This is a genomic window from Paracoccus sp. L-17, from assembly GCF_056857655.1.
This window is the reverse complement of record NZ_JBSXNM010000029.1, coordinates 1-111861: the sequence shown is the minus strand read 5'-3', so window position 1 is coordinate 111861 and position 111861 is coordinate 1. Positions and strand designations below refer to the sequence as shown.

The window sequence follows — 111861 nt, the reverse complement described above, 5'->3', positions numbered from 1 at the left end:
CCGGCGCGCGCAAGGGACGGGATCGGCGCCCTGGACGCGCCGATGAAAGGTCTGGCTCTGACGGATTCGCAGGTCGTCGTGACGCTGGAAGACGGCCAGACGCACCATTTCGACACGCTCTATGTCGCCCTGGGCACCTCCGCGCATTCGGAACTGGCCGGTTCGCTGGGCGTCGGACTTGGTGATGCGGGCTGCATCATCGGCGATGCAAAACTGAAAACCAGCATCGACGGAGTCTATGCCATCGGTGATATCACCGACGGGCTGGATCAGATCGCCCATGCGATGGGTCAGGCCGCCGTGGCCGCGACCGCGATCCACAATGCGCTGCCGGGAACCGCACGCGAATAATGACCTGCCCATGGCGACGGATCGCAGGTCGTCCGTCCCGGTGCCGATGCGTCCCGCATTCGGCAGGCAGATCTGGGCAAACAAGGTGCATCGGGACGAAAGGCATGGTCACGGGTGCCGGACATCCTTGCGTCGCAGGGCTGCCTGTGCCAACGCGAGAAGCGTGATCGGGTCGCCATGCTGAAAAAACTTCTCATCGTCGTCGTTGAATCGGATCCCGACCGGGCGCGGGCGATCGCGGACGGGCTGGGCGACGTCGGCGATCACGATATCCGCATCCTGGCCGAGCATTCGGCGCTGGCCCGGCGCGTGGCCGAACTGAGCCCGGACGTGGTCCTGATCGACATCGCCAATCCGTCGCGCGACATGCTCGAGGAACTTGCGCTGGCCTCTGGTCCGGCCGAACGGCCGGTGGCGATGTTCGTGGATCGTTCGGACGAACAATTGACGCGATCGGCTATCGAGGCGGGGATGTCGGCCTATGTGGTGGACGGGCTGCGCCCGGACCGCCTGAAGCCGATCATCGACGCCGCCGTCGCGCGCTTTCATATCCTGCGGCAATTGCGGGCCGAACTGGCCGCCACCCGTGCCGCGCTGGAAGACCGCAAGATCGTGGATCGTGCCAAGGCCGTGCTGATGAAGGCGCGCGGCATCGACGAGGCCGAGGCCTATGCGCTGCTGCGCAAGACGGCGATGGATCAGGGCAAGCGCATCGGCGAAATCGCGCAGCAACTGGTGACGGCGGCGGGATTGCTGGGGCGATGATCGCGCTGCGGCTAGGCTATCTTCCCCTGGTTGACGCGGCGCCGCTGATTGTCGCGCGCGAGCTGGGTTTTGCTGCCGAAGAAGGGCTGCAACTGGATCTGATCCGGCTGGGGGCCTGGGCGCAGGGCCGCGACATGCTGGGCGCGGGGCTGATCGACGCGGCCCATATGCTGGTCCCGATGCCGATCGGTCAGGCGCTTGGGCTGGGGCCGCGCCTGCCCGACCTCGATCTGGTGATGTTTCTGTCGCATGGCGGCCAGGCGGTGGGGGTCAGCACCGCGATCGAGACCCGGCTGCGCGCGGCAGGTCACGGCTTTGACTTCTCCGACGCCGGGGCGGCGGGCCGGGCCTTGCGCGGCGCGATCACCGGGCCGCTGCGGGTGGGGGTGCCGTTCATGTTCTCGACCCAGCTTGAACTGATCCGCCACTGGCTCGGCGCTTCGGGATTCAGCGAAGATGATCTGCATCTCAAGACCGTGCCGCCGCCGATGATGGCCGATGCGCTGGCGGCGGCCGAAATCGACGCCTTCTGCGTGGGCGAACCCTGGGCCTCGTTTGCGGTCGAACGCGGCATCGCCGCGCTGCTGCTGCCGGGCACGGCGATCTGGACCTCGCCGCCCGAAAAGGGATTGGTCCTGCGGCGTGACTTCGCCGAAACCCGGCCCGGGCAGACCGGCGCGCTGATGCGCGCGATCTGGCGGGCGGGGCGCTGGCTGGATGAACCCGACCATCGCGGCACCGCCGCCGAGATCGTGTCGCGCGCCGAATATCTGGATCTGCCGTCCGAACTTGTTGAACGCGGGCTGACCGGCCGGCTGCTGGTTTCCCCGGCCGGCGAGGCGCGCGCGGTCCCGCGCCTGCTGGCGTTCAATGCCGGAGCGGCCAGCTTTCCCTGGAAAAGCCTGGCCGCGCTGATCGCGCGCAATATCGCACTGCGCCACGATTTGCCGCCCGAGGGCGCGATGCAGCGCGCGATGGGGCATTTCCGCACCGATCTTTATCGCCGGCACCTGAGACCGGCAGGCGCGTCCCTGCCCGGCGCGTCGCTGCGACTGGAGGGGATGATCGGTGAAGATCGCACCGTCGCGGCCGAGCGTGGCCAGATGATCCTGCGCGCCGACAGCTTCTTCGACGGCTTCGTGTTCGAGCCGCCGATCCCGGATTCATCCATAAACTGACCACTTTTCAGGCAATCACCGCATCCGCCGCAAAAACTTGATGCGCCGCGCGGTTTTCCCCGGTGGCATCGGTCGCGATCGCGGTGTTCCGCTTGCCCTGCCGCCGGACAAGCGTGAAGATGCAGGACATGGCCAGGACGCAATGGCGCGCCACAGGCCCGTTCGCAACGTTGCGCACGATTTCCGCGAGGACGCGGTTCCCCTGACAGCCTGATTGCGCGTTCCGCCGCGGACCTCCCTCTGGGAGCCACGATGGATGTCTGCGCGATCCGTCCCACGCCAGCCATCGGAGCATCTCATGTCCCATCCTTCGCAGCAGGATTCACGCCGCGCGCTGAGCCTGTCCACCCTTGCCTTCACCATCTGTTTCGCCGTCTGGACGATCTTCTCGATCATCGGCATCCAGATCAGCCAGCAGCTTGGCCTGTCCGAGACGCAGTTCGGCCTGCTGGTGGGGCTGCCGATCCTGACCGGCTCGCTGAGCCGGATCGTTCTGGGCGTTGCCACCGACCGACTGGGCGGGCGTCTGGTCTATACGCTGAACATGCTGAGCGCCGCACTGGCGACGCTGCTGCTGTCATGGGCCACGACCTATCCGCAAATGCTGCTGGCCGCGCTTGGCGTGGGTCTTGCGGGCGGGTCCTTCGCGGTCGGCGTGGCCTATGTGTCCCGCTTCTATCGCGATGCGCAGCAGGGCACCGCGCTTGGCATTTTCGGCGTCGGCAATGTCGGCGCGGCGGTGACCAAATTCGTCGCGCCCTTCGTGATGGTTGCCGTCGGCTGGCAGGCCACGGCGCAGATCTGGGCCCTCGCGCTGGCCGTGACGGCCGTGCTGTTCTGGATCCTCAGCAAGGATGATCCGGTCACCGCCGCCCGGCGCGGCAGCGCGGCATCCCGGCGCAGCCTGCGCGCCGAATTCGCGCCGCTGAGGAACCTCCAGGTCTGGCGCTTCTCGGCCTATTACTTCTTCGCCTTCGGCGCGTTCGTCGCGCTGGCGCTGTGGCTGCCGCATTACCTGATCGGTGTCTATGGCTTCGACGTGAAGGTGGCGGGCATGGTCGGGGCGGCCTATTCGATCCCGGCCTCCATCTTCCGCGCCTATGGCGGCGTGCTGTCCGACCGGATCGGGGCGCGCCGGGTGCTGTATGCCACCTTCGCGGTGTCGCTGGCGGCGACCGCGATCCTGTCGATCCCGGCGGGGGTCACCCTGCCGGTGTTCCTGGTGGTGATCTTCATTCTGGGCTTCGTGATGAGCCTGGGGAAAGCCGCCGTCTACAAGCATATCCCAAGCTATTATCCGCACAATGTCGGCGCCGTCGGCGGCCTGGTCGGCATGATCGGCGGATTGGGCGGCTTCGCGCTGCCGCTGCTGTTCGGCTGGCTGAAGGATCAGACCGGGCTGTGGTCCAGCTGTTTCATGGTTCTGTTCGTGCTGGTCGCCGCCTGTGCGCTGTGGATGCACGCCTCGGTCCGTCGCATGGGCCGTCCCGCCGCCATGCAAGCCGCCTGAAAGGATCTGTCGCCATGAAGAAGAAACTGGTCGTTATCGGCGCCGGCATGGCCTCGGGCCGTTTGCTGGAACATCTGTTTGAAACCGCCCCGGACGCCTGGCAGGTGACGCTGTTCAACGGCGAGCCGCGCGGCAACTACAACCGGTTGATGCTGTCGCCGGTCCTGTCGGGCGAAAAGACCTATGACGACATCGTCACCCACGATGCTGACTGGTATGCGGCCCATGGCGTCGATTGCCGCTTTGGCCAGCCGGTGGTGCGGATCGACCGCGCCGCGCGCGTGGTCCATTCGAACCAAAGCAGCGCCGAATATGACGCGCTGGTGATCGCCACGGGCTCGGCCCCCTTCATCATCCCGGTGGCGGGCAAGGATCTGCCCGGCGTCGTGACCTATCGCGATCTGGAAGACACCGATGCGATGATCGAGGCGGGCAGGGCCGGCCGGGATGCGGTCGTGATCGGCGGCGGCCTGCTGGGCCTGGAAGCCGCTGCCGGCATGGCTGCGCGCGGGGCGAAGGTCACCGTCATTCACCTGATGGGCCACCTGATGGAACGCCAGCTTGATCCTGCGGCGGGCTATCTGCTGCAACGGGACCTGGAACGGCGTGGCATCGCCGTCCACTGCAAGGGGGCCACTAAGGCGATCCTGGGTCACGACCGGGCCGAGGCGGTGCTGCTGGAAGACGGCACCGTCTATCCCGCCGATCTGGTCTGCATGGCCGTGGGCATCCGCCCCGAGACCCGCATCGCCGTGGACGCACGGCTGGAGGTCGAGCGCGGCATCACCGTCGATGACGGCCTGCGCACCAGCGATCCGAACATCTTCGCACTTGGCGAATGCGTGGAACATCGCGGCCAGCTGTTCGGCCTTGTCGCGCCGCTTTACGATCAGGCTCGGGCGCTGGCCCGGACCCTGTCCGGCGAGACGGCCGAATTCCGCCCGGTCCAGACCGCGACCAAACTGAAGGTGACCGGCTGCGATCTGTTCAGCGCGGGCGATTTCGCCGAGGCGCAGGGCCGCGAGGATATCGTGTTCCGCGATCCGGGGCGTGGCATCTACAAGCGGCTGGTCCTGCAGGACAACCGCGTCATCGGCGTGGTCATGTATGGCGACACGGCTGACGGCAACTGGTTCTACGGGCTGATCAAGGACGGCACCGATATCGAGCAGATGCGCGACACGCTGATCTTCGGTCCCGGCTTCCAGGGAGGGTCCAGGCCGGACCCTATGGCGGCCGTTGCAGCCTTGCCGCCTGAGGCGGAAATCTGTGGCTGCAACGGCGTCTGCAAGGGCAGCATCGTCAATGCCGTGCAAGGGGGCGCGACCACGCTGGACGCGGTTCGCGCCGGCACCAAGGCCAGCGGATCCTGTGGCACCTGCACCAGCCTCGTGGAGCAGGTGATGCGTCTGACGCTGGGCGATGGCTTTGCCGCCGCCGCGCCCGGCGGAATGTGCAAATGCACCGATCACAGTCACGAGGATGTGCGCCGGCTGATCCGGTCGATGGGTCTGAAATCCATCCCCGCCGTCATGCAGGAACTTGGCTGGAAGTCCGTCGGCGGCTGCCGTTCCTGCCGTCCGGCGCTGAATTTCTATCTGCTGGCCGAATGGCCGCTGGAATACCGGGACGACCGGCAATCGCGCTTCGTGAACGAACGCAACCACGCCAATATCCAGAAGGACGGCACCTATTCGGTGGTGCCACGCATGTGGGGCGGCGTCACCACACCGGACGAATTGCGGGCCATCGCGGATGCGGCCGACAAGTATGGCGTGCCGATGGTCAAGGTCACCGGCGGCCAGCGGATCGACCTGCTGGGCGTGCGCAAGGAGGATTTGCCGCTGATGTGGGCCGATCTGAACCGGGCCGGGCTGGTCTCGGGCCACGCCTATTCCAAGGGGCTACGGACGGTGAAGACTTGCGTGGGCAGCGAATTCTGCCGCTTTGGCACACAGGATTCGACCGGGCTGGGGATCCGGCTGGAAAAGCTGCTATGGGGGTCCTGGACACCGCACAAGGTCAAGCTGGGGGTTTCGGGCTGCCCCCGCAACTGCGCCGAGGCGACCTGCAAGGATGTGGGCATCGTCTGCGTGGACAGCGGCTACAACATCAGCGTCGCCGGCGCCGCCGGCATGGAGGTGAAGCAGACCGAGCATCTGGCCGCGACCCCCTCCGAGGACGAGGCGGTCGAGATCGTCACCGCCTTCATCCAGCTCTATCGCGAACACGCCCGTTATCTCGACCGGCCCTACAGGTGGGTCGCCAAGGTCGGCCTGGACTGGGTCATCGCGCAGGTCGTGGATGATCCCCGAAACCGCCGCGCGCTGGTCAAGCGGTTCGAGACCAGCCAGTCGGTCTATCGCCGCGATCCCTGGGCCGAACATTCGACGCCTTCGGAAACGCCCCGCTGGGCCCCGCTTGCCGATCTGACCCTGGAGGCCGCCGAATGACGCGCTATGTCGATATCGCATCGCTGGAAGACATCCCCGCCCAGGGCGCACGGCTGATCCGCACCACCGATGGCTGCGTCGCGCTGTTCCGCACCGCCGACAACCGCGTCTTCGCGCTGGATGACCGCTGCCCGCACAAGGGCGGCCCGCTGTCCGAAGGCATCGTGCATGGCCATCAGGTCACCTGCCCGCTGCATGACTGGGTGTTCGACCTGACCACCGGGGCGGCCCGGGGCGCCGATCAGGGGGCGGTCCGCACCTGGCCGGTCCGGGTGGAACGCGGTCGCATCCTGATTTCCGCCGAAAGCCTCATGCGCGGCAAGGCCGCCTGAAAGGAAAGCCCATGATCACGCCTTCCATTGGCGAAATCACGCGCGGCGACGCCACCGCGATGATCGCTGCGACCCGCCACCGCGGGTTGTCCGGCCTGTCGCGCGGCCCGATTGCGACCGTCCGGCGCACAGCCGTCCTGGCGCCACAAGGACAGATCGCGCCATGAACATGCATTCCCCGGCGGGCGCGGTTCGCACGACCTGTCCCTATTGCGGCGTCGGCTGCGGCGTGCTGGCGACACCGACACCGGAAGGCGGCCTGACCGTCGCCGGCGACCCCGATCATCCGGCGAATTTCGGAAGGCTTTGCGTCAAGGGTGCCGCCCTGGCCGAAACCGTGGGTTTGCGGGGCCGGCTTCTGGCCCCGCAAATCGACGGGCGCCCGGCCGGCTGGGACGCGGCGCTGGACCTGGTGGCGCGGCGCTTTGCCCGGACCGTCGCCCGGCACGGTCCGGATTCGGTCGCCTTCTACGTCTCGGGGCAGCTGCTGACCGAGGATTACTATGTCGCCAACAAGCTGATGAAGGGCTTTATCGGCAGCGCCAATATCGATACCAATTCACGGCTTTGCATGGCCTCGTCGGTCGCGGGGCATCGGCGCGCCTTCGGCAGCGATACGGTGCCGGGGCTCTATGCGGATCTGGATCAGGCCGATTGCGTCGTCCTTGTGGGTTCGAACCTCGCCTGGTGCCATCCGGTTCTGTTCCAGCGACTGGCGGCCGCGCGCGAGAAACGCGGCACCAGAATCGTCGTGATCGATCCGCGCCGCACCGCCACCTGCGAGATCGCCGATCTTCACCTGCCCATCGCGGCCGGGGCGGATGCCGCCCTGTTCAACAGGCTGCTGGCCGAGATCGACAGGCGCGGACTGATCGCGCCCGGTCCGGCCCTGGACGGACTGGACCAGGCCCTTCTGGCCGCAGACCGGACCGATGCCGCCGTGACCGGGCTGGCGACCGCGGATCTGGCCCGTTTCGTGAACCTGTGGTGCGACAGCGAAAAGGTCGTGACGCTGTTTTCGCAAGGGATCAATCAATCCGACAGCGGCACCGACAAGGTCAACGCGATCCTGAATTGCCATCTCGCGACGGGGCGGATCGGACGACCGGGCATGGGACCGTTTTCCGTCACGGGTCAGCCGAACGCCATGGGCGGGCGCGAGGTCGGCGGGCTGGCCAACATGCTGACCTGCCACCTGGAGATCGAAAACGCCGCCCACCGCGACGCCGTGCGGCGATTCTGGAATGCGCCGCGCATGGCCGAAAGGCCGGGACTGAAGGCCGTGGACATGTTCCGCGCGGTCGAGGAGGGACGGATCAAGGCGCTGTGGATCATGTGCACCAACCCGGCGGTCTCGATGCCCGACGCCGACCGGGTCGCCCGCGCCATCGCCGGCTGTGACTTTACCGTGGTTTCCGACATCATGGCGCGAACCGACACGACGCGGCTGGCCGATGTCCTGCTGCCGGCGACCGGATGGGGCGAAAAGAATGGCACCGTCACCAATTCCGAACGCCGCATCAGCCGCCAGCGGCCCAGCCTCGCGCCCGCGGGGCAGGCGCGCGACGACTGGCGCATCATTGCCGATGTCGCCCGGCGCATGGGATGGGGCGACGCCTTCGGCTGGTCCCACCCGTCAGAAATCTTCGCCGAATATGCGGCGCTTTCGGGGATCGCCGGCGGTCTTGGCAGCGATTTCGACATTTCCGATTGCGCGGGGATCGGCAGGGCCGCCTATGACGGGATGACGCCGTTTCTCTGGCCGCGTGCTGGTGCGCGGCAAGGAGGCCGCTTTTTCGGTGACGGCCGCTATCATACCTTCTCGGGTCGCGGATGCATGGTGGCCGTCGCGCCGCGCCCGCCGCAGCCGGTCACGGGCGAATTTCCCTTCCGCCTCAATACCGGCCGTGTGCGCGATCACTGGCACAGCATGACCCGGACCGGGCTTTCACCCAGCCTCTCGCGTCATCTGGCCGAGCCATTCCTGGAAATCCATCCTCGCGACGCCGCCGCGCTTGGCTTGTCACCCGCAAGTCTGGCGCGGGTCAGCGGAGCGCAGGGAGATGCGCTGCTGCGCGTCCTGGTCACCGACCGCGTCGCTGCCGGGCAACCCTTTGCCCCGATGCATTGGAGCGCCGAGACAGCGGCTTCGGGGCGCATCAATAGCGCCATACCCGCGCTGGTGGACGCTGTTTCGGGCCAGCCGGCGCTGAAATCGTCGCCCGCAGCCATTCGGCCCTTTGGCGCGGTCTGGTATGGCTTTGCGATATCCCAGGCCCCGATCAGGCCCGATTGCGAATATTGGGCGGTCTCGGCCCTGGCTGGCGGCTATCAGGCGGAACTGGCCGGGCTGCACGAACCCGATGACTGGACCGCCTTTGCAAAGCACCTGTTCTCTTTGACATCAGATCCGCTTGCCGTGCATGACCGGCGGCGCGGCCTTGCACGATTGGCCTTTGCCGGAAACGGCCGCGTGCAGGCGGCGCTTTTCGTCTCTGGCGAGCCGGTTGCCCTGTCGCGCCATCATGTCGCTGCGGCGCTTGGCTGTGACATGGACGCGAACCTGTTGGCCGGCCGTCCGGGTGTCCACCAGCCGGACGAGGGCGCGATCGTCTGCGCCTGCGCCACCGTCGGCATGAACAGCCTGGTACGCGCGATCACGACGCAAGGACTGGTGACGCTGGATGCGGTCGGCAAGGCGCTTGGCGCCGGCGCCAATTGCGGTTCCTGCCGCCCCGAGATCAGCAACCTGCTGACAAGGCTCGGCGATCCCGATCTGCCAAAGCCCGGAAACGGGTTCGATGCCGATTGACAATCAATATCGGTAAAATTATCTTTATAAAAGCCACACAAATTAAATCTATTGATAGCGCGGCTTTCATAAACGCAAGATGACCATTCGCAACCTGAGAACCTTGATCGCCTTTGCCGATCACGGCACCTTTTCGGCTGCGGCGGAAGCCGTCTTCATTACCCATGCCGCCGTCAGCCAGCAGATGAAATCGCTGGAACAGGAATGGAATGTCGTTCTGTTCGACCGTTCCCGCCGGACACCCGTGCTGACATCGGTCGGCAAGGCGCTTGTCGCAAAGGCGCGCGAGATCGTCGCCGCCTATGACGGCATGGTCCTGTCCGTGTCGGGCGAAGCGGCGTTCAGCGGCGAACTGATCCTGGGCGCCGTGCCGACGACGCTGACCGGCCTGGTTCCGTTCGTCATTTCCATGCTGAAATCCGAACATGCCGGGCTGCTGGTTCGCGTCGTGCCGGGCCAGACCACGGAACTGGCCTTGCAGGTCGAACGCGGCGCGCTGGACGCGGCGATCCTGACCCGTCTGCCGGCGGTTCCGCGACGGCACGAGTGGCAGGAAATCGCCCAAGAGAACATGGTGCTGCTCGCCTCCAGGCAATCTGTCAGCGACGACCCGATCGAGCTGCTTCGGAGCCATGCCTTCATCCGGTTTTCGCGCGAAGCCGTGGTCGGCACGATGATCGAAAACTGGCTGCAGTCGCAAGGCATCGAAGTCAAGGAAAGCATGGAACTGGCCAATCTCGATATCATTGCCAGCATGGTCTATGCAAATCTGGGGGTTTCGATCGTTCCGGTGCAGGCGGTCCCGCCTCCGATCAGCCTGCCCTTGAAGCGCCTTGCCCTTTCCCCGGCCATGCCCCGCCGGGTTCTGGGGCTCTTGTCGCGGTCGGACAATGTGAAGGGGCAGGTGCTGGAGCAGCTTTTGCAGAAGCTGCGCGAAGCGGTCGAAATCGGCCGGTTCACGCCGCCCGGAACCGCGGTCTAGACCATGTCCCGAAGCGGAATCGCGATCCCGGCCACGAACATCATCACGATCAGCAGGCGCCGGAACTGGTCATCGCTCAGGTGCTTGAATGTCCACAGGCCCATCTGCGCGGCGATCAGCGTTACCGGCAAAGCGATGGCCATCACCTTCAGGGACGCCGCGTCGTAGACGCCATCCATTGCCATCAGCGTTGCCGAAATTCCCAGGACGACGACGTTGTAGGGCTGCAAGACGGCACGGCTCTGTTCCTTGGTCCAGTCTCGCATCGAGATCCACATCGTCGGCAGGGCGCCCGACAAACCCGATACCGCGCCAAGAAAGCCGCCGACCAGCCCGATTCCGCTGTCGATGATCGGGGTCGGGCGACGCAGGCTGGGCAGGTCGCGCCGCAGCGTGAAGAAGCCACCATAGAGGATCATGAATCCGGCGACGATGAACTTCAGAAAATCGGCGTCGATGCGATGCAGAAGGCGCAATCCGATCGGAATACCGATCAGCGCGGGTATCAGGAACCGGGACAGCTGCCGCCATTCGATCGCGCGACGCACAAGGATTGCCCCCTGCACCCCGCTGACGACCGACATGACCAGAACCACCGACACGGCCTGGGTTGGTGGCATCACCTGCAGCCACCAGCCAAGCGTGAAAAGCGCGGTTCCGAAGCCGGCCAGCCCGTTCACGAACCCGCCCGAAAACGCTCCGGCCACCAGGACCAGAAGATATTCGCCGTTCACGCAGGAACCTTGAAGAACGGAGCGGGCACGAGCAGCTTGTTCTCGACCTTCGCGACCAGGGGACGCATCTGTTTGGCATAGGACTGCCATTCCGGCGACGCCTGCAACTGCTTGCGCCGCTGGAAACGGTCGTCAAGCGATTCATAGCCCCACATATGCACGATCTGGTTCAATGGTCCGAAATCGGTGTAGTAGTAGCCGACCATCCTGCCCAGGATGCGAACCTGAACCTCCATTCCCTGTTCTTCGTAAAGTTTCAGAAAGACCGGTACGTTTCCTGCGTTCAGCGTGTAGATGCGTTCATCGACAAACATCGTTTCCTCATGCATTCGGAAGGGAAAGAATGATCCAGAGCGGCCGGCATGCCTGTCGGCGCGGCCCAGAGCCGCGATGGCGGACCTGCCACCAACGGCAAGCCTTCGGCGACATCCGCAGGCCGGCACGAAGATTGCTGACACCTGACACCAGCGCGACAATGCCAGCGCGGGCCGGGCGATCGCCATGGTCTTCGGCCCCGGGCAGGATCAGACTGCCGGACAGACCGCTGACTTCCTCAGCCGATGACTTCGTCCGTTCTGTCATCGGTTTCCCCATACCGCTTGAGGACGGCGGGGCGCGTCCCTTCATAGACCTTGGCAAGACCGCCTGCGATCTTCGCGTTCTCGCGTTCGAACAGGCAATTGCCCTCGATGTCGGATGCGACGATGAAAGGTCCCATGTTTTCCGCCTCGATCACCCACATCGCCTGGGCCAGGCCCAGTTCCTTGCGCCAGTGCAGGCCTTTGACATTCTTGATTCCGCGCCCCAGCAGGGCGCCGGTGCCATAGCCGACGGTGGTCAGATAGATGGCGCCGTTGGGAACGAATTTGGTCCGATAGTCTTCCGGGCTCATGCCGCCCTTGCCGATGATGATGCGCGCGCCCGAGATGCGGAACCAGTCCGCGATCCACCTGGAAAAACGGAAACTGGCTGTCGCGGTCACGGCACCCATGTCGAAGCTGCCATCGTCGCGTTGCGCCGCGGCTGGCGCACAGTGGAAATTGGCCGCGCTTTCGGCCGGCAGGTCCATCGGGATGGGGACACCTTCCTCGATCGCGCGCTTGTAGACACCTTCCCGGCCGGTATAGATCACGCCGTCCAGATGCACGATGTCCCCCAGCTTCAATGCTGCAAGGTCTTCGGGCGACGGTGTCGTCGAAAGGCGAATGATCTTGTGGGTCATGACATTTTCTCCTTCAAGCGCGGGGCTTGGAGCCATCTTTTCGCAGCCGGATCCTTGCGGCCTTCCGCATCGGGCCGCGTCAGGTTGCGCGGGTGCCGGATGCTACTGTGCCGCGGTCGCGGTCGCGGGCCATTCGACCGTCTCGCGGCGCTGAAACGGGGTGAACCATTGCGGATCGGTGCGGTGTTCGACCCGCCCGTCGGCATGGACCCGCGCGCAGGCCCGCCGGGATGACAGGCAGAAGGCGTGAACACTCATCTGCATCCCGCCGGTGTGGCAATAGCCAACCTCGATATGGCAATCGACGACCATCGACTTGCCGACGAAACCCATGGCGCCCATGCCGATCGAGTTGCCGAGTTCCTTGAACTCCATCTCCAGCTCGGCGATCCTGGGGTCGGGGTTGCGGTCGCCGACGGTGCGCAGGCAGGCGGCGCGCTTGCCCAGCACCATGCAGGTATCCTTCGAGCCGCCCAGCCCGATACCGATGATCGCCGGCTGGCAGGCCAGACCGCGTTTGCCGAAGGCGACAAGACTGTCCAGATAGAACCGCTTGATCCCCTCGATCCCGTCGGATGGAAACAGCATCCGGTAATCGGTGCCGAACAGGCCGCCCTTGTGCACGGTCGTCAGGTCGATCCAGTCGCCCTGGCCGGGGGCTGACGGCTCGAAACCGTATTCGATCTCGGGCGCGTTGATACCGACATTGTTGTCGTGATCGGTACGCCACAGCGGATGGACCCGGTTGGGGCGCAGCGGAACGCCGTTCGTCGCGGTCGCCGTCGCCCGACGCAGGGCTTCTTCCAATGCGACGGGACCGCCCTCGATCTGCGCCTCGTTGCCCATCTTGACATACCAGCGCGGGCACCCCGTATCACCGCACATCGCGCGGCGATCCTCCTTTGCGGCCTTGTAGTTCTCCAGCATGGCTTGAAGAACGAAGGACGACAGATCGCCGTCCTCGACACTGGCCGTGGCTTCAAGCCCATCGAGATAGTCTTGCGGGATCTCGATGGCCGCCTTGTCCATCAGCACTTCGGCGGTGGATTCGATGAGGTCTATGGAAATCATGGATCGTCTCCTTTACCGGGCCGCCTGCACCAGCGTCTCGGGCTCGCCCTCGGGCAGCACGGTTTCGCCCGGCCGAACGATTGTGAACCGGACCGGGTCGCGCGATACGCGCAGCCCCTCGGCGGTTTTCCGCGCCACCGTGAAATACGAGGTTTCCAGATCTCCCTGATCGGGAAAATCCTCGCGGAAATGCGCGCCTCGCGAATTCTCGCGCGCCAGGGCAGCCTCGGCGATGACTTCGGACACGTCGACCAGCGATGCCAGGTTGAGCCAGTCGTGCCAGGTCAGGTTGAACGCCAGGTTGGACGGATCGACGCCGATATCCTGCAGGTCGGTGGCGACCGTCGCGATCTTTTTCAGGCCGCTGATCAATCCCTGTTCGGTCCGCATGACGCCGACATCGTCCCACATCGCGTCCTGCAATACGCGGCGCAGGTTCTGGACATTGCCGACAGGCTTGCCAAACGGGCGTCGCGCGCGCTCGATCTCGGCCGACAGGATATTCTCATCCGGATCGCGCAGTGCCGTCATGGCGCGAATGTCGCGGCCCATCACGTCACCCGCGATACCGCCATAGACGGTCGAATTGGCGACGCCATTTCCGCCCAGCCTGTTCGATCCATGCGCCCCGCCCGCATCCTCGCCGGCGACATACAGCCCTTCCATGGCCGTGCGGGTATCGACATCGACAACGACGCCGCCCATGAAATAATGCGCGGTCGGCACCACCTCCACCTTGCCGCCGGCAAGATCGAAGCCCGAATCGGCGCAGCGCTGGACCATGCCCTTGAACTTCTTCGCAACGATGTCGGGGCCAAGATGCGCCATCGAGATGAACACCCCGCCATTGGGCGATGAATTGTTCTTGCGCATCTCCGAATAGATGCCGCGGCTGACCACGTCGCGGGTCGAGCGTTCGCCGCGGGTGTCATAATCGTACATGAACCGGTGATCGTTGCCGTTCAGCAGATGCCCGCCCGCGCCGCGCAACCCTTCTTCCAGAACGGTGCCGGTCATCTTGGTATGGTCGCCGGCCAGCAGCCCGGTCGGATGGAACTGAACCATCTCCATGTCGCGCAGCGGCAGCCCCGCGCGCAGCGCCATTGCAAGCCCGTCCATCGTCTTGTCGCCCGAGGGCGTGTGGTATTTGTACATGGTGGGGCCGCCACCCGTTGCCATCAGCACCGTCCTGGCGCGGACAAAGCGGAACTTTCCGCTGCGCATGTCGATGAACAGGACCCCGGCGAGGGCCGAGCCATCCTTGGTCGGGATCAGTCCGACGGCGCGATGCTCCTGAAGCTTTTCGATCGGGCGGGCCAGAACCTGTTCCATCAGCCGGTTGATGATCTCGATCCCGGTCAGATCGCCCTTGTGCACCGTGCGATCGGCCGTCTGTCCCGCGAACGCCTTGTGATGCAGCGAGCCGTCCGCAACCCGGTCGAAGAAGCAGCCGATTTCGTTTTCCAGTTCGCGGACACGCACGACCGCCTGTTCGCACAGCCGCCAGGCCATGTCCTGATCCGGCAGCCACTTGCCGCCGACGATCGTGTCCATGAAATGCCGCTCGACGGTGTCTCCATGTCCCAGGGCCACATTGTAGCCGCCCTGAACCATGCGGGTGCAGCCGCATTTGCCGATCAGCCCCTTGACCGCGATGGTGATCTTGGTCCCCGGCGGCGCCGATTGCTGGGCATGCAGCGCACCGAAAAGCCCTGCTCCGCCGGTGCCAAGGATCAGGATGTCGGTGTCGTGACGATCGATATCGCTTTTCAGGGGCATGATCACACCGCTTGCAGGAAAAAGGTTCCGGAGACGAGAACCGAGAGGCCCACCGCCCCCGCCGCCAGCGTCTTCTGGCGAGAGGTCCATGGCATCAGTTCAAGCGCGAGAAGGCGCAACCCTCCGAAGAAATGGACGGCCAGCAGGAAGACCAGCCCGAATTCCGCGAATTTTACCAGCGGCATGTCCGTCCATGCCAGGAATCCGTCCAGCCGCGCGGCTTCGTTCAGGGCCATGGACAGAACCCAGAAATGCGCCGGCAGGAACAGGGCCAGCAAGGCCCCCGAGACGCGATGAAGAATGAAGGCATACCAGAGCGGATGGGTGCGGTGCGGGCGGATCATGCGACACCCCCGGGGGCGGTAACGGCCCAGACGGCGCGCACGCCCATCCAGACCAGAACCAGAAAGGCAATCCAGGTCAGCACGGAAAGGGCGCGCGCCCCAAGACCCAGCCATTCATGTGCGATGACGCGCAGGCCGATCGCCGCGTGGACAGACACGGCAATGACAAAAGTCCCGTAAAACGTCGCCCAGGCAAAGCTGCCCTGCGTTCGTCCCAGGATCTCGGCTGCGCTCAGCCCGCCCTGAATCGCATAGATCATCACCGCGAGGTGCCCGATGACCAGAGGCGCCATGACCAGCGCCGACAATCGCTGCAGCAGGTAAAGCCGGATGTCCAGCATCGGTCAGGTCCTCCGCCTGAAGAACGCGGCGGCGGTCGCCCGCTTCAGCCCGGCGATCGCGTCCATCGGATTCAGTCCGTTGGGGCAGAAATGCGCGCAACTTCCCATCGAGTGACAGTTGTGGCAGCCACCGGCGCCGCTGACCGCATCAAGGATTTTGCGCGAACCCGCATCCCTGGAATCGTTGTAGAGCGTCCAGGCACGATTCAGCGCCGCGGGACCGAGGAAATCGGGATTCCCGGCCACGGTATCGCATGACGCATAGCAGACCGAGCAGTTGATGCATTCGATCCCGGCATCGGCCTTTACCCGCTGAACGCTCGCCGGGTCGATCTCCTCGATCTGGTCGTTGCGGGTCTTCGACGGGTGGAACACGCCTTCCGCCTTGACCCATTTCTCGAAAAACGGGTCCATGTCGGCCGCGAGATCCTTGATGACCGGCAGATTGCGCAGCGGCCCGATCTCGATGCAATTGTCCTTCAGCACCTTCTTGACATGCGTGCGACAGGTCCAGCGCGGCTGGCCGTTCACCATCATCGCGCAGGATCCGCACATTCCGACGCGACATGCAAAACGGTATGACAGCGTGGGATCGTCGTTCTGCTGGATCCACGCCACGACATCCAGCACGGTCTGGCTGTCTTGCGCGGGAACGTCAAAGATCTGGAATTCGCCACCTTCATGGTCGCCGCGCCAAACGGAAACCTTCATACGGGTATCGGTCGAAGACACGGTGCCGGATCCTTGTCTGCTTGCGTGATGTTCATCTCTTTCCAACGATGCATACGTTTAAATGAAAGTTACAAAAAGCGACAATTACTATACAATCGTGTTAGTTTAGCTGACATATTCGGGCGGGGCACCTCTGTCGCATCACCCGATCGCCGGTGGCCTGCGCCGAATATCCGGAACAAGCCCCTTGCGCTTTCCTTGAATACATCCATATACCATCCATACAGATGGAGAATGGAAGATGGGCAACGTCACGCAGATCGGCCAAAGGATGCCCGAGAACGAGAAGATCACCATCAATATGGGATTCGTGGATCTCGGCAGGATCGACCTGCTCGTGCAGGAAGGATTCTATTCCAATCGCAGCGACTTCATTCGCACGGCGATCCGCAAGCAGTTGGACACGCATGGCGACGCGGTGGCCAGATCGATCGAACGGCATACGATGGAGCTTGGCCTGCGCGACTACAGCGCAGCCGATCTGAAGGCCGCGCGCGATGCGCATGAAATACTGCATATCAAGGTCGTCGGCCTCGTGCGGATCGCATCCGACGTGACGCCGGAACTCGCCCTCGCGACGATCGGGTCCATCGACGTGCTGGGGGCCCTTCAGGCCAGCCCTGAGGTCAAGAAGGCACTTGGGTCGCGTATCCGCTGACCCCCAATCAAGGAAAAACAGAGATGACAGACGATGCAAGCTCGGCGATGCGCCGGGCCAGTGACCTTGTGCGCGCCGGAAACCCGATCGCTGCCACGGAAATGATCCGGGCCGCTTTGCGCGGCACGGCCGCGTCCGCCATGTCGCGACCGGGGCCGGTTCCGGAAACGCTGCGCGCGGCAGAAGATGTCGCGCCCTTCGGCAAGGGCCGGGGTTTGCGCAAGACCCTGGCCGAACTGGCCGCCCGAGGACGGCCGGGCGGCGGGGTGGGCGGTGCGCCCGCACCCGAGCCGGTGCTGCCCAGGGGTGCCCGCTTCGACCATGGCAGTTTCACCTGCCCGGCGGGAGAGCGGGCATACCGTCTCTACATTCCCGACCTGCGAGCGCGGCGCCCTGCCGGTCTGGTGATGATGCTGCATGGATGCACCCAATCGCCTGCGGATTTCGCGAATGGCACCGGGATGAACCGGATCGCCGATGCCCATGACCTGATCGTGGTCTATCCCGGCCAGTCGCGTGGGGCGAACATGCAATCGTGCTGGAACTGGTTCGCGCCGTCCGATCAGGAACGCGGAAGCGGAGAACCCGCGATCCTCGCCGGTCTGGCCGTTCAGATCCGTCAGGATCACGACATCCCCGAGGACAGGATTTTCGTTGCCGGATTGTCGGCCGGCGGTGCGATGGCGGTGATCCTCGGACGGGCCTACCCGGATGTGTTCACTCATGTGGGGGTGCATTCCGGTCTGCCCTACAAGGCGGCCCGCGACGTGCAATCCGCCTTCGCGGCGATGGGCGGCAGCTTGCGCCAGACTTCTGGCGCACCCCTCCGCCCGCTGCCGACGATCGTGTTTCACGGTGCGGCGGACGCCACCGTCAACGCGGCCAACGGACAGCGGATCGTGGACGAGGCGGGCGCCGCCGGGGCCGAGCTGCGCGATAGCGGCACGATGGGCGGGCGCCGCTATATCCGTGATACTGTGCTGGCCCCGAACGGTCAGCCGATCCTTGAACATTGGCGCATCGACGGGCTGGGCCACGCCTGGTCGGGCGGCGATGCGACCGGCTCCTATGCCGATCCGGCCGGCCCCGACGCAAGCGCGGAAATGGTGCGGTTCTTTCTTGACGCGACCGGGACGGTTTCATGACATGACCTCCTTCCCGACATGCTCCGTCGCGGCCAAAACCACCTTCGGTCCGACAAGGGGCCGGATGGCGGCAAGGTCGGAAACTGCCGCCCCAGGCCACGCGACGCAGCCTGCCGGGGTCTCCGGCCGGCCTGTGCGCATCGTCCCGGCCGCGGCGACGTCGGGTCAGGTCCGGCCTTTCGCGGAACCAAGATGATCGGCCTTTTCCGCATCGCGCGCACCCATCGGTTCGTCCGGGCCGACGGTCGAGTCGGCGGCGGTCTGGGCCTCGATCTCGGCGTTCAACTCGGCTCCGAGCAGGACGATGAAGGCCGAAATCCACAACCACATCAGCAGGATGATGACACCCGCCATGCTGCCGAAGGTCTGGTTGTAGCTGCCGAAATTGCCGACGTAGAGAGAGAAGGCGATCGATGCGAGGATCCAGATCACGCAGGCCGCGATCGCGCCGGGCGTCAGCCATCGCCATTCCGCGTCATCGCGCGACGGACCATATCGGTAAAGAACCGCAAGCCCGATTATCGTCATGATCGCAAGCAGGATCCAGCGCGACAAGGCCAGCACCGTTTTCAGCCAGCCCGGCAGGGCGACAAGATCCAGCGCGACCGGCACCGCCAGCGCCGCGAGAAGCCCCAGCAGCAGGCCGACGATCAGAAACACCGTCAGGCCAAGGGTCCACAGGGTCTTGCGGATGAATCCGCGATCCTCGTCTTCATCATAGGCGACGTTCAGCCCTTCCATCAGGCTGCTCATTCCCTTGGACGCGGAATAGATCGCAAGCAACAGGCCGATCAGGAACGCGATCCCCAGGCCCGCATCCTGCGATCCCGCGACGGCGACCGCCTGATCGAGGATGATCTGCGCGGCCTGCCTGGGGATCATCTGGGTCAGCGTCGCAAGCTGCGCGGTCACCTGGGCAGGGTCAAGCACCATGCCCGCCAGCGCCATCAGCGCCGTGATGGCCGGAAAGATCGCCAGCAAGGCGTAGAACGCGACGCCCGCGGCAAGGAGGCCAACGTGATCCGAGACCAGTTCGTCCTTCACGCGAAGGGCGATGTCCTTCCATCCTGCCGCGGGAATTTCCGCCGGGGTGTCGGCGTTTCTGCCACGGGTCATGCGATGCCTCTTTTGCTGAATCCGGCCCGCACGGGATGCGCGGACCGGCAGGTTTCACGGCGTTTTTCGATCACGACCTGTTCTGGACATCGCCCAGGTTCTGCTTCTCGGCCTCGGTTTCGGCTGCGCCCGCGATCCGCTCGCCCGAGGACTTGGCCTTGTCGATCGCCGATTTCGCCGCGCTGTCCACCTCGTCCCGGGTTTCTTGCGCGATCTTTCTGGCTTCGTCGGTCGCGGCCTCAGCGACCTTGCCGAGTTTCTCTTTCTCCTCGGCGTAAAGACGTTCGGCCTCTTCCATCAATCGATCGCTCTGTTCGCCCAGATAACGGTCCTCGGTCCGGCTGCGCGGCAGTGCCGCACCAATGGCGGCGCCGACGGCAAGGGCAAGCGCACCCGCGATGAGCGGCTGTTCCTCGAAGATATCGACGGCCATGTCGCGGCCTTGACGGGCATATCGCAGCGACGCGTCGCGTGCCTCGATCGCGCTTTCACGCGCGGCGATCACGCGATCGCGTGCTTCCTCGGACAGGGCCTCGGTGCCCTCGGCCAGCCGCGCCCGCATGGCTGCCGCGCGATCCGATGCGCTGGTCGCCGCAGCGCGCGCGCTGTCGGCAACCGCGCGGCCGGTATCCGCCACCCCATCGGCGGCACCCTTGACCGTATCCGTGACCGATCCGGCCGCGCGTCTGGTGGTATCCGCGACAGAGGCGCCAGGGCCGCGCCCCGATCCCCCGGCCCCGGACGCCGCCTCCGAGGCATTCCCGGCGACGCCCGGGGCGGTGTATTCTGCCCGCGATGACAGGCCAAGTCCGTCACTGTCATGGTCTCGCGCCCAGGAGGGGGTGTTTTCGGGCCGCGCGAAACGTCCCGTCCCGGTCACGGGCCGGGACCTGTGATCATCCGCGACACCGCTACGCGCATCGTGACCGTGCCGGCGGTCATACCGGCCGTCCTTGTCGTCATCATCGAACCGGCCATGGCGCGCATCGCGGGCGGCATGGTCGTGCCCGCCGCTTCTGTCGCTCAGCATGAGCCAGGCGAGGCCGGCCCCGGTCAGCGCCAATGCCAGCGGATTGCGCTTCACCGCATCCGATACGGAACGGCCGATATCGCCGCCATGCTCGCGGACCTGATCACTTACCTGCCGCGCGAGGCTTTCGATCGAAAACCTGTCTTGCAGGTCCGACAGCGTATTGGTCAGACCGGCGCGTTCGCGTTCGATATCGCGTTCGATCTCTTTGGGGGAACGGGTCTCATTGGTCATCATAGGCCTCCTTCACGGCGCGCGCGTCGCGCTTGACGTTCTTCGCGGTCCTGCTGGGGGCGAGACTGCTGAGTTTCAGGTTGTCCTTGCCCTTCTTGAGCATCACGTAGGCGATGATCGCGAAGACGACCCCGACGATCAGCGCCGACCAGCCGCCGGGGATCCCGGCCTCGGTCAGGGCGGCGACAAGGGCGGCAGACAACACGTTGAGAGCGGTCAGCGCCACCACGAGGGCGCCGATGATCAAGCCGATGGCGGCGCCGGCATTGTTGACGTTTTCGTTGATTTCCGCACGGGCCAGATCGACCTCGTTGCGAACCAGGCTGCTGACATGGGACAATGCGTCGTTCAGCAAGCCGCTGGCGGACTTGTTCGGTTCGGTGCTCATGCTGATGTTCCTTTCGCTGTCGTGACGGGGGCCGGGCTTTGCAGCGGATCGGCGGCTGCGGGGCCGGACATGCCAGCCAACGAGGGGTTGGCGGGCTGTGATGGCCTGCTGCCTGACGCCTTGGCGAACCGGGTCGCTGCAAACCCAAGGAGTGCCGCGCCCCCCAGGAAAGCCAACGGATTGCGCCGCGCAAAGTCGTTGAGGGTTCCGACGACCTCGCCCAAATCCTTGTTTCGCATGGCTTCCGAGGCATCGGCCAGCCCGTCCGCGATCTGGCTGAAGGTGCGTTCCTGAGGCGATCCGTCACGCATCTCATCGGCCGCGGTCCGCAGCGCGGAGGCGACATCCTTCACCTCGCCCGCCAACGCGCCCTTGGCCTTGTCGGCCTGTCGTGTCGCTTCGTGGGAAACCTTCCCGGCCACATCCTGCGCCCGCTCCTTCACCTCTTCCGACGCCGAGCTCGCAGCCGACTTGGCCCTGCTCGTCGTGTCCTGGTGCGCAGTCGGCTTCTGTTGGTCAGTATTCGTCACAGCTAAATCCTTTCAAGTTGCGCGATCCGCTTGCAGACCGCGAGAATGGGACGGCCACGGATCAGCGAGGCGGTCACGGTCCAGGCCACCTTGCCCGCGCCGCGCGGTCAGCCCGCCCGTGCTGCGGTGCGACAAGTACGGGTCGCACCCATGACATCCTTGCCGGGCTTCATCGAACTTGCGGGCCGCCCTCTGTGCCGGCGTTTCGCGCGAATCCCCCGATCACATGCCGATCCATGACCACGTGGCGACGTTTCCGCCCGCGGCAGTCAGGGATAGTCGTTCCGAGGGGCCGGGTGTGCCGGCCAGAAATCCACAGAGGTGCAGCCCGAACACTCATGAAATTCGCAACAGGGCTTTCGCGGGAAAACCGGGATCGCCCGTTGGTCCGGCGGCATGAACGCTTCCACGCCGCCGAACCCTTGTCTGGCGTCTGAGCCTGGTCGTCGTCAGTTCGACATCGAACCCGTAGAGCCGCGCTTCTGTTCGATCGCGTCGGCGGCCTTCATTTCCGGGGTGTCGGTGCACGCCGTAATGACCTCCTCGACCGGGATCTCGAACATTCCGCTGACGCGCATGATGGCGACGTCGCCACCGGCGCTGCCAGCCTGGCTGCCGCCGGCATCGGCGGACATTCCGCCGCCCGATTGTCCGCCACCAGACGCCGATGCCGAGGCATCCGCACCTGCCGCGCTGCTGTCAGTGGCCATCGTCGTGTCCGACGCCGCCCCGCTGGAGCCGCTGTTGGCAGAGGTGTTCGCATCGCTCGTGATCGCGCTGCCATCGGCCGCGGTCGCGGCATCCGATGCCGGCTTGTCCATGGCGCTGTTGGCAGAGGTGTTGGCATCGCTTGTCACGGTGCTGCCATCGGCCGCAGTCGTCGCAGAACTGTCGCCGGATGCGGACCCTGTCGCGCCTGACGCCCCCGCCGCAGCCGACTGGCCGCCGCCTTGACCGGCCGACATTCCTGCATCGCTGCCTTTCTTGTACCCGGCGATATAATACAGGGTGCCCGGAACCAGCGCCGTGTCCATGGCAGTAATGTCCGCGCAGGTCACGGAATCCGGGCTTTGTTCTTTGCCCGTGGTCTGTTTGCTCGCAGATTCGGACTGAGCCAGTGCCATATTCGCCGACAAGGCGCAGATGGCGGTGGTCGCTGCGATCCTGATTTTCATTGGCATGATTGATTTCCTCCTCCGGCTGAATTTCAACCATCGGGGAAACCCGGCGCCCAAGGCGGCGGTTCCTGAAGCTTTTGTTAATCGGAACGCGGCGGAGAGGCTGCTGGCAGCGACCGCCCGCGAAATCATTTCGGCCAGGAAACAAGGGCGCGGACGTGATCCGTTGCCAGCCTGCGGCGCCATGTCCGGCCCGGCGTTGAACCCACATCGTGGACTGCGGGCAAGGGATCAACCAGAGGGCGCGACCTTCCGGAGATGGGACAGGGCAGGGCCCAGCAGGTCGGGGTCGGCCTGCGACGAACTGACCGCGCAAACCGGATAGGGGAATTGCGGCGCGTCCGGGACAAGGTGCAGTGCGCCCGAGGCGAGATGGGGCGCGATGTCGCGCTGGCGGAAATAGCCCGAGCCCCCGGCCGCCAAAATATAATCGGCGGCAAGCGGGCCGGGATCGAACGTCACGCCGGCGCCCTGAAACGCGGGAAAGCCGGAAACGAAGCCCTGCGAAAAATCCGGGCCCCAATCGGCGCCCACCAGGGTCTGCCCGTTGGCGGGGTCGGCGGCCGGGTCGGTGCTGGCCAGAACCAGCCTGTCATCCGCCAGCAGATCGATGCGCAGGCCGGGCCGTTGCGGCGGCGCATGGATCACCACCGCTTCGACAAGACCCGCGGCCACCTGGTCGATCAGCGTTCCGGGCGCATCGACCTGGACCCTGAGCGCGATGTCGGGGCATTCGGCCCTGAGCCGCCGGATCCAGTCCAGCAGCAGCGGCTGCCAGAGGCTCATCTCGCCGCCGATGGCAAGGATGGCTCTGTGACCCTGCGGAACGGCGACCTGGCGCCGCATCTGCCGCGCAAGCTGCACGAAGTTCGGGGCATGGCGCAGAAATTGCCGGCCGGCGGGGGTCAGCGCCGCGCCGCCCTTGTGGCGCACGAAAAGCGGGCGTTCGAGTTGGTCCTCCAGCGTGCGGATGCGTGCGCTGACGGTGGTCTGGCCGATGTTCATCTGCGCCGCGGCGGTATTGAAACTGCCGGTGGCGACGATTTCCAGAAAGGTCTCGACAAGTTTGGTATCCATGACGCCTGTTAGCAGATTTATTGCATTCATCGTGCAGAATTTTTCGTTTGTCTGCATCCCGATCCGCGCTCATGCTGCCCAGGAAACAGGGATTGGCTCGACAAGAATCCAGCCAGAAGAACAGGATAGAGGCGCGATTTGCCGAAGACGAGCGACATCAATTCTGCGAGCGCGGAGCAGGACTTGTGGCGGCTTGCCGACCTGGGCGACCGGCCGTCTTTTCCGATCGCGGCAACGACCGCCGCAGTTGACGCCTGCGCCGGGGCGGCCCCGTGACCGCGGCACTCGAAGCCAGGGGTCTGACCAAGGAATTTCGCGGCTTCGTTGCCGTGAACGACGTGAACCTTTCGGTCGAAACCGGCTCGATCCACGCGCTGATCGGGCCGAACGGCGCGGGAAAGACGACCTGTTTCAACCTCCTGACGAAGTTTCTCAAGCCGACCGCGGGGAAGATCATCTACAAGGGCCAGGATATCACCGCCCTGTCGCCGACCCAGATCGCACGGCTGGGCATCGTGCGATCGTTCCAGATCTCGGCCATCTTTCCCGATCTTACAGTGCTTCAGAACGTGCGCATCGCGCTTCAGCGGCGGCGCGGCGAAAGCTTCGATTTCTGGCGTTCGGAAAAGACCCTGTCGCGCTATGACGACAAGGCGCGCGACTATCTGGAAGAGGTCGGACTGACCGAGTTCGAGCGTCACCGCGCCGCCGAACTGCCCTATGGCCGCAAGCGCGCGCTGGAAATCGCGACGACGCTGGCGCTGGACCCCGAGATGCTGCTTCTGGACGAGCCGATGGCCGGCATGGGCCGCGAGGATGTCGAACGCATCGCCGCCCTGATCCGCCGCGTATCGAAGAACCGCACGATCCTGATGGTCGAGCACAATCTTTCCGTGGTCGCGGATCTGTCGGATCGGATCACGGTTCTGGCGCGCGGCGAGATCCTGGCCGAGGGCGAATATGCCGCGGTGTCCAGGTCACCCGAGGTGATCGAAGCCTATATCGGAGCCGACCATGAGTGACGCGATGGCACAGACGGAACGTCCGGGCCGGACGGCGGGCGCCATGCTGGCGGTGCGCGATCTCAATGGATGGTATGGCGAAAGCCACGTTCTGCACGGCATCGAATTCGACGTGGCCGAAGGCGAGGTGGTGACGCTTCTAGGCCGCAATGGCGCGGGAAAGACCTCGACCCTGCTGGCGATCATGGGCATTCTGGGCAAGCGTGAGGGCTCGATCCGGTTCCAGGGCGCCGAGATCGTCGGAATGCAGCCGCGCCAGATCGCGCGCCTGGGGATCGCGCTCTGCCCCGAGGAGCGCGGCATCTTCGCCTCGCTCAGCGTCGAGGAAAACCTGATGCTGCCGCCGCGTATCCGGGAGGGCGGGTTGTCGGTGGACCGGATCCACGAGCTTTTCCCCAACCTCAAGGAGCGTCGCCGCAGCCAGGGCACGAAGCTGTCGGGCGGCGAACAGCAGATGCTGGCCATCGCCCGCATCCTGCGCACCGGTGCGCGGCTTCTGCTTCTGGACGAGCCGACCGAGGGGCTGGCGCCGGTCATCGTGCAGCAGATCGGCCGCACGATCCTGGCGCTGAAGCAGGAGGGCTTCACCATCGTGCTGGTCGAACAGAACTTCCGTTTCGCGGCCTCGGTGGCGGACCGTCACTATGTCGTCGAACAGGGCAAGGTGGCGGACATGATCCCCAATTCCGAACTGGACGCCAATATCGACAAGCTGCACGCCTATCTGGGCGTCTGAGAACCATCCCGCGCACGGCGCGGCCAACAGAAGGAGACCGACCTTGATCAGGAACATTCTCATCGGCACGGCACTTGCCACGCTGGCCATGAACCCGGCGCTGGCTCAGGAAATCAACGTGAAGCTTGGCGTTCTCAACGACCGCTCTGGCGTCTATGCCGATCTTTCGGGCGAAGGGTCGGTGATCGCCGCGCAGATGGCGGTCGAGGATTTCAAGGCCGCCGACAAGGGCATGAAGGTCGAGATCATCTCGGCCGATCACCAGAACAAGCCCGACATCGGTTCCAGCATCGCGCGGAAATGGTATGACGAAGAGGGCGTGAACGCGATTCTCGACGTGCCGACCTCGTCCGTGGCCCTTGCCGTGGCCGACATCACCGCCGAGAAGAACGGCGTGCTGATCAATTCCGGCGCCGGATCGACCGAACTGACGCAGGGTCAGTGCAAGCCGACGACGATTCACTGGACCTATGACACGGCGGCTCTGGCCAACGGCACCGGCAAGGCGCTGACCGATGCGGGCGGCAAGAAATGGTTCTTCATCACCGCCGATTATGCCTTTGGCCAGTCGCTGCAGGAAAACACCGCCAAGGTGGTCGAGGCGAGCGGCGGCGAGGTCGTGGGCAATGTGGATGCGCCCTTCCCGACCACCGACTTCTCGTCCTATCTGCTGCAGGCACAGGGCAGCGGCGCCGACGTGATCGGGCTGGCCAATGCCGGCGGCGACACCGTGAACGCGATCAAGCAGGCCTCCGAGTTCGGCATCACCCAGGCCGGTCAGAAGCTGGCTGCGCTGCTGTTCTTCATCACCGACGTGCAGGCGCTTGGCGCACAGACCGCACAGGGCCTGTCGCTGACCTCGGCCTTCTACTGGGACCGCAACGACGCCACCCGTGAATGGTCCAAGCGGTTCATGGAACGGCACGGCGCCGAGCCGACGATGGTGCAGGCCGGCGTCTATTCCGGCACGCTGCAATATCTCAAGGCGGTCGAGGCACTGGGCAGCGCCGAGGACGGCAAGGCGGTCGCCGCCAAGATGAAGGAGTCGCCCTTCGACGACCCGCTTTTCGGCAAGGGCTCGATCCGCGGCGACGGCCGGGCGATCCACGACATGTATCTCTACGAGGTCAAGACCCCCGCGGAATCGACCGGCGAGTGGGACCTCTACAAGGAAGTCGCGACGATCAGCGGCGAGGATGCGTTCCTGCCGATGCTCGAGGAATGCGACTTTACCAAGCAGTAACCTGACGGGGCGGTCGCGCCGGAGAAATTCTGGCGCGGCGCCATTTCAATCACGGGACGGAACGAGATGTTCGAACTTCTGGGCGTGCCGCCGCAGGTCTTGATGGGCCAGCTTCTTCTGGGGCTGATCAACGGATCGTTCTATGCGGTCCTGTCACTGGGACTGGCGGTGATATTCGGGCTTCTCAACATCATCAATTTCGCCCATGGCGCCCAATACATGATGGGCGCCTTCGCCGCCTGGATGCTGCTGACCTATGTCGGGGTGGGCTACTGGCCGGCGCTGATCGTCGCGCCACTGGTCGTGGGCGCCATCGGCATCGTCCTGGAACGGCTGATGCTGGCACGGCTCTACCATCTCGACCACCTTTACGGGCTTCTTCTGACCTTCGGACTTGCACTGATCATCCAGGGGCTCTTTCGCAACTATTACGGCATCTCGGGCCTGCCCTACCAGATTCCCGCGTCGCTGTCGGGCGGCTACAACCTTGGCTTCATGTTCCTGCCGACCTATCGCGGCTGGGTCGTCGTCGCCTCGGTCATCGTCTGTTTCGCCACCTGGTTCATCATCGAGAAGACGAAGCTTGGTGCCTATCTGCGCGCCGCCACCGAGAACCCGGTTCTGGTCGGCGCCTTCGGCATCAACGTGCCGCGCATGATCACATTGACCTACGGTTTCGGCGTGGCACTGGCGGGCTTTGCCGGCGTGCTGGCCGCACCGATCTATTCGGTCAATCCCAACATGGGCGCCGACCTGATCATCGTGGTTTTCGCCGTCGTGGTGATCGGCGGCATGGGATCGATCATGGGGGCGATCCTTACCGGCTATGGCCTGGGTCTTGTCGAGGGTCTGACGCGCGTGTTCTATCCCGAAGGGTCCGCCGTCGTCATCTTCGTCATCATGGCGATCGTGCTGCTGTTCCGGCCCGAGGGTCTTTTCGGGAGGGCAGGCTGATGGCGATCGCCGAAGACACGGTCAAGACCGGCCCCCTGCGCGAAAGCATCGGCATGCCGCGGCTGCACAAGGTGATCTTTCTGGTCCTGCTGGGGCTGGCGCTGCTGCTGCCCTACGGGGTCTATCCCGTCTTTGCCATGAAGGTCATGTGTTTTGCGCTTTTCGCCTATGCGTTCAACCTGCTTCTCGGTTTCGGCGGACTTCTGTCCTTCGGGCACGCGGCCTATTTCGGCGGGGCAAGCTATGTTGCCGCCCATGCCGCGAAAGTCTGGGGACTGACGCCGGAATTGTCGATCCTTGCCGGCACCGTGGCCGCCGCTTTGCTGGGGCTGGTCATCGGCGCGCTGTCGATCCGGCGGCAGGGGATCTATTTCGCCATGGTGACGCTGGCCTTCGCGCAGATGGTCTATTTCTTTGCCCTTCAGGTGCCCTTCACCGGCGGCGAGGACGGCATCCAGTCGGTGCCGCGCGGTGATCTGTTCGGACTGATTTCGCTGCGCTCGAACATGGCGCTGTACTATTTCGTGCTGGCGATCACCTTCGGCGGCATCCTTCTGATCTACCGGATCGTGCATTCGCCCTTTGGCCAGGTCCTGAAGGCGATCCGCGAGAACGAGCCGCGCGCCATTTCGCTGGGCTATCAGGTCAATCGCTACAAGCTGATCGTGTTCACGCTGTCGGCGGCGCTGGCGGGGCTGGCCGGCGCGACCAAAAGCCAGGTCTTCCAGCTTGCCTCCCTGACCGACGTGCATTGGGCGATGTCGGGCGAGGTCGTGCTGATGACGCTGCTGGGCGGCATGGGAACCGTGTTCGGCCCCATCGTCGGAGCGGCGGTCATCGTCACGATGCAGAACTATCTTGCCACCTTCGGCGCGTGGGTAACGGTGATCCAGGGGGCGATCTTCGTGATCAGCGTGCTGCTGTTTCGCGAGGGCATCGTCGGCGTGATCTCGAAATGGCTGAAGCGGCCGCTATAGGCATTGCCCCAGACGCATTGCCGCAGGCCCGCGCGGGAAGGCTGCGCTGATGCCCCGGCGCGGCAGGAACGGGCCAAGATCGGCTGACGTCAGGAAACCGACTTGTTCCCGATACCCGAATGTCACGGGATAGTGCTAGCCCGGTTGCGATACCAGCCAATCGGAGCCAGCCCATGACCTTTTCGCGCATGTCCCGCCGCCGCCTGCTTGTCTCCGGCCTCGCCGGGACATCGATTCTCGCGATGCCGGCGATCAGCCGCGCCAGCAGCCGCCCTGTCCTGACCCATGGCGTGCAGTCCGGCGATGTCACCGCGCAGGGCGGCATGGTCTGGACCCGCGCCGACCGGCCCTCGCGGATCGCGCTGGAGGTCGCGACCACCGAGAGCTTTCAGGATGCCCGCCGTCTGGGCGATCTGAACGCGTTGCCGGAAAGCGATCAGGCCGTGAAGGCGCTGGTCGAGGGCATGGCCCCGGACCAAACGGTCTTCTATCGCATGACCCCCACCGATCTCGGCGATCCGAACGCGACCGGTGCGCCGCTGACCGGCCGCTTCCGCACCGCGCCCACGCAAAAGCGCGATATCCGCTTTGTCTGGTCCGGCGACACGGCCGGGCAGGGCTGGGGCATCGACGACGAGGGAATGCGCAGCTATGCCACGATGGCGCTGCACGAGCCGGATTTCTTCATCCATTCCGGCGACACGATCTATGCCGACGGACCGATGCAGGACGAGGTCGCGATCGAGGGCGGTCTGTGGAGGAACCGCATCCTGACCGACGAGGTCCGCAAGGTCGCCGAAAGTCTCGACGAATATCGGGGGCGCTGGAAATACAACCTGATGGACCAGCATGTGCGGGCCCTGTCGGCGATTTGCCCGACGCTGTTCCAGTGGGACGATCACGAGGTGGTCAACAACTGGTCGCCCGGCAAGGATCTGAGCGCGGATGACCGCTACAGCGAAAAGTCGGTGCCGCTGCTGATGGCGCGCGCGCAGCGGGCCTTTCACGAGATGACCCCGATCAGCTACAACCCGGCCGAACCAGGTCGCGTCTATCGCAAGATCGGCTATGGTCCGCTGCTGGACATCTTCTTTCTGGATCTGCGCAGCTATCGCGGCGCGAACAGCGATGGAATGCAGGACGCGGTGACGGCGCAGTCCCAGATCCTCGGCAAGGCGCAGATGGATTGGCTGAAGGGGGCGCTGAAAGGCTCGAAGGCCACCTGGAAGGTGATCGCCTGCGACATGCCCATCGGCGTCAATGTCTGGGACAAGGTCGCCGAGGATCAGCGCTATGTCGAGGCCGTGGCGAATGGCGATCCCGGCGCGGCGAAGGGACGAGAGCTGGAATTCGCGCAGCTTCTGCGATTTATCCGCGACGAGAAGGTCGCGAACACGGTCTGGCTGACGGCGGATGTGCACTACACCGCCGCGCATGAATACCATCCCGACCGCGCCGCCTTTCGGGATTTCGAGCCGTTCTGGGAATTCGTGTCCGGACCGCTTCACGCGGGCACCTTCGGGCCGAACGATCTGGACATGACCTTCGGGCCCGAGGTGAAATTCGTCAAGGCGCCGCCGGCGGGCCAGGCGAACCTGCCGCCCTCGGCGGGGATGCAGTTCTTCGGTATCGTCGATATCGAGGCTGCCTCGGGCCAGATGCGGGTGCGGCTGATGGATCGCGGCGATCGGGAATTGTGGTCGATCACGCTGGATCCGAAACCGGCCTGAATCCCGGCCGCGGGCTGCGCCCGTCTCAGCCGGGCGGGGTCCTGCGGTCCGGCCGGCGGTCGCGCAGGCCGGACAGGGCGCGGTTCTCGGCCCGGATGCGGATGGCCAGGACGGCCGCATTCAGCGCGGTGAAGATCAGCGCGACGGGCCACAGGCCCAGCACCACCGGCGCGACCGCGATCTCGGCCACGACGACGGCGTAGTTCGGATGCGGGATCAGCCGGTAGGGCCCGCGCGCGACCAGCGGCCGATCCAGCACGATGATCCGCGTCGTCCAGCGGTCGCCCAGCGAGGCCAGCACCCAGAGCCGGGCCGCCTGAAGCGCCACGAACAGGATCAGCCACAGCGGACGGATCGGCTGGTCCCAGCCGAAAATCGCGATGGAGGCCAGCCAGCTTGCGTGAAGCGCCACTATCAGCGGATAATGCGCCGCGCCGTGTTCGACCGCGCCTTGCGCCAGCAGCCGCACCGTGTTGCGCCGCGCCAGGATCAGCTCGGCCAGTCTTTGCAGGACCAGGAAGGCGATGAAGGCGGCCGCGCCTGTCATGGCACGAGGATCGGCACGGCCGACAGCGTGAAGCCGGGTCCAAGCGCCAGCACCAGCAGGTAGCCGCGCTGGTCCGATGCCAGCACCTGCTCCAGCACGAACAGCACCGTCGGCGCGGACATGTTGCCGGTGCGGGCCAGCACGGCCCGTTCGGCGTCCAGCGCGCCTTCGGGCAGATCCAGCGCCTGTTCCAGCGCCACCAGCACCTTGGCTCCGCCCGGATGGCAGACATAGCGTTGGGGCGCGTGACCGGGAATCAGCGCATCCAGCGCGGGCCGCAATTCGCGCGTCGCGAAATCGGGGATCGAGCGGTCGAAGATCACGCCCAGCCCGTTCTCCTCGACCGACCAGCCCATGATGTCCAGCGTGTCGGGCCACATATGCTGGCGGCCGGTGCCGATCTCGGGCCGGCCGTCGTCCCGCGCTTCGCCCGCGCGCAGCACCAGTGCCGCCGCGCCATCGCCGAACAGGGCGGTGGCGATGATGTCGGCCTTGCGCAGCCGGTCCAGACGGAACAGCAGCGTGCAGGTCTCGACCGCGACCAGCAGGACATTGGCGCCGGGCCGGGCCGCCGCCAGATCGCGCGCGATGCCCAGTCCCGAGGCGCCGCCCGCGCATCCCAGACCGAAGACCGGCACCCGGATCGCGTCGGCGCGAAACCCCATTTCGCGCGCCACCTGCGCCTCCAGCGTCGGCGTGGCGATCCCGGTCGAGGAAATGGTGACGATCACATCGACCTCTGGCGCCGTCAGGCCCGCCATCTCCAGCGCCCGGCCGGCCGCCTGCCGGAACAGGTCCGAGGCGCCGGACAGATAGGCCTCGGTCCGGTCCCGCCAGCCGCGTGGCGTGGTGAACCAGTCCAGCGGCACGACCGACCGGCGTTCCTCGATCCCGCCGTTGCGAAAGGCCGGGATCAGGCGTTCGAACTGCGCAAAACGGGGGCCGAGGATCGCGCGGGCCGCGTCTATGACTTTGTGCTGTGGCAGCAGGTGGGGCGGCACGGCGCTGGCAATGGCCAGCAGACGCACCGGCGCCGCGAGGATGGCTGGCATGAGGATTCCCGTCTGTTCCGTCCCAGTAACGCATCCCGCGGGAAAAAGGGTGCACAGGGATCGCCGCGACGCGGCGAAAACGGCACGGCGCGCGCGCGGCGCAACCAAGAGGGCCGCGCCCGGCGGCGCGGCCCGTCATCACCGAAATTCGGCCGGATCAGCTGTTGACGCTGTCCTTCAGGGCCTTGGCGACTGTCACCTTGACCTGCTTGTCGGCGGGTTTGGTCATCATTTCCTGGGTCTGCGGGTTGCGGACCTGACGTTCGGGCCGGGCGCGGCAGGCGACCTTGCCGATGCCGGGCAGCGTCACCGCGCCGCCATTGGCGACTTCACGGGTGACGACGCTCGCGATCGCGTCCAGCGCCGCCGCGGCCGATTTCTTGTCCGAGCCCATTTCCTCGGCCAGAGTTGCCACCAGCTGGGTTTTTGTCATCGGTTTTGCGGAAGCCGTAGCCATTCTTCTGTCTCCTCTTGCCCCTGTCGTTCCGGGCCCAAATTAGCGCCTTTTGCGGCATATCGCCTGCTACACACGGTTTTGACCGGCAGATCAAGCATTTTTCGCGTCGCACGCGAAAACCGGCCTTTCCCGGCCCCGCATGTCGCGGGGTTACAGGAAGGCGGTCTCGCTGAAGGACCGCAATTTGCGCGAATGGATCCGTTCCAGCGGCATCTCGCGCAGCTTTTCCATCGCGCGGATGCCGATCAGCAGGTGGTTGGCGACCTGCGTGCGGTAGAAATCGGTCGCCATCCCGGGCAGCTTCAGTTCCCCGTGAAGGGGCTTGTCCGAAACGCAAAGAAGCGTGCCATAGGGGACGCGAAAGCGAAAGCCGTTGGCGGCGATGGTGGCGCTTTCCATGTCCAGCCCGACGGCCCGCGACAGCGACAGGCGGTGGACCGGGCCGGACTGGTCGCGCAATTCCCAGTTCCGGTTGTCGATCGTGGCGACGGTGCCGGTGCGCATGATCCGCTTCAGTTCATAGCCTTCCAGCCGCGTGACCTCGGCCACGGCTTCTTGCAGCGCCACCTGAACCTCGGCCAGGGCCGGGATCGGCACCCAGACCGGAAGATCATCGTCCAGCACGTGATCCTCGCGAAGATAGGCATGGGCCAGGACGAAATCGCCCAGGCTCTGCGAATTGCGCAGGCCCGCGCAATGGCCGACCATCAGCCAGACATGGGGGCGCAGCACCGCGATGTGATCCGTCGCCGTTTTCGCATTCGAGGGGCCGACGCCGATATTGACCAACGTGATGCCCTGACCCGCCGCGCGCTTGAGGTGATAGGTCGGCATCTGCGGCAGCTTCGACAGCGGCCTGATCGGCGTCTCGGGATCGGTGATCTCCTGATCGCCCGGCGCCACGAAACTGGTATATCCCAGGGCCGGGTCGGCCAGCGCCATGCGCGCGAAGGCCTCGAATTCGTCCACGTAGAACTGGTAGTTGGTGAACAGGACGAAATTCTGGAAATGTTCGGCCTTGGTGGCGGTGTAATGCTGCAGGCGCGCCAGCGAATAGTCGATCCGCTGCGCGGTGAAGGCGGCCAGGTGATGGGTTCCGTCCGGCAGGGGGCCGGCGACCCCGTTCACGATGTCGTCGTTCATGGTGTTCAGATCCGGCACGTCGAAGATGTCGCGCAGCGAGAAATCCAGCACGCCTTCCTGCGGCACGGCCAGTTCGCTTTGGGCCGCGACCGCGAAGTGAACCGGCATCGGCGTCTCGCTGAGGCCCACCGTCACCGGAACGCCGAGATTCTTGATCAGCAGCGCGATCTGCTCGGTCAGGTAGTTCTGGAACAGATCGGGCCGGGTGATGGTGGCGGCATAGCTGCCCGGCGCGACGACATGGCCAAAGGAAAGCCGCGAATCCACATGCGGATGGCTGGTGACGGTCAGACGCAGTTCCGGGTAGAAGGCGCGATAACGCGCGGCGGGGCGTCCGCCCTCCAGCAGGCGGGTGAAATGGTCCAGCAGGAAATCCGTCGACTCGGTATACAGCCGCTGCAGCCGCGCGACGGCGGCGCGGGCATCGGTGAACTGCTCGCGCGCGGGGGAATCGGGGCTTTCGACGGGCAGATAGCGGGAATCCGTGTCCATGGTCTTCTTATCCTTCTTGTTGCGCGGATCCTGCCAGCCCGGCGCGGGTCAGGCAAGCGTCTGGCGGCACCGCCGCGGGCGCGTTAGCCTGCGCCCATGAAGATGCTGATTTTCGGTCATGGATACAGTGCGGGCTTCCTGACGCCCGCCTTGATCGCGCGCGGCTGGCAGGTCAGCGGCACGACACGCGCGGATCCCGACCGGGTGGCCGCCGCGGGGGCCGCGCCGCTGATCTGGCCGGGGCAGCGGGATGCGGTTCGCGCGGCGATTGACGGGGCCGACGCGGTTCTGGTCTCGGTCGCGCCGGGATCCGGGGGGGACCCGGTTCTGGCCGCCTTCGGCGCGGATCTGGCGCGCGCGCGGCCGGGCTGGCTGGGCTATCTGTCCACGACCGGGGTCTATGGCGACCGGCAGGGCGGCTGGGTGGACGAGGACAGCGCGACCGACGCCAGCGGCCCGCGCGGTCTGGCGCGGATCGAGGCCGAGGCCGGGTGGCGCGAACTGGCGGAGGGCGCCGGGCTGGCGCTGCACATCTTCCGGCTGGCCGGAATCTACGGGCCGGGGCGCGGCCCGTTCGACAAGGTCCGCAACGGCACGGCGCGGCGGATCGTGAAGCCGGGGCAGGTCTTTTCGCGCATTCATGTGGCTGATATCGTTCAGGTTCTTCTGGCCTCGATCGAGGCCCCGCGGGCCGGGGCGATCTATAATCTCTGCGACGACGATCCCGCCCCGCCGCAGGACGTGATCGCCCATGCGGCGGAATTGCTGGGCATGCCGGTGCCGCCGGAAGTTCCCTTCGATCGGGCCGAGATGACGCCGATGGCGCGATCCTTCTATGCCGACAGCAAACGGGTGCGGAACGACCGGATCAAGGATGAACTGGGGATCGGGCTGCTTTATCCCGATTATCGCAGCGGGCTGCGGGCGCTGTTGCGCGACGAGGCTGGCTGAGGCGGTGTTGCGCGGGCAACGGGGCCTGTGTTGCGCCGGATGCGGTTTCGGGGCGAATTCCCCGAAAGCCCGGCAAATGCGGGGCACCCCGTCGCACAGGGTGCGCAGCGTGGCGGCACAGCGGGTGCACAGGCCGTACACCGCTTGCGGACCTTCGGTTCACGGATCGTTAACCGCCCCCCGCCCGGCATCACGGCGCCGACGCGCCGCATGGACTTTGCGCGCGGCCCGTGCATGATCGCCGGTCATGAGCTTCGACACCGATATCGTGATCGCGGGCGGCGGCCTGAACGGGCCGACGCTGGCCCTGGCGCTGGCCGGGGCCGGCCTGTCCGTGACCGTGGTCGATCCGCGCCCGGCCGGGTACCGGACCGGAGAGGACTTCGACGGGCGTGCCTATGCGCTGGCGCTGGCCTCGCAGCGCCTGCTTTCGGCGCTGGGATTGTGGGGCGATCTGGCCGGCGTCAGCCAGCCGGTCCGGCAGGTCAAGGCCTCGCAGGGCCAGCCGGGCGAGGGGGCCGCGCGGTTCCTGCTGCATTTCGACAGCGCCGAGATCGAGGAAGGTCCGGTCGGGCACATGCTGGAGGATCGGTTCCTTTATCGCGCCCTGCTGGCGGCGATGGCCGGGCGCGTGACTCATCTGGCCGGCCTTTCGGTCGAGGGGCAGGAACCCGATGCCTCGGGGATCGCGGTGCGATTGTCGGGCGGGCGCAGCCTGCGGGCACGGCTGCTGGTCGGTGCGGACGGGCGCGGATCGGGCGTCGCGCGGCGGGCGGGGATCGCCCGGCGCGGCCGGGATTATGGCCAGACAGCCCTGGTCGCGGCCATCGATCACGAACGCCCGCATCAGGGCATTGCACATCAGTATTTCATGCCGACCGGCCCGCTGGCGATCCTGCCGCTGCCCGGCAACCGGTCCAGCGTGGTCTGGTCCGAGACGCGGACCAATGCGGATGCCATCGCCGCGCTGCCCGACGCGGCGTTCCTGGACGTGCTGCGGCCGCGCTTTGGCGACTTTCTGGGGCCGATCGGGCTGGCGGGACAGCGATTCTCCTATCCTCTCAGCCTGTCGCTGGCCGACGCCTATGTGGCGCCGCGGATCGCGCTGGTGGGCGATGCCGCGCATGGCGTCCATCCCATTGCCGGGCAGGGGCTGAACCTGGGCCTTCGCGATGTGGCGGCGCTGGCCGAAACGCTGGTCGAGGCGCTGCGCCGGGGCGAGGATCCGGGCAGCGATCCGGTGCTGGAGCGATACCAGGGCTGGCGGCGTTTCGACGCGACACGGCTGGCATTGGGAATGGACGCGGTCAACACGCTGTTTGCCAGCGACAATCCGCTGCTGCGCGCGGCGCGGGGCATCGGGATGGGCATGGTGACGGCCATCCCCGCGCTGCGGCGCGGTTTCATGCGGCAGGCGGCGGGCCTGTCGGTCGATCCGATGCCGCGGCTGCTGACCGGCCAGCCGCTATAGGCACCCTTTCCGCCGCCTGCGCCCTCTGCTAGCGGTGTTGCATCATCTGCACGGGAAGGCCGGCCATGGACATTCGCGCGATCCTGATGGGGCTGGCCTTCGCGATCATGTGGGCCTCGGCCTTCAGTTCCAGCCGGATGATCGTGCTGGAGGCGCCGCCCTTGCTGGCGCTGGCGCTGCGCTTTGCGATCTCGGGCGCGATCGGCGTGGCCATCGCGCGGGCGATGGGCCAGGACTGGCGCGGGCTGACGCGGACACAATGGCGCGCGGTGGTGGTGCTGGGCCTGTGCCAGAACGCGCTGTATCTGGGCCTGAACTGGGTCGCGATGCAGTGGATCGAGGCGGGCCTCGCCTCGATCATCGCCGCCACCATGCCGCTGCTGGTCGCCTTCTTCGGCTGGATCGTGATGGGCGAAAGGCTGCGACCGACGGGGGTCGCGGGGCTGGTGCTGGGTCTTGTCGGCGTTGCCATCATCATGGGGGCGCGGTTGCAGGGCGGCAGCGATCCGTTCGGCATCGCCCTGGGCTTCGTGGCCTCGCTGGCGCTGGCCATTGCCACGCTCAGCGTGCGGGGCGCCAGTTCGGGCGGCAACGTGATGATGATCGTGGGCTTGCAGATGCTGGTCGGCGCCGCCGCCCTGGGCCTGATCGCCCCGTTCATCGAGACATGGGACGCCACCATCACGCCCCGGCTTGCCGTGGCCTTCTTCTATACCGTGCTGGTGCCGGGCCTTCTGGCGACCTGGGTCTGGTTCGAGCTGGTCCGCCGGATCGGCGCCGTCCGGGCCGCGACGTTCCATTTCCTCAGCCCGTTCTTCGGGGTGACCATCGGTGCGGTCCTGCTGGGCGAAAGCCTTGGGATCAGCGACGTGATCGGCGTCGCGATCATCATGGCGGGCATCCTTGCGGTGCAGCTGTCGCGCCAGCCGCCCCCGGTCAGACGGCCGCCGCCGGCGGCCTAGTCGCCGGTCTTTGCGCCATCGCGCCCGGCGCGGTGGCCGTGACCCCGCCCTCAGGCCGCGACGGGCGTGAAGATGGCGGTCGCCGGATCGCAGCGATAGCGGTGCAGGTGCTCCGCGGCATGGCGGGCCAGGTCGGTCATCGCGGACAGGATCGCGTCGATCTCGGCCTCGGGGGCGGCCCAGCACAGGTTCAGCCGCACGAAGCCGGGCTTCTCGATCTCGTCGCCGCGCAGGATCGCGGTCCGCAGCCGCCGCGATTCCGCCGCACCGATCCCCAGCAGGCGGTGCACATAGGGCCCGGCGCAGGCGCAGCCGCCCCGTGCCTGAACGCCATGCAGATCCGACAGCATCCGCGTCGCAAGCTGCTGGTGCACGAAGCCGCCGCGGCCGTCGCGGATTCGAAACGACAGGATCGGCAGCCGCGCCGCCGCCGGGTTGCCCAGCATCTGCAGGCCCGGCACGTCCCGAAGCCGCGCCGCCTTGCGCAGCCACATCGCGTGGCGCGCATCGATCCACTCCTGCCCGACCGCATCCTTCAGCGCAAAGACCATCGCCGCGCGGATATCGCCCACGACATTCGGCGTGCCGGCCTCCTCGCGCGTCTCGACGGATGCCGCATAATCGTGACCCTCGGCATTCACGAAACGCACCGTGCCGCCGCCCGGCAGGCTGGGGCGGTCCGCGACCACCGCGTCGCGGCGCAGGATCAGCACGCCCGATGCCCCCGGCCCGCCGATGAACTTGTGCGGAGAGGCGACGACCGCATCCATCCCCAAACCCATGTCGATCGGCAGATAGGGCGCGCCGCCCGCATAATCCCAGACGATCCGCGCGCCCGCCTGCCGGAACAGCCGGGTCACCGCCGCCACGTCGGTCAGCGCGCCGGTCACGTTCGAGGCCGCCGAAAAGGCACCCATCACCGGCCCGCCCGCCGCCAGTTCCGCGCCCAGCGCCGCAAGGTCCGGCCCGCCGCCTTGCGCCTCGGGGATCTCGACCACGCGCGCGCCGCTTTCGCGCCATGGCAGGATATTGGAATGATGCTCGTAGGGGCCGATCAGCACCGTCCAGCCGGGCCCGACCCCGAACAGGTGAACCAGCCGGTTGATCCCCGCCGTCGCGCCCGACCCGGCAAAGATCACCGCATGTTCCGGCCCGCCGCCCGTGCAGCGCAGGATCTCGGCCCGCGCGGCGCGGCGCAGGCGGGTCATCATGGCGCCGCAATGGCTGGCCTCGGTATGGCTGTTGGCATACCAGGGCAGCACATCGCGCAGGATCGCGTGTTCCACCGGCAAAAGCGCCCGCCCCGAGGCGACGTGATCGGCATAGATCATCCGCCGCGGCCCGAACGGCCCCTCGATCACCGCGTCGCGGCCGATCATGCTGTCATGCAGGGTCTCTGGCGCCCCCAGGGCGGCCCGGAACCGGTCGAAGAAATCCATGCTCATCACCCTTCCTTTCCGCCAAGGATGACACGGAAAGATGCAGAATTTGATTTCTTCGTTGTGGAAATACCCCTAATCTGACGTTCAGATGAACGAACAGACGCCGCAATTCGACGATATCGACCACCGCATCCTCGCGGCGCTGCAACAGGATGCGACGCTGTCGCAGCGCGCCCTGGCCGACCGCATCGGCCTGTCGCAGAATGCCTGCTGGCGGCGGCTGCAGAAGCTGACCGACGCGGGTGTTCTGAAAGGCAGCCGGGCGCTGATCGATGCCGGCCGGGCGGGCCTGCACCTGACCGTCTTCGTGATGATCCGCACCCGCCATCACGATGACGCCTGGGCGCGACGATTTCGTGCCCGTGTCGAATCGATCCCCGAGATCGCCGAATTTCACCGGATCGGCGGCGAATGGGACTACATGGCCAAGCTGGTGACGACCTCGATGGCCGGCTACGATCTTTGCTACAAGGCGCTGATCGCCGACATGGATCTGGAACGCGTCACCGGCGTTTTCTCGATGGAAACCATCTTCGAGGGCCGGCCGCTGCGCCTGCCGCGTTGATTTTCACGATATGTTCGCCATCTTGGACCCATGCGCGCCGACCAGATCCTGCACCCGACCGAAGCCGGGCTTTACTGCCCGCCCGGCGATTTCTTCATCGACCCGATCCGCCCGGTTCCCCGCGCGCTGATCACGCATGGCCATGGCGATCATGCCCGCGCGGGACATGGCGCGGTCATGGCCACGCGCCAGACGCTGGACATCATGGCAATCCGCTATGGCACGGATTTTGCCCGGACGCGGCAGGTCGCCGAAGGCCCGCTGCGGGTCGGCGACACCCAGGTCAGCTTTCATCCGGCCGGGCATATCCTCGGCTCGGCCCAGATCGCGGTGCAGCCGGGCGCGGGGCCGAAGATCGTCGTCTCGGGCGATTACTGCCGCCGGGCGAACCCCGTCTGCGCCCCGTTCGAGCCGGTTCCCTGCGATGTCTTCGTGACCGAGGCGACCTTTGGCCTGCCGGTCTTCCGCCATCCCGATCCGGCGCAGGAAATGGCCCGCCTTCTGGCCAGCATGGCCGAATTTCCCGACCGCCCGCACCTGATCGGCGCCTATGCGCTGGGCAAGGCGCAGCGGCTGATCGCGCTGGCCCGCGCGGCCGGGATCGACGGGCCCATCGCCATTCACGGCGCCTTGCAGCGGTTGTGCGATTACCACATCGAACAGGGAATCGCGCTGGGCGCGCTGATTCCCGCCACCGCCGAGGACGTGCCCGCGCACCTGGTCATCGCGCCGCCCTCGGCCTTTGCCAGCCCCTGGGTTCAGCGCTTCCGCGACCCGGTGATCGGCTTTGCCTCGGGCTGGATGCAGGTCCGCGCGCGGGCGCGCCAGCGGGGCGTGGAACTGCCGCTGGTCGTCAGCGATCACGTGGACTGGCCGCAGGTCACGGCGACGATCCGCGAGCTGTCCCCGTCCGAGGTCTGGATCACCCACGGCGCCGAGGAAGGCTTGCTGCGCTGGTGCGAATTGCAGGGCATCCCCGCCCGCCCGCTGCGCCTTGTGGGCTATGAGGACGAGCCGGAATGAAGGCGTTCGCGCATCTGCTGGAACGGCTGGCCTTTACCCCCGCCCGCAACGCCAAGCTGCGGCTGCTGCGGCATTATCTGGAAACCACGCCGGATCCCGATCGCGGCTATGCCCTGGCCGCGCTGACCGGCGATCTGAAGCTGCGCGCCGTCACCCCCAGCCTGTTGCGCGGGCTGATGGCAGAGCGGGCGGATGACCAGCTTTTCGCGCTGTCCTACGATTTCGTCGGCGATCTGGCCGAGACGATCGCGCTGCTGTGGCAGGGCGACGGCGATCAGGACGTGCCGTTGCACGAGGCGGTGACGCTGCTGTCGGATACCGGCAAGGCCGGGCTGCCTGCTGCCATCGCCGCGATGCTGGACCGGCTGGGCCCGTCGCAGCGGCTGGCGTTTCTGAAGCTGGCCACCGGCAACATGCGCGTCGGGCTGTCCGCGCGCATGGCCCGGATCGCGCTGGCCGAGATGGGCGAACCCGAGGTCGCCGATATCGAGGAGATCTGGCACGGGCTGAAGCCGCCCTACCGGCCGCTGTTCGACTGGATCGCGGGCGGGGCGCGGCCCGAACATGCCGCCCGCGCGCCGTTCCGGCCGGTCATGCTGTCCACGCCGGTCGATCTGGACCAGCTTCGCGGCTTCGATCCGGACGAATACATGGCGGAATGGAAATGGGACGGCATCCGCGTGCAGGCGATCAATGACGGCGGGGTGCGCAGGCTGTATTCCCGCACCGGCGAGGATATCGGCGCCGCCTTTCCCGATGTGATCGAGGCGCTGAACTTCGATGGTGCGGCGGATGGCGAATTGCTGGTGCGCCGCGACGGCGAGGTGGCGGGGTTCGGCGATCTGCAAAAGCGGCTGAACCGCAAGGCGATCAGCCGCGCGATGCTGGACAGCCACCCGGCCGGGCTGCGCCTTTATGACCTGATGATCTGGCAGGGCCGCGATCTGCGCGGCCTGCCCCTTGCCGAACGCCGCGCGGTGCTGGACGGCGCGGATTTCGGCAGCGACCGGATCGATGTCTCGCCGCTGCTGGATTTCGCCACCTGGGACGATCTGGCCGCCTTGCGCGCCGACCCGCCAAGCGCGGTGATCGAGGGGGTGATGATCAAGCGCCGCGACAGCCCGTATGTCGGCGGCCGGCCGCGCGGGCCCTGGTTCAAGTGGAAGCGCGACCCGATGGTGGTCGATGCGGTGATGCTTTACGCGCAGCGCGGGCATGGCAAACGGTCCGGCTTTTACAGCGATTTCACCTTCGGGCTGTGGGATGGCGACCAGCTTGTCCCGGTCGGCAAGGCCTATTTCGGCTTTACCGACGAGGAATTGCGCGAACTGGACCGCTTCGTGCGCACCAACACCGTGGACCGTTTCGGCCCGGTCCGCGCCGTCGCGCCGAAACTGGTGCTGGAAGTCGCCTTCGAGGGGCTGAACGAATCGGGGCGGCACAAATCGGGCATCGCCATGCGCTTTCCCCGCATCAGCCGCATTCGCTGGGACAAGCGGGCGGCCGAGGCCGACCGGCTGGACAGCCTGAAAGAGATGCTGCCGTGACGCTGCCGGGCGCGTTCCGGGACTGGTTCGCCCGCCAGGGCTGGCAGCCGCATCCGCACCAGATCGCGCTGCTTGCGGCGCAGGGCGACACCTTGCTGATCGCGCCGACGGGCGGCGGCAAGACGCTGGCCGGGTTCCTGCCCTCGCTGGTCGCGCTGCGCGAGCCGCCGGGCGGGCTGCACACGCTGTATGTCTCGCCCCTGAAGGCGCTGACGGCGGATATCGCGCGCAACCTGGCCCGGCCCGTGGCCGATCTGGGGCTGAAGGTCCGGATCGAGGACCGGACCGGCGACACCCGCCCCGCGCAGCGCGCCCGGCAGCGGGTCGATCCGCCCGACATCCTGCTGACCACCCCGGAAAGCCTGGCGCTGATGCTGTCCTACGAACAGGCGCCCGCGATCTTTGGCGGCCTGCGGCGGGTGGTGCTGGACGAATTGCACGCGCTGGCCGAAAACAAGCGCGGCGACCAGCTGATGCTGTGCCTGGCGCGGCTGAAGGCGCTGTCGCCGGGGCTGCTGGCGACCGGGCTGTCGGCGACGGTGGAAAACCCGGCCGCCCTGGCCGATTTCATGGGCGGCGCGGCGATCATCCATGCCGATCCCGGTCCCGATCCCGACATCGCCATGCTGCCCACGGCCCGGCCCGCGCCCTGGGCCGGCGGCGGCGGGCACCACGCCATCCCCGAAGTGCTGGAACAGGTGAAGGCCGCCAGGACCACGATCATCTTCATCAACACCCGCGCCCAGGCGGAACTGTTCTTTCAGGCCCTGTGGGCTGCGAACGAGGATAACCTTCCCATCGGCCTGCATCACGGCAGCCTTGCCCGCGAGGCCCGGCAGAGGGTCGAGGCGGCGATGGCGGCGGGTGCCTTGCGGGCGGTGGTCGCGACCGGCAGCCTCGATCTGGGCATCGACTGGGGCGCGGTCGATCTGGTCATCCAGGTCGGCGCGCCGAAGAACGTCAAGCGGCTGGTGCAGCGGATCGGGCGGGCCAACCATCGCTACAACGCGCCCTCGCGCGCCCGGATCGTGCCCGCCAACCGCTTCGAGGTGATCGAATGCGTGGCCGCGCTGGAGGCCGTGGCGGAACGCGATCTGGACGGCGATCCGCGTGGCCCCGGCCCGCTGGACGTGCTGTGCCAGCATATCGGGCTGACCGCCTGCGCCGGGCCCTTCGACGCCGAGGCGCTGTTCCGCGAGGTCCGCGAGGCCGGGCCCTATCGCGGCCTGACGCGCGCCGATTTCGACGCCTGCCTGGATTTCGCGGCGACCGGCGGCTATGCGCTGCGGGCCTATGACCGCTGGCAGCGGCTGATGCTGCGCGACGGGCTGTGGCGGCTGCGCGACCCGCGCGCGGCGCGGAACCTGCGGATGAATGTCGGCACCATCGTCGAGGCCGAGATGCTGAAGGTCCGGCTGCGCGGGCGCGGCGGCGCGCCGCTGGGCGAGGTCGAGGAGGCCTTTGCCGCCAGCCTGAGCCCCGGCGACACCTTTCTGATCGGCGGTCAGACCGTGCGCTATGACGGGCTGCGCGAGATGGTTGTCGAGGTGACCAGACAGCCCGCCCGACAGCCCCGGATCGCGGTGTTTTCCGGCGTGAAGCTGGCCACATCGACCCAGCTTTCGCACCGGGTTCAGGCGCTGATCGGCGAGCCTTCGCATCATGCCGCGCTGCCGCCCGATACCCGCGACTGGCTGGATCTGCAGGCCCGGATCGGGGGGCTGCCGCGCGACGGGGTGCTGGTCAGCGAAAGTTTCCCCTATCAGGGCCGCTGGCATTTCGCGCTGTATGGCTTTGCCGGGCGGAACGCGCTGCAGACGCTGGGCCTTCTGATGACGCGCACGATGGAAGATGCCGGGCTGGGGCCGCTGGGCTTTCTGTCCACCGATTACGCGCTGCTGATCTGGTCGCTGGATCCGGTGCGCGATCCCGCGCCGCTGCTGGACCGGGCGGCGCTGCGGGCCGGTCTGGGCGACTGGCTGGCCGGCAACGCGGTGATGAAGCGGACCTTTCGCAACGTCGCGGTGATCGCGGGCCTGATCCAGCGCAACCTGCCCGGAAGCCGCAAGTCGGGCAAGCAGGCGACATTTTCCAGCGATATCCTCTATGACACGCTGCGCCGCTATGATCCCGACCATCTGCTGCTGCGGATCACCGCCGACGAGGCGCGCCGGGGGCTTGTGGATTTCGACCGGATCGAGGAGATGCTGGACCGCTCGTCCCGGCACGATCACCGCGTGCTGGACCGGGTCACGCCGCTGGCCGCGCCGCTGCTGCTGGAGGTGGGCCGGGTGCCGATCGCGGGTCAGGGGCGCGAGCGGCTGGCCGAGGCAGAGGCGGCGGCATTGATGGCAGAGGCGGGGCTTGCGTGACCGGCTATGGGTTCGATTTCGACGGCCAGAGGCTGGAGGCGCGGCCATCGGGTGCGCTGTTCTGGCCGGCCCGCCGCTGGCTGATCGTGGCCGATCTGCATCTGGGCAAGTCCGAACGCATGGCCCGCCGCGGCGGCGCGCTGCTGCCCCCCTACGAGGTTCAGGCCACGCTGGACCGGCTGACCGCCGAGGTCGCGGCGACCGATCCGGAAACGATCGTCAGCCTGGGCGACGGGTTCGACGATGACGCCGCGGCCGGTTCGCTGCCCGATCAGGTCTGTGCCCGGCTGTCCGCCATGGCCGCGCGCCGGCGCTGGCTGTGGATCAGCGGCAATCACGATCCGGGCCGGATCGACGCGCGCCTGCCGGGGACGGGGTGCGACCAGATCCGCGAGGGTCTGGTCCTGCGCCATCAGGCCGGGGCAGGCCCCGACGTGTCCGGGCATTTCCATCCCTGCATCCGGCTGGCGGGCCAGCGGCGGCGCTGTTTCCTGATCGGCGCCGATCACCTGATCCTGCCCGCCTTCGGGGCCTATACCGGCGGTCTGGCCTGCGACGATCCGGCGCTGACGGAACTGGTGCCCGAAGGCATCGCCGTGGCCTGCGGGACACGCGCCCTGCCGCTGCCGGCCGGCCGGACCGCGCGGCGCCCGGCCCGGCCCCGGCACGACCGGGCATGAAAAAGGGCCGTCGCGCCAGGCGGCCGGCCCCTTGGGGATCGTGGAAGGATCAGAAGCTGAAATTCACGCCCAGCTTGACCGAATGATGTTCCGGCGTGGCTTCGCTGGTAAATCCGTTCGCATCCGTGACCTTCTTCTTGTCGAAGCCGCGATATTCGTATTCGCCAAAGACGGACCAGCGGTCGGTCACCTTGCGTTCGACGCCCAGGCCGGCCATCAGGGCATTCGCCTTGAAGCCGTCGTCGTAATCCATTCCGGCGCCCTGGACCTTGTAGTCGAAATCGCCGCGCGCCGCGCCGAGCTGGCCGTAGAACAGCGTGTTTCCGGCGGCGTTCAGCACCCCCGTCTTGAACCGCAGCGCGACAAGCTGCTTCATCTCGGACCGGGCGGCGAAGCTGCCATTGTCGAATTCGTCGTCCACCTTGCTTGTCTGCACCGACAGTTCCGGGCCGAAGACGATCTGGCGGCCGCCCATCGCGCGCTGCCAGCGATAGCCGCCATGCAGGCCGATCGTCGCGCCCGACAGATCGACCGAACCGGGAGCCGCGATCAGGTTATCGGCCGGATCGCTGACGCCGACACGATCATCCGATCCGAAGACATAGCCCAGCGAACCGCCGACATAGGCGCCGGACCAGTCGGCGACGGGTGGCGCGACGGGCGCCGGGATGATGGCGACATCCGTGACGGGCGCGACCGGCGCGACATAGCCGCCGGCAAGCGCGCCCGAGGCTGCGACGGCGCTGCCGGCGCAGCACAGCGAAAGGATGCGAATGATCGTCATGACATACTCCTGATCCGCGCGGCATCCGGGGAACTCCGGGGATGCACCGCGCCGGGCAACCTGGAGGCGAACGTAGCGTCAAACAAACTTTCCATGCAATCCCGCCGTTCCGTGATGGCATGACGATCATCGCGAGGGTGACGAAAATGCAATAGTCCGGGCCGGCGCGTGACCGCAGCGCCGCAACCCGGGACCGGGGGCGATTCCCGGATCGCCGCGACAGGTCCGGGCGTGTCGCGAATCGCCCATGGCGGCCCTGAAATACCTGATAGATAACAATTATTTACAAGATTTGTGTCGCAAATATGTGACAAGGTTGGGTCTGTGCCTTATGGTGCGTGAATGTTGTTGCCGCGCCCCGCGCGGCGGGGCCTGCAGGGAGGGCCCCGGAAATCCGAAAGAAAAGAAAGGATCCTGCATGACATTGCTGAAGACCACCCTCGCCGTGACCGGCCTTCTTCTGGCCGCGCCGGCCGCCTTTGCCGCCGAGGATTGCGGCGAGGTGACGATTGCCGAAATGAACTGGGCCTCGGCCGGTCTGGCCGCCTGGGTCGACAAGGTCATCCTGGAAGAAGGTTACGGCTGCGACGTCGCGCTGGTCACCGGCGATACCGTGCCGACCTTCACCTCGATGAACGAGAAGGGCGAACCCGATGTCGCGCCCGAATTGTGGGTGAACGCGGTCAAGGTGCCGCTGGAGGCCGCGCAGAAGGAGGGCCGGATCGTCATCGCGTCGGAGATCCTGAAGGATGGGGGCATTGAAGGCTTCTGGGTGCCCACCAAGCTGGCCGAGGAAAACGACATCAAGACCATCGAGGATGCGATGGCGCGCCCCGACCTGTTCCCCGGCGCCGAGGACAGCAGCAAGGGCGCCTTCTTCAACTGCCCCTCGGGCTGGGCCTGCCAGATCATCACCGCCAATCAGTTCCGCGCGCTGAAGGGCGAGGAAAAGGGGTTCGAGCTGGTCGATTCCGGTTCGGCCGCCGGGCTTGACGGCTCGATCGCGCGCGCCTTCAACCAGGACCAGGGGTGGCTGGGCTATTACTGGGCACCGACCGCGATCCTGGGCAAGTACGACATGACCAAGCTGGACCTGGGCGTGGAACATGACCGCGAGGAATGGGACAATTGCACGGTCGTGAACAATTGTCCCGAACCCAAGCTGAACGAATGGCCGCGTTCGGAAGTGTTCACCGCCGTGACCAAGGAATTCGCCGACAGCAATGCCGTCACGATGGATTACCTGGGCAAGCGCGCCTGGTCGAACGACACCGTGAACGAGCTTCTGGCCTGGATGGGCGACAATCAGGCCACGAACGAGGACGGCGCCTTCTATTTCCTGGAAAACTATCCGCAGGTCTGGTCCGAATGGGTGTCCGAGGATATCGCCCAGAAGGTGAAGGACGCGCTCTGACCGCCATCATGGACGGGGCGCCGAGGCGCCCCGTTTCGCCTTGACCCGAACCCCTGCAAAAGAAGAAAAACCGCATGGACTTCGTCACTTTCCCATCAATGAGCCGCGGCGATCTGCGCGCCATGCGCATCGCGATCGACGGCGCCTTCCGGGATTTCACCCGCGCCTATGGCGAGACCCTGGAACAGCTGTTCCAACCGATCCAGGTCTTGCTGATCTTCATCGAGAACCTGCTGATCGACAGCCCCTGGATCCTCGTGCTGGCCGCGATCGGCGGCCTTGTCTGGGGCCTGAGCCGCAGCTGGAAGATCGTCGGCGGAACCGTGGTCGCGCTGCTGCTGATCGGCTTTTTCGGCATGTGGGAAGACACGATGCGCACCATCGCCATGGTCACGGTCTGCACCCTGATCGCGGTGGTGATCGGCATTCCCATCGGCATCCTGATGGCGCGGTCGGAACGCACCAACGCATCGGTCACGCCGATCCTGGACATGATGCAGACCATGCCCAGCTTCGTCTATCTGATCCCGGTGGTGATGATCTTCGGCCTCGGCAAGGTGCCGGGCGTGATCGCGGTCGTCATCTATGCCGTCCCGCCGGTGATCCGGCTGACCAATCTGGGCATCCGCCAGGTCCCCGCCGACGTGCTGGAGGCCGCCGAGGCCTTCGGCTCGAACCCGCGGCAGAAGCTGCAGGATGTGCAATTGCCGCTGGCTCTGCCGACGATCATGGCCGGCGTCAACCAGACCATCATGATGAGCCTTGCGATGGTCGTCGTCGCCTCGATGATCGGGGTGCGGGGGCTGGGCCAGCCGGTGCTGCAGGCGATCAACAACCAGTATTTCACCCTGGGCGTGATGAACGGCCTGGCCATCGTCGCCATCGCCATCATCTTCGACCGCGCGACGCAGGCCTATGGCAAGCGTCTGCAAAGACATCTGGAGGCGCAGCATGGCTGAAGCCACCCACGACATCGAGATCCGCAACCTCTACAAGATTTTCGGCAGGAACGGCGAACGCCACGTGGCCGACGTCAAGGCCGGGATGACCAAGGACGAACTGAAGGCCAGACACGATCACGTCCTTGGGCTGGACAACATCAACATGACGGTTCCGGCGGGCCGGATCCAGGTGGTGATGGGGCTGTCGGGATCGGGCAAATCCACCCTTATCCGGCACATCAACCGGCTGATCGACCCGACCGCCGGAGAGGTCATCTTCGACAATCGCGACGTGGTGCAGATGTCGCAATCCGAACTGCGCCAGTTCCGCCGCCAGAAGACCGCGATGGTGTTCCAGAAATTCGCGCTGTTCCCGCATCGGACGGTGCTGGAGAACACGACCTACGGACTGGCCGTGCAGGGCGTGAAGCCCCGCGAGGCCGAGGAACGCGCCCGCCGCTGGATCAGCCGCGTGGGGCTGGAGGGCTTCGAGGCAAGCTATCCCAACCAGTTGTCGGGCGGGATGCAGCAGCGCGTGGGTCTGGCCCGCGCCCTGACCAACGACGCCGAGATCCTGCTGATGGACGAGGCCTTCTCGGCGCTGGATCCGCTGATCCGCACCGACATGCAGTCGGTTCTGCTGGATTTGCAGGCCGAGTTGCGCAAGACCATCATGTTCATCACGCATGATCTGGACGAAGCCCTGAAGCTGGGCGACCAGATCGCGATCCTGCGCGACGGGCGCATCATCCAGCAAGGCACCGGCGAACAGATCGTGCTGCGGCCCGCCGACGATTACATCAGCAATTTCGTCCGCGATATCCGGCGCGGCCATGTCATCACCGTGCGCACGATCATGCGGCGTGGCAAAGGTGCCGAAAGCCCCGTCAGCCTGCCGGCCACGACCCTGCTGGAAGAGGCCGCGCGCGCCATGACCAATGCCGAGGTCTCGCGCGGCAATGTCGTGGACGAGGATGGCACCCATCTGGGCATGGTCACGCTGTCGAAATGCGTGGCCGAGATGATCGCGCCCGACACCAGCGACGAGGATGCCGACGATGATGCGGCCATCGCGCCCGAGCCGCTGAGCGCGTAGCGGGACAGGGGCCCGGCGGTCGGGGGGCGCGGTTCGTCCGGCCCCTTTTACGCGACCGGTTGATTTCGGCGCCGGCGCGTGCCGGGATGGGGCAGGCGAGGCTGGACCACATGCGGATTTGCGTCATCAATACCGGCGGCACGATCAGCAGCATCGGCAAACCGCTGGCCCCGATGCCGGCGGCGCGTTTCGCCGAGGCCGTGGACCGCCTGCTGGGTCCGTCGCTGACTGCTGCCATGCCATGGGCGCGGATCCATTTCGATACCGGTCTGCATTTCGACAGCCCCACCGGCACGCTGGACAGCAGCGAGGTCCGTCCCGAGGACTGGTGCCGGATGGCCGGACGCATTCTTGATCTGCACGAGGATTTCGACGCTTTCGTGATCCTGCACGGCACCGACACGATGGATTTCACCGCCGCGGCCCTGCCGCTGCTGCTGAACGTCTTCGATGCCCGCGGCCGGGCGCGCGCCGGTCTGTCGGCGCCGGTGATCCTGACCGGCGCGCAGCTTCCGCTGTTTCGCGAATCCGCCGCAGGGCTGGTTCTGAATGCCGGCAGCGACGGCTTCGCCAATCTCTGCGGCGCGCTGGAGGCCGCGCGGCTGGGGATCGCCGGGGTCACGATCCTCTTTGACGGCACGCTGATGCGCGGGAACCGGGCGCTGAAGGTATCGACCCGGGATTTCGCCGCGTTCGAGACCCCGCATGCGGCCCCGCTTGCGCGGACGGGGATGGCGATGCCGGCCGTCTCGGACGCGCCGGCGGATAGGGCGCGGCCGATCGATGCCGGGCTGATCCGGGCGCAGCTGGATGCGATCCGGGCCGCCCTCGACGATCATCCGGTGGTCGAACTGCCCTGCGTGCCGATCCAGCCGGCGGGGCTGATGGCGGGCATGATCGACGACCTGGTCGCGCGCGGCGTTCGCGGCATCGTGCTGGCGGGATTCGGCGCCGGGAACGTCCCGTCCGATCGCGGGCTGACCGGGCAGGCCATCCGCCGGGCCGGGGCCGCCGGTGTGCTGGTCGTGATCGCCAGCCGCCCGATCCGGGGCGCGGTGGGCGATTTCGACTATGCCGCCGGGGCCTGGATCGCCGGGACCGGCGCGGTCCCGGGCGGCGATGCGACCCCGGTCGCGCTGGTCGCGAAAGCCACGATCCTGAGCGCGGCGGCCGGCCATCACGGCTGGGACGCCGCGGTGGTCAGGGCGCTGATGGCGCGGGGGCTGGCCGGCGAACGGGGCTGACAGCGCCGCCGCGCCGCGCTAGCAAGGGCCAGTCCCGCGCACGAGGAAGCCCATGCCCGTCATCCATGTCCTGAACGGCCCGAACCTGAACCTGCTGGGAAAGCGCCAGCCCGAGATCTATGGCCACGAGACGCTTGAGGATGTCGAGCGTCTGTGCCGCGAGGCGGCGGGCGGCCACGAGATCCGGTTCCTGCAATCGAACTGGGAAGGCCAGATCATCGACTGGATCCACGAGGCGCGCGAGGCGGCCTGCGGCATCGTCATCAACCCCGCCGCGCTGACCCATACCTCGGTCGCGGTGCTGGACGCGCTGAACGCCTTTGACGGCCCCGTGATCGAGGTCCATATCAGCCAGGTCCATCGGCGCGAGGCCTTTCGCCACCATTCCTATGTCTCGCAGCGCGCCGACGGGGTGATCGCGGGTCTGGGAATCGAGGGCTATCCCGCCGCCATCCGCCGGATCCTGTCGCTGACCGCCCCAGACCGTTCCGGCCGGTCGGACGATACGGGAACCGGCAGCTCCTGATCCGCCCCGTGATGTTTCCAGACAGCCCGGAGAGATGGAAAAAGCCGCCGAATCCCTGGCCGCGGGGAGGAGGAGGGGGGCGGCAGGGTTCGGCGGCTGGCCCTTGATCCGGGCCGAGGGAGGAAGCCGAGGCTTTCTTGACCTCGGTATTGCCATCTGGCGCGATGATTCGATGCCTGTCACCAATCCGCCGGGGCGATGATGCCGCGATGCGGCAAGAAACCGGAATTCTGCCCGCTCCGTGGGCAAGAGCCGAAGAATGCGGCCATCCGGGAACGACGGTTCCGGCCGCGGCGGCGATGTCGCGATCATCCCCTCGGCCCCGGCAGCCGGGGATTCGGTCGTGATCCCGCGCGCCTGTCGTGGCGGCCAGGTCCGGGGCTTCGGCGACGGCGTGACCGGGCCCGCCGGCCCGCCGGCCCGCATTGCGGCCGGATCAACCCAGGGCGTGCAGATAACTCGCCGACCACCAGCCGACATCACGTTCCACCACGCCCTGCAGCAGCGCCGAATGGCGGCGGCGGCGTTCATTGGCGGACATGCGCATGGCCCGCGCCATCGCCTCGGCCAGTTCCCAGGGATCGTGCGGGTTGATGATCAGCGCGTCCTGCATCGTCTCGGCGGCCCCGGCAAAGCGCGACAGGATCAGCACGCCGGGGTCGGACACGTCCTGCGCTGCGACATATTCCTTGGCCACGAGGTTCATCCCGTCGGCCAGGGGCGTGACCAGCCCGATCCGCGCCTGCCGGTAGAGGCCGGCCAGCAGGTTGCGCGGAATCGGACGGTGGATGAACCGGATCGGGGTCCAGTTGACGGTGGCGAACTGGCCATTGACGCGCCCGGCCAGATGTTCGGTTTCCTCGCGGATGTCCTGATAGGCCTCGACCGCCTCGCGGGTGGGCGGGGCGATCTGCAAGAACGAGATCTTCTCGATCAGGTCGGAATTGTTTTCCAGCAGCAACTGGAAGGCGCGAAACCGCTGCGGAATACCCTTGGAATAATCCAGCCGGTCCACGCCGATCATCATCTGCGCCCCGGTCAGGCTGCGCATCCGGTCCTCGTCGGGGGCGGTGCGGGCCTCTTCGATGAAGGCGGCGGTGTCGATGCCGATGGGAAAGACAGCCGCGCGCAGCGGCCGGTCCAGAAGCGTCAGCCGGTCATCCTGCTGCATCTCGATCCGCGACAATTGCCGCGCGCTTTCGGTGAAATTGGACAGGTCGCGCTGCGCCTGGAATCCCAGAAGGTCATAGCAGGACAGCCATTCGAACAATTCGCCGGGATTGGGCAGGGCGGCGCAATCGGCCGGGCCGGGAAAGGGAATGTGAAGGAAATGCCCGATCCGGGCTTCGACCCCCAGCTTGCGCAGTTCCGAGGCCAGCGGGAAGAGCTGGTAATCCTGCACCCAGATCCGGTCATCCGGTTTCAGATGCGGCAGCATCATCCGCGCGATGCGGGCATTGACCCGCCGGTATCCCTCGACATGTTCGGGCAGGATCCGGGTCAGATCGGCGCGGCCATGACACAAGGGCCAGAGGACGGAATTCGAATAGCCCAGATAATAGGCGTCGTGATCGCGGGGGGACAGGTCGAAGGCGGCGCGTTCGAACCGGGCGCCCTGGTGAAAGACCAGATCGTCGGAGGGATCCTCGACCTGCTCGCCCGAAAAGCCGATCCACAACCCGCCCGAACCGCGCAGCGCGTCCTCCAGCGCCACGACGAGGCCGCCCGAGGGATTGTCCCCCAGCGGCAGGCGATTGGATACCACGACAAGACGAGACATGACCCCTTACCCTTTCATCCGCATTGCGCCAGCGCGCCGTCCAGCCACCCGGCCAGCGCCGCGGGATCCGCCAGCCGATGCCGCGCCCCCGTTTCGCCGTCGCCGATCTTGATCCCGAAGCCGCCGCGTGCCTGCGCCTCGGCGATGGCGGGCTCGTCGGTCAGGTCGTCGCCGGCATAGACCGGGACCCGCCCCCGGAAGGAAGGCAGATCCATCAGCCGGGCCAGGGCGCCGTCCTTGCCCCGGCCCGCGGGGCGCAGTTCAACCGCCATCTTGGCGGGTTGCAGCGCCATGCCGGGATGGGTTTCGGCCAACCGGGCCATGCTGTCCTCGACGAAGCCGCGCAGGGCGGGATCGGCACGATAATGCATGACGACGCCATGGGGTTTCGGCTCGACCAGCACCGCCGGATGCGGGGCCGCCATCTCGCGCGCGGTGCGATGCAGGGCGGCGGCATCCAGCGCGGTGTCGTGGGTGGCTTCGATCCGCGTGCCGTCCAGCGACAGCTCGGCGCCGTGGCTGCCGGCGATGGCGCCCGGAAAATCCGGCAGGTAGCGCCGCAGATCGGCCACGTCGCGGCCCGAGACCAGCGCCACCGCGCCATCGAGACGCCGATGCAGCCGGGCCAGCCGGGCGGGCAGGTCCGCAGGCACGATGATGGCATCCGGGCGTTCGGCGATCTCGACCAGGCAGCCATCGAAATCGAGAAACAGGGCGGCATCATCGGGCAGTTGCGGTGCGGTCATTCGGGCATGATCCATTGAAACGGGCAACGCGACATGGATTTTCTGCCGCGCCTGCCGGGTCAACCCGCAGGGCCCGGATTGGTTCGGCAAACATTTGCGATGCCGTCCGGCGCGCTGCAAGAAGGCCCGGTCCGGCCGGGCCGGATGGCCGCGACGGGCGGAAACCTCAGAATTCGACGCCCTGCTGCGCCTTCACGCCCTGCCGGAACGGATGTTTCAGCAAGGTCATCTCGGTCACCAGGTCGGCGGCCGCGATCAATGCCTCGGGCGCGTTGCGGCCGGTCAGCACGACATGGGTCATGGGCGGTTTTTCGGCGGCCAGAAAGTCCAGCACCTCGGCCGCGTCCAGATAGCCGTGGCGGAAGGCGATGTTGATTTCGTCCAGCAGGACCATGCGGATCGCCGGATCGCGGATCAGGGTTCTGGCCGTCTCCCAACCGGCGCGGGCGGCGGCGATGTCGCGGGCCTTGTCCTGCGTTTCCCAGGTGAAGCCCTCGCCCGAGACGTGAAAGCGGCAGATATCGCCGAAATGCTGCGTCAGCACCCGCTTTTCGCCCGTGTCCCAGGTGCCCTTGATGAACTGCACCACCGCGCAGGGCATGCCGTGACCGATGCAGCGCATGATCATGCCGAACCCGCTGCTGGATTTGCCCTTGCCGTTGCCGGTATGGACGATGATCAGGCCCTTCTCGACGATCTTCGTTTCCATCAGCCGGTCCCGCGCGACCTTCAGCTTCTTCATCTTCTGGCTGTGCCGTGCCAGATCCTCGGGCGAGGGGTCGGGGTTCGGGGACATCGCGGCGATCCTTGTCAGATATCCAGGTTCTCGACCGACAGGGCGTTCTGCTGGATGAATTCGCGGCGCGGTTCGACCACGTCGCCCATCAGCTTGGTGAACAGATCCTCGGCCTCGGCCACGTCCTCGATGCGGACCTGCAACATGGTTCGCGCGCCGGGATCGAGCGTTGTTTCCCAAAGCTGATCGGGGTTCATTTCGCCCAGACCCTTGTAGCGTTGCAGCGACAGCCCCTTCTCGCCCTCGAGGAAGATGGCCTGCAACAGGCCCAGCGGACCAAAGATGGGCTGGTCGCGGTCCTTGCGGACCAGATGCGCGGGCCGGCCATAGATGTCTTGCAGGGCGCCGGTCATCTCGCCCAGACGGCGGCTTTCGCCGCTGCGCAGCATCTGCCCGTCCAGGACACGGTTTTCCTCGACCCCGCGCAGGGTGCGGGTCAGGCGGATGCCGGCATCCTGCGTCGGCCGCCCCTGCCAGCCGCGTTCGTATTCCTCGGCGATCATGTCCAGCCGCGCGGCGATGGCGCTGGCCACGCCCTGTGCATCCGCATCGACGCGGCCCGGTACCAGCGCCCCGGCAATGGCGGCCTGTTCGGTGATATGGGGCGGATAATGGGTGGGATAGGCGCGCAGGATGCGGCGGGTCACGCGCGCCTCCTCGACCACGCGGGCCAGATCGTTGCCGGTGATCGCGGTGCCGTCGCCAAGCCGCAGCGCCGCGCCCTCGACCCCTTGCTGGATCAGGTAATCCTCCAGCGCGGCCTCGTTCTTCAGATAGACCTCGGACCGGCCGCGCCCGACCTTGTAGAGCGGCGGCTGCGCGATATAGAGATGCCCGGCCTCGATCAGGTCCGGCATCTGGCGGAAGAAGAAGGTCAGCAAGAGCGTCCGGATATGGGCGCCGTCCACATCGGCATCGGTCATGATGACGATCTTGTGGTAGCGCAGCTTCTTCAGGCTGAATTCGTCGCGCCCGATCCCGGTGCCAAGCGCGGTGATCAGCGTGCCGATCTGGTCGCTGCCCAGCATCCGGTCGAACCGGGCCCGTTCCACATTCAGGATCTTGCCGCGCAGGGGCAGCACCGCCTGGTTCTGGCGCGACCGGCCCTGCTTGGCCGAACCGCCCGCCGAATCGCCCTCGACGATGAACAATTCCGACAGGGCGGGATCCTTTTCCTGGCAATCGGCCAGCTTGCCGGGCAGCGAGGCCACGTCCATTGCGGTCTTGCGCCGGGTCAGTTCGCGGGCCTTGCGCGCCGCCTCGCGTGCCAGCGCCGCCTCGATGATCTTGCCGACGATCTGCTTTGCTTCGGCCGGGTTTTCCTCGAACCATTCGGACAGCTTTTCGTTCACGAGGCTCTCAACCGCCGGGCGCACCTCGGACGAGACCAGCTTGTCCTTGGTCTGGCTGGAGAATTTCGGATCAGGCACCTTGACGGACAGCACGCAGGTCAACCCCTCGCGCGCGTCGTCGCCGGTGAAATCGATCTTCTCGCGCTTGGCGATGCCGCTGGACTGGGCATAGCCGTTGATGACGCGGGTCAGTGCGCCGCGAAAGCCCGCCATATGGGCGCCGCCATCGCGCTGCGGAATGTTGTTGGTAAAGGGCAGCACGGTTTCGTGGTAGCTGTCGTTCCACCACATCGCGACCTCGACCCCGATGCCGTTCTTCTCGCCGGTCATGAAGATCGGTTCCGGCATGACGGGGGTTTTCGAGCGGTCGAGGAATTTCACGAATTCCCGCACGCCGCCCTCGTAGAACAATTCGGTCCGCAAGGCTTCGGCCGGGCGCTCGTCCTCCAGGATGATGCGCACGCCGCTGTTCAGGAAGGCCAGTTCGCGCAGGCGGTTTTCCAGCGTCTTGTAGTTGAAATCCAGATTGCTGAACGTGCCGTTCGGGTCGAGTTGCTTGTTGGAGGCCAGAAACCGCACCTCGGTTCCGCTTTCGCCCGGCGCGGCGTCGCCGGTGACACGCAGATGTTCGACCGTGTCGCCATGCTCGAATCTGGCGTAATGTTCCTTGCCATTGCGCCAGACACGCAGGTCCAGCCAGTCCGACAGCGCATTGACGACCGAGACCCCGACGCCATGCAGCCCGCCCGAGACCTTGTAGCTGTTCTGGTCGAATTTGCCGCCGGCGTGAAGCTGGGTCATGATGACCTCGGCCGCGCTGACGCCTTCGCCCGCATGCAGATCGACCGGGATTCCGCGGCCGTTGTCGCGCACGCTGACGCTGCTGTCGGCGTGGATCTTGACCTTCACATAATCGGCATGACCGGCCAGCGCCTCGTCGATGCCGTTATCGACCACCTCGTAGACCATGTGGTGCAGGCCCGATCCGTCATCCGTGTCGCCGATATACATGCCGGGACGCTTGCGCACGGCCTCCAGTCCCTTGAGAACCTTGATCGAATCGGCGCCGTATTCGGCCTGCTGCGGGGCGGCTTCGCTCATCTGATGTTATCCTGCCTTTGTTGCTTTCGATATAAGCCGAAGCCCGCGCAATGTCACGGGAATGACTGCATTTTCCGCAGCTTTCCGCGGCGTTCAGGACCACAGATTCGCGGCGCCGATGAAAAGCCCCACCGCGATCAGCAGAAAGCCCGAAACGCGGGTCATCCGGCGCATCCCCGCGGGCGTGGCAAGGCGGGCGCGGGCGGCGGCGATGGTCGCCCCCATGACCAGGTTCATGGCAAGGGGAATGGCGCCGGACATGGCGACGATCACGGCGATGTCGGTCCTGGTCAGGCGGCCCACGTCGAAAAAGCCGGGCAGGACCCCGACATAGAAAAGCGCGGCCTTGGGATTGCCGGCAATCGCCATCAGCCCGGCGGTAAAGCCCGCCCATTTGCCGCGCCGGGTCAGGCGGCGGTCGGTTTCCACCGGCGCCTTCGCGTGGCGCAGCAGGGCAAGGCCCATGGCAATGAAGACGACAACCGCGATCCAGCGCAGCACCAGCAGAAATTCGCCATATTGCCCGGCGATCAGCGACAGGCCGAAGATCGCGATCAGCGGCCAGAGGAAATCGCCGATGACCACGCCCAGCGACAGCGGCCAGACCCCGCCCCAGCCCGAGGACAGGGCGCGGGCCACGATCGCCACCCAGACCGGCCCCGGCGTCAGCCAGATTGCCAGCAGCGCGCCGGCGTAAAGCCAAAGAGCCTCCAATGGCAGGGTCATCAAGCCTCCGTCGCGGCGGATGCGCCGTTCACCCGGGTGATCGACAGGCGGCGGGCGCGCGCGTCCAGCGTGTCGAACAGCTCGGGGCCGGTGCCGGTCAGCAGGCTTTGCGCGGGCAGCGCCGCGATCTGGTCATGAAGCCGCGCGCGCCGGTCGGCGTCCAGATGCGCCGCCACCTCGTCCAGCAACAGGATCACCGGCTGATCCGACAGGGCGCGGGCATTGGCCAGGATCAGCGACAGCAGCAGCGCCTTCTGTTCGCCGGTCGAGGACAGCGCGGCGGGCATGTCCTGCGGCCCCCAGGTCGCGCCCAGATCGGCGCGGTGCGGGCCGGTCAGGCTGCGCCCGGCCGCCAGATCGCGCGGGCGCATCGCGGCAAGCCGGTCGGCGATGCTGTCCCGATCGGGATCGTCGGCCTGTCCTTCGCCGGGCAGCAGGGTCAGCCGGGCGGCGGGGAAATCGCCACTTTGCTGAGCGTCCATGATCGCCGCCAGCGCCGCCAGCCGGTTGCGGGTCAGCCCCGCACCCGCCTGCGCCATCTGTGCCTCCAGCGCCCGATACCAGCCCGGATCGCCGATCTGGTCCCTCAGCAGCCGGTTTCGTTCGCGCATCGCCTTGTCATAGGTCAGCGCCAGATCGGCATGATCGGGTGTCAGGCTCAGCGTGACGCGATCCAGAAAGCGCCGGCGCGCCTCGGGCGGGTCGGACCACAGCCGGTCCATCGCGGGCACCAGCCAGATGATCCGCAGCAGACGCCCCAGGGCCGTCTGCGGGACCGCCTTGTCGTCGATGGCGACGCTGCGCGCCTGGCCGGGCGGGGCGGTTGTCTCGACCGGCAGGTCGCCGATCCGCGCCCGGATCCGCCAGCCCGCCATGGGCCCCTGCCGCGCCTGATCGGGGGCGGGGGCGCCGCGCAACCCGCGCCCGGGCGACAGCATCGACACCGCTTCGAGGATGTTCGTCTTGCCCGATCCGTTCGGGCCGTGAATCGCCAGGGGATGCCGGTCCAGTTCCAGATCCAGCCGGGCCCAGGACCGGAATTGCGCCAGCGAAAGCCGCCTCAGCGTCACACGCGCATCGGCATGACGACATAGACCGCGCTTTGATCGCTGCCCTCGCGGATCAGCGCCGCATCACCCGAGCCGTTGAACATGAAGACCGCATTGTCACGATCGACCTGGCTGGCGATTTCCTGAAGATATTTGGCGTTGAATCCGATTTCGAGCGGGTCGTCGTCATAGGCGACGATCAGTTCCTCGTCGGCGGCGCCGGCATCGGGCGCGTTCACCGACAGGACCAGCTTGTCGGCCTCGAGCGCCAGCTTGACAGCGCGCGAACGTTCGCTGCTGACGGTCGCCACCCGGTCCACCGCGCGGGCGAAATCGGCTGCGTCCACCTCCAGCTTGCGGGCGTTGCCGACCGGGATCACGCGGCTGTAATCGGGGAAGGTGCCGTCGATGACCTTCGAGGTCAGGGTGATGTCGGGCGTGGCGAAACGGACCTTGGTTTCGCTGACGGAGACGGCGATGTCGGCCTCGTCATCGTCCAGCAGCTTGCGCAATTCGGCCACGGTCTTGCGCGGCACGATCACGCCCGGCATCTCGGCCGCGCCATCGGGCAGGGGGGCGTCGATGCGGGCCAGCCGGTGGCCGTCGGTCGCCACGCAGCGCAGGCTGGGCCCGTCCTCGGTCTGGGCGACATGCATGTAGACGCCGTTCAGGTAATAGCGCGTCTCTTCGGTCGAGATGGCGAATTTCGACTTGTCGAACAGCCGCCGCAGCACCCCTGCCTTTGCTCCGAAATTGGCGCTGTATTCGGTCGAGGCCATGACCGGGAAATCCTCGCGCGGCAGCGTGGCAAGGCTGAAATTGGATCGCCCGGCCTGCACGTTCAGCCGGCCCGCCGCGTCGTCCGAGGTGATCTGGACCAGGGCGCCATCGGGCAGCTTGCGCGCGATCTCGTTCAGCATGACGGCGCTGACGGTGGTGGCGCCGGGGCGCTCGACCCGGGCCGAGGCGCGGTCAACGACCTCGGTGTCCAGATCGGTCGCGCGGAAGCTGACGCCGTCCGCGGTTGCCTCGATCAGCACATTGGCGAGAATCGGGATCGTGTTGCGGCGCTCGACGACGGATTGGGCCTGTGAGACGGCTTTGACCAGAACGGCGCGCTCGATCGAGAATTTCATCGCTTTTCCCTGTCCCTGCGGCCGGAACGGCCCTTTGTCGGACCTGTTTTGTAACCGCCCGTGGAAGCGGTCACAAGGATTTCATGCGCGGGATTTCGGGCCCGGACGACGCAGCGCGCACGCCCCTGTCAGGAACCCGGCAGAACCCGGCCGCGGCGAGGCTGCGCCGGTCGCGATCAGGCCTCCAGAAGCCGTTTCAGCATCGCCACGTCCTCGGCGATGCTGCTGTCCTCGCCCACCAGTTCCTCGATCTTGCGGACGCCGTGCATGATCGTGGTGTGGTCGCGCCCGCCGAAACGGCGGCCGATTTCGGGCAGGCTGCGGCAGGTCAGCTGCTTGGACAGATACATCGCGATCTGGCGCGGGCGGGCGACGTTGCGGGCGCGTTTCGGACCCATCATGTCGGCCAGGCGGATGTTGTAATGTTCCGCCACCTTGCGCTGGATGTCGTCGATGCTGATCTTGCGGTCGTTGGTGCGCAGGATGTCGGCCAGGCATTCCTGGGCGACCTCCAGCGTGATCTCGCGCTGCAACAGGCTCGCATGGGCGAAAAGCCGCTGCAACGCGCCTTCCAGAACGCGCACGTTGGTGCTGATCCGGTGGGCAAGGAATTCCAGCACGCCGGCGCCGATGCGCATGTCGGGGCTCTGGCGGCGGAAGGCCTCGGTCTTGGATTGCAGGATGCCCAGGCGCAGCTCGTAGGTGGTGGGGTGCAGATCCACGATCAGCCCGCAGGACAGGCGCGACTTGATGCGTTCCTCCAGGCCCTTGATCTCGGCCGGGGCGCGATCGGCGGAAATGACGATCTGCTTGCCCTGATCGACCAGCGCGTTGAAGGTATGGAAGAATTCTTCCTGCGTGCTGTCCTTGCCGGCGATGAACTGCACGTCATCGACCATCAGCATGTTCACGTTTCGGAACATGCTCTTGAAATCCATGATGGTGCTTTCGCGCAGCGCCTGCACGAAGCGATACATGAACTGCTCGGCCGACAGATAGAGGATCTGCGCAGCGGGGTGGTTGGCCTGATAATCATGCGCGATGGCGTGCATCAGGTGGGTCTTGCCCAGCCCCACGCCACCATAGAGAAACAGCGGGTTGAACCCGACCGGGCCGCCCTCGGCCACGCGGCGGGCGGCGGCATGGGCCAGTTCGTTCGGCTTGCCGACGACGAAATTGGCAAAGGTGTAGCGCGGATCCAGCGGCGCGCCCAGATCGGGCCGAATCGTGCCGCGCGCGGTGGCGGCGGGCCGGATGGTGTTTGCCGCCGGGGCCGGCTGATCGGGGTCCGGGGCGGCGGCGCGCGGCCGCTGGCCGCCGCTGCGCCCGCTTTTCGGCACGACGGCAAAGCGCAGCCGCTCGACCCCCGCGCCGCGACGGTTCAGTTCGGCCAGAATGGTCGTCGCGAAATGCCGGTTCACCCAGTCCGAGATGAACCGCGTCGGGCTGTCGAAACGGGCCACGCCGTCCTCGATCCCGGCCAGTTCCAGCGGCCTGATCCAGTGGTTGAAGTTATTCGTCCCGACGCTGTCCTGAAGTCCCGCACATGCCTGCCCCCAAAGGTCGTCCATCGTCTTTCTGCCCCGTGCTGTCCTGTCCCCGATCTCCGCCGGATCTGCATCCGGCGGACCAGGATTCGCACCGCCCCGGGGCAGCATCGGGCAACAGGCCACCGTTGCGGCCCGAACGGGCCGCATGACGGGGCAGGATGCCCGACGCAGAATAATAGACCAGATCCGCAGGTGCCGATGGCAGCCGACAGCCACGGATCCGTGGGCAGAAGAAGAGTGTTCTCCGCTTCGTCGCCCGGCCCCGCCCGGATAAGGTTCCGGAAGCGGCGGCCTGTCCCCCAAAGCGACGTGAATCGCAGGACAGATTTAGCAATAGCGGATCAACCCGCGCAACCGAACTATGCGCTTGACAGCGGCTTTCCCCAATCGAATCTGCGAGGTCTTTGACTCGAAAGAAGAAATTGGAAATGGCATTGAAAATTAACGATTTATTAACTGTTTCGCAGGTGCAGAAAAAGGCAAAGGGCGCGTGCCGGTGGCGCGCGCCCGTTCTGAGATTGCTGTCCTTGTCAGGCCGGAATACAGCCTTTTCCGGCCGCCGCGCCGATCGGCTCAGGCCGGCGACAGGGCCTTCACGCGCGATGACAGGCGCGACATTTTCCGCGATGCAGTATTCTTGTGATAGACGCCCTTGCTGACGCCGCGCATCAGTTCCGGCTGCGCCGCCTTCAGCGCCTCCTGGGCGGCATCGGCATTGCCCGAGGCGATGGCTTCCTCGACCTTGCGCAGGAAGGTGCGGATTCGCGACCGGCGGGCCTTGTTGACTTCGGTGCGGCGCAGCGTCTGGCGCGCGCGCTTCTTGGATTGGGGCGTATTTGCCATGGGCTTGATCCTCGTCGGGTCTTTCAGCGTTGCGGTTGCACGAAAGACCCAAGGCGACCGATTCCCCGGAAGGGCGGTCCTGATTCTTGCCTAAGCGGGCCCACGCGCATGTAAGCGAGGGCCTATAGGTGATCGGCCGCGAAAAGGGAACCCGAAAAATCAGCGGTCGCGGAATTGCGGCTCGCGCTTTTCGAGAAAGGCGGACATGCCTTCCTTCTGATCCTCGGTCGCGAAAAGGCCCTGGAAGGCACGGCGTTCGAACAGGAGACCCTCGGTCATCGTCGATTCGTAGGCGCGATTGACCGATTCCTTGGCCGCCCGCGTCGCGATCATCGAGCGTTCGGCGATCTTGCGCGCCGCCGTCATCGCCTCGGCGATCAGTTTCGGCGTCGGCACCACGCGACTGACCAGGCCGGAACGCTCGGCCTCGGCCGCATCCATGAAGCGCCCGGTCAGGATCATGTCCATCGCCTTCGACTTGCCGACGAATCGGGTCAGGCGCTGGGTGCCGCCGATGCCGGGGATGACGCCCAGATTGATCTCGGGCTGCCCGAACTTGGCGTTTTCCGCGGCGATGATGAAATCGCAGATCATCGCCAGTTCGCAGCCCCCGCCAAGGGCATAGCCGCTGACCGCGGCGATCATCGGCTTGCGGAAGGCGCGAATGGCCGCGATCTGCGAGCCGAAAAGATCGCCTTCATAGACATCGACAAAGGATTTCTCGGACATTTCCTTGATGTCGGCGCCGGCGGCAAAGGCTTTCTCGCTGCCGGTCAGCACGACGCATCGGATCTTGTCGTTGCCGTCGGCCTCGCGCAGCGCCTCGGCCAGTTCGGTGATGAGCGCCGAGTTCAGCGCGTTCAGCGCCTCGGGGCGGTTCAGACGGATCAGCGCGATCTCGTCCTCGATTTCGACGATGATGGTTTCATAGGCCATGGGCCCGGACCTCGTGGCTGTTAAGCGTCAGCCCCGACTCCTATCAGCAGGCATGTGCGGAAGCCAAGCAAATGCCGCAGACGGGTCTAGTGCTGGCAGAGCGGGCAATAGAAGCTGGAGCGTCCCGATTGCACGATCCGCCGGATCCGGCCCGCGCAGCCGGGCCGCGCACAGGGCAATCCCTCGCGGTCATAGACGCGGAAGGAATGCTGGAAATAGCCCAGCTCGCCCGTCGCCTGCCGGTGATCGCGCAGGGACGAGCCGCCGGCGGCGATGGCATCCGACAGCACGTCGCGGACATGCCCGACAAGGGCCGCGATTCGGGCCTGGCCGATGCGGCCCGCCGCCCGGCGCGGGTCGATGCCCGCGCGCCACAGCGCCTCGCTGACATAGATGTTGCCCAGACCGGCGACGATGCGCTGATCCAGAAGCGCCTGTTTCACCGGCGCGCGGCGTCCGGCGAAGATCATGCGCAGGTATTCGGGCGAAAAGCCGGCGTCGAAGGGTTCGGGCCCGAGGCTGGCCAGCAGGGGATGCGTCTGGCCCTCGCGGATCAGGTCCACCATGCCGAATCGGCGGGCGTCGTTGAAGGTGATGCGGGTGCCGGTCCCGGTGGTCAGCACGACATGGTCGTGGCGCGGCAGGATCGCGGGATCGCGGTGGAAATCGCCCTGTGACGCGCCCTCGACCAGCATCCTGCCGGACATGCCAAGATGCAGCAGCAGCGTGGTTCCCCGGTCCAGATCGGCCAGCAGGTATTTCGCCCGCCGCCGCAGCGTGATCACCCGCGCGCCGGTCAGCACCTGAACCAGATCGGGCGGCAGCGGCCAGCGCAGATCCGGCCGGCGCGCCTCGGCCCGGGCGATGCGCGATCCCTCGAGATGTGGCTGAAGACCGCGACGGACGGTTTCGACCTCGGGCAGTTCTGGCAATCCGGTCCCTTTCGTCGCATTGTGCCGCAGGCGCATTCATGACCATTGTGCCGCAGGCAGGCCGGACCTATCTGGCGTCGGAACAGGCAAACGGCAAGCGCGATGAGCGACAAGAAGCAGACCCATTTCGGCTTTCGGACCGTGGACGAGGACGCAAAGGCCGGGATGGTCCACGGCGTCTTTTCGCGCGTCGCCTCGCGATACGACCTGATGAACGACCTGATGAGCGCGGGCGTCCACCGGCTGTGGAAGAACGCGATGATGGATTGGCTGGCGCCGCGCGGCGGCCAGCACCTGCTGGACGTCGCGGGCGGCACCGGCGACATCGCCTTCCGCTTTCTGGATCGCGCGCCGCAGGCGCGCGTCACCGTCTGCGACATGACCGAATCGATGCTGATCGAGGGGCGCAAGCGCGCCGATGCGGCCGACAGGGGTGATCGCCTGGCCTGGGTTACGGGCGATGCGATGGCGCTGCCCTTTCCCGACAGCAGCTTCGATCGCTACACGATCAGCTTCGGCATCCGCAATGTCACCCGCATCCCCGACGCGCTGGCCGAGGCATATCGCGTCCTGCGTCCCGGCGGGCGGCTGATGGTGCTGGAATTCAGCCGGCTGCCGGTGCCCGCGATGCAGTGGGCCTATGACCGCTACAGCTTCAACGTCATCCCGGCGATGGGGCAGGCGGTGACCGGCGATCGCGACAGCTATCAATATCTGGTCGAATCGATCCGCAAGTTTCCCGATCAGGAGGCGTTCGGCGCATTGATCCGCGAGGCGGGTTTCGGGCGGGTCCAGTGGCGCAACCTGTCGATGGGAATCGCCGCGCTGCATTCCGGCTGGAAACTGTAGCCCATGCGCGGCCCGCACAATATCCTGCGCCTGATCCGAACCGGCGCCACCTTCGAACGCACCGGCGCGATGGGCGCGGTTCTGGACGCGGTCGAGGCGCCGCCCCGCCTGCGGCTGGCCGCGCGGGTGCTGGGCTGGCCGTTCCGCTGGCTGGGCTATCCGGGCGATCCCGCCCTGCCGCCGATCACCCGCGCGATCACCGCGCTTGGACCGGCCTATATCAAGTTCGGCCAGATCCTGTCGACGCGCGCCGATGTGGTCGGGATCGAACTGGCCGAACAGCTTCGGATGTTGCAGGATCGGCTGCCGCCCTTTCCGACCGCGATCGCCCAGCAGATCGTCGCGGCCGATTTGCGCCGGCCGGTCGATGCGTTGTTCAGCGAGTTTTCCGAACCGGTCGCCGCCGCCTCGATCGCGCAGGTGCACAGGGCGCGGGTGCGCGAAACCGGGCAGGAGGTCGCGGTCAAGGTGCTGCGCCCCAATATCGGTGCCGCCTTCCGCCGTGACATCGACGCCTTTCACTTTGCCGCCTCGATCATCGAATTTTTGTCGCCCGGCAGCCGCCGCCTGCGTCCGCGCGACGTGGTCAGCCATTTCGAAGGCGTGGTGACGGCAGAACAGGACATGCGGCTGGAAGCCGCCTCGGCCTCGGAATTCGCCGAGAACACGCGCGGCGACGAGGCGTTTCAGGTGCCGCTGCCGCATTGGCAATTGTCGGCGCGCCGGGTGCTGACCTCGGACTGGGCCGAGGGGTTGCCGATGGGCGATCCGCAGGCGCTGATCGCGGCGGGCCACGACACGACCCGGATCGCCACGCGGGTGATCCAGCTGTTCCTGCAACATGCCCTGCGGGACGGGTTCTTCCACGCGGACATGCATCACGGCAACCTGAAGGTTGCGTCGAACGGGGATGTGATCGCCTATGATTTCGGCATCATGGGCGAGATCGACGAATATACCCGCCGCGTCTATGCCGAGATCCTCTTTGGCTTCATCCAGCGCGATTACCGCCGCGTGGCCCGCGTCCATTTCGAGGCGGGCTATGTGCCGCGCGACCGCGACGAGGCGCAATTCGCCCGCGCCCTGCGCGCCGTGGGCGAGCCGATCTTCGGCGCCGATGCCAGCCGTATCAGCATGGCCAGCCTGCTGGCCTATCTGTTCGAGGTGACGGAACGCTTCGGGATGCGCACCCAGACGCAGCTGATCCTGCTGCAACGGACCATGGTCGTGGTCGAGGGGGTGGCGCGGTCGGTCGATCCGCAGCTGAACATCTGGGAGGCGGCGCGTCCGGTCGTGTCGGACTACATCAAGTCCAATCTGGGGCCGCGCGCGCTGGCCTCGGACATGGCGAAGGTGGCGCAGACGGTCGGCCGCTATGGACCGCTGCTGCCGCAGATCGTCGAACAGGCATTGTGGAACCGTGCCCATCCCGAAGACGCCGCGCCCGCCCCGGCGGCCCCCGCGTCGCGCGTGCCCCTGTGGCTGGTCACGGTGCTGTCGCTGGCGGCCGGCGCCGCGATCGGCCTGGCATTGGGATAAGAAACATTGCCGGCCGGCCCCGGGTCGCAGACGGGATGCGCGCCCCGCCCCGCAAGAGCATCGCCAAGAGGCATGGTCGGGATCCGGTCAACCCGATCGGAAGCGATCCGGCGCAGGCGCGTCGCCATCCATCCACAGCCCGGCGCGGTCCTCTGCTTCGGGCTTCAGAAACACAGGATCTCGGCCTCGGCCTCGGCGCGGCGCAGCTTCGCCACCATGTCGTTCATCTCGGCCATGCCCTTGAACATCGAGGCGCGCTCGCCCGTCGTCTGCTGCATCCGCAGGACGGTTTCCGCCTGGACGTAGTCGTCATAGGGCAGCACCGTCGCGATCTGGTCGATGGAACAGGAACATCGGTCCAGCATCTCGCGATTCTCGCCGTTGGTGGCCATGCAGGCGAAGACATATTCCGCCCGCGCATTGGTCGGGAAGTCGTTGACCGCCTGCGCCCGGGCACCCGGCGCGGCCAGAGCGGCGGTCAGGGGCACGGCCAGGATCAGCGCGCGGATCATTGCAGCACCATGCGGTTCCGGTACCCGGGCGTCCCGCCCTGCGTTTCGGCCAGCAATTCGCGGATCGGGGCCTTGGGGTCGCTGTCCAGAACGAAGGTCAGGGTCAGGCTCTCGAAACCCTGCATCCGCGCGGCGTTGGGATCGTCGGCGAAGGGGCGGAAGGTCGCCTTGCGGGCCGCGCCGGCGGCCGCGATCTGGCCGCCCCGGAAGATCGCATCCTTGATGCGGTTGCGGATATAGAAGGGGCTGCCGCCGGTCAGCCGGGCCATGTCGCGGGTGGTCTGTTCCAGGAAGAAGACCAGCACCGGATCGCCGCCCGAAATCGGGAAGGGCCCGATCTCGCGGCTGCGCGTATCGGTCTTCTGGGTGATTTGCAGGATCGGCTTCTGGTCCGTGGGGTCGATCGCTTCGCGCAGCGTGACCGAGCCGTCATCGACTTGCACAAACCCCTCGGCCTCGGGGCCATCGACGCGATGCGACCAGCGCATCCCGTCCCGTTGCAGTTTCCACGGCCCGCGTTCGGCAAAGACCGCGTCTCCGGCCTCGCCCGACAGGGCCGGCGCGGCCGACAGGGCCAGCCACAGGGCCGTCACGATGGCGCGTTTCATGATCTTGTCCTCCGGTTTTCCCCGCCACGACGATTGCGCCGCGCGCGCCCGAGGGCAAGCCCCGGCAGGCCCGGTCTCAGCCCTTGGTCGCAGGGATTCAGCCCAGAAGGCGGCCCAGCATCTCGCCCAGTTCGGCCGGGCTGACGGGCTTTTCCATCAGGTTCACCCCGATCGCGGCGCAGGCGCGCGCGATGTCCGGGTCGCGCCGCGCGGTCACCATCACCGCGGGCACGGCATGGCCTGCGCTGGTGCGCAGGGCATCGATGGCCTTGATTCCGTCATCGCCGCTTTCAAGGTTGTAGTCGGCCAGGATCACGTCCGGCGGCTCGTCGCCCATCGTGGCCAGCGCCTCGGCGGTGCCGCCGGTGACGCGGGCCACCATGCCCAGCCGGTCGGTCAGGATCATCTCGTATCCGCGCCGCATCCCGGCGTCATTCTCGATCACCAGCGCGACCCGGCCGCGCAGCGCGCGGATCATCCGGTCGGGGGGCTGGGCGCGGCGGTCGATGGCGGCATCGACCAGGGGCAGGCCGACGCGGAACAGGGTGCCGCGCATCGCCTCGGAGGTCAGGCTGATCGGGTGGCCCAGCTTGGCGCAGGCGCGCTTGACGATGGACAGGCCCAGCCCCATGCCCGGCGTTCCGGATTCGGTGCCCAGCCGCTGAAACTCGTCGAAGACGCGGTTGCGGTCCACCGCCGGAATGCCGACGCCGGTATCATAGACCGACAGCCAGCAGGTGCCGCCCCGCCGCCGCGCGCCCACCAGGACGCCGCCGCGATGGGTATACTTGATCGCGTTCGAGACCAGGTTCTGCGCGATCCGGCGCAGGAAGACGGGATCGCTTTCGACCACCGCATCGGTCTGCACGAAGGTCAGGCCCAGGCCCTTTGCTGCGGCCACCGGCGCATATTCGGCGGCCAGCCTGCTGAACAGATCGCCCAGGGCGACCGGCTGGCGGTGAAACTCGATCCGCTGGCTGTCCAGCCGCGAGATGTCGAGCACGGCATGCATCAGTTGTTCCACCGATTCGAAGGCGCCGCCCAGCCGGTCGGTCAGTTCGCGCTGCGCCTCGTCCAGCCTAGTATCGGCCAGCGCGGCCAGAAACAGCCGCGCCGCCGAAAGCGGCTGCAACAGATCGTGGCTGGCCGCGCGCAGGAAGCGGGTCTTGGACCGGTTGGCCTCTTCGGCGGCGGCGCGGGCCACGGCCAGTTCGCGGTTGCGCTGCGACAGGTCGGCCATGGCCTTTTCCAGCTCGCGCGTGCGGGCCATGACCTCTTGTTCCAGCGCGACCGCGGCCTGAAACATCGACCAGGCCGAGCCGCGGGTTTCCTCGAGCCGGTCGATGCGGTCGATCAGCACGCCGGTGATGCGGCGCAGCTTTTCGACCTGTCGCTCGGGCGGGTCGTCCTCACGCAGCATGGCTGTCGCCGGGCGCCCCGTGATCCATGAAGGCAAGACCCACGAAAGTCTGGTTCACGTGCATTCCGCTGTGCTGTTCGCCATAGGTGTTGAAACCCGCGACGCGGAAGCGGGTGAACAGATCCGACATCACCGTCGCCAGCCCGGCCCGTTCCAGCGCCAGCCGCCGCAGGATGCAGTCGAAGCCCAGAACCATCAGCGGCGGGCGCGGCAGGGCCGACAGCGCCTGAAGGAAACCCTGGGTCATGTCCTCGGCCCGACCCAGCGTCAGCACGGTGCCGGTATCGATCGCCGACATCAGCGACAGGCCGCCATCCTCGGTCACTTCGCTGATGGCGCGGACATGGTGGCGGCGCCCGGTGCGCAGCAGCAGCGGGCGGCGCGCGAATTCGGTGGGCGTCAGCCGGTCGCGGGCAATGCCGGTCAGGCGGGCATATTCATCGGCGGCCGGCTCTGCGTTCAGTTCCAGGATCCGGCGCTTTTCGGGGATCGCCGCGGTCACGACGGCACGCGTCTCGGTCGGGCTGAAATGGGCGAATGTCACCTCGCTGATCGCCAGATCGGTCTCGACCAGCAGGAAGATCGCCGCGTCCGACAGGGTGTGACCCCGAGCCAGCAGGGTGGTGCGGCGGAAATCCAGCCCGTCGCCCGCCGATCCGCCCAGGACCGGGACCGAGGGCAGGGCCGCCTCCAGCGTCGCGACCAGTGCGTCTTCCTGCCCGGCAAGCCCGTCAACCAGCAGCAGGCCGAACAGCGCGCGGCCCGGATCGGGGGCAAAAGCGCGGTGCATCCGCCGCAGCCCCGCCATCCAGTCCGACACCGGCAGTGCGCCCAGATCGCGCAGAAGATGGGCGCTGGCGCGAAAGCTGGCTGTGGGAAAGCCGATGGCCACGATGCTGTCCGAGGCATAGCCTGACGGCCCGATCTCGCCGGCCGAGGAACAGCCCGCGATGATGCAGTCGCCGGGCAGGCCGGCCTTCAGCGCATCGCCCAGAGGTGCAAGCTCGTCCCCCTTCGCGCCGAAGACCAGAACCAGGGCGGGCCGGGCTCCGCGCAGGCCGTCCAGCAGGATCGAGGCCGGGTTGGCCGCCCCGCGGCCGGCCTGCACGGCCACCGGCCCGGCGACGCCCTCCTTCGCAGCCGGGCCGGTATCCATCAGCCGGCCTCGAACAGCCTGACCGAATTCGCCAGAAGCACCGCCTGGGTGCGGCGGCGCGCGTTGATCTTGGACATGATCGCCGTGATGTGGGTCTTCACGGTCGCCTCGGCGATCGACAATTCGTAGCTGATTTCCTTGTTCGCCTTGCCCTGGCAGATCAACCGCAGGATCTTCATCTGCTGCGGTGTCAGCGTGGAAAAGCGGCGGGCCAGTTCGGCCCTGGCCGTGTCCTCGGCATCCGGTTCGCCGGGATGATAGCTGTCGGGGGTCACGTGTTCGCCGCCCCACATGCGGCGCAGGCTGTCCACCAGCGCCTCGCGGCTCAGCGACTTGCTGATATAGCCCTGTGCCCCCGCGGCCATCGCGGCCGCGATCATGGCATGTTCCAGATCGGCCGAGATCATCGTGATCGGCACGTCGGGAAGCTGCCGGCGCAGGGTGACGATGCCTTCCGAACCGCGCGCATCCGGCAGGTTCAGATCCAGGATCACGGCATCGGGCGCACCCTGCGCCTTGATCTGTTCCATGGCGGCGGCAAGGCTGCGCGCGGTGCGCACGTTTTTCAGGCCAAAGCTGATCTTCAGCGTCAGCGCCAGCGCGTCGCACATCAGCGGATGATCGTCCACGATCAGGATTTCGCGCACCTGATCCGCGCTTGGTCGTGGCGACGGCGATTGTCGCGCCTGCATGGCTGCGGCGGTCATCACATTTCCTCCCCGAGATCCCCCTTGTCGCGGCCCTCCCGAAGTCGCAACAATATGCCGCGATTGTAGAACTGCGGCGTGGTAAAGCAACCCTGATCTGCGACCAAGGTCTAGCATCGCCCGCCTTGCGAGCCCGCCCGGGCCATGACACCCTGACCGCAACCGGGAAGGATCGAGATGATGGACATCATCCGCAGGCAGATCGCCCGCGCGGCCCTGGCGCTTGTGCTGACGGTCGCGCCCGCCTTCGCGGCCGTGCCGGTCATCACCATCGGCGCGCTGGAAAACGGCACGGTCAACTGGGAATTGCAGACCATCATCGGCCGGGGTCTGGACCGCAAGAACGGCTTTTCGCTGAAGGTTCTGCCGCTGGCCGGCAATCCCGCGACGCAGATCGCCATGCAGGGCGGCCAGGTGGACAGCATCGTCTCGGACTGGCTGTGGGTGGCCCGGCAGCGCGCGGCCGGCGCCGATTTCACCTTCCTGCCCTATTCGACCGCCGTGGGCGGGCTGGTCGTGCCGAAGGACAGTCCGGCGCGGACGCCGGGCGATCTGGAGGGGCAGAAGATCGGCATCGCGGGTGGCCCGGTGGACAAGAGCTGGCTGATCCTGCGGGCCTGGAACCGGCAGCGGAACGGCGTCGATCTGGCCGATGCGACGCGACAGGTCTTCGGCGCCCCGCCGGTGATCCGCAACGCCGCCGAAACGGGTCAGGTCGCTGGCGCGGTCAATTTCTGGCACTATCTCGCCCGGATGAAGGCGGCGGGGATGCGCGAGATCATCAGCGTCAGCCAGGCCGCGACCGATCTGGGGCTGGACCCCGCCACCCCGCTTCTGGGCTATGTCCTGCGCGAGGACTGGATCGCGGCGCATCCCGATCTGGCGCGCGGCTTCGCGCGGGCCTCGCGGCAGGCCAAGGACCTGCTGGCGCGCGACGATGCCGCCTGGGAGGATCTGCGCCCGATCATGAATGCCGATTCCGAGGCCGAGTTCCGGGCCCTGCGCGACGGCTGGCGCGCGGGGATCCCGCCCGACCGGCCGGTCGATGCGGCGAATGCGCAGAAGATGTTTTCGGTCATGGCCGATCTGGGCGGCGAGGATCTGACCGGCGGCTTGACGCGGCTGCCCGAGGGGCTGTTCTGGTCCGGTGACTAGGCGGCCCCGATATCCATGGCAAGCCCCCGGCACGGTGCCCGGGCTTTTGTCGCTGACGGCGATGCTGGCGCTGTGGTTCGTGCTGGCCCTTCTGTCGGACAATCCGCGCGCCGTGCCGGGGCCGGGCGCGGTCTGGTCCGAACTGGTGGCGATCGCCGCGTCGGGCGAGCTGTGGTTTCATGCCGGAATGACGCTGTTCCGGGTGCTGGCCAGCTTCGTGCTGGCGATGGCGGTGGGGCTGGCCTTGGGTCTGTGGATGGGCCGGTCGCGCGCCGCCGACCATTGGCTGAATCCGGGCCTGGTGATCGCGCTGAACCTGCCTGCGCTGGTGGTGATCGTGCTGGCCTATATCTGGATCGGCCTGAACGAGGTCGCGGCCATCGTCGCCGTGGCGCTGAACAAGATCCCGGTCGTGACCGTGATGCTGCGCGAGGGCGCGCGCGCCCTGCGGCCCGATCTGGACGACATGGCCCAAGCCTTTCGCATGACGGCGCCGGCCCGGTTGCGCCATGTCGTGCTGCCGCAGCTGGCGCCGCATGTCGCGGCGGCGGCGCGGGCGGGAATTTCGCTGATCTGGAAGATCGTTCTGGTGGTCGAGCTTCTGGGCCGCTCGAACGGGGTCGGCTTCAAGATCTACCTGCTGTTTTCCAGCTTCGATGTGGCCGGCGTGCTGGCCTGGGCGCTGGCCTTCGTCGCGGTCATGCTGGCGATCGACCTGGCCGTGCTGCGCCCCTGGGAGGCGCGGGCAAACCGCTGGAGGCGCGATGCGGATTGAGCTGCGCGGCAAATCCTTTGCCGGGCGCGCGGTGCTGGGGCCGATCCGGCTGACCATCGGGCGCGGCCGGCGGGTCGCCGTCCTGGGGCCGTCGGGGATCGGCAAATCTACGCTGTTGCGGATCGTCGCGGGGCTGGATCGGGATTTCGACGGCCAAGCGGAAGGCGATGACCGGCTGGCGGTCGTGTTCCAGGAACCGACCCTGCTGCCCTGGCGGCGGGCGCTGGACAACATCACGATCGCCGCGGGCTGCGATGCGGCGGTCGGGCGCGACCTGATGGCGCAGGTCGGGCTGGCGGGGCGCGAGGATCAGTTTCCGCGCCAGATGTCGCTGGGCCAGCAGCGGCGGCTGGCGCTGGCACGCGCCTTTGCCGCCCGGCCCGATATCCTGCTGATGGACGAACCCTTCGCCAGCCTCGATCCCGAAACCGCGACGCGGATGATCCGGCTGGCCGCCGGCCTGCTGGATCGCAGCGGGGCGGGGCTCTTCCTGGTCACCCATGACGCCGGCGAACCGGCGCGGCTGGAGGCGCAGGTCTTTCGATTGTCGGGCCATCCTGCGGTCCTGCAGCGCGATCGGGACTGACCCGGTTGCGCCGGCATGAACGCGGCCGGCCGGCCTAGCCTGCCGCCTCGAAGGTCTGATTCCACAGGTTTCCGTCCACATCCTCGGCGCGGACGCTGATCGGCTGGCCGTTCGGCTGATAGGCGAAGCGGAAGACCGGATCCTCGCTGACCGAAATTCCGGCCTGCATGGAAAACAGCAGTTCGTCGCCCTGCCGCACCTCCAGCCTGTCGATGAACATCGCCGGAATGTTGAGCAGCGTCACCTGATCGCGTTGCAGGCCCGAAAACATCGGGTGCCGGATCATCAGCGTGCCGATCTGGCGGCCATCCTGCTGCGCCGTCTTCCAGCGCATCTGGCCCATCAGGGCCTCGACCGTGGCCATGTCCTTGCCCGCCGGCGCCGAGCAGCCGCCCGAGGCCTTGACGAAACGGCCGGCCATGACCTTGCCGCCCCCCGCCTGCGTTCCGATGGCGCGCACGTCGGAATAGGCGTTGACACGGACGCGAACCTCGAAATCCAGGGGCATCAGCGCCGGACCAAAGCTGTATTCGGCGGCGACGGGGGCGGGATTCTGGTCGATGACCAGGGTCAGGTCGGACAAGGGCGGGGCGTCGGCGGCCTGGGTCAGCCGGATCGGCACCAGCGCCGCGTCATTGGCGCGAACCGGTGCGTCCAGATCCAGTGCCGCCGGATCGATGGGCGGTTCCTCGGTCAGGCCGGCGACGGAATCGCGCAGATCGTCCCAGATCGCGGAGGGCTGCATCGGGTTGTCCTGCGCGAATGCGGGTGATGCCAGCAGAAGCGCGGCCGCAAGCCATGTCTTCATCACTTATCCTCCCTTTTTCATGCGTCGGTAGATCAGATCGGCAGTGTCCGAGGCCGCATCCTCTTCGGCCCGCGCCACCACCCGCGCACGCAGCGGCGATTTCGAACAGACCGGGTCGGTCGCCCGCGCATCGCCCGCCAATGCCATAGCTTGACACCGACAGCCGCCAAAATCCACGGTTTTCCGATCGCAGGACCGGCAGGGTTCGGACATCCATGCGGTGCCGCGAAAGGCGTTGAAACTGTCGGACATATGCCAGATGTCGGACAGGGCCCTATCCTTCACGTTCTCGAATTTCATCCAGGTGATGGACTGCGCGGCGTGGCAGGGCAGCACCGTGCCATCGGGCGCGACATTCAGGCCGGTGCTGCCCCAGCCGCCCATGCAGGCCTTTGGATAGATGGCGTGATGGTCGGCGGGCACGTAGTCGATGACCATGCGTCCGCGCAGCCGGATGCGGGCTTCGTTGACGATCCGGCGTGCCGCCGCCGCCTGATCGCCCGTGGGCATCAGCGCGGCGCGGTTCAGGTCGGCCCAGCCGTGGAACTGCACCGTGGCGACCTCGATCCGTCTTGCGCCCAGCGTTTCCGCAAGGTCGATCATGTCGGGCAGCCGGTCCATGTTCTGCCGATGCACGACGGCGTTGATCGTCAGCGGAAAGCCGATCTCCGTGACCCAGCCGGCGAACCCCATCTTCTTGTCCCACGACCCCGGATGGCCGCTGATGCGGTCGGCCATGTCCGGCCGGATGCCCTGCAGCGACAGCTGCACGTGATCGACGCCGGCGCGATCCAGTTCTTGCAGCCGGTCGCGCGTGATGCCGATGCCCGAGGTGATGAGGTTGACGTAAAGCCCCGCCTCGCGCGCGCTGGTCACGATCTGCGCCAGGTCGCGGCGCGCGCCGGGCTCGCCGCCCGAGACATGAACCTGCAACACGCCCAGATCGGCGGCCTCGCGGAACACCCTCGCCCAGTCCTCGGCCGGCAGTTCGGCCTGCGCGCGGGTCAGTTCGACCGGGTTGGAACAATAGGGGCAGGCGAGGGGACAGCGATGCGTGATCTCGGCCAGCATCGCCATCGGCAGGCCGGGGCGGACGGGGTTGCCGTCAAGGTCGCGCGGCTGGGCGTGGTCCTTCATGGCGCGTCCTTCACGAACACCATGCGGCGCTCGACGAGGCCGGTCAGGAAATCGCTCAGGTCGGCAGCGATCTGCCGGGCCGGGGCGTTGTATCGTTGCGCCAGCCGGGTTGCGATGGCGGCCATGGATCGCCGGCCGTCCAGTTCGGACAGGATGGCGTCGCCGACGGCGTCCAGCTGCATCGCGCGTTCGGGCGCCTGCAGCACGCGGATGCCGCGCACGCGGTCATGGGCCAGACGCACGCCGCGCGGCAGATAGGGTATCTGGTCGGGGGCGATCAGCGGATCCATCAGGCCATTCCCTCGCCGGGTTGCCAGGCGCCGGGGGGGATGTTGCCCTGGACATAGCCATGCCACAGCGCATCCAGCTGCGCCCACAGCACGTCGGTCTTGAAGATCAGCGCCGCCGCTGCCGCGTCCTGTCTTTCGCGCGTGTCGGCATGGCTCAGCACGTAATCCAGCCCGAAGGCCACGTCGTCGGGGGCCTCGCTCAGCCGCTTTCTGAAATAGGCAAGGCTGGTATCGTCGGCGAAATCGTAATGCGCCAGCAGCCCCTCGATCCGCTGGGCATGGATTTTCGGCGCGAACAGTTCGGTCAGGCTGGCAGCCACCGCATCGAGCAGCGGCATGTCACGGACGAAGCGGAGATAGGCATCGACGGCAAAGCGGGTGGCGGGCATGACGCCCGCGCCGCTGGCGACGTAATCCGGATCCAGCCCCACTGCGCGGGCCAGAGCCAGCCAGCGGCGGATGCCGCCGCCTTCGGCGACGCCGCCGTCGTGATCCTCGATCCGCTTGCGCCAGGCCCGGCGCAAATCGGGGTCGGTGACGCGGGACATGAAGGCCGCGTCCTTCATCGGGATGCGGGATTGATACATCCATCGGTTGATAACCCAGGCGCGCACCTCGTCCGGGGTGCAGTCGCCGCCGTGCAGTCGCGCGTGGAAGGGGTGGCGGTCGTGATAGCGTTCGGCGCCGATGGCGCGCAGCCGCGCCTCGAATTCGTCGCGGGATTGCGGGCCGTGGCCTAGATCCTTCACAGCGTGATCTCCATGCCGTCGCGGCCGATCTGCCAGCCTTGCCTGCGGGCCTGCGCGGCCTCGGCGCTGTCGGGATCGGTCAGCGGGTTCGAATTGTTCATGTGGACGAAGATGCGCCGCCCGACCGACACGTCGGCCAGCGCCGCGATGGAATCGCCAGCGGCCATATGGCCCATGCGGTGGCCGGTCTTCCGGCCAAGTCCCATGCGGATCATCTCGTCGTCCTGCCACAACGTGCCGTCGAACAGCAGCGCGTCCGCCCCCGCGATGCGGTCCTTCAGCCATTCCGGCATCGCCGCGCAGCCGGGAATATAGAGACCGCGCTTGCCGTTGGCGGCCAGTTCAACCCCCACCGTCGTCTCGCCCATCAGGCCGGTCTCGACGATATCGCCTTCCTGATACAGCGGCACCTTGCCGGGAACCGCGAAGAGGGTCGCGGTCAGGCCGGGCAGCAGGTCCGTCGGCCGGTCCAGCGTCACCTTGCGCCGCCGCACCAGATCGGCGCGCAGGGCGGTCAGCATCGGGTTGGCGGCCAGCGCGTCGTGAATGGCCTCGGTCGCGAACAGGTCGAAGGGCTGGCTTTCGCGCAGCGTCAGCAGGCCCGCCACATGGTCGATGTCGCCGTTGGTCAGCAGGACCGCGCGCATCGGCATGTCACGCGGCCCGGTCGGATGCAGCGCCGGGGTCGCGGCCATCTGCGTGCGGATATCGGGCGAGGCGTTCAGGATCGCCCAGTCACGGCCATCCGCGCTGACCGCGACCGAGCTTTGACTCAGCGACGGGATGCGTCCGGCGCGGGCCGCGCGGCAATTCGCGCAGCCGCAGTTCCATTGCGGCAGACCGCCGCCCGCCGCCGCACCCAGAACGATGATCCTCATGTCTCCACCGACGCAAAGACCCCGCCCGAGATCGTCGGACGGGGCCGTTCACCTTGCCTGTTTTCCAAGGCTCAGAACAGGACGGGCTCGTCCTCGGCCGGGGCATACATGTTGATCTCCATGCCGCAGGCAATCTCTTTCAGAATCGGTTTGGTCCAGGCCATGTGTCATCCTCCGTTCACATTCGCCGCTGTGGCGACTGTCTTTCATGTTAAAGCAGTCTGTGCGCCAAACAACCAGACCAAGGTCGCAATTCGCGCGGATATGATCGAAACCACCACCATCAGCGGGAAGATTCGGCAATGTTTTACCTGATCTTGACCGCCTGCCTTGCCGGTCCGTCCGGGAGCTGCGGGCCGATCTTGCTGCCGCAGGGCGATGCCGCGACGCGGCAGGAATGCACCGCGCAGGCGCGGCGAATCAGCGAGGCGTGGCTGTCCGGACGCAAGGGGCTGCGATCCGGCGGCACGGCCTGTGTCGCGACAGCGGATCTGCCCGCCCTGCCGCTGCGGCAGATCGCGCCGGGCATCCTGCTGTTTCAGGGCGATCCCGTGCAACTGGAGGATTCGCCCGACGGCAGGATCGCCAATCTGGCGGCGGTCATCGGCGATGCCTCGGTCGCGGTCATCGACAGCGGCGTGTCGCGCGCCCAGGGCCAGCAGCTTTACGCCGCCATCCGGCGGGTGACCGACCGGCCGATCAGCCATCTGATCGTGACGCACATGCATCCCGATCACGCAATGGGCAGCGCCGTATTTGCCGAGGCGGGGGCCGAGATCGTGGGCCATCGCGCCTTGCCGCGCGCGCTGGAGGCGCGGGCGCCCACCTATCTGGACAACATGGCGCGACTGTTCGGGCCGCAGGCGATGATCGGAACCGAGGTGCTGGCGCCGGATGTCGTCGTCGGCAATCGTCTGACCATCGACCTGGGCGGACGGGTGCTGCAACTGAACGCGGCGCAGACGGCCCATACCGACAACGATCTGTGGATCCGGGACCAGGCGACGGGCACGCTGTTCACCGGTGATCTGGTCTTTCGGGATCTGACGCCGATCGTTGACGGATCGGTGCTGGGCTGGCTGGACTGGCTGGCGCGCCCGCCGCGACCCGCGCCGCCGCTGATCGTGCCGGGCCATGGCGCGATCTCGGACGAGTGGACGGCCGCGGCAGGACCGCAGATCCGGTTCCTGAAGGCGCTGGTCGACCAGACCCGGCAGCGGATCGGCGAAGGCCAGCCGATGTCGCAGGCGGTGCCCCAGATCGGCAAGGCTCTTGCGCCGATGGCCGATGGGTGGAATTCCTTTGACATGTCGGTCGCCCGTGACGCGACCGCCGCCTACAAGGAGCTGGAATGGGAATAAGTCCCATTTGACAGGGGACGCGGCTGCGCCGATGCTGGCGAAAAGGATCAACATCCTGCGATTCATCCTAAAACGGGAGGGTAACTTGAGGAAAGTTCTGTATCTGACGGCCGCGATGGCGGCCCTGTCGGCGGGCGCCGCGCAGGCCCAGAAGGTGATCGAACCGGGCAGCGACGACCGCATCGACTGGCAGAGCCTTGAGGATTTCAAGGCCAGCTACGGCAATCTGGAAGGGCAATCCTTCACCATTCTCGGGCCGTGGCTGGGCGAGGATCAGACGCTGTTCACCTCGCTTCTGCCCTATTTCGAAGAGGCGACCGGGGCCAAGGCGAACTATTCCGGTTCGGACAGTTTCGAACAGCAGATCGTGATCGACAGCGATGCAGGCTCGCCGCCCGATATCGCGGTGTTTCCCCAGCCCGGTCTGGCCGCCGACATCGCCCGGAAAGGGAATCTGAAGCCCCTGGGCGAAGAAACCGCCCAATGGGTGCGCGACAATTATGCGGCCGGTGACAGCTGGGCCAAGCTGGGCACCTATGCCGGCGCCGACGGCACGCAGCAATTCTATGCCTTTCCGTTCAAGGCGGACGTGAAATCGCTGGTCTGGTATGTGCCCGAGAATTTCGAGGATGCCGGCTACGAAGTGCCCAAGACCTACGAGGATCTGAAGGCGCTGACCGAACAGATCGCCGCGGATGGCGAAACCCCCTGGTGCATCGGGCTGGGCTCGGGCGGGGCGACCGGCTGGCCCGCGACCGACTGGGTCGAGGATCTGATGCTGCGGATGAATCCGCCCGAGGTCTATGACGGCTGGGTGACCAACGAGATCCCGTTCAACGATCCCAAGGTGGTCAAGGCGATCGAGGAATTCGGCTGGTTCGCCAAGAACGACGATTATGTCGCGGGCGGCGCGGCCGCCGTGGCCTCGACCGATTTCCGCGACAGCCCCAAGGGTTTGTTCGACAGTCCGCCTTCGTGTTACATGCACAAGCAGGCCAGCTTCGTTCCCTCGTTCTTCCCCGAAGATGTCGAGGTCGGGCTGGATGCCGATTTCTTCTACTTCCCGGCGCCGGCCGATGGCAGCATGGGCCAGCCGGTCCTGGGCGGGGGCACGCTGTTCTCGGTCCTGACCGACAATCCCGCCGCGCGTGCCTTCATCGATTTTCTCAAGACCCCGGCCGCGCACGAAATCTGGATGGCCCAGAAAAGCTTCCTGACGCCATACAAGGGCGCCAATCCGGATGCCTACGCCAATGACGGGCAAAAGAAGATGGGCAAGATCCTGACCGACGCCACGACCTTTCGCTTTGACGGTTCGGACCTGATGCCCGGAGCCATCGGCGCGGGCGCCTTCTGGACCGGCATGGTCGATTTCGTCGGCGGCGCCTCGGCCCAGCAGGTCGCCGACCAGATCCAGCAGACCTGGTCCACGCTGAACTGACCGCAAGAACCGGCCGCGGCGGCCCGACCCGCCGCGGCCCAGCGAAAAGAGGAGCGAGGGGATGGAGCTTTTGTGGCTGGCCTCGGGCACGATCATCATCGGTGTCTTCGGCTGCGTGGCCTGGTTCTGGGGCTCGAACATGATCCTCGACGCGGTCTATCCGCCGCGCGGCGCGGCGGCGGGCCGCAACATCCGAAGGGCCGGGCAGATCCGGCCCTGGCTGTTTCTGGGGCCGGCGATCCTGTTCCTGTCGCTCTATCTGGTTTATCCGGTGCTCGACAGCCTGTGGCGGTCGCTGAACAATGCCAATGGCAGCCGTTTCGTGGGATTCAGCAACTACACCTGGCTGGCGGGCGACAGCAAGTTTCGCGAATCGATGCTGAACAATCTGCTGTGGCTTCTGGTGGTGCCGGCGCTTTCGACGCTGTTCGGGCTGATCGCGGCGCAACTGACCGACCGCATCAGATGGGGCAATATCGGCAAGTCGCTGATCTTCATGCCGATGGCGATCTCTTTCGTCGGTGCCGGGGTGATCTGGAAATTCATCTACGAATATCGCGGCCCCGACGAGGTGCAGATCGGCCTGCTGAACTGGATCGTGACGAAACTGGGCGGCGATCCGCAGATCTGGCTGACGCTGATCCCGTGGAACAATCTCCTGCTGATGATCGTGCTGGTCTGGATCCAGACCGGCTTTGCCATGGTGATCCTGTCCGCCGCCCTGCGCGGCATCCCCGAAGAAACGATCGAGGCCGCGATCCTGGACGGGGCCTCGCCCATGCAGGTGTTCATGAAGATCAAGGTGCCGCAGATCATGGGCACGATTGCCGTGGTCTGGACGACGATCACCATCGTCGTGCTGAAAGTCTTCGACATCGTCTTCGTGATGACCAACGGCCAATGGGGCACCCAGGTCCTGGCCAACCTGATGTATGACTGGACCTTTCGCGCGTCCGATTACGGACGCGGCTCGGCGGTGGCGATGATCCTGATGGTCCTGGTCACGCCGATCATGGTCTGGAACATCCGCAATGCCCGCAGGGAGGTGCGCTGATGGACGGGATGGCGGGCCGCAAGTCGTCGCTGGTCTGGGCGGTCAACATTTCCGCCCTGCTGCTGGTGATCCTGTGGACGATCCCGACGCTGGGGCTGTTCGTGTCGTCCTTTCGCGACCGCGACCAGATCGCCAGTTCCGGCTGGTGGCAGTCCTTCTCGGCCTCCGAACAGACGGGGTTCGTGCGAACCGGAACCGACAAGGACGCGGAGCAGCGGGACGGGCTCTACATCATCGAGGGCAATGTCCTGGAGGGCGGGCAATCGCTGGTCGCCTGGGGCACCGGCGCGCGCCAGCCGGCCGAGTTCCAGCCGGGCGAGACAACCCGGATCGAGGATGGCTGGGATCTGACCGTGAACGAGGACGGATCCTATCGGCTGACCTCGGCCCGGCCCTTCGACATGCGACGCGGCGAACGGATCTTCGTCACCACCGAGGCGCCGCCGAAATTCACCACCCGGAACTACAGCCGCGTCCTGCAGGCCGAAGGGCTGGGCCGCGCCTTCATGAACACGCTGACGGTGACGATTCCGGCCACCATCATCCCGATCCTGATCGCGGCCTTCGCCGCCTATGCGCTGGCCTGGATGGAATTTCCCGGCCGCGCGATCCTGACCGCCGCCGTGGTCGGCCTGCTGGTCGTGCCGCTGCAGGTGGCGCTGATCCCGCTGCTGCGGCTGCATAACGAGATCGGCATCGGCAAGGGCTATCTGGGCATCTGGCTGGCCCATACCGGATTCGGCCTGCCGCTGGCGATCTATCTGCTGCGAAACTACATGGTCGGCCTGCCGCGCGAGGTGATCGAAAGCGCCCGCGTCGATGGCGCGACCGAGTTCCAGATCTTCCGTCGCATCATCCTGCCGCTGTCCTTTCCGGCCCTTGCCTCTTTCGCGATCTTCCAGTTTCTGTGGGTCTGGAACGACCTGCTGGTGGCCACGGTCTTCCTTGGCAATACCAGGGAACAGCTTGTGATGACGGGCGTTTTGCGCGAATTGATGGGATCGAAGGGCGGCGAATGGGAAATTCTGGCGACATCGGCCTTCATCTCGATCGCGGTGCCGCTGGTCGTGTTCTTCGCGATGCAGAAATATCTGGTCCGCGGCCTTCTGGCCGGATCGGTGAAAGGTGGATGACTTGACGGAAAAGACGGCCGATTGGTGGAAGGGCGGGATCATCTATCAGATCTATCCGCGCAGTTTTCAGGACACGACCGGCGATGGAATCGGCGATCTTGCGGGGATCGCGCAAAGGTTGCCCTATGTCGCGTCGCTGGGCGTGGATGCGGTCTGGATCTCGCCCTTCTTCACCTCGCCGATGAAGGATTTCGGCTATGATGTCAGCGATTATCGCGGCATCGACCCGATCTTCGGCGGGATGGAGGATTTCGACTGGCTGATCGAGCGGGCGCATGAGCTGGGCCTGAAGGTGATGATCGACCTCGTGATGTCGCATACCTCGAACCGACATCCGTGGTTCAAGGAAAGCCGCGCCAGCCGCGACAATGCCAAGGCCGACTGGTATGTCTGGTCCGATCCCAAGCCCGACGGGACGCCGCCGAACAACTGGCTGTCGCTGTTCGGCGGCAGTGCCTGGCAATGGGAAGGCCGGCGCGAACAATACTACCTGCACAACTTCCTGTCGGCGCAACCGGATCTGAATTTCCACAACCCGGAGGTTCAGGACGCGCTGCTGGAGATGACGGCCTTCTGGCTGGACAAGGGCGTGGACGGCTTTCGTCTGGACACGATCAATTTCTATTTCCACGACCGGAAATTGCGCGACAACCCGCCGCTGGCGCCGGAGCTGCGCAAGGCCGATACCGCGCCGGCGGTGAACCCCTACAACCATCAAAGCCACCGGTACGACAAGTCGCAGCCCGAGAACCTGAAATTCCTCGAACGCTTTGCGGCGATGCTGAAACCGCATGGCGCCGTCGTCGTGGGCGAGATCGGCGACAGCGAGCGCGGGCTGGAGCTGCTGGAGGATTATACCGGCGTGCCCGGCCGGGTGCAGATGTCCTATGTGTTCGATTTCCTGTCGGGCGACGGCTTGCAGGCGGCGCGCGTGGTCGAGGTCTTTGACCGGCTGCACAGCATCGCGCCGAACGCATGGCCCTGCTGGGCGATGTCGAACCACGACGTGATGCGCCATATCAGCCGCTGGAGCCTGACCGATCAGGCCGCCAAGGCCTATTGCACGCTGCTGATGTGCCTGCGCGGCAGCGTCTGCCTGTATCAGGGCGAAGAGCTGGGCCTGCCCGAGGCCGAATTGCAGTTCGAGGATCTGCGCGATCCCTATGGGATCGAATTCTGGCCCGAATACAAGGGGCGCGACGGATCCCGGACGCCAATGGTCTGGGATATGGGCGTGAATGGCGGCTTCTCGACCAGCCAGCCCTGGCTGCCCGTGCCGCATGCCCATCTGCAACGCACCGTCGTCGCGCAAGAGGCCGATGCGCAATCGGTGCTGCATCATTATCGCTGGGCCATCGGCCTGCGCAACAAGCATTCGGCGCTGCGCCTGGGCAGCATGAGCGACATGAAGGCCGACGGCCCGATCCTGTCCTTCACCCGCGCCGACAGCGAACAGACCCTGCGGATCCGCGCCAATCTTTCGGAGGAAGAGGTCGGCGGGCTGGCGCCGTGGCAGGTCCAGGTCATCGAGGGCTGAACGGGGAGGAAACGCGGGATGGCCGATCTGAAACTGAAGGACATCGCCAAGTCCTATGGCGACGTGCAGGTTCTGCGCGATATCGACCTGGAGATCGCCTCGGGCGAGTTCATCGTCTTTGTCGGGCCTTCGGGCTGCGGCAAGTCCACGCTGCTGCGCATGATCGCGGGGCTGGAACGGATCACCGGCGGCGACCTGCAGATCGACGACCAGCGGATGAACGACATCCCGCCCAGCCAGCGCGGCATCGCGATGGTGTTTCAGTCCTATGCGCTTTATCCGCACATGACGGTTCGCGACAACATGGCCTTCGCGCTGCAGATCGCCGGCAAGTCCAGGGCCGAGATCCGCGAGGCGACCGACCGCGCCGGCCGGATGCTGCAACTGACGCCCTATCTGGACCGGCTGCCCAAGGCCCTGTCAGGCGGCCAGCGGCAGCGGGTGGCGATCGGCCGGGCCATCGTGCGCGACCCCAAGGTCTATCTGTTCGACGAGCCGCTGTCGAACCTGGACGCCGCGCTGCGGGTGGCGACGCGGATCGAGATCGCGCAGCTGAAGGCCTCGATGCCCGACCGGACGATGATCTATGTCACCCACGACCAGACCGAGGCGATGACGCTGGCCGACCGCATCGTGGTGCTGGCGGGCGGCGGCATCGCGCAGGTCGGCGCGCCGCTGGAATTGTATGAACGTCCGGTGAACGAATTCGTGGCCCAGTTCATCGGCAGCCCGGCGATGAACCTGCTGCCGGGCAAGGTGACGGCGGTCGGCGAGATGACCGGCGTGGCACTGGACGGCGGCGGCCAGGCGCAGGTGGCGATCCCCACGCGCCCCGGCGACGAGGGGATGGAGATCAATCTGGGCGTCCGCCCCGAGGACATGCGCGAGACCGACGGCACCGCCCTGTTCGAAGGCAAGGTCGATCTGACCGAGGCCCTGGGCGAGGTGACGCTGCTTTATTTCGGCACCCAGGGCGGTGCGGTGCCGATCATCGCCAAGCTGTCCGGCATTCATCCGGGGCTGAAGGGCAGCACGGTGCGGCTGACCGCCGATCCGCAGGCGCTGCATCTGTTTCACAAGGGCAATTCGCTTCTGTATCGCGACGGCACCGACCTGCCGCCCTATCAGCCGCGCACGGCCCGCGCCGCAGGCAGCATGGGCGGCGATCGCGGCGCGGCCGCCATGCCGGCAGATCGGAACGGACAGGACCGGAACGGGGGCAGGGACGGGGAGGATGGCGACCGGATCGAGGACGGGCTGATCAAGCCCGAGGGCCCGGTCCGCTGATTCTGCGACGAAAGTCGTAAATCTCCGATACCGCGATCTGCTATACTCGTCGCGATTGGGGGGAATCATGGCGCATCGCAGCCACGCGGATCTGGTGGCCGAGCAGTCGCAGTCGAAATCCGCGACCTCGGCGCTGGCGGCATCCTGGCGCCGCTCGCTGCTGAAGCATGGGCTGGATCCGGGCGATGCCCGCGGTCCTGAACGCCTGAGCCTGGCGGAATTGTCGGCCCGGCGACAGGCGATGGAGCATTTCCTGAAAGTCGCGGCACCGCAGCTGGACCAGCTCTACAACCTGGTCTGCCTGTCGGGCTGCAACGTGCTGCTGACCGATGCGGCGGGCGTGGTGCTGGATCAGCGCGTCAGCGATGGCGATGCGGCGCAATTCCGCGACTGGGGTCTGTGGCAGGGCATGGACTGGTCCGAGGCCGCGCAGGGCACCAACGGCATCGGCACCTGCCTGGCCGAGGCGCGGCAGGTCACCATCCATCGCGACGAACATTTCCGCACCCGCAATACCGGGATGTCCTGCATGGATGCGCCGATCTGGGGGCCGGACGGACGGCTGATGGCGGCCCTGGATGTCAGTTCCGCCCGCGCCGACCAGACCGAACGCTACAACCGCCTGATCGGTGCGCAGGTGGCCCAGACCGCGCGGGCGATCGAAGCGGTGTTCTTTCGCGCCTCGTTCCCGGATGCGCGGATCGTCGTCGCCTCGGGCGACGGAACCGAGGCGACGCTGCTTCTGGCGGTGGACAAGGACGACCTGGCCATCGGCGCGACCCGCGCCGCGCGGCGCGCCATGGGGCTGGAACGCGAAGGCGCCATCAAGCCGCGCCCCGCCGCCGATCTTCTGGGCCGCGAGGATGACATGCAGGGTTTCGACCGGGCCGAACGAGCCGCCGTGACGCGGGCCCTGGCGCGGGCCGAGGGCAACGTCTCGGCCGCCGCGCGCGCCCTGGGGATCGGACGGGCGACGATGTATCGGCGCATGGCGCGGCTGGGTCTGGCGGACAGATAGCCGGCGCCGAAGAACGTCATCGGCGTGGCCGGCGCGGCGCCGGGCCGGCCGCCGTCGATAAGATCCGACACCTGTCTCACCCGCGAGACAGGTTCACGCGATGGCGATCCCGCCTGCGTTGAATCGAATCCTCAGCATCCCAAACTGTGACCCAGGCCCGGTCAGGAAATGCCGGGACGAGAGGAGGATCAAGACAATGCCGAACGACCAGACGCACGAATTCAAGGGCGTGGGCGTGCTGCCCTTTGCCAAACGCTATGACAACTTCATCGGCGGCACCTGGGTGGCGCCGAAATCGGGCAAGTATTTCATGAACACGACGCCCATCACCGGAGGCGAGATCGGCGAGATCGCCCGATCCGGTGCCGAGGATGTCGAGGCCGCCCTGGACGCGGCCCACGCCGCCCGGGACAAGTGGGGCCAGACCTCGGTCGCCGAACGGTCCAACATCCTCAACAGGATCGCCGACCGGATCGAATCCAATCTGGAACTGCTGGCCACCGCCGAGACCTGGGACAATGGCAAGCCCATCCGCGAGACGATGGCCGCGGACCTGCCGCTGGCGGTCGATCACTTCCGCTACTTCGCGGGCGTCCTGCGCGCGCAGGAAGGCGGCATTTCCGAGATCGACCATGATACCGTCGCCTATCACTTCCACGAGCCGCTGGGCGTGGTGGGCCAGATCATTCCGTGGAACTTTCCGATCCTGATGGCCACCTGGAAGCTGGCCCCGGCGCTGGCGGCGGGCAATTGCGTGGTGCTGAAACCGGCCGAACAGACCCCGGCGGGGATCATGGTCCTGATGGATCTGATCGCCGATCTGCTGCCGCCGGGCGTGCTGAACGTCGTCAACGGCTTCGGTCTGGAAGCGGGCAAGCCCCTGGCCTCCAGCAACCGCATCGCCAAGATCGCCTTCACCGGCGAGACGACGACCGGCCGGCTGATCATGCAATACGCGTCCGAGAACCTGATTCCGGTGACGCTGGAACTGGGCGGCAAGTCGCCGAACGTCTTCTTCCAGGACGTGGCCCGCGAGGATGACGATTTCTTCGACAAGGCGATCGAGGGTTTCGTGATGTTCGCGCTGAACCAGGGCGAGGTCTGCACCTGCCCGTCGCGCGCGCTGATCCACGAATCGATCTATGACAGGTTCATGGACCGCGCCCTGGCCCGCGTGAAGGCGATCAAGCAGGGCGATCCGCGCGATTCCGAAACGATGGTCGGCGCGCAGGCCAGCAGCGAGCAGAAGGAAAAGATCCTGTCCTATTTCGACATCGGCCGCAAGGAAGGTGCCGAGGTGCTGACCGGCGGCAAGGCGGCCGATCTGGGAGGCGATCTGTCTAGCGGCTATTATATCGAGCCGACGGTGCTGAAGGGCAACAACAAGATGCGGGTCTTCCAGGAAGAGATCTTCGGCCCGGTCGTGTCCGTGACCACCTTCAAGGACGATGACGAGGCGCTGTCGATCGCCAACGACACCCTCTACGGGCTGGGCGCAGGCGTCTGGTCGCGCGAGGCCAATACCTGCTATCGCTTCGGCCGTGCGATCAAGGCGGGCCGGGTCTGGACCAATTGCTATCACGCCTATCCGGCGCACGCGGCCTTCGGCGGCTACAAGCAATCGGGTATCGGGCGCGAGAACCACCGGATGATGCTGGACCATTACCAGCAGACCAAGAACATGCTGGTCAGCTACAGCCCCAAGAAGCTGGGCTTCTTCTGATGCCAGGCGGGGCGGCCCTTCGGGGCCGTCCCCTCCCCGCAACCTGCGGGGGCCTTGCGGCGTTGGGACATCACGTCTCCTCCCTGCCGGATCGTCCCGATGCCCAAGGATACCGAAAGCCCCATCCTCGATGCCGAGGACGCCGCCACCGGCGCCGGCCTGATCTATGTCAACGACGACATGCCGGGGATCACCCGCATCCGCGCGGGCAGGGGTTTTTCCTACCGCGATGCCAGGGGCCGCACGATCCGCGACAAGGCCGAACGCAAGCGTCTGGCCGCGCTGGCCATCCCGCCGGCCTACGAGGATGTCTGGATCTGCCCCGACCCGCGCGGCCACATCCTTGCGACGGGGCGCGATGCGAAGGGGCGCAAGCAATACCGCTATCACCCCGATTTCCGCGAGGTGCGCGACAGTGCGAAATACGATCACATGCTGGAATTCGCGACCGCCTTGCCCCGGATCCGCCGCCAGGTGGACAAGGACATGGGCCGCCGTGGCCTGCCCGCCGAAAAGGTTCTGGCCACGATCGTCTGGCTGCTGGAAAACACCATGATCCGCGTCGGCAACAGCGGCTATGTCAAGGAGAACAGGTCCCACGGCCTGACCACCCTTCGCGACCGCCATGTGACCTTCGCCGGGTCCGAGGTGCGGTTCCGCTTCAAGGGAAAGGGCGGCAAGGAATGGGATCTGGATATCCGCAACGCCCGCGTGGCGAAAATCGTCCGCGCCGCCCAGGACGTTCCGGGCCAGCACCTGTTTCAGTATCTCGACGAGGACGGCCAGCGACGCGAGGTCAGTTCGACCGAGGTCAACGATTACCTGCGCGGCATTTCCGGGCGCGAGGTGACGGCCAAGGATTTCCGCACCTGGACCGGCACCGTGCTGGCCGCGCTGGCGCTGGCGGAATACGAGGCCGCCGACAGCGAGGCCGCCGCCCGGGCCAATGTCCGCGAGGCGATCGAGACCGTCGCCGCGACCCTGGGCAACACGCCCGCGATCTGCCGCAAATGCTATGTTCATCCGCAGATCATCGACGCCTATCTGTCGGGCGGGTTGAAGCTGGAACTGCGCGAGAAGATCGCGGACAATCTGAAAAAGCCGGATCTGCGACCCGAGGAAAAGCAGGTCCTGACATTCCTCAGGAGGAGGTTGAAATCATGAGCACCGTCACCGCGACACCGGAAGCCCTGCAACTGATCGAGGAAATCACGGCCGATCACGGGCCGGTCCTGTTCCACCAGTCGGGCGGATGCTGCGACGGGTCCAGCCCGATGTGTTACCCGCAGGACGACTTCAAGGTCAGCGAACGCGACGTGAAGATCGGCGAGATCGGCGGCGCGCCCTTCTATATCTCGGCCAGCCAGTACGAGACCTGGAAACATACCGATCTGACCATCGACGTGGTGCCCGGCCGGGGCGGCATGTTCAGCCTGGATAACGGGCGCGAAAAGCGGTTCCTGACCCGTTCGGACCTGTGCGCGACCTGACCCGCTGTCCCGCGATTGTGAAGCCGCGACCGATCGCCTATAAGCTGCGCGTCCCCCTGGAGGTTCGATCATGGCGCACAGCATCTTCATCGACGGCGAATCCGGCACGACGGGTCTGCAGATCCGCGACCGCCTGCTGGGCCGCGACGATATCGCGCTGATCCAGATCGACCCGGAACGCCGCAAGGATGCCGATGCCCGGCGCGAGGCCTTTGCCGCCGCCGACATCGCCATCCTCTGCCTGCCCGATGATGCCGCGCGCGAGGCGGTGGATCTGACCCGCGATCTGGACGTGCGGCTGATCGACGCCTCGACCGCGCATCGGGTCGATGAAAACTGGGTCTATGGCTTCGCGGAACTGGCCCAAGGTGTCCGCGACCAGATCGCGGGCGCGCGGCTGCTCAGCAATCCGGGCTGCTATTCGACCGGCGCCATCGCGATCATCGCGCCGCTGATCGCGGCCGGCCTGATCGACGAGGAAGAGGCCGTCGCCATCAACGCGGTCAGCGGCTATACCGGCGGCGGCAAGGCGCTGATCAGCGAATATCACGATGGCGGCGCGCCGGCGCATTTCGTCTATGGCCTTGCGCAGAACCACAAGCACATCCCCGAGATCATGGCCTATACCGGGCTTCTGGTGCAGCCGGTCTTTGCGCCTTCGGTCGGCAATTTCGCGCAAGGAATGGCGGTGCAGGTGCCGCTGCATCTGGATGAAAGCCGGACCCTTGCCGCCCTGCGCGAGGCCCTGTCCGACCATTATGCGGGCCAGCAATTCGTCGCGGTCGAAAGCCCGGAGGCGATCGGCGCGCGAATCGTTCCGACGGCGCTGAACGGCACCAACATGATGCGGATCAGCGTCCATGGCGACGATTCGCTGGGTTGCGCGACGCTGGTCGCGGTGCTGGACAATCTGGGCAAGGGCGCGTCCGGCGCGGCGGTGCAGAACATGAACCTGATGCTGGGCCTGCCGGAAGAGACCGGGCTATAGGCCGCAGGGCCCCGGCGCGGCGCAGCGGGACCCCTTGTCCTATCGGGCCTGATCCGACGATTGCGGCAGCGCGAAAGCCACCAGCTGATCCCCCACCTGGGGCTTGACGATCGAGTTTCCGCCCGCGGTGAAGACGACATATTCGCGGCCCTTGTAGTCATAGACCGCCGGAATGGACACGGCCGGGGCATCGACCTGCGCCTTCCACAGGACCTTGCCGGTCTTCGCATCCAGGGCCCGGACCCGCGCATCCATCGAGGCACCGATGAAGATCAGCCCCGATTTGGTCAGAACCGGGCCCCCAATGGTGGGTGAACCCCAGCTTTCGGGCATGTAGAAGCCCCATTTCTGCACCTGGCCGAAAGGTTCCTTCCACAGCGTTTCGCCGGTCTTCAGATCGACCGCCGACATCGTGCCATAGGGCGGTTTCCAGCAGGGCATGCCCAAGGGATTGAGGAAATTGGTCAGCCGGAACCCGTATGGCGCGCCGTTCTGGGGAAACAAGCCGCCCCCGGCCTCGCTGCCGCCCGAGGTCAGGCGGTCATATTCCTCGCGCGGGATCAGCTGATAGATCTGCACGATCTTCGAGCTGTTGACATAGTAGATGCCGGTCTCGGGATCGACCGTGCCGCCGCCCCACTGCATCCCGCCCGCCGTCGCCGGAAAGGTCAGTGTTCCCCGCAGCGAAGGCGGCGTATAGCGGCCCTCATAGCGCAGGTCGGCCGCCTTGGCCGAGCAGAAGCCGAACGAGGCCCAATCGGCCAGGCGGAACACGCCGCCCCAGTCATCAGCGGTCGCGGGTTCGGGCAGTCGCGTCATCGGCTGCGTCGGCGCGGCCTTCTCGCCCTCGACATCGCTGGCGGGGACGGGCATTTCCTCGATCGGATAGACCGGCTCGCCGGTCAGGCGGTTCAGGACGAAATAGAGGCCCATCTTGGTGGTGGCGACCAGCGCCGGAATCGTCTGGCCATCCTTCCGGATATCGACCAGCGTCGGGGCGGCGTTGATGTCGTAATCCCAGATGTCGTGATGGACCAGCTGGCGCGACCAGGCGACCCTGCCGGTCTCGACCTCCAGTGCGGTGATCGAGGTGGCTTGCGGAATCGGGTCCAGCCGGGTGCCGCCATAGAAATCCGGGCTGGGGCTGGACACGGGCAGATAGACCAGGCCGTTTTCCTCGTCCACCGACATGGCGGTCCAGACATTCGCGGTGCCGGTCAGTCCGTCATAATCCTGCGGGATCGACTGATAGGTCCATTTGCGCTTGCCGGTGCGCGCATCGACCGCGAACACCGATCCCAGAGGGTTCTCGGCATCGTACCAGTCCTTGCCGGCCCAGCCCATGATCAGCGTGTCGCCCGTCACCGTGGGCGGCTGCAACTGCGACAGCGGGAAATTGGCGTCGGGCTTGTTCCACTGGTTCACATCCAGGATCCCGGCATCGCCGAAATCCGGGCACAGCCTGCCGGTCTCGGCGTCCACGGCATGCAGGCGCGCATCCATCGTGCCGATATAGACCCGCTTGCTGCAGGGGCCGGTGCTGCCGTCGCTGGCCTGCCAATAGGCGACGCCGCGGTTCTTCAGCTCGGGCTGGGTCAGGGCCTTCAGTTCGGTCTGCGGATCATAGGTCCATTCGACCTTGCCCGTATCGGGCCGGACGGCCAGAATGCGATAGAAGGGCGTGCCGACATACAGCATGTCATTGGCCAGGATCGGGGTGGCCGACCAGACCGTGCCCGGAATATCGCCCGACCCGTCCGAGACGTCGCCCGTATGAAGCTCCCACGCCTTTTCAAGCTGGCCGACATTCTGGGGCGTGATCTGGGTCGAGCGGGCGTATTTCTGCGCCTTCAGATCGCCCTGAAAGGTGGGCCATTCGGTCTGTTGCGCCGCCGCCGGCAGGGCGAAGGCGGCCACAAGGGGAAGAATCGTCATCACGCGTGTCATCGGATCTACCTCGCGACCATGATGAAAACCGCCCAGCAGGCCATCAGCAGAACCATGCCAAGCACGATCAGCACGCTTTCAAGAAACCATGCCGCCAGCGCGGTCAGCGCCGCGCCGACCAGGATCATCACGGTCAGCGTCGTGCGCCAGGCGCCGGGGGCCATGCGGCCCACCGCGAAGGCGGTGATGGCCAGCACCAGCGATCCGCCCGTCACCAGCAATGCGCCGGGCGTTCCCCGGATGCCCGATTCGTGGCTGAAATAATCGACGAGGCCCACGACGACAGCCAGAACGGCCGGCAACGCCATCGCGGTCGCGACCAGTTCTTCGCGGGCGCTCTGCGGCGTCGCGGCATGAGAAACGGATGCTGACATGATGTCTCCTTTCCTGTCCGGGCCCGTCCGGTCGGCGCAAAGGCGCCGGCTGCCGGCGGGTCTGGAAAGGAAAGACCGGCAGAGACATGCCGGTTCCATCCCCGCCCGCGGCCGATACCGCAAACATCGCCCTGGATCACGGGGGCCTCAACCGGCGTCGCGGGTCGCGGGTCGCGGCCGCACGGGCCCGCGCGCAGGAACCTATTCCGCCGTCTCGGCATAGCTGTCCAGCGGCGGGCAGGTGCAGACCAGGTTGCGGTCGCCATAGGCGTTGTCCACCCGCCCGACCGGCGGCCAGTATTTGTCCACGCGGAACGAACCGGCCGGAAAGCAGCCCTGTTCCCGGCTATAGGGCCGGTCCCAATCGGCGACCAGATCCTCGACCGTGTGCGGGGCGCGGCGCAGCGGGCTGTCCTCGGCGCCGATGCGTCCCTCGGCGATCTCGGTGATCTCGTCCCGGATCGCCAGCATGGCGGTGATGAAGCGGTCGATCTCGGCCTTGGTTTCGGATTCCGTGGGTTCCACCATCAGCGTGCCGGCGACCGGCCAGCTCATCGTGGGGGCGTGAAAGCCGTTGTCGATCAGCCGCTTGGCGATATCGTCCACGGTCACGCCATGGTCGGCAAAGGGCCGCGTGTCCAGAATGCATTCATGCGCCACCCGGCCGCGATTGCCCATGAACAGGATCGGATAGGCGCCCGCCAGACGGCTGGCGATGTAATTGGCGTTCAGGATCGCCACCCGTGTCGCCTGGGTCAGCCCCTCGCCCCCCATCATCAGGCAATAGGCCCAGGAAATCAGCAGGATCGAGGCGCTGCCATAGGGCGCGGCCGCGACCGCTCCGCTGCCATCCTCGCGCGGGTCGCCCGGCAGATGCGGGGCCAGATGCGCCTTGACGCCGATCGGGCCCATGCCCGGCCCGCCGCCGCCATGCGGAATGGCGAAGGTCTTGTGCAGGTTCAGGTGGCTGACATCGCCGCCGATCTCGGCCGGCTTGACCAGCCCGACCAGCGCGTTCAGGTTGGCTCCGTCGATATAAACCTGCCCGCCATGATCATGGGTGATCCGGCAGACCTCGCGCACGGTATCCTCGAAGACGCCATGCGTGCTGGGATAGGTGATCATCACCGCCGCCAGCGCGGTCCCGGCCTTGGCCGCCTTGTCGGCGAAATCCTCCAGGTCGATATCGCCATTGGGGGCGGATTTCACCACCACGACCTTCATGCCGCACATCTGTGCGCTGGCCGGGTTGGTGCCATGGGCGCTGGCCGGGACAAGGCAGACATCGCGCTGATCGTCGCCGCGCGACCGGTGCCAGGCCTGGATCGTCAGCAGCCCCGCATATTCGCCCTGCGCACCGCTGTTGGGCTGCATCGAGAAGGCGTCATAGCCGGTGATCTCGCACAGCTTGTCGGTCAGATCGCCGATCGCCTCGGCATAGCCCGCCGCCTGATGGCGCGGCGCGAAGGGATGCAGGCGGCCGAATTCAGGCCATGTGATCGGCATCATCTCGGCCGCGGCGTTCAGCTTCATGGTGCAGGAACCCAGCGGGATCATCGCCCGGTCCAGCGCCAGATCGCGGTCCGACAATCGGCGCATGTAGCGCATCATCTCGGATTCGGCGCGGTTCATGTGAAAGACGGGATGGGTCAGGTAGTCGCTGTCGCGCAGCAGATCGTCGGGGATTGCGGGCCGGTCGGCAGGGGCGGCGGGATCGTCGATCCCGAAGGCATCCAGCAGCCGCGCGATCACGCCCGCATCGGTCGTCTCGTCGAGGCTGATTCCGACGCGGTCGCGGCCCACGCGGCGCAGATTGATGCCGCGCTGTTCGGCGGCGGCCAGGATTCCGGCCTGACCCACGCCGACCTTGACCGTGATCGTGTCGAAGAACGCCTCGGGCGCGACCTCGGCCCCGGCGGCGCGCAACGCATTGGCCAGCGTCGCCGCATTCAGATGCACCCGCTGCGCGATGGCCCGCAGCCCCACCGGCCCGTGGAACACCGCATAGAAACTGGCCATCACCGCCAGCAGGGCCTGCGCCGTGCAGACATTGCTGGTCGCCTTCTCGCGCCGGATATGCTGTTCGCGGGTCTGCAACGACAGGCGATAGGCCTGATTGCCGCCGGAATCGACGGAGACGCCCACGATCCGGCCCGGCATGGCGCGTTTCAGCGCGTCCCGGCAGGCCATGAAGGCCGCATGGGGGCCGCCATAGCCCATCGGCACCCCGAATCGCTGGGCGCTGCCCACGGCAATGTCGGCGCCCATGGCGCCGGGTTCGCGCAGCAGGCAGAGGGCCAGCAGATCGGTAGCCACGATGGCCAGCGCCCTGGTCTCGTGCAGCGCCGCGATCTCGGGCGTCAGGTCGCGGACATGGCCATGGGTGCCGGGATACTGGAAGATCGCGCCGAAGACCTGATCGGCCTTCAGATCGCCGACCCCGCCCTTGAGGATGCGGATGCCAAGGGGCGCGGCCCGCGTCTCGATCACGGCGATGGTCTGGGGATGCAGATCATCGGCCACGAAGAAGGCATCGGCGCCGGACTTGGCCTGCCGGCGCGCCATCGCCATCGCCTCGGCCGCCGCCGTCGCCTCGTCCAGCAGGCTGGCATTGGCGACGGGCAGCCCGGTGAGGTCGGCGACCATGGTCTGATAATTCAGCAGCGCCTCCAGCCGGCCCTGCGCGATTTCGGGCTGGTAGGGGGTATAGGCAGTGTACCAGGCCGGGTTTTCCAGGATGTTGCGCTGGATCGCGGGCGGCGTGACGGTGCCGTAATAACCCTGCCCGATCAGGCTGGTCATGACGCGATTCCCGGCCGCGACCTCCTGCATCCGGGCCAGCAGCGCGGCCTCGGACAGGGCGGGCCAGTCCAGCGGACGGTCCTGCCGGATCGCCTTGGGCACGGTCTGGTCGATCAGCGCATCCAGGCTGTCCGCACCGATTGCCGTCAGCATCTCGGCCATCTCGTCGGGCGAGGGACCGATGTGACGGCGATTGGCGAAATCGTCGGGGTTGTAGTCGGTCGGTGTCCAGCTGCTCATCCGCATCTCCGTCGTGCAGCACCCGCCGGGCCTGCCTTGGTCGTCAAATATCCTCGGGGGGTCCGGGGGGCGAAGCGCCCCCGGCCTTCGCCGGGCCGCAGGCCCGGCCTCGGCTCTCATCCGATCAGGTCGTGATAGGCGGCCTCGTCCATGAAGCCGTCCGTCGCATCCGGTTCCGCCGGCTTGATGCGGAAGAACCAGGCCGCCATCGGGTCGTCGTTCACACCGCCGGGGGTCTCGGCCAGGTCGGCATTGATCGCCGTGATCACGCCCGCGACCGGCGCGCTGATGTCAGAGGCGGCCTTGACCGATTCGATCACCACGATCTCCTCGCCCGCCTCGACCTTGCGGCCCGTTTCGGGCAATTCGATGAACACCACGTCGCCCAGCTGCTCGCTGGCGTGCCGGGTGATGCCGACGGTGATCTCGCCGTCCTGCTCGCGCAGCCATTCATGATCTTCGGTGTATTTCAGCATGGGGTTCCTCAGCGTTTGTAAGAGGGCGTGATGAAGGGCAGGGGGGTGACGACGACCGGCAGCCGCTTGCCGCGCAACGCGGCAAAAAGCACCGCGCCATCGGCGATGTCCGACGGGATTCGCGCCATCGCGACGGGGCCGCCGACCGAGGGGCCGAAGCCGCCCGACGAGACCGCGCCGATCGCCTCGCCGCCCTCGGATCCGGCAAAGACCGGCACGCCTTCGCGGATCGGGGCGCGGCCTTCGGGACGTAGGCCGCGCCGGGTGACGGCGGCGCCGTCGGCCAGCTGCGCCAGCACCGGATCCGCGCCCGGAAATCCGCCCGCCCGCGCCCCGCCCCTGCGGCGGACCTTGGGGATGGACCAGCCCAGCCCGGCCTCGGCGGGCAGCACATCCTTGTCCATGTCATGTCCGTAAAGCGGCATTCCCGCCTCCAGCCGCAGGCTGTCACGCGCGCCAAGGCCGATGGGCGCGACCCGGTCATCGGCCAGCAGGGCCTTGGCGAAGCGTTCCAGAACCGCCTCCGGGACCGAAATCTCGAACCCGTCCTCGCCGGTATAGCCCGAACGCGAGATCCACAGACCGGCCCCCTGCCAGTCCGCGGCCCGGCTGTCCATGAAGCGCATTCCCGTCGCGTCGGGGATCAGCGCGGACAGGACCGCCGCCGCCTCTGGGCCCTGCAGGGCCAGAAGCCCGCGATCCGTGACCGGCTGCACCGCGACACCGGCAAGGCCTTGAAGATGGGCGATGTCCTGATCGGCGCAGGCGGCATTGACGACCAGCAGATAGTGATCGCCGCGATTGGCGATCATCAGATCGTCCAGAATACCGCCAGCCGCATTGGTGAACAGGCCATAGCGCTGGCGTCCTTCCGGCAGTCCCAGAACATCGGCCGGGATCAGCTTTTCCAGCGCCAGCGCGGCGGTCTGGGGATTGCCGTCCAGCGGGCGCACCAGAACCTGTCCCATATGGCTGACATCGAACAGGCCGGCATGGGCGCGGCTGTGCAGATGTTCGGCCATCACGCCCATCGGGTATTGCACCGGCATCTCCCAGCCGGCGAAGGGCACCATCTTGCCGCCTTGGGCGACATGCAGATCGTAAAGCCCGGTCCGGCGCAGTTCCTGGCCCATCTGGCCCCCTCTTTCCTCGCCGGACAGCCGGCATCGTTTCGGCGGAAAACCCGCCCCGCGATGCCCCCTCTGTCCCTGCCCGCACCATCATGGCCGGGCGCCTGAGATCGTTATCCCTTCGGCGGGCCTTCCGGCCACTCTCCAGAGTTCTGACGGATGACGGTCCTTTGGCCTGAGAGTTCGCCGGGGCGGCTGCTCCTTCGGCACCGGCGCCGGGCCGGATTCTCCCGAAATCCTGTCCCGACAGCTATCCGCGCCCCGCGCCCGAGGCAAGCCCCTTGTCGCATGCGGTCGCGAAAGCGGCGCTTTCGGGCCGGCCGGACCGGGCGATTGACAGCATCGCCCGACCGCCCGACAAGATCGGTCATCCGCCGCCAGCCTCGAGGCCCGTCCTGTCGCGCAAGTTCTTCCAGATCGGTTTCAACAAATGCGGCACGACCTTCATCGCGCGTCTCTTCGCGATGAACGGCATTCCGACCGTGCATTGGGAGGAAAACGGACTGGCCGAGGATATCGCCTTCTCGAAGCTGTCGGGCCGGGCACCGCTGCAACCCTGGGCGCATGTGACGGCCTTCACCGACATGGAATCGGTGCGCTCGATCAACCTGCCCATCGTCGAGGCGTTCCGCGAATTCGCCTATCTGGACCGAAGCTTCCCGGGTTCGGTCTTCCTGCTGAACACGCGCCGGGTCGAGGACTGGATCATCAGCCGCTACCGGCATCGCGGCGGCCGCTATGCGCGCGCCTGCGCCCAGGCCCGCGGCGTCGGCCTGCCCGACCTGGCCGATCTGTGGCAGGCCGACTGGGACGCGCATCTGGCCGCCGTCCGCAGCCATTTCGCGGGCCGCCCGAAGCTGATCCAGATCGACATCGACAAGGCCGGTCCCGCCGATTACCGCGATGCGCTGGCGCCGTATTTCGACCTGCCGACCTGTCCGGACCTGCCGGGGCCGGGCCTGCGGCGCAAGCGGGCCGGCTATCTGCCGGCGCTGGACCGGATGCTGAACACCCCGCGCGCCGCCATCCCCGCCGCCGATCACGACCGCATCGCAGGCGGGCTTGCAGCCTTTGCCCGGCCGGCGCGGATACGGATGAAACCGGTGGGTTTCGCCGCCTGTTCCGGCCAGTTCGCCACCTTCGACGCGGCGACCGGCAAGGTCGCCGCGCGCGGTGGCGTGTCGCTGCCGATCCTGCCCGATGCCGGGCGGCGCTTTCACCTGGACCCGGCCTTTCCGCGCTGGATGAACGTCGCGGCGGCGGTGAACGACATCGCCGAGGTCGCGTCGCGGGGGCTTTACTACATCGACATGCAGCCAGCCTGCCGCGCCGGTGCCGGGGACGGTGCGCGGATCGGCCGCCCGATCCTGGCCCCCAGTCGCCGTGCCGGGGCCGAGAACGTGTTCCTGTGGCCCGCGCCGCGCGCGCATTGGCCGGGCAACGATGCCTTTCTGGGCAATCCCGACCGCGCCGATCCGCCCTTTCCGGACAAGCGGGACCGCGCCATCTGGCGCGGGGCGCTGTCGGACGATGCCGCAGAGGACGGTGCCCCGCCCGGGGCAGACCGTCTGGGCTTTGTCGCCGCCCATGCCGGATCGACCGATGTCGATGCCGCCTTCCTGCCCGGGGACCGCGCCGCGCTGGACCGGCGCGGGCATGGCGGCCTGGCCACCGGGCGCGCGGACGAGGCGTTTCTGCTGTCGCACCGCTATCTGATCTGCCTGGGCGGTGTGGCGGGACTTCGGGATTTCGCGGCCCTGGCCAATACCCGGTCCGTGGTGCTGAAAGAGGAAGACGACTGGCAAGGCTTTCATTCCGGCCTGTTCCAGCCCTGGCGGCACTATGTCCCGCTGGCGCAAGGCTGCGGCGATCTGGCGGAAAGACTGGCCTGGGCACGGGCCAACCCGGCGGAATGTGGGCGCATCTCGGAACGGGCGCGGGCAATCTGCGCGGCGCTGGCCGATCCGGACCTGCGCCGCCGGCACCTGACGCGGGTCTTGCAGGATTACCGCGCCGCGACCGGGCAGTGATCGTCAGCTTCTGGGAAAGACGAAGACCCGGTCGCGGCGCAGCATCAGCCACATGGGCGTGCCTTCGGGCGGCAGGAACACCCCCGGCACGGTCGCGATCAGCGCGATGCCGCCCTGGTCGGTCCGGAATTCGACCAGCGATTCCCGGCCCAGATAACGGGCGCGGGTCACACGGGCGCGGGCGGCGGTGCCGTTCTCGATCGTGGGCGCGGGGCCCTGGCCGGCCCGGTCGAAATCGATCTTCAGATGCTGCGGGCGGATCACGATGTCCACCTCGCTGCCGTCGGGAACGCCCGGCGTCAGGAATTGCCCGAAGGGCGTGTCGGTCAGCGCGCCCTGGACACGGCCGGTCAGGACATTGATATCGCTGAAGAATGCGGCAGCCTGGCGGTCAACCGGCGCATTGTAGAGATTATAGGGCGCGCCGTGCTGCATGATCCGGCCGTGGCGCATCAGCAGGATCTGGTCCGCCATCCGCATCGCCTCTTCCGGTTCGTGCGTGACCAGCAGGACGGCGGCGCCTTCCTCTTTCAGCAGCGACAGGGTCTCGTCGCGGATGCCGTCGCGCAAACGCTCGTCAAGGCCGCTGAAGGGCTCGTCCATCAGCAGCACGCGCGGTCGCGGGGCCAGCGCGCGGGCCAGGGCGACGCGCTGCTGTTCGCCCCCGGACAATTCGTGCGGATAGCTGTCGATATGATTGTCCATCTCCACGCGTTCCAGCAGTTCCAGCACGCGGCCGCGGTTGGCGGCAAAGCGGCCCTTCAGCCCGAAGGCCACGTTCTCGCTGACCGGCAGATGCGGGAACAGCGCGAAGTCCTGAAACATCAGCCCGATGGCGCGGCGCTCGGGCGGGATGCGGAAATGCGTGTCGCAGACCAGCCCGCCATCGACGAAGATGCATCCGCTGTCCTGCATGTCCACGCCCGCGACGATCCGCAGCGTCGTGGATTTGCCGCATCCCGACGGTCCCAGCAGGCAGGCGACCTCGCCGGCGCCGATTGTGAAGGATACCTCATCCACGACGCGCTGCCCGTCGAAGGCACGGACGAGGTTCTGAACCTCGAGTCGGGGCGGAATGGTCACGGGACTGGCCGATTCTTTTGGTCAGGTTTCGCCTGCCCTAGCAGGGGCAGGTGAAACCCGCAAGTTCGGCTCAGATCGTCACGTTCAGGGCGCCGCCGTCCAGCAGGACGTTCTGACCGACGATAAAGCGGGCCTGCTGGCTGCACAGGAAGGCGCAGGTGGCGCCGAAATCGTCGGCGCGGCCATAGGTGCCGGTCGGGATCGCGGATTGGCGCTGTTTGCGGGCCTCGTCGATGCTGATGCCCTGCCGTTCCGAAACACCCTTGTCCAGGCTGTCGGCGCGGTCGGTGGCGTGGATGCCGGGCAGGATGTTGTTGACACAGACGCCGTGGCCGGCCACCTGCCGCGACATGCCGGCGACGAAACCGGTCAGCCCCGCGCGCGCCGTGTTCGACAGGCCCAGCGCCGGGATCGGCGAGCGGACCGATTGCGAGGTGATGTTGACCACCCGGCCCCAGCCGCGCCGCATCATGCCCGGAACAAGCGCATGCATCAGCGCGATGCCGGTCATCATGTTCGCGTCGATGGCCCGGATGAAATCGTCGCGGTCCCAGTCGGTCCAGTTGCCCGGAGGCGGCCCCCCGGCATTGGTCACGAGGATGTCGGTCTCGCCCGCCGCCTCCAGCACCCTGGCGCGGCCCTCTTCGGTCGTGATGTCGGCGGCGACCGGGATGACGGAAACGCCGTATTTCTCGGCAATGTCACGGGCGGTCTGGGTGATCTGCGCCTCGGTCCGGCTGTTGATGACCAGATCGACCCCGGCCTCGGCCAGCGCCTCGGCGCAGCCGCGGCCCAACCCTCTGGAGGCGGCGCAGACCAGCCCCCGCTTGCCCTTGATGCCCAGATCCATCGCGTCCTCCTGTGGCGGTTTCGCGCCGCAGCAAACGCGGCCGGCGCGGGATTGTCAAATCTCGGGCAGGCGGCTTCGCCCGTTGGCGCCTGCGGGGCGGAACAGGATCGTCCGGCCGGGATGAAGCGCCGGCCCTAGCGTCTTTCGGCGGCGTCGCGGATGGCGCGGATGTTGTCGCCGTAGATCTGCGGGCGATCGACCGATCCGCCCTTGAACACCGCCGATCCGGCAACCAGCACATCCGCGCCCGCCTTGGCGACCAGCGGAGCGGTTCCGGGGTCCACGCCGCCATCGACCTGAATGCGGATGGGCCGGTCGCCGATCATGCCGCGCAGGCGGGCGATCTTGTCTAGCTGACCGTGAATGAACTTCTGCCCGCCGAAGCCCGGATTGACCGTCATGATCAGCACCATGTCGCACAGATCCAGCAGATATTCCACGGCTTCCAATGCTGTCCCGGGATTGAGCGCGATGCCCGCCTTCCTGCCGGTGGCACGGATCGCCTGAAGCGTGCGGTGCGGATGCGGACCGGCCTCGACATGGGCGGTGATCGAGTCGGCGCCCGCTTCGGCATAGGCCTCGATGAAGGGATCGACCGGCGCGATCATCAGGTGGACATCCATGAAGGTCGTCACATGCGGTCGGAACGCCCTGACAGCCGGCGGGCCGAAGGTCAGGTTCGGCACGAAATGACCGTCCATGACATCGACATGAACCCAATCGGCACCCTGGTCCTCGATCGCCCGGATTTCGGCCCCGAAATCGGCGAAGTCGGCGGACAGGATCGATGGCGCGATCCGGATCTTGCGTTCGAAACTCATGGCGAGCCTTCCTGACATCACGTTGCCGTCTGCTGCCCGGTTGCGCGCTTGCCGTCAAGTCCGGCGCTGCGGCGCAGCCGCGAAGGCCCCTGGCCGGAACCGGCGCGGCCTGATGGCCGGCCCGATGATTTCAGCCTGGGTCGCGGAAGGGCCGGTGCCTGTGTCAGCTTGCCTCGCGAAGGGCATCGATCTCGCTGGCCAGGGCCGAGGCGCCGCCCTCGAAGATCAGCCGCGTGCCATCTTCGCCCGCTTCGGCTTCGACGATGCGGGCATAGACGCCGACCGGATCCTCGCGGATCACCTCGCCCTCGCGCAGGCTTTCGGTGATGAAGGAATATTGTCCATCGGGCAGTTTCGCACCCAGATCGTCCCGGCCGAACCAGTCGATCTGCCCGCTGCCCGGGCCGATCTCTTCCCGGCTGATCACCTGCCCGCTGCCGTTCAGCGTCACCAGCGTGACGCTGTCGGCTGCCGGATCCGGCGACAGATCCAGCGTCAGCGCCTTGTCGCCGAACTTGACCGCCGAGGTCGTGCGCGCCTCCTTGCCGATCATCTCGGCCATCTGGCCAAGACCACCGCCGCCGCCCATCTGCGCGACCATCTGCGCCAGCAGCTTGTTCGTCTGCGCCTGCTGCTCGACCCCCGAAAAGGTCGCAAGCTGCACCGCGAATTCGGTTCCCTCCATCGGGTTCAGCGGGTTCTGATTCTTCAATTGCGACGTCAGCATCTTCAGGAAAGTGTCGAAATCAGTGCCCGAACCCGGCGCGGCGGTGGCGCCAGCGGCGCCTTGTGCCGTGGTTCCGGCAGTGTTGGAAATGGCCGAAATCATGATCTCTCCCTCTACAATCTGATGTCGAGCCGGCCAAGGCCGGACATCCATGGCCCGGCCGACGTGGCGATGGCCGTCTGCATCACCAGGCCCGTCGGCCCGTCGCCGAAATCCGGCAGATTCTGCCCTGCCGGGTTCCGGTCCTGTTCGCCGCTGCCGCGATGATCGAATTCCAGAGTCGCATCCTCGACGCCGACATCGATGAACTGCTCGATCAGCATCGTTGCATTGCGACGCAGCATGTCCATCACCTCGGGCCGTTCCGCCCAGATCACGACATGCGGCGCATGGTCGCGACCGCTCAGTGTCATGCGGACCCGGCCCAATTCTTCCGGAGACAGGGCGATCTCGATGCGATCATCGCGCTGCCGGACGACCGCGTCCGCGATCTGCCTGATCGCCGCGCCGGGATCGTGGCGCGGCAGTTGCGGTTTCTGGCCCGGGGCGTCGCTGAAATCGATGGAAATCAGACCCGGATCGGACAGCCGCAGCATCGCCGGATCGGTGGAAAAGGGCCCCGGCACCGCGGCCCGGTCCTGCGCCAGAGGCGATGCGGCCTGCCCATTGCCCCCGGACCCGTCGGCCGAAAGCCCGGACCCGTCGGCCGAAAGCCTGGTCTCGGCGATGCGCCCCTCGGTCCCGCGAGCCGTCTCGCCCTGGCGATTCGCGCCATCACCTTCCGATTCCGTCTGGATCTCATCCGTTCGATCGCCGCCGCCAGTCAATTCCGAATCGGCGCGCGGTATCGTAGCCGATGCCGCCGAGGGGGGCTGTGTGTTCCCGCTCCTCGGCCGATCGGGCCCGAATTCCGGCAGGGCCTCGTCCGGAATGTCAGCCGTGATCATCGCCTCGCCGTTCGTCCCCACGCGGTCATCGCTCACGATGTTCTGCACAATCGGCGCGGTTCCGGAAATGGCGGTTTCCGCCGCGGCCCGATCCTGCGGCCGGGCGGCGGGCGCGATTTCCGACGTGATGCCCGACCAGGCCTCGATCATGCGTTGCAAGACATCGGCCTGGGTCTGGGCCACGTCGCCATCGGTCGCTTCGTCGCCGTCCTCTGCATCGGATTCCGCGGCTTCGGCCGCGATTTCGGGCGATTCGGCGGCCTCTGCGCCAGGGGCCGGCTCGATCTCTCCGGTTTCATCGACGTTGTCGGCGAAAACCTGCCCGGCTGCCGGATCCGGTGCCGGCCGGATCGGCCGCGATGGTGTGCCCGACTCGTCGGGAAGGGACAAACTGGTGACGTCCATGATCTTCACCTCGATTTTTTTCACTCATAATCGAGAAGCGTTACCAATTATTTTACCCGTGACCCCTAGCCTGACGAAATCTGAAAATATCGGAGTTTTTCTGAAAATGCAGGTTGAGATGATCGGCGGTCCCAGCGGCCTGCCACGCCCCGCGGCCACATCGGCGGACAGGCTGGAACAGGCTTTTCTGGAGGAAATGCTGAAATATTACGGGCCGTCGTCGGGCCAGGGCGATTTCGGTGGCGGGATCGGTGAGGAGCAGTTCGGCAGTTTTCTCAGCCGCGAATGGGCGGGATTGATGGCGGAGCGCCTGGATCTGGGATTCGGCGCGATGCTGAACGAGGGACAGGCATGAAATCGCGGTTTCTCAGGAAATTGACCGATCTGAAATCGGCCGTGATCGCGGCCGATCCCGTTGCCGCGACAGCCTGTCTCGAGGATCTGGCCCATATGGCGCGGCGCGGCCTCGGCGTGGAAGAACGCGCGCAGGCGGAAACAAGCCTGTCGGAGATCCGCGATCTGGCACAGGCGTCCGAACGCGGTGCGCGCCAGGCGATCGAGCAGATTCGCGCCATCGTCGAGGCCGCGCGATCTCTCCAGACCTATGACAGTGCGGGGCGCCGTCACGCGACATCGACGACGGCCCCGGCGCCGCATCGCTTTTAGATAAAATGCGCCGCGAAGAGGCTTTGAGATAACGGGGCCGGTTCACTAGTTGTAAACCGCAGGCCGATATGAAGGTGGCCGTGCCGCGAACGGTGCGGGGCGAAGATGCCCGACGGGTCAGAAGGCCAGAACCCTACGCAATCGCGGGCGCAAAGCGCCCCAATTCAAGGAGGACAACATGTCCAGCATTCTGACCAACCAGGGCGCCATCGTTGCGCTGCAGACGCTCAAGAGCATCAATTCCGGTCTGAACAAGGCCCAGTCGGAAATCTCGACCGGCAAGGCCATCGGCAGCGCCAAGGACGATGCCGCGATCTGGGCGATCTCGAAAACGATGGAAGCCGATGTCAGCGCTTTCAAGGCGGTTTCGACCAGCCTGAATACGGCAACAGCCACGGTCGAGACCGCCCGCAGTGCGGCGGAGCAGATCACCGAGAAGCTGAAGGGGATCAAGGACAAGGTCGTGACGGCCCAGTCGGCCTCCTCCAGCGACCGCGTCAAGCTGCAGAACGACATCGAGTTGATGAGCAAGCAGATCGAATCGATCGTCAACGCGGCCCAGTTCAACGGCGTCAACCTGATCGATGGCACCAGCACCGCCACCTACGACATGGTATCGTCGCTGGATCGTGTGGGCTCGACCGTCAACGTGTCGAAGATCCAGGTGGATCGCCAGGATCTTTCGATGGCCGGCGCGGTTGCCGCGACCTTCGGCGGAACAGCGGTCACCGATACCTCTATCATCAACAATGGCGGGACCGCGGCCGGAACTGCCGACACTGTCGGCGGTGGCAGTGTCCAGACCATCAAGATCGCCTCGGTCGGCTCGGGCTACAGCTATCGGCTGACGCTCGATGACAGTGCAAACCAAAACGTCCTGGGCTCACGGACCTTCGACTATGTCGCGAAGCCCAGCGACAGCACCAGCGACATTGCCAACGCGCTGGGCCAGGCTCTGCAGAATAATCTGATGGCCAACGGGATCACCCAATACAGCGTGACCCGGGTCGGCGACGAAATCCGCCTGACCAACAACCTTGCTGCCGGCGTCGGCAACGATATCGACGTGACCGCGGTGACCGCGACGGGCGGCACGCCCGCCTCGGGCGGGGGCATGGCCGATCTGGCAGGCTTCGACGTGACCAGCGATGCCGGCGCCGCCGACGCGCTGACCAAGGTCGAAGGTCTGCTCAGCACCGCGATCGACGCGGCTGCGGCTCTGGGTTCGGCGCAGAACCGGATCGAAACCCAGAACGACTTCGTCGGAACGCTGACCGATCTGATGAAGACCGGCATCGGTTCGCTTGTCGATGCCGACATGGAAGAGGCATCGGCTCGGCTGCAGGCACTGCAAACCCAACAGCAGCTTGGCATCCAGGCATTGTCGATCGCCAATCAGGCGCCCTCGTCGATCCTGGCCCTGTTCCGCTGATCCGGGCTTGATCCGCTTCCGGGGCGCCCGCGGGCGCCCCGGCCCCACACCACCCAGCCATACCGGGATCCAAGACATTGAATGCGTTGACTTCACAGTCCGAATACGGTTACGGCGCGCCCAACCTGCGCCCGGCCCGAGAACTCGAATACGACGCCTTTTCACGGGTGACGCGCATGATGCGCCAATCCCAGGCACCAGGATGCGAGACGGGCATGATCGCAGCCATTCACAAGAACAAGGAATTGTGGATGATACTGGCTGCGGACCTGGCCGACCCGGGCAACGGCCTGCCCGACGCTTTGAAGGCGCAGCTTCTGTCGCTTGCGCGGTTTTCGTTGCGTCACTCCGATCGCGTTCTCGCCGGCAACGCGACAAGCGCGGTGCTGATCGACGTCAATATCTCGATCATGAAGGGCCTGCGCGGCGAGGTAAGGGCATGAGCGGCCTTGTCCTCAAGCTGGGCCCCGGTGAGCGTGTGCTGATCAACGGCGCCGTCATCGAGAATGGCGAGAAGCGGTCGAAGATCTCGATCAAGACGCCGAACGTGAACGTGTTGCGGTTGAAGGATGCGATTCATCCCGACAATGCCAGGACACCTGTGTCGCGCGCCTGCTATATCGCGCAGCTGATGCTGTCCGGCGATGCCGCGCCGGAGGAGGGGCGGCGGCAATTGCTGGTCTCGATCGAGGCGCTGAGCCAGGTGTTCGATGATCGTGACAGCCGCCTTGTTCTTGCCGAGGCGACCGACCATGCGCTGGCCGGCGCGCCCTATCCGGCGATGCGAAAGCTGCGCGAGTTGTTGCCGCGAGAAGCGCGGCTTTTCGCGGCGCGCCCGAATTGAGGTCCCGATGACAAACGCTGCGATCAATCTGGGCATCGGCGGCATCGCGGGATGGCGCATCCTGCAACGCACCGAGGCGAGTCAGGTGCAGGCGATCGCGCAGGATCCGGTCGTTCAGCGCTCGACGGCGTATTTTCGCGAGAATACTGCTTCGGGCATCACGGCCGAGGATCTGGTCGGCAATTACCGGCTGCTCAGCGTCGCGCTGGGCGCCTTTGGTCTGGAAGACGATTTGCCGAACAAGGCCTTTCTCCGCAAGATTCTGGAATCCGATGTCGGCGACCAGACATCGCTGGTCAATCGTCTCAGCGACAAGCGCTATCTTCGGCTGGCCCAGGCGATGGGGATGGAGGAAGGAGGGAACGCTTCCGCCAATCTGGGCGAACGCATATCCGAAGCCTATCTCGAACGCGAATTCGAACGTCGCGTGGGCGAAGGTGACGAATCGCTGCGCCTGGCGCTGAATGCGCGGCGCGAACTGGAATCCATGAGGGAACGCACATCCTCCAACAACACCTTGTGGTATGAAGTCCTGGGCAACCCGCCATTGCGCGAAGTATTCGAAAAGGCGTTCGGTTTCGGCAGCGATTACGGAAAGCTCTCGGTCGATCGACAGCTGGAGGAATTCACCAAGGCTTCAGAACGCTATCTTGGAAGCGCGGATTTCAAGGATATTGCCAGCGATGCCGGGATCGATCGCTTGGTCACATCCTACCTGGCGCGCTCGCAGATCACCACGACCTTTGCCCAGAACCGCTACAGCACCGCGCTGACGCTTCTGACATCCTGACGCCGGATTCGCCCCTTCGAAACGCGCCGCTCTTCGGCGCATTTCGCCGGTTCTTGCGAACTTGCATCGCCAAAGGCTCTGCTCTGGTCTACACGGACGCTCGGTGCGCGACAGCCCTTGGCGTCTGCAAGCCTGTCTCGCCGGCGACCGAGGCCGCCACGCGCCCTTGCACATGAGACGCGCTTGGCTATAACCCCGGACGATTTGCGCCGATCCCAGACAGCCCGGAGGCTTGCATGCCGAAAAGAACCGATATCAAGTCGATCCTGATCATCGGGGCCGGGCCCATCGTCATTGGTCAGGCCTGCGAATTCGACTATTCCGGCGCCCAGGCCTGCAAGGCGCTGCGCGAGGAAGGTTATCGCGTGATCCTGGTCAACTCCAATCCCGCCACGATCATGACCGATCCGGAAATGGCCGATGCGACCTATATCGAACCGATCACGCCGGCCGTGGTCGAAAAGATCATCGCCAAGGAACGGCCCGATGCGCTGCTGCCGACGATGGGCGGGCAGACCGGGCTGAACACCGCGCTGGCGCTGGCCGATAGCGGCGCGTTGAACCGCTACGGGGTCGAACTGATCGGCGCGCAGCGTTCGGCCATCGAAATGGCCGAGGACCGCAAGCTGTTCCGCGAGGCGATGGACCGGATCGGGCTGGAAAATCCGCGTGCCACGATCATCGCCGCCCCGAAACTGGCAAATGGCAGATACGACATCGCCGCCGGCGTCGCCCAGGCGGTCGAGGCGCTGGCGGATATCGGCCTGCCCGCGATCATCCGCCCGGCCTATACGCTGGGCGGCACGGGCGGCGGCGTGGCCTATAACCGCGACGATTATGAAGGCATCGTGCGCGCGGGGCTTGACGCCTCGCCCGTGGCACAGGTGCTGATCGACGAAAGCCTTCTGGGCTGGAAGGAATACGAGATGGAGGTGGTGCGCGACCGCGCCGACAATGCCATCATCGTCTGTTCGATCGAAAACGTCGATCCGATGGGTGTCCATACCGGCGATTCGATCACGGTGGCGCCCGCGCTGACGCTGACCGACCGCGAATATCAGCGGATGCGCAACGGTTCGATCGCGGTCCTGCGCGAGATCGGGGTCGAGACCGGCGGATCGAACGTGCAATGGGCGATCAACCCCGAGGATGGCCGGATGGTGGTGATCGAGATGAACCCGCGTGTGTCGCGGTCCTCGGCGCTGGCTTCGAAGGCGACCGGGTTTCCCATCGCCAAGATCGCCGCGAAACTGGCCGTCGGCTATACGCTGGACGAACTGGACAACGACATCACCAAGGTCACGCCGGCCTCGTTCGAGCCGAGCATCGACTATGTCGTGACCAAGATCCCGCGCTTCGCCTTCGAGAAGTTCCCGGGCGCCAAGCCCGACCTGACCACCGCGATGAAATCCGTGGGCGAGGTCATGGCCATCGGGCGCAGCTTTCACGAATCGCTGCAAAAGGCCTTGGCCAGCATGGAAAACGGCCTGACCGGCCTTGACGACATCGCCATCGAGGGCGCCGCCGAACAGGGCAGGCCGGCCGTCATCGCCGCATTGTCAAGACAGACGCCGGACCGCATCCGCATCATCGCCGAGGCGATGCGTTTCGGCCTGGGCGACGACGACATCCAGCGCGTCACCAGCTTCGATCCCTGGTTCCTGTCGCGCATCCGCGAGATCGTCGATGCCGAACACCGCGTCCGCAAGAATGGCCTGCCCACCGACGCGCAAGCCCTGCGCGGCCTCAAGATGATGGGCTTCACCGATGCACGCCTCGCCACCCTGACCGGACGCGCCGAATCCGACATCCGCCGCGCCCGCGCCCAGGCCGGCATCCGCCCCGTCTTCAAGCGCATCGATACCTGCGCCGCCGAATTCGAGGCCCAGACGCCCTACATGTATTCCACCTATGAAGCCCCGGCGATGGGCGACGCGGAATGCGAATCGCGCCCGACCGGTGCCAGGAAGGTCGTCATCCTGGGCGGGGGCCCCAACCGCATCGGCCAGGGCATCGAATTCGACTATTGCTGCTGCCACGCCTGTTTCGCGCTGACCGACGCGGGCTACGAGACGATCATGGTCAACTGCAACCCGGAAACCGTCTCGACCGATTACGACACCTCGGACCGGCTCTATTTCGAACCGCTGACCCTGGAACACGTGCTCGAAATCCTGCGAATCGAGCAGGAGAACGGCACCCTGCACGGCGTCATCGTCCAGTTCGGCGGCCAGACGCCGCTGAAACTGGCCCATGCGCTGGCGGCCGAGGGCATCCCGATCCTGGGCACCACCCCCGACGCCATCGACCTGGCCGAGGATCGCGAACGCTTCCAGGACCTGCTGAACCGGCTCGACCTGCGCCAGCCGATCAACGGCATCGCCAGCAGCGATGCCCAGGCCATCGCCATCGCCGAACGGATCGGCTTTCCGCTGGTCATCCGCCCCTCCTACGTGCTGGGCGGCCGCGCGATGGAGATCGTGCGCGACATGGACCACCTGAAACGCTACATCACCGAGGCGGTGACCGTTTCGGGCCGGAACCCCGTGCTTCTGGACAGCTACCTTTCCGGCGCGATCGAGGTGGATGTGGACGCCCTCAGCGACGGCGAAACCGTGCACGTCGCCGGCATCATGGAACATATCGAGGAAGCGGGCGTCCATTCCGGCGACAGCGCCTGTTCGTTGCCCCCCCACACGCTGGACGCGGCCACCATCGCGGAACTGAAACGCCAGACCACCGCGATGGCGCGGGCGCTGCGCGTCGTCGGCCTGATGAACGTGCAATTCGCGATCAAGGACGGCGAGATTTTCGTGCTCGAGGTCAATCCCCGCGCCTCGCGCACCGTGCCCTTCGTCGCCAAGGCCACCGACAGCGCCATCGCATCCATCGCCGCCCGCCTGATGGCCGGCGAGCCGATGTCGCACTTTCCCGAACGCGCGCCCTATCCCGAAGGCGTCGGGCCGGAAGACGACCTGCCCTTTGCCGATCCGCTGACCCTGGCCGACCCGATCACGCCCTGGTTTTCGGTCAAGGAGGCCGTGCTGCCCTTCGCCCGCTTCCCCGGCGTCGATACGCTGCTGGGCCCGGAAATGCGTTCGACCGGCGAGGTGATGGGCTGGGACCGCAACTTCCCGCGCGCCTTCCTCAAGGCGCAACTGGGCGCGGGCGTCGCGCTGCCCCATGACGGCCGCGTCTTCATCTCGGTCAAGGACGCCGACAAGACCGACGCGATGGCGCAGGCCGCGCGCGATCTGGTGGCGATGGGCTTTGCGCTGACGGCGACCTCGGGCACGGCCGATTTCCTCGCCTCGCAGGGCGTGGAATCGACCCGCGTGAACAAGGTCTACGAGGGCCGCCCGAACATCGTCGACCGCCTGAAGGACGGCGAGATCGCGATGGTCCTGAACACGACCGAGGGCGTGCAGGCCATCGCCGACAGCCGCGACATCCGCTCTGTCGCGCTGTATGACAAGATCCCCTATTTCACCACGGCCGCGGGCAGCATCGCAGCGGTCGCCGCCATCCGGTCACGCGAGGAAGGGGAAGTCGGGGTGCGAAGCTTGCAGGCTTGAATCATGAAAAAGAACTCATCACATATGAGCCGTCAGCCATTGGCTATGCTGGCCCTGTTCTTTCATGCTGTCTGGCTTTCCGTATTTGCTTATTTTCTTTGTGAACCGCGCCGGGTTTTCCGGAGGCTGATTTGTCTTAGTTACGCGGCCATGTCTGATCTTTCCAGAGCGGCATAGAAGTTTGCCTCGGCCTCTGCTGGCGGGATGTTACCGATGGGTTCCAGCAAGCGTCTGTTGTTGA

106 protein-coding genes, 1 pseudogene and 1 riboswitch (1 of these 108 only partly in view) are annotated in these 111861 nt (G+C 66.4%); of the genes and pseudogenes, 54 read left to right on the top strand and 53 right to left on the bottom strand.

The window, feature by feature from the left end:
• The 3 genes from AC13CR_RS04555 to AC13CR_RS04545 all read left to right on the top strand — a co-directional run.
• Positions 1-351, top strand: the end of a protein-coding gene (locus AC13CR_RS04555) for an NAD(P)/FAD-dependent oxidoreductase (RefSeq protein WP_482900679.1). It extends 528 nt beyond the left edge of the window; only the last 351 of its 879 coding nucleotides appear in the window; its start codon lies beyond the left edge, outside the window; its stop codon occupies positions 349-351.
• Positions 352-528: 177 nt separating this feature from the next.
• Positions 529-1116 (top strand): ANTAR domain-containing response regulator, encoded by a 588-nt coding sequence (locus tag AC13CR_RS04550; protein WP_292978933.1) that lies wholly within the window; start codon positions 529-531, stop codon positions 1114-1116.
• Complete coding sequence (locus AC13CR_RS04545; RefSeq protein WP_292951991.1) at positions 1113-2294, top strand: ABC transporter substrate-binding protein; 1182 nt, start codon at positions 1113-1115, stop codon at positions 2292-2294. The genes AC13CR_RS04550 and AC13CR_RS04545 overlap by 4 nt, the downstream gene beginning before the upstream one ends.
• Positions 2295-2301: 7 nt before the next feature.
• On the opposite strand, the gene AC13CR_RS04540 is transcribed toward AC13CR_RS04545, so the two are convergent.
• Complete coding sequence (locus tag AC13CR_RS04540) at positions 2302-2472, bottom strand: hypothetical protein (RefSeq protein WP_292951994.1); 171 nt, start codon at positions 2470-2472, stop codon at positions 2302-2304.
• Between the two features lie 120 nt (positions 2473-2592).
• Between AC13CR_RS04540 and AC13CR_RS04535 the strand changes: the two genes are divergently transcribed.
• From AC13CR_RS04535 to AC13CR_RS04510, 6 genes are all read left to right on the top strand, one after another.
• A complete protein-coding gene (locus AC13CR_RS04535; protein WP_292951998.1) occupies positions 2593-3804 on the top strand; it encodes an MFS transporter in 1212 nt (403 codons plus the stop codon).
• Between the two features lie 14 nt (positions 3805-3818).
• A complete protein-coding gene (gene nirB, locus AC13CR_RS04530) occupies positions 3819-6257 on the top strand; it encodes a nitrite reductase large subunit NirB (protein WP_482900678.1) in 2439 nt (812 codons plus the stop codon).
• Positions 6254-6589 carry a nitrite reductase small subunit NirD gene (nirD, locus tag AC13CR_RS04525; protein ID WP_292952004.1) on the top strand — a complete coding sequence of 112 codons (336 nt, stop codon included), beginning with the start codon at positions 6254-6256 and terminating at the stop codon, positions 6587-6589. Before nirB ends, nirD begins: the two co-directional genes overlap by 4 nt.
• 11 nt (positions 6590-6600) lie before the next feature.
• Positions 6601-6756 carry a hypothetical protein gene (locus tag AC13CR_RS04520; RefSeq protein ID WP_293767236.1) on the top strand — a complete coding sequence of 52 codons (156 nt, stop codon included), beginning with the start codon at positions 6601-6603 and terminating at the stop codon, positions 6754-6756.
• Complete coding sequence (locus AC13CR_RS04515; protein ID WP_482900677.1) at positions 6753-9401, top strand: molybdopterin-dependent oxidoreductase; 2649 nt, start codon at positions 6753-6755, stop codon at positions 9399-9401. Before AC13CR_RS04520 ends, AC13CR_RS04515 begins: the two co-directional genes overlap by 4 nt.
• Before the next feature lie 79 nt (positions 9402-9480).
• Positions 9481-10383: a LysR substrate-binding domain-containing protein gene (locus tag AC13CR_RS04510; protein WP_292952010.1), complete on the top strand. Its 903-nt coding sequence runs from the start codon at positions 9481-9483 to the stop codon at positions 10381-10383.
• Here the strand turns inward: AC13CR_RS04510 and AC13CR_RS04505 are convergent.
• The 8 genes from AC13CR_RS04505 to AC13CR_RS04470 all read right to left on the bottom strand — a co-directional run bounded on the left by AC13CR_RS04505 (position 10380) and on the right by AC13CR_RS04470 (position 16585).
• The gene (locus AC13CR_RS04505; protein WP_292952013.1) at positions 10380-11117 is read right to left on the bottom strand and encodes a sulfite exporter TauE/SafE family protein; all 738 of its coding nucleotides are present in this window, start codon (positions 11115-11117) and stop codon (positions 10380-10382) included. The genes AC13CR_RS04510 and AC13CR_RS04505 overlap by 4 nt on opposite strands.
• Positions 11114-11446: an NIPSNAP family protein gene (locus AC13CR_RS04500; RefSeq protein ID WP_292952016.1), complete on the bottom strand. Its 333-nt coding sequence runs from the start codon at positions 11444-11446 to the stop codon at positions 11114-11116. The genes AC13CR_RS04505 and AC13CR_RS04500 overlap by 4 nt, the downstream gene beginning before the upstream one ends.
• Positions 11447-11670: 224 nt before the next feature.
• Entirely contained in the window at positions 11671-12375 is a 705-nt protein-coding gene (locus AC13CR_RS04495) for a fumarate hydratase C-terminal domain-containing protein (protein WP_335662023.1), read from the bottom strand.
• 66 nt (positions 12376-12441) lie between these two features.
• On the bottom strand, positions 12442-13410 hold the full coding sequence (locus tag AC13CR_RS04490; protein WP_292952022.1) for a fumarate hydratase: 969 nt from the start codon (positions 13408-13410) through the stop codon (positions 12442-12444).
• Positions 13411-13422: 12 nt separating this feature from the next.
• The gene (locus tag AC13CR_RS04485; RefSeq protein WP_292952025.1) at positions 13423-15189 is read right to left on the bottom strand and encodes an L-aspartate oxidase; all 1767 of its coding nucleotides are present in this window, start codon (positions 15187-15189) and stop codon (positions 13423-13425) included.
• A 2-nt stretch (positions 15190-15191) separates the two neighbouring features.
• Positions 15192-15533: a succinate dehydrogenase, cytochrome b556 subunit gene (sdhC, locus tag AC13CR_RS04480; RefSeq protein WP_292952028.1), complete on the bottom strand. Its 342-nt coding sequence runs from the start codon at positions 15531-15533 to the stop codon at positions 15192-15194.
• Complete coding sequence (locus AC13CR_RS04475) at positions 15530-15874, bottom strand: succinate dehydrogenase/fumarate reductase transmembrane subunit (protein WP_292952031.1); 345 nt, start codon at positions 15872-15874, stop codon at positions 15530-15532. The genes sdhC and AC13CR_RS04475 overlap by 4 nt, the downstream gene beginning before the upstream one ends.
• Before the next feature lie 3 nt (positions 15875-15877).
• The gene (locus AC13CR_RS04470; protein ID WP_292952034.1) at positions 15878-16585 is read right to left on the bottom strand and encodes a succinate dehydrogenase/fumarate reductase iron-sulfur subunit; all 708 of its coding nucleotides are present in this window, start codon (positions 16583-16585) and stop codon (positions 15878-15880) included.
• A gap of 262 nt (positions 16586-16847) precedes the next feature.
• Here AC13CR_RS04470 and AC13CR_RS04465 point away from each other — a divergent pair, with 262 nt between their 5' ends.
• Both AC13CR_RS04465 and AC13CR_RS04460 read left to right on the top strand, forming a co-directional pair.
• A complete protein-coding gene (locus AC13CR_RS04465) occupies positions 16848-17264 on the top strand; it encodes a CopG family transcriptional regulator (protein WP_292952037.1) in 417 nt (138 codons plus the stop codon).
• Positions 17265-17287: 23 nt separating this feature from the next.
• On the top strand, positions 17288-18409 hold the full coding sequence (locus tag AC13CR_RS04460) for an extracellular catalytic domain type 1 short-chain-length polyhydroxyalkanoate depolymerase (protein ID WP_482900676.1): 1122 nt from the start codon (positions 17288-17290) through the stop codon (positions 18407-18409).
• A 165-nt stretch (positions 18410-18574) separates the two neighbouring features.
• On the opposite strand, the gene AC13CR_RS04455 is transcribed toward AC13CR_RS04460, so the two are convergent.
• The 6 genes from AC13CR_RS04455 to AC13CR_RS04430 all read right to left on the bottom strand — a co-directional run bounded on the left by AC13CR_RS04455 (position 18575) and on the right by AC13CR_RS04430 (position 23962).
• Positions 18575-19525 (bottom strand): YihY/virulence factor BrkB family protein, encoded by a 951-nt coding sequence (locus AC13CR_RS04455; RefSeq protein ID WP_293013099.1) that lies wholly within the window; start codon positions 19523-19525, stop codon positions 18575-18577.
• Positions 19526-19595: 70 nt separating this feature from the next.
• Complete coding sequence (locus AC13CR_RS04450) at positions 19596-20789, bottom strand: DUF3618 domain-containing protein (RefSeq protein WP_446233725.1); 1194 nt, start codon at positions 20787-20789, stop codon at positions 19596-19598.
• The gene (locus tag AC13CR_RS04445) at positions 20779-21177 is read right to left on the bottom strand and encodes a phage holin family protein (protein ID WP_292951137.1); all 399 of its coding nucleotides are present in this window, start codon (positions 21175-21177) and stop codon (positions 20779-20781) included. Before AC13CR_RS04445 ends, AC13CR_RS04450 begins: the two co-directional genes overlap by 11 nt.
• Positions 21174-21707 carry a hypothetical protein gene (locus AC13CR_RS04440; protein WP_292951134.1) on the bottom strand — a complete coding sequence of 178 codons (534 nt, stop codon included), beginning with the start codon at positions 21705-21707 and terminating at the stop codon, positions 21174-21176. The genes AC13CR_RS04445 and AC13CR_RS04440 overlap by 4 nt, the downstream gene beginning before the upstream one ends.
• Positions 21708-22156: 449 nt before the next feature.
• Positions 22157-22888 (bottom strand): hypothetical protein, encoded by a 732-nt coding sequence (locus tag AC13CR_RS04435; RefSeq protein WP_482900675.1) that lies wholly within the window; start codon positions 22886-22888, stop codon positions 22157-22159.
• Positions 22889-23116: 228 nt separating this feature from the next.
• Positions 23117-23962 carry a LysR family transcriptional regulator gene (locus tag AC13CR_RS04430; RefSeq protein ID WP_292951128.1) on the bottom strand — a complete coding sequence of 282 codons (846 nt, stop codon included), beginning with the start codon at positions 23960-23962 and terminating at the stop codon, positions 23117-23119.
• A gap of 272 nt (positions 23963-24234) precedes the next feature.
• Here AC13CR_RS04430 and AC13CR_RS04425 point away from each other — a divergent pair, with 272 nt between their 5' ends.
• The 6 genes from AC13CR_RS04425 to AC13CR_RS04400 all read left to right on the top strand — a co-directional run bounded on the left by AC13CR_RS04425 (position 24235) and on the right by AC13CR_RS04400 (position 30624).
• Positions 24235-24984 carry an ABC transporter ATP-binding protein gene (locus AC13CR_RS04425; RefSeq protein WP_482900674.1) on the top strand — a complete coding sequence of 250 codons (750 nt, stop codon included), beginning with the start codon at positions 24235-24237 and terminating at the stop codon, positions 24982-24984.
• Entirely contained in the window at positions 24977-25720 is a 744-nt protein-coding gene (locus tag AC13CR_RS04420) for an ABC transporter ATP-binding protein (RefSeq protein WP_292951122.1), read from the top strand. Before AC13CR_RS04425 ends, AC13CR_RS04420 begins: the two co-directional genes overlap by 8 nt.
• 88 nt (positions 25721-25808) lie before the next feature.
• On the top strand, positions 25809-26963 hold the full coding sequence (locus tag AC13CR_RS04415; RefSeq protein ID WP_292951145.1) for an ABC transporter substrate-binding protein: 1155 nt from the start codon (positions 25809-25811) through the stop codon (positions 26961-26963).
• Between the two features lie 66 nt (positions 26964-27029).
• Positions 27030-27917, top strand: a complete 888-nt coding sequence (locus AC13CR_RS04410; RefSeq protein ID WP_292951119.1) for a branched-chain amino acid ABC transporter permease — start codon at positions 27030-27032, stop codon at positions 27915-27917.
• Complete coding sequence (locus AC13CR_RS04405; RefSeq protein ID WP_292951116.1) at positions 27917-28894, top strand: branched-chain amino acid ABC transporter permease; 978 nt, start codon at positions 27917-27919, stop codon at positions 28892-28894. Before AC13CR_RS04410 ends, AC13CR_RS04405 begins: the two co-directional genes overlap by 1 nt.
• 242 nt (positions 28895-29136) lie before the next feature.
• Positions 29137-30624, top strand: coding sequence for an alkaline phosphatase D family protein (locus tag AC13CR_RS04400; RefSeq protein WP_292951113.1), 1488 nt, complete (start codon positions 29137-29139; stop codon positions 30622-30624).
• A 25-nt stretch (positions 30625-30649) separates the two neighbouring features.
• On the opposite strand, the gene AC13CR_RS04395 is transcribed toward AC13CR_RS04400, so the two are convergent.
• The 4 genes from AC13CR_RS04395 to AC13CR_RS04380 all read right to left on the bottom strand — a co-directional run bounded on the left by AC13CR_RS04395 (position 30650) and on the right by AC13CR_RS04380 (position 34315).
• Positions 30650-31171 carry an isoprenylcysteine carboxyl methyltransferase family protein gene (locus AC13CR_RS04395; RefSeq protein ID WP_292951110.1) on the bottom strand — a complete coding sequence of 174 codons (522 nt, stop codon included), beginning with the start codon at positions 31169-31171 and terminating at the stop codon, positions 30650-30652.
• Entirely contained in the window at positions 31168-32223 is a 1056-nt protein-coding gene (locus AC13CR_RS04390) for a type III polyketide synthase (protein ID WP_446236546.1), read from the bottom strand. The genes AC13CR_RS04395 and AC13CR_RS04390 overlap by 4 nt, the downstream gene beginning before the upstream one ends.
• A 157-nt stretch (positions 32224-32380) precedes the next feature.
• Positions 32381-32680 (bottom strand): HU family DNA-binding protein, encoded by a 300-nt coding sequence (locus tag AC13CR_RS04385; RefSeq protein ID WP_292951104.1) that lies wholly within the window; start codon positions 32678-32680, stop codon positions 32381-32383.
• 150 nt (positions 32681-32830) lie between these two features.
• Positions 32831-34315 (bottom strand): AMP nucleosidase, encoded by a 1485-nt coding sequence (locus AC13CR_RS04380; protein ID WP_292951101.1) that lies wholly within the window; start codon positions 34313-34315, stop codon positions 32831-32833.
• Between the two features lie 96 nt (positions 34316-34411).
• On the opposite strand from AC13CR_RS04380, the gene AC13CR_RS04375 reads away from it, so the two are divergent.
• The 3 genes from AC13CR_RS04375 to AC13CR_RS04365 all read left to right on the top strand — a co-directional run bounded on the left by AC13CR_RS04375 (position 34412) and on the right by AC13CR_RS04365 (position 37699).
• Positions 34412-35266, top strand: coding sequence for an SDR family oxidoreductase (locus AC13CR_RS04375; RefSeq protein WP_482900673.1), 855 nt, complete (start codon positions 34412-34414; stop codon positions 35264-35266).
• Between the two features lie 247 nt (positions 35267-35513).
• Entirely contained in the window at positions 35514-36737 is a 1224-nt protein-coding gene (locus AC13CR_RS04370; protein ID WP_292951097.1) for a UbiH/UbiF/VisC/COQ6 family ubiquinone biosynthesis hydroxylase, read from the top strand.
• Between the two features lie 65 nt (positions 36738-36802).
• A complete protein-coding gene (locus AC13CR_RS04365) occupies positions 36803-37699 on the top strand; it encodes a DMT family transporter (RefSeq protein ID WP_292951095.1) in 897 nt (298 codons plus the stop codon).
• A 50-nt stretch (positions 37700-37749) separates the two neighbouring features.
• Here AC13CR_RS04365 and AC13CR_RS04360 read toward each other — a convergent pair whose 3' ends face one another.
• Entirely contained in the window at positions 37750-39138 is a 1389-nt protein-coding gene (locus AC13CR_RS04360) for an aminotransferase class V-fold PLP-dependent enzyme (RefSeq protein ID WP_292951143.1), read from the bottom strand.
• Between the two features lie 91 nt (positions 39139-39229).
• Between AC13CR_RS04360 and AC13CR_RS04355 the strand changes: the two genes are divergently transcribed.
• Genes AC13CR_RS04355 through pdeM form a run of 5 tightly spaced genes read left to right on the top strand, consistent with a single transcriptional unit; the run spans position 39230 to position 45328 of the window.
• Complete coding sequence (locus AC13CR_RS04355) at positions 39230-39706, top strand: Lrp/AsnC family transcriptional regulator (RefSeq protein ID WP_292951093.1); 477 nt, start codon at positions 39230-39232, stop codon at positions 39704-39706.
• A 30-nt stretch (positions 39707-39736) separates the two neighbouring features.
• On the top strand, positions 39737-40729 hold the full coding sequence (locus tag AC13CR_RS04350) for a ligase-associated DNA damage response exonuclease (protein WP_292951091.1): 993 nt from the start codon (positions 39737-39739) through the stop codon (positions 40727-40729).
• Positions 40726-42276, top strand: coding sequence for a cisplatin damage response ATP-dependent DNA ligase (locus AC13CR_RS04345; protein ID WP_482900672.1), 1551 nt, complete (start codon positions 40726-40728; stop codon positions 42274-42276). Before AC13CR_RS04350 ends, AC13CR_RS04345 begins: the two co-directional genes overlap by 4 nt.
• The gene (locus tag AC13CR_RS04340) at positions 42273-44648 is read left to right on the top strand and encodes a ligase-associated DNA damage response DEXH box helicase (RefSeq protein ID WP_292951087.1); all 2376 of its coding nucleotides are present in this window, start codon (positions 42273-42275) and stop codon (positions 44646-44648) included. Before AC13CR_RS04345 ends, AC13CR_RS04340 begins: the two co-directional genes overlap by 4 nt.
• Positions 44645-45328 carry a ligase-associated DNA damage response endonuclease PdeM gene (pdeM, locus tag AC13CR_RS04335; protein WP_292951085.1) on the top strand — a complete coding sequence of 228 codons (684 nt, stop codon included), beginning with the start codon at positions 44645-44647 and terminating at the stop codon, positions 45326-45328. Before AC13CR_RS04340 ends, pdeM begins: the two co-directional genes overlap by 4 nt.
• A 49-nt stretch (positions 45329-45377) precedes the next feature.
• On the opposite strand, the gene AC13CR_RS04330 is transcribed toward pdeM, so the two are convergent.
• On the bottom strand, positions 45378-46112 hold the full coding sequence (locus tag AC13CR_RS04330; protein WP_292951083.1) for an outer membrane protein: 735 nt from the start codon (positions 46110-46112) through the stop codon (positions 45378-45380).
• Between the two features lie 418 nt (positions 46113-46530).
• Here AC13CR_RS04330 and AC13CR_RS04325 point away from each other — a divergent pair, with 418 nt between their 5' ends.
• The 5 genes from AC13CR_RS04325 (at position 46531) to aroQ (ending at position 51333) form a co-directional block, all read left to right on the top strand.
• Positions 46531-47526: an ABC transporter substrate-binding protein gene (locus AC13CR_RS04325; RefSeq protein ID WP_292951081.1), complete on the top strand. Its 996-nt coding sequence runs from the start codon at positions 46531-46533 to the stop codon at positions 47524-47526.
• A 74-nt stretch (positions 47527-47600) separates the two neighbouring features.
• Positions 47601-48485 carry an ABC transporter permease gene (locus AC13CR_RS04320; protein ID WP_292951079.1) on the top strand — a complete coding sequence of 295 codons (885 nt, stop codon included), beginning with the start codon at positions 47601-47603 and terminating at the stop codon, positions 48483-48485.
• Positions 48478-49563, top strand: coding sequence for a quaternary amine ABC transporter ATP-binding protein (locus AC13CR_RS04315; protein WP_446235033.1), 1086 nt, complete (start codon positions 48478-48480; stop codon positions 49561-49563). Before AC13CR_RS04320 ends, AC13CR_RS04315 begins: the two co-directional genes overlap by 8 nt.
• Positions 49564-49649: 86 nt before the next feature.
• Positions 49650-50807 (top strand): asparaginase domain-containing protein, encoded by a 1158-nt coding sequence (locus AC13CR_RS04310; protein WP_482900671.1) that lies wholly within the window; start codon positions 49650-49652, stop codon positions 50805-50807.
• 52 nt (positions 50808-50859) lie between these two features.
• A complete protein-coding gene (gene aroQ, locus AC13CR_RS04305) occupies positions 50860-51333 on the top strand; it encodes a type II 3-dehydroquinate dehydratase (protein ID WP_482900670.1) in 474 nt (157 codons plus the stop codon).
• A 436-nt stretch (positions 51334-51769) separates the two neighbouring features.
• Here the strand turns inward: aroQ and AC13CR_RS04300 are convergent, their stop codons facing one another.
• The 11 genes from AC13CR_RS04300 to mutM all read right to left on the bottom strand — a co-directional run bounded on the left by AC13CR_RS04300 (position 51770) and on the right by mutM (position 64280).
• Complete coding sequence (locus tag AC13CR_RS04300) at positions 51770-53113, bottom strand: alpha,alpha-trehalose-phosphate synthase (UDP-forming) (RefSeq protein ID WP_292951071.1); 1344 nt, start codon at positions 53111-53113, stop codon at positions 51770-51772.
• A 14-nt stretch (positions 53114-53127) separates the two neighbouring features.
• Positions 53128-53859 (bottom strand): trehalose-phosphatase, encoded by a 732-nt coding sequence (gene otsB, locus AC13CR_RS04295; RefSeq protein ID WP_446233134.1) that lies wholly within the window; start codon positions 53857-53859, stop codon positions 53128-53130.
• Between the two features lie 166 nt (positions 53860-54025).
• Entirely contained in the window at positions 54026-54655 is a 630-nt protein-coding gene (gene cobO, locus AC13CR_RS04290) for a cob(I)yrinic acid a,c-diamide adenosyltransferase (protein WP_292951067.1), read from the bottom strand.
• Between the two features lie 14 nt (positions 54656-54669).
• Complete coding sequence (gene gyrB, locus AC13CR_RS04285) at positions 54670-57108, bottom strand: DNA topoisomerase (ATP-hydrolyzing) subunit B (RefSeq protein WP_292951065.1); 2439 nt, start codon at positions 57106-57108, stop codon at positions 54670-54672.
• 93 nt (positions 57109-57201) lie between these two features.
• Entirely contained in the window at positions 57202-57834 is a 633-nt protein-coding gene (locus AC13CR_RS04280) for a LysE family translocator (RefSeq protein ID WP_292951063.1), read from the bottom strand.
• Complete coding sequence (gene recF, locus AC13CR_RS04275; RefSeq protein ID WP_292951061.1) at positions 57834-58904, bottom strand: DNA replication/repair protein RecF; 1071 nt, start codon at positions 58902-58904, stop codon at positions 57834-57836. The genes AC13CR_RS04280 and recF overlap by 1 nt, the downstream gene beginning before the upstream one ends.
• Positions 58901-60019 (bottom strand): DNA polymerase III subunit beta, encoded by a 1119-nt coding sequence (gene dnaN, locus AC13CR_RS04270; RefSeq protein WP_292951059.1) that lies wholly within the window; start codon positions 60017-60019, stop codon positions 58901-58903. Before dnaN ends, recF begins: the two co-directional genes overlap by 4 nt.
• A gap of 176 nt (positions 60020-60195) precedes the next feature.
• A complete protein-coding gene (gene dnaA, locus AC13CR_RS04265) occupies positions 60196-61590 on the bottom strand; it encodes a chromosomal replication initiator protein DnaA (protein WP_293013078.1) in 1395 nt (464 codons plus the stop codon).
• A 552-nt stretch (positions 61591-62142) separates the two neighbouring features.
• On the bottom strand, positions 62143-62412 hold the full coding sequence (gene rpsT, locus AC13CR_RS04260) for a 30S ribosomal protein S20 (protein ID WP_292954168.1): 270 nt from the start codon (positions 62410-62412) through the stop codon (positions 62143-62145).
• Positions 62413-62571: 159 nt separating this feature from the next.
• A complete protein-coding gene (locus AC13CR_RS04255) occupies positions 62572-63348 on the bottom strand; it encodes an enoyl-CoA hydratase (RefSeq protein ID WP_292954165.1) in 777 nt (258 codons plus the stop codon).
• An 86-nt stretch (positions 63349-63434) separates the two neighbouring features.
• Positions 63435-64280, bottom strand: a complete 846-nt coding sequence (gene mutM / locus AC13CR_RS04250) for a bifunctional DNA-formamidopyrimidine glycosylase/DNA-(apurinic or apyrimidinic site) lyase (RefSeq protein ID WP_292954162.1) — start codon at positions 64278-64280, stop codon at positions 63435-63437.
• 102 nt (positions 64281-64382) lie between these two features.
• Between mutM and ubiE the strand changes: the two genes are divergently transcribed.
• Positions 64383-65129, top strand: a complete 747-nt coding sequence (ubiE, locus tag AC13CR_RS04245) for a bifunctional demethylmenaquinone methyltransferase/2-methoxy-6-polyprenyl-1,4-benzoquinol methylase UbiE (RefSeq protein WP_292954159.1) — start codon at positions 64383-64385, stop codon at positions 65127-65129.
• Positions 65130-65132: 3 nt separating this feature from the next.
• Entirely contained in the window at positions 65133-66668 is a 1536-nt protein-coding gene (gene ubiB, locus AC13CR_RS04240) for a 2-polyprenylphenol 6-hydroxylase (protein ID WP_292954156.1), read from the top strand.
• A gap of 164 nt (positions 66669-66832) precedes the next feature.
• On the opposite strand, the gene AC13CR_RS04235 is transcribed toward ubiB, so the two are convergent.
• The 5 genes from AC13CR_RS04235 to AC13CR_RS04215 form a co-directional block, all read right to left on the bottom strand.
• On the bottom strand, positions 66833-67180 hold the full coding sequence (locus AC13CR_RS04235; protein WP_292954153.1) for a hypothetical protein: 348 nt from the start codon (positions 67178-67180) through the stop codon (positions 66833-66835).
• Complete coding sequence (locus AC13CR_RS04230; protein WP_292954151.1) at positions 67177-67788, bottom strand: hypothetical protein; 612 nt, start codon at positions 67786-67788, stop codon at positions 67177-67179. The genes AC13CR_RS04235 and AC13CR_RS04230 overlap by 4 nt, the downstream gene beginning before the upstream one ends.
• A 97-nt stretch (positions 67789-67885) precedes the next feature.
• Positions 67886-69208: an ATP-binding response regulator gene (locus tag AC13CR_RS04225; RefSeq protein ID WP_292954148.1), complete on the bottom strand. Its 1323-nt coding sequence runs from the start codon at positions 69206-69208 to the stop codon at positions 67886-67888.
• Positions 69198-70364: an FIST N-terminal domain-containing protein gene (locus tag AC13CR_RS04220; protein WP_292954145.1), complete on the bottom strand. Its 1167-nt coding sequence runs from the start codon at positions 70362-70364 to the stop codon at positions 69198-69200. The genes AC13CR_RS04225 and AC13CR_RS04220 overlap by 11 nt, the downstream gene beginning before the upstream one ends.
• Complete coding sequence (locus tag AC13CR_RS04215; RefSeq protein ID WP_446233088.1) at positions 70364-71071, bottom strand: response regulator transcription factor; 708 nt, start codon at positions 71069-71071, stop codon at positions 70364-70366. The genes AC13CR_RS04220 and AC13CR_RS04215 overlap by 1 nt, the downstream gene beginning before the upstream one ends.
• Positions 71072-71248: 177 nt before the next feature.
• Here AC13CR_RS04215 and AC13CR_RS04210 point away from each other — a divergent pair, with 177 nt between their 5' ends.
• Genes AC13CR_RS04210 through AC13CR_RS04200 form a run of 3 tightly spaced genes read left to right on the top strand, consistent with a single transcriptional unit; the run spans position 71249 to position 73587 of the window.
• Complete coding sequence (locus AC13CR_RS04210) at positions 71249-72226, top strand: ABC transporter substrate-binding protein (RefSeq protein ID WP_292954139.1); 978 nt, start codon at positions 71249-71251, stop codon at positions 72224-72226.
• 34 nt (positions 72227-72260) lie between these two features.
• Positions 72261-73001 carry an ABC transporter permease gene (locus AC13CR_RS04205; protein WP_414692145.1) on the top strand — a complete coding sequence of 247 codons (741 nt, stop codon included), beginning with the start codon at positions 72261-72263 and terminating at the stop codon, positions 72999-73001.
• The gene (locus AC13CR_RS04200) at positions 72991-73587 is read left to right on the top strand and encodes an ATP-binding cassette domain-containing protein (RefSeq protein WP_292954136.1); all 597 of its coding nucleotides are present in this window, start codon (positions 72991-72993) and stop codon (positions 73585-73587) included. Before AC13CR_RS04205 ends, AC13CR_RS04200 begins: the two co-directional genes overlap by 11 nt.
• Before the next feature lie 34 nt (positions 73588-73621).
• Here the strand turns inward: AC13CR_RS04200 and AC13CR_RS04195 are convergent, their stop codons facing one another.
• From AC13CR_RS04195 to pqqA, 6 genes are all read right to left on the bottom strand, one after another.
• Positions 73622-74395, bottom strand: a complete 774-nt coding sequence (locus AC13CR_RS04195; RefSeq protein WP_292954133.1) for a quinoprotein dehydrogenase-associated SoxYZ-like carrier — start codon at positions 74393-74395, stop codon at positions 73622-73624.
• A 3-nt stretch (positions 74396-74398) separates the two neighbouring features.
• The gene (gene pqqE, locus AC13CR_RS04190; RefSeq protein WP_292954131.1) at positions 74399-75532 is read right to left on the bottom strand and encodes a pyrroloquinoline quinone biosynthesis protein PqqE; all 1134 of its coding nucleotides are present in this window, start codon (positions 75530-75532) and stop codon (positions 74399-74401) included.
• Positions 75529-75822: a pyrroloquinoline quinone biosynthesis peptide chaperone PqqD gene (gene pqqD, locus AC13CR_RS04185; RefSeq protein ID WP_292954129.1), complete on the bottom strand. Its 294-nt coding sequence runs from the start codon at positions 75820-75822 to the stop codon at positions 75529-75531. The genes pqqE and pqqD overlap by 4 nt, the downstream gene beginning before the upstream one ends.
• Positions 75822-76571 (bottom strand): pyrroloquinoline-quinone synthase PqqC, encoded by a 750-nt coding sequence (gene pqqC / locus AC13CR_RS04180; RefSeq protein ID WP_292954127.1) that lies wholly within the window; start codon positions 76569-76571, stop codon positions 75822-75824. Before pqqC ends, pqqD begins: the two co-directional genes overlap by 1 nt.
• Positions 76568-77449 (bottom strand): pyrroloquinoline quinone biosynthesis protein PqqB, encoded by an 882-nt coding sequence (gene pqqB / locus AC13CR_RS04175; RefSeq protein ID WP_292954125.1) that lies wholly within the window; start codon positions 77447-77449, stop codon positions 76568-76570. Before pqqB ends, pqqC begins: the two co-directional genes overlap by 4 nt.
• 71 nt (positions 77450-77520) lie before the next feature.
• Positions 77521-77613, bottom strand: coding sequence for a pyrroloquinoline quinone precursor peptide PqqA (gene pqqA / locus AC13CR_RS04170; protein WP_043131127.1), 93 nt, complete (start codon positions 77611-77613; stop codon positions 77521-77523).
• Positions 77614-77751: 138 nt separating this feature from the next.
• Here pqqA and AC13CR_RS04165 point away from each other — a divergent pair, with 138 nt between their 5' ends.
• The 11 genes and pseudogenes from AC13CR_RS04165 to argC all read left to right on the top strand — a co-directional run bounded on the left by AC13CR_RS04165 (position 77752) and on the right by argC (position 90481).
• Complete coding sequence (locus AC13CR_RS04165) at positions 77752-78810, top strand: quinoprotein relay system zinc metallohydrolase 2 (RefSeq protein ID WP_292954117.1); 1059 nt, start codon at positions 77752-77754, stop codon at positions 78808-78810.
• Positions 78811-78895: 85 nt separating this feature from the next.
• Positions 78896-80251 carry an ABC transporter substrate-binding protein gene (locus AC13CR_RS04160; protein ID WP_292954115.1) on the top strand — a complete coding sequence of 452 codons (1356 nt, stop codon included), beginning with the start codon at positions 78896-78898 and terminating at the stop codon, positions 80249-80251.
• A gap of 61 nt (positions 80252-80312) precedes the next feature.
• Complete coding sequence (locus tag AC13CR_RS04155; RefSeq protein ID WP_292954113.1) at positions 80313-81305, top strand: carbohydrate ABC transporter permease; 993 nt, start codon at positions 80313-80315, stop codon at positions 81303-81305.
• Positions 81305-82438 (top strand): carbohydrate ABC transporter permease, encoded by a 1134-nt coding sequence (locus tag AC13CR_RS04150; protein WP_292954110.1) that lies wholly within the window; start codon positions 81305-81307, stop codon positions 82436-82438. Before AC13CR_RS04155 ends, AC13CR_RS04150 begins: the two co-directional genes overlap by 1 nt.
• A complete protein-coding gene (locus AC13CR_RS04145) occupies positions 82431-83975 on the top strand; it encodes an alpha-amylase family glycosyl hydrolase (protein WP_446232442.1) in 1545 nt (514 codons plus the stop codon). The genes AC13CR_RS04150 and AC13CR_RS04145 overlap by 8 nt, the downstream gene beginning before the upstream one ends.
• Positions 83976-83993: 18 nt before the next feature.
• A pseudogene (locus tag AC13CR_RS04140) lies at positions 83994-85082 on the top strand (ABC transporter ATP-binding protein); the annotation flags it as partial.
• A 247-nt stretch (positions 85083-85329) separates the two neighbouring features.
• Positions 85330-86280, top strand: coding sequence for a helix-turn-helix domain-containing protein (locus AC13CR_RS04135; protein WP_292954101.1), 951 nt, complete (start codon positions 85330-85332; stop codon positions 86278-86280).
• A 196-nt stretch (positions 86281-86476) separates the two neighbouring features.
• Entirely contained in the window at positions 86477-88003 is a 1527-nt protein-coding gene (gene adh / locus AC13CR_RS04130; protein WP_292954098.1) for an aldehyde dehydrogenase, read from the top strand.
• A gap of 99 nt (positions 88004-88102) precedes the next feature.
• Positions 88103-89167: a DNA topoisomerase IB gene (locus AC13CR_RS04125; protein WP_482900669.1), complete on the top strand. Its 1065-nt coding sequence runs from the start codon at positions 88103-88105 to the stop codon at positions 89165-89167.
• On the top strand, positions 89164-89493 hold the full coding sequence (locus AC13CR_RS04120) for a DUF779 domain-containing protein (RefSeq protein WP_292954092.1): 330 nt from the start codon (positions 89164-89166) through the stop codon (positions 89491-89493). The genes AC13CR_RS04125 and AC13CR_RS04120 overlap by 4 nt, the downstream gene beginning before the upstream one ends.
• Before the next feature lie 70 nt (positions 89494-89563).
• Positions 89564-90481 (top strand): N-acetyl-gamma-glutamyl-phosphate reductase, encoded by a 918-nt coding sequence (gene argC / locus AC13CR_RS04115; protein ID WP_292954089.1) that lies wholly within the window; start codon positions 89564-89566, stop codon positions 90479-90481.
• Between the two features lie 39 nt (positions 90482-90520).
• Here argC and AC13CR_RS04110 read toward each other — a convergent pair whose 3' ends face one another.
• The 5 genes from AC13CR_RS04110 to gcvT form a co-directional block, all read right to left on the bottom strand.
• The gene (locus AC13CR_RS04110) at positions 90521-92416 is read right to left on the bottom strand and encodes a pyrroloquinoline quinone-dependent dehydrogenase (RefSeq protein WP_292954086.1); all 1896 of its coding nucleotides are present in this window, start codon (positions 92414-92416) and stop codon (positions 90521-90523) included.
• Positions 92417-92433: 17 nt separating this feature from the next.
• Positions 92434-92802, bottom strand: a complete 369-nt coding sequence (locus AC13CR_RS04105) for a hypothetical protein (RefSeq protein ID WP_292954083.1) — start codon at positions 92800-92802, stop codon at positions 92434-92436.
• Between the two features lie 201 nt (positions 92803-93003).
• Positions 93004-95844, bottom strand: coding sequence for an aminomethyl-transferring glycine dehydrogenase (gene gcvP / locus AC13CR_RS04100; protein ID WP_292954080.1), 2841 nt, complete (start codon positions 95842-95844; stop codon positions 93004-93006).
• A 116-nt stretch (positions 95845-95960) separates the two neighbouring features.
• A complete protein-coding gene (gene gcvH / locus AC13CR_RS04095; protein WP_292954077.1) occupies positions 95961-96320 on the bottom strand; it encodes a glycine cleavage system protein GcvH in 360 nt (119 codons plus the stop codon).
• Between the two features lie 8 nt (positions 96321-96328).
• Positions 96329-97453, bottom strand: coding sequence for a glycine cleavage system aminomethyltransferase GcvT (gene gcvT, locus AC13CR_RS04090; protein WP_292954074.1), 1125 nt, complete (start codon positions 97451-97453; stop codon positions 96329-96331).
• Between the two features lie 150 nt (positions 97454-97603).
• Positions 97604-97693: riboswitch (glycine riboswitch) on the bottom strand.
• A 38-nt stretch (positions 97694-97731) separates the two neighbouring features.
• On the opposite strand from gcvT, the gene AC13CR_RS04085 reads away from it, so the two are divergent.
• Positions 97732-99480, top strand: a complete 1749-nt coding sequence (locus AC13CR_RS04085; RefSeq protein ID WP_482900668.1) for a glycosyl transferase family 90 — start codon at positions 97732-97734, stop codon at positions 99478-99480.
• A 3-nt stretch (positions 99481-99483) separates the two neighbouring features.
• Here the strand turns inward: AC13CR_RS04085 and AC13CR_RS04080 are convergent, their stop codons facing one another.
• From AC13CR_RS04080 to fliK, 5 genes are all read right to left on the bottom strand, one after another.
• Positions 99484-100563, bottom strand: a complete 1080-nt coding sequence (locus tag AC13CR_RS04080; protein ID WP_292954068.1) for an ABC transporter ATP-binding protein — start codon at positions 100561-100563, stop codon at positions 99484-99486.
• Positions 100564-100633: 70 nt separating this feature from the next.
• Positions 100634-101413 carry an SDR family oxidoreductase gene (locus tag AC13CR_RS04075; protein ID WP_482900667.1) on the bottom strand — a complete coding sequence of 260 codons (780 nt, stop codon included), beginning with the start codon at positions 101411-101413 and terminating at the stop codon, positions 100634-100636.
• 134 nt (positions 101414-101547) lie between these two features.
• Positions 101548-102234, bottom strand: coding sequence for a ribulose-phosphate 3-epimerase (gene rpe / locus AC13CR_RS04070; protein ID WP_292954063.1), 687 nt, complete (start codon positions 102232-102234; stop codon positions 101548-101550).
• A gap of 163 nt (positions 102235-102397) precedes the next feature.
• On the bottom strand, positions 102398-103063 hold the full coding sequence (locus AC13CR_RS04065; RefSeq protein WP_292954060.1) for a flagellar hook capping FlgD N-terminal domain-containing protein: 666 nt from the start codon (positions 103061-103063) through the stop codon (positions 102398-102400).
• A gap of 11 nt (positions 103064-103074) precedes the next feature.
• A complete protein-coding gene (gene fliK / locus AC13CR_RS04060; protein ID WP_482900666.1) occupies positions 103075-104313 on the bottom strand; it encodes a flagellar hook-length control protein FliK in 1239 nt (412 codons plus the stop codon).
• Between fliK and AC13CR_RS04055 the strand changes: the two genes are divergently transcribed.
• The 7 genes from AC13CR_RS04055 (at position 104303) to carB (ending at position 111620) form a co-directional block, all read left to right on the top strand.
• Positions 104303-104668: a hypothetical protein gene (locus AC13CR_RS04055; RefSeq protein ID WP_414692143.1), complete on the top strand. Its 366-nt coding sequence runs from the start codon at positions 104303-104305 to the stop codon at positions 104666-104668. The genes fliK and AC13CR_RS04055 overlap by 11 nt on opposite strands.
• Positions 104665-104979, top strand: coding sequence for a hypothetical protein (locus AC13CR_RS04050; RefSeq protein WP_292954054.1), 315 nt, complete (start codon positions 104665-104667; stop codon positions 104977-104979). Before AC13CR_RS04055 ends, AC13CR_RS04050 begins: the two co-directional genes overlap by 4 nt.
• A gap of 178 nt (positions 104980-105157) precedes the next feature.
• A complete protein-coding gene (locus AC13CR_RS04045) occupies positions 105158-106411 on the top strand; it encodes a flagellin N-terminal helical domain-containing protein (RefSeq protein WP_482900665.1) in 1254 nt (417 codons plus the stop codon).
• 86 nt (positions 106412-106497) lie between these two features.
• On the top strand, positions 106498-106854 hold the full coding sequence (flaF, locus tag AC13CR_RS04040; RefSeq protein ID WP_292954048.1) for a flagellar biosynthesis regulator FlaF: 357 nt from the start codon (positions 106498-106500) through the stop codon (positions 106852-106854).
• Positions 106851-107255 (top strand): flagellar biosynthesis repressor FlbT, encoded by a 405-nt coding sequence (flbT, locus tag AC13CR_RS04035; protein WP_292954045.1) that lies wholly within the window; start codon positions 106851-106853, stop codon positions 107253-107255. The genes flaF and flbT overlap by 4 nt, the downstream gene beginning before the upstream one ends.
• Positions 107256-107262: 7 nt before the next feature.
• Complete coding sequence (locus AC13CR_RS04030) at positions 107263-108045, top strand: DUF1217 domain-containing protein (RefSeq protein WP_292954042.1); 783 nt, start codon at positions 107263-107265, stop codon at positions 108043-108045.
• Positions 108046-108281: 236 nt separating this feature from the next.
• Entirely contained in the window at positions 108282-111620 is a 3339-nt protein-coding gene (gene carB / locus AC13CR_RS04025) for a carbamoyl-phosphate synthase large subunit (protein ID WP_292954039.1), read from the top strand.
• Positions 111621-111861 lie beyond the last annotated feature (241 nt).

What these genes read in the sequence shown, in the direction of transcription:
- AC13CR_RS04475 (WP_292952031.1), bottom strand. Translation starts at nt 15,874, where the DNA reads ATGCTGGACATCCGGCTTTACCTGCTGCAGCGATTGTCGGCGCTGGTC.
- rpsT (WP_292954168.1), bottom strand. Translation starts at nt 62,412, where the DNA reads ATGGCAAATACGCCCCAATCCAAGAAGCGCGCGCGCCAGACGCTGCGC.
- gyrB (WP_292951065.1), bottom strand. Translation starts at nt 57,108, where the DNA reads ATGAGCGAAGCCGCCCCGCAGCAGGCCGAATACGGCGCCGATTCGATC.
- AC13CR_RS04165 (WP_292954117.1), top strand. Translation starts at nt 77,752, where the DNA reads ATGTTTTACCTGATCTTGACCGCCTGCCTTGCCGGTCCGTCCGGGAGC.
- AC13CR_RS04370 (WP_292951097.1), top strand. Translation starts at nt 35,514, where the DNA reads ATGAGCTTCGACACCGATATCGTGATCGCGGGCGGCGGCCTGAACGGG.
- cobO (WP_292951067.1), bottom strand. Translation starts at nt 54,655, where the DNA reads ATGTCCCCGAACCCCGACCCCTCGCCCGAGGATCTGGCACGGCACAGC.
- AC13CR_RS04400 (WP_292951113.1), top strand. Translation starts at nt 29,137, where the DNA reads ATGCCGGCGATCAGCCGCGCCAGCAGCCGCCCTGTCCTGACCCATGGC.
- pqqE (WP_292954131.1), bottom strand. Translation starts at nt 75,532, where the DNA reads ATGAAGGACCACGCCCAGCCGCGCGACCTTGACGGCAACCCCGTCCGC.
- AC13CR_RS04470 (WP_292952034.1), bottom strand. Translation starts at nt 16,585, where the DNA reads ATGAAGGTTTCCGTTTGGCGCGGCGACCATGAAGGTGGCGAATTCCAG.
- AC13CR_RS04510 (WP_292952010.1), top strand. Translation starts at nt 9,481, where the DNA reads ATGACCATTCGCAACCTGAGAACCTTGATCGCCTTTGCCGATCACGGC.
- AC13CR_RS04515 (WP_482900677.1), top strand. Translation starts at nt 6,753, where the DNA reads ATGAACATGCATTCCCCGGCGGGCGCGGTTCGCACGACCTGTCCCTAT.
- AC13CR_RS04315 (WP_446235033.1), top strand. Translation starts at nt 48,478, where the DNA reads ATGGCTGAAGCCACCCACGACATCGAGATCCGCAACCTCTACAAGATT.
- gcvP (WP_292954080.1), bottom strand. Translation starts at nt 95,844, where the DNA reads ATGAGCAGCTGGACACCGACCGACTACAACCCCGACGATTTCGCCAAT.
- rpe (WP_292954063.1), bottom strand. Translation starts at nt 102,234, where the DNA reads ATGAGTTTCGAACGCAAGATCCGGATCGCGCCATCGATCCTGTCCGCC.
- AC13CR_RS04355 (WP_292951093.1), top strand. Translation starts at nt 39,230, where the DNA reads ATGAACGAACAGACGCCGCAATTCGACGATATCGACCACCGCATCCTC.
- adh (WP_292954098.1), top strand. Translation starts at nt 86,477, where the DNA reads ATGCCGAACGACCAGACGCACGAATTCAAGGGCGTGGGCGTGCTGCCC.
- AC13CR_RS04520 (WP_293767236.1), top strand. Translation starts at nt 6,601, where the DNA reads ATGATCACGCCTTCCATTGGCGAAATCACGCGCGGCGACGCCACCGCG.
- AC13CR_RS04330 (WP_292951083.1), bottom strand. Translation starts at nt 46,112, where the DNA reads ATGACGATCATTCGCATCCTTTCGCTGTGCTGCGCCGGCAGCGCCGTC.
- AC13CR_RS04445 (WP_292951137.1), bottom strand. Translation starts at nt 21,177, where the DNA reads ATGAGCACCGAACCGAACAAGTCCGCCAGCGGCTTGCTGAACGACGCA.
- gcvH (WP_292954077.1), bottom strand. Translation starts at nt 96,320, where the DNA reads ATGCTGAAATACACCGAAGATCATGAATGGCTGCGCGAGCAGGACGGC.
- AC13CR_RS04050 (WP_292954054.1), top strand. Translation starts at nt 104,665, where the DNA reads ATGAAATCGCGGTTTCTCAGGAAATTGACCGATCTGAAATCGGCCGTG.
- pqqB (WP_292954125.1), bottom strand. Translation starts at nt 77,449, where the DNA reads ATGAGGATCATCGTTCTGGGTGCGGCGGCGGGCGGCGGTCTGCCGCAA.
- AC13CR_RS04435 (WP_482900675.1), bottom strand. Translation starts at nt 22,888, where the DNA reads ATGCCAATGAAAATCAGGATCGCAGCGACCACCGCCATCTGCGCCTTG.
- AC13CR_RS04215 (WP_446233088.1), bottom strand. Translation starts at nt 71,071, where the DNA reads ATGACCGCCGCAGCCATGCAGGCGCGACAATCGCCGTCGCCACGACCA.
- AC13CR_RS04110 (WP_292954086.1), bottom strand. Translation starts at nt 92,416, where the DNA reads ATGACGATTCTTCCCCTTGTGGCCGCCTTCGCCCTGCCGGCGGCGGCG.
- AC13CR_RS04280 (WP_292951063.1), bottom strand. Translation starts at nt 57,834, where the DNA reads ATGACCCTGCCATTGGAGGCTCTTTGGCTTTACGCCGGCGCGCTGCTG.
- AC13CR_RS04310 (WP_482900671.1), top strand. Translation starts at nt 49,650, where the DNA reads ATGGGGCAGGCGAGGCTGGACCACATGCGGATTTGCGTCATCAATACC.
- AC13CR_RS04125 (WP_482900669.1), top strand. Translation starts at nt 88,103, where the DNA reads ATGCCCAAGGATACCGAAAGCCCCATCCTCGATGCCGAGGACGCCGCC.
- AC13CR_RS04030 (WP_292954042.1), top strand. Translation starts at nt 107,263, where the DNA reads ATGACAAACGCTGCGATCAATCTGGGCATCGGCGGCATCGCGGGATGG.
- dnaN (WP_292951059.1), bottom strand. Translation starts at nt 60,019, where the DNA reads ATGAAATTCTCGATCGAGCGCGCCGTTCTGGTCAAAGCCGTCTCACAG.
- AC13CR_RS04300 (WP_292951071.1), bottom strand. Translation starts at nt 53,113, where the DNA reads ATGTCTCGTCTTGTCGTGGTATCCAATCGCCTGCCGCTGGGGGACAAT.
- AC13CR_RS04210 (WP_292954139.1), top strand. Translation starts at nt 71,249, where the DNA reads ATGATGGACATCATCCGCAGGCAGATCGCCCGCGCGGCCCTGGCGCTT.
- AC13CR_RS04225 (WP_292954148.1), bottom strand. Translation starts at nt 69,208, where the DNA reads ATGCTGCGTGAGGACGACCCGCCCGAGCGACAGGTCGAAAAGCTGCGC.
- AC13CR_RS04495 (WP_335662023.1), bottom strand. Translation starts at nt 12,375, where the DNA reads ATGGCTCCAAGCCCCGCGCTTGAAGGAGAAAATGTCATGACCCACAAG.
- dnaA (WP_293013078.1), bottom strand. Translation starts at nt 61,590, where the DNA reads ATGGACGACCTTTGGGGGCAGGCATGTGCGGGACTTCAGGACAGCGTC.
- AC13CR_RS04430 (WP_292951128.1), bottom strand. Translation starts at nt 23,962, where the DNA reads ATGGATACCAAACTTGTCGAGACCTTTCTGGAAATCGTCGCCACCGGC.
- sdhC (WP_292952028.1), bottom strand. Translation starts at nt 15,533, where the DNA reads ATGATCCGCCCGCACCGCACCCATCCGCTCTGGTATGCCTTCATTCTT.
- flbT (WP_292954045.1), top strand. Translation starts at nt 106,851, where the DNA reads ATGAGCGGCCTTGTCCTCAAGCTGGGCCCCGGTGAGCGTGTGCTGATC.
- ubiB (WP_292954156.1), top strand. Translation starts at nt 65,133, where the DNA reads ATGCGCGGCCCGCACAATATCCTGCGCCTGATCCGAACCGGCGCCACC.
- nirD (WP_292952004.1), top strand. Translation starts at nt 6,254, where the DNA reads ATGACGCGCTATGTCGATATCGCATCGCTGGAAGACATCCCCGCCCAG.
- ubiE (WP_292954159.1), top strand. Translation starts at nt 64,383, where the DNA reads ATGAGCGACAAGAAGCAGACCCATTTCGGCTTTCGGACCGTGGACGAG.
- AC13CR_RS04395 (WP_292951110.1), bottom strand. Translation starts at nt 31,171, where the DNA reads ATGACAGGCGCGGCCGCCTTCATCGCCTTCCTGGTCCTGCAAAGACTG.
- AC13CR_RS04065 (WP_292954060.1), bottom strand. Translation starts at nt 103,063, where the DNA reads ATGATTTCGGCCATTTCCAACACTGCCGGAACCACGGCACAAGGCGCC.
- AC13CR_RS04365 (WP_292951095.1), top strand. Translation starts at nt 36,803, where the DNA reads ATGGACATTCGCGCGATCCTGATGGGGCTGGCCTTCGCGATCATGTGG.
- AC13CR_RS04045 (WP_482900665.1), top strand. Translation starts at nt 105,158, where the DNA reads ATGTCCAGCATTCTGACCAACCAGGGCGCCATCGTTGCGCTGCAGACG.
- AC13CR_RS04460 (WP_482900676.1), top strand. Translation starts at nt 17,288, where the DNA reads ATGACAGACGATGCAAGCTCGGCGATGCGCCGGGCCAGTGACCTTGTG.
- AC13CR_RS04385 (WP_292951104.1), bottom strand. Translation starts at nt 32,680, where the DNA reads ATGGCTACGGCTTCCGCAAAACCGATGACAAAAACCCAGCTGGTGGCA.
- AC13CR_RS04235 (WP_292954153.1), bottom strand. Translation starts at nt 67,180, where the DNA reads ATGATCCGCGCGCTGATCCTGGCCGTGCCCCTGACCGCCGCTCTGGCC.
- AC13CR_RS04490 (WP_292952022.1), bottom strand. Translation starts at nt 13,410, where the DNA reads ATGATTTCCATAGACCTCATCGAATCCACCGCCGAAGTGCTGATGGAC.
- AC13CR_RS04415 (WP_292951145.1), top strand. Translation starts at nt 25,809, where the DNA reads ATGAACCCGGCGCTGGCTCAGGAAATCAACGTGAAGCTTGGCGTTCTC.
- argC (WP_292954089.1), top strand. Translation starts at nt 89,564, where the DNA reads ATGGCGCACAGCATCTTCATCGACGGCGAATCCGGCACGACGGGTCTG.
- AC13CR_RS04255 (WP_292954165.1), bottom strand. Translation starts at nt 63,348, where the DNA reads ATGGCCTATGAAACCATCATCGTCGAAATCGAGGACGAGATCGCGCTG.
- AC13CR_RS04420 (WP_292951122.1), top strand. Translation starts at nt 24,977, where the DNA reads ATGAGTGACGCGATGGCACAGACGGAACGTCCGGGCCGGACGGCGGGC.
- AC13CR_RS04155 (WP_292954113.1), top strand. Translation starts at nt 80,313, where the DNA reads ATGGAGCTTTTGTGGCTGGCCTCGGGCACGATCATCATCGGTGTCTTC.
- pqqA (WP_043131127.1), bottom strand. Translation starts at nt 77,613, where the DNA reads ATGGCCTGGACCAAACCGATTCTGAAAGAGATTGCCTGCGGCATGGAG.
- AC13CR_RS04120 (WP_292954092.1), top strand. Translation starts at nt 89,164, where the DNA reads ATGAGCACCGTCACCGCGACACCGGAAGCCCTGCAACTGATCGAGGAA.
- AC13CR_RS04550 (WP_292978933.1), top strand. Translation starts at nt 529, where the DNA reads ATGCTGAAAAAACTTCTCATCGTCGTCGTTGAATCGGATCCCGACCGG.
- AC13CR_RS04455 (WP_293013099.1), bottom strand. Translation starts at nt 19,525, where the DNA reads ATGACCCGTGGCAGAAACGCCGACACCCCGGCGGAAATTCCCGCGGCA.
- AC13CR_RS04325 (WP_292951081.1), top strand. Translation starts at nt 46,531, where the DNA reads ATGACATTGCTGAAGACCACCCTCGCCGTGACCGGCCTTCTTCTGGCC.
- AC13CR_RS04465 (WP_292952037.1), top strand. Translation starts at nt 16,848, where the DNA reads ATGGGCAACGTCACGCAGATCGGCCAAAGGATGCCCGAGAACGAGAAG.
- AC13CR_RS04485 (WP_292952025.1), bottom strand. Translation starts at nt 15,189, where the DNA reads ATGCCCCTGAAAAGCGATATCGATCGTCACGACACCGACATCCTGATC.
- AC13CR_RS04200 (WP_292954136.1), top strand. Translation starts at nt 72,991, where the DNA reads ATGCGGATTGAGCTGCGCGGCAAATCCTTTGCCGGGCGCGCGGTGCTG.
- AC13CR_RS04360 (WP_292951143.1), bottom strand. Translation starts at nt 39,138, where the DNA reads ATGGATTTCTTCGACCGGTTCCGGGCCGCCCTGGGGGCGCCAGAGACC.
- AC13CR_RS04105 (WP_292954083.1), bottom strand. Translation starts at nt 92,802, where the DNA reads ATGTCAGCATCCGTTTCTCATGCCGCGACGCCGCAGAGCGCCCGCGAA.
- AC13CR_RS04350 (WP_292951091.1), top strand. Translation starts at nt 39,737, where the DNA reads ATGCGCGCCGACCAGATCCTGCACCCGACCGAAGCCGGGCTTTACTGC.
- AC13CR_RS04195 (WP_292954133.1), bottom strand. Translation starts at nt 74,395, where the DNA reads ATGAAGACATGGCTTGCGGCCGCGCTTCTGCTGGCATCACCCGCATTC.
- AC13CR_RS04545 (WP_292951991.1), top strand. Translation starts at nt 1,113, where the DNA reads ATGATCGCGCTGCGGCTAGGCTATCTTCCCCTGGTTGACGCGGCGCCG.
- AC13CR_RS04390 (WP_446236546.1), bottom strand. Translation starts at nt 32,223, where the DNA reads ATGCCAGCCATCCTCGCGGCGCCGGTGCGTCTGCTGGCCATTGCCAGC.
- AC13CR_RS04535 (WP_292951998.1), top strand. Translation starts at nt 2,593, where the DNA reads ATGTCCCATCCTTCGCAGCAGGATTCACGCCGCGCGCTGAGCCTGTCC.
- AC13CR_RS04150 (WP_292954110.1), top strand. Translation starts at nt 81,305, where the DNA reads ATGGACGGGATGGCGGGCCGCAAGTCGTCGCTGGTCTGGGCGGTCAAC.
- AC13CR_RS04345 (WP_482900672.1), top strand. Translation starts at nt 40,726, where the DNA reads ATGAAGGCGTTCGCGCATCTGCTGGAACGGCTGGCCTTTACCCCCGCC.
- AC13CR_RS04380 (WP_292951101.1), bottom strand. Translation starts at nt 34,315, where the DNA reads ATGGACACGGATTCCCGCTATCTGCCCGTCGAAAGCCCCGATTCCCCC.
- AC13CR_RS04135 (WP_292954101.1), top strand. Translation starts at nt 85,330, where the DNA reads ATGGCGCATCGCAGCCACGCGGATCTGGTGGCCGAGCAGTCGCAGTCG.
- fliK (WP_482900666.1), bottom strand. Translation starts at nt 104,313, where the DNA reads ATGGACGTCACCAGTTTGTCCCTTCCCGACGAGTCGGGCACACCATCG.
- carB (WP_292954039.1), top strand. Translation starts at nt 108,282, where the DNA reads ATGCCGAAAAGAACCGATATCAAGTCGATCCTGATCATCGGGGCCGGG.
- AC13CR_RS04500 (WP_292952016.1), bottom strand. Translation starts at nt 11,446, where the DNA reads ATGCATGAGGAAACGATGTTTGTCGATGAACGCATCTACACGCTGAAC.
- AC13CR_RS04375 (WP_482900673.1), top strand. Translation starts at nt 34,412, where the DNA reads ATGAAGATGCTGATTTTCGGTCATGGATACAGTGCGGGCTTCCTGACG.
- AC13CR_RS04405 (WP_292951116.1), top strand. Translation starts at nt 27,917, where the DNA reads ATGGCGATCGCCGAAGACACGGTCAAGACCGGCCCCCTGCGCGAAAGC.
- AC13CR_RS04320 (WP_292951079.1), top strand. Translation starts at nt 47,601, where the DNA reads ATGGACTTCGTCACTTTCCCATCAATGAGCCGCGGCGATCTGCGCGCC.
- nirB (WP_482900678.1), top strand. Translation starts at nt 3,819, where the DNA reads ATGAAGAAGAAACTGGTCGTTATCGGCGCCGGCATGGCCTCGGGCCGT.
- AC13CR_RS04220 (WP_292954145.1), bottom strand. Translation starts at nt 70,364, where the DNA reads ATGGATACCGGCCCGGCTGCGAAGGAGGGCGTCGCCGGGCCGGTGGCC.
- AC13CR_RS04230 (WP_292954151.1), bottom strand. Translation starts at nt 67,788, where the DNA reads ATGAAACGCGCCATCGTGACGGCCCTGTGGCTGGCCCTGTCGGCCGCG.
- otsB (WP_446233134.1), bottom strand. Translation starts at nt 53,859, where the DNA reads ATGACCGCACCGCAACTGCCCGATGATGCCGCCCTGTTTCTCGATTTC.
- gcvT (WP_292954074.1), bottom strand. Translation starts at nt 97,453, where the DNA reads ATGGGCCAGGAACTGCGCCGGACCGGGCTTTACGATCTGCATGTCGCC.
- aroQ (WP_482900670.1), top strand. Translation starts at nt 50,860, where the DNA reads ATGCCCGTCATCCATGTCCTGAACGGCCCGAACCTGAACCTGCTGGGA.
- pqqD (WP_292954129.1), bottom strand. Translation starts at nt 75,822, where the DNA reads ATGGATCCGCTGATCGCCCCCGACCAGATACCCTATCTGCCGCGCGGC.
- AC13CR_RS04450 (WP_446233725.1), bottom strand. Translation starts at nt 20,789, where the DNA reads ATGACCAATGAGACCCGTTCCCCCAAAGAGATCGAACGCGATATCGAA.
- AC13CR_RS04410 (WP_292951119.1), top strand. Translation starts at nt 27,030, where the DNA reads ATGTTCGAACTTCTGGGCGTGCCGCCGCAGGTCTTGATGGGCCAGCTT.
- AC13CR_RS04075 (WP_482900667.1), bottom strand. Translation starts at nt 101,413, where the DNA reads ATGGATCTGGGCATCAAGGGCAAGCGGGGGCTGGTCTGCGCCGCCTCC.